Origin of the sequence: Stutzerimonas sp. Brlt_14, assembly GCF_051948915.1 — a bacterium.
In the GTDB taxonomy this organism is placed as follows: Bacteria; Pseudomonadota; Gammaproteobacteria; order Pseudomonadales; family Pseudomonadaceae; genus Stutzerimonas; species Stutzerimonas stutzeri.
Window position 1 is genome coordinate 110,598 of the sequence record NZ_JAYJLM010000005.1, and the last position, 113,340, is coordinate 223,937.

The window sequence follows — 113,340 nt, forward strand, 5'->3', positions numbered from 1 at the left end:
CTCTTGCTGATGATCGCGCTGCGCCGCTCGCTGCCGGTCACCCTGTTGCCGCACCCGTCGTCTTTTTCGGCAACTACCGCCACGTCGTTGCCGACCTTGCGTCCGTGATTCGTACTGCTGGCGGTCGTGGCCATGCGCACGGTCTCGTCGGAGCTGGGCTTCGGGTTGACCGCCTGTTGTCGCTCGCTGCTCTGGTCCGTGGGGCAGCCCTGCTGACTGAAAGTGACGTGCCCCGCGGTATCGACGCAGCGAAACACGCTTGCGGAAAACGCCGGATTCGCCAGCAAAAGCAGGCCAGTGCAGATCACCCACATTTTCATTGTCGTCCTCCTTGACTGAACAAGCGCCTTGCAGGCTACTCAATAAAAGCTGTCCGTACATCCGTGTCTCATTGCGCCGTGAAGGCGTCGACAGAAAAGTCGGCGTCCATGCTGCTGACGTGTCTGTGTGCAAGTTGCCCGAAAGGGCTGTACTTGAGCACGTCCGGCGCGCCGCGGCGATGGTATGATTGCCGCATCTGCCCCTATGGGTCTGTGGAACAACCTTTCCTTATGGACTTACCCAGTAGCCATTCAAGTTTCCCGCTTGCCAATCACGTGAAGATTGATTGATTCCCCCGGCGCGCTCCCGGCCGGGGGTGGAGTGCGCCATGACAGAAGTAGAAGCAAAAAAGCCACAAGAGACCTTGCAGGACCGCCTGGCGCAGGTGGTCGAACTGCTGCAACGCCATCGCCTCGGTGAGGATGGCGAATACCGGCAGGACAATCTGCAGGTCGAGCCCGCCGAGAATTATGATCAGGGGCAGATCCTTGCCGAGCTGCAACGCAAGCTCGACGAGCTGCACCCTGCGGACGTCGCCCACATCCTGGAAGCATTGCCGCTCGAAGAGCGCCTGACCGTCTGGCAGCTGGTCAAGGCCGAGCGCGATGGCGACATTCTGCTAGAGGTCTCCGATGCGGTGCGGGAGACGCTGATCGCCGACATGGACGATCACGAACTGCTCGCCGCGGCCAAGGAGATGGACGCCGACGAGCTGGCCGACCTGGCCCCTGAACTGCCCCGTGATGTCGTTCATGAGCTGATGGAGAGCCTGGACGCCCAGCAGCGCGAGCGTGTGCGCTCGGCTTTGTCATACGAGGAGGATCAGGTTGGCGCGCTGATGGACTTCGAGATGGTGACCATCCGCGAAGATGTCAGCCTGGAAGTCGTGCTGCGCTACCTACGGCGGCTCAAGGAGCTGCCCGGCCACACCGACAAGCTGTTCGTGGTCGATTACGACGGTGTGCTCAAGGGTGTGCTGCCGATCAAGCGGCTCCTGGTCAACGATCCGGACAAGCAGGTCGCCGAGGTAATGGCCAGCGACCCGGTCACCTTCCATCCTGACGAAGACGCCTACGAGGCGGCTCAGGCGTTCGAGCGCTACGACCTGGTTTCGACACCGGTCGTCGACAAGGGAGGCAAGCTGATCGGGCGCCTGACCATCGACGAGATGGTCGACCTGATCCGCGAGGAGAGCGAAAGCGAAGTCCTCAACATGGCCGGTCTGCGCGAGGAGGAAGATATCTTCGCTTCGGTCTGGAAGTCCGTGCGCAACCGTTGGGCCTGGCTGGCGGTCAACCTGGTCACCGCATTCGTCGCTTCGCGAGTGATCGGCCTGTTCGATGGCTCGATCGAGAAGCTGGTGGCGCTGGCTGCGCTGATGCCAATTGTCGCAGGCATCGGCGGCAACTCCGGCAACCAGACGATCACCATGATCGTACGCGCCATGGCGCTGGATCAGGTGGGCACTGGGAACACCGTACGCTTGTTGCGCAAGGAGGTCGGGGTCGGTCTGGTCAATGGTCTGGTGTGGGGTGGCGTGATAGGCGCGGTAGCCTGGTGGCTTTACGGTAGCTGGTCTCTGGGCGTCGTGATGACGGCTGCGATGACCTTGAATCTGCTGCTCGCGGCGCTGATGGGCGTGCTGATTCCGATGACGCTGGCGCGACTGGGGCGCGATCCGGCGATGGGGGCCAGCGTGATGATCACGGCCATGACCGACAGTGGCGGTTTCTTCATTTTCCTCGGATTGGCGACAATTTTTCTGCTGTAGCGGCGCTTTTCGCGTCGTGTTGGGGTTTGCCTTGTTTCGTTGTTTCGGGCTAAGGTTCGGCCGTTTCGCGTGTCGCGGAACGTGTCCGAACTAACGCAGCGAATAACAAGCAGCTTGAACTGCTGACAAGGGAACTCCCGATGACCCCCAGCCAACTCCTGCTCGAAGGCGTCGAACTCATGCTGTTCGGCATCGGTTTCGTCTTCGCATTCCTCGTTCTGTTGATCCTTTGCATTCGCCTGATGTCGTATCTGACCGGTCGCTTCGTAAGTGCACCGGCGCCTCAGGCTGCGCCTGCACCGCATGCAGGTGCTGAAACAGACGCGGACATTCTTGCAGCCATCCAGGCCGCGATTCATCAACACCGCGCGCGCCGCGGTTGACTCTGGAAAGGGAGTTCCTTCCATGACAGTTGCTAAAAAGCCGCTCGGTATCACCGATGTGGTGCTGCGTGATGCCCATCAGTCCATTCTGGCCACCCGCGTCCGGCTAGAGGACATGTTGCCGATAGCCGCCAAGCTCGATCAGGTCGGGTTCTGGTCGGTTGAGAGCTGGGGTGGAGCGACGTTCGATGCCTGTATCCGCTACCTCGGCGAGGATCCGTGGGAGCGCATCCGTGAGTTGAAGAAGGCCATGCCCAACACGCGCCAGCAAATGCTGTTGCGTGGGCAGAACCTGCTGGGCTATCGCCACTATGCCGACGATGTGGTGGAGAAGTTTGTCGAGCGCGCTGCGGTCAACGGCGTCGACGTGTTCCGCGTGTTCGATGCGATGAACGATCCGCGTAATCTGGAAACGGCACTGCGTGCGGTGAAACAGCACGGCAAGCACGCCCAGGGCACCATTTCCTACACCACCAGCCCGGTGCACACCCTGGAGATGTGGGTCGATCTGGCGAAGCAGATCGAAGATATGGGCGCCGACTCCGTGGCGATCAAGGACATGGCCGGCATCCTCACCCCCTATACGGCGTTCGAACTGGTCTCGCGCCTGAAGGCCAGCCTGGCCATCCCGATCCATATGCAGTGCCACGCCACTGCCGGCTTGTCCTCGGTGGCTATTCTCAAGGCGGTGGAAGCCGGTATCGATAATGTCGACACTGCCATCTCCTCGCTGTCGATGACCTACGGCCATTCACCGACCGAGTCGGTGGTGGCCATGTTCCAGGGTACCGAGCGCGACACCGGACTGGACCTGGAGCTGCTGGAAGAGATTGCCGCCTACTTTCGAGAGGTGCGCAAGAAATACGCGAAGTTCGAGGGCAACCTCAAAGGCGTCGATTCGCGCATCCTGGTCGCCCAGGTGCCGGGCGGCATGCTCACCAACATGGAAAGCCAGCTCAAGGAGCAGGGCGCCCAGGACAAGTTCGATCAGGTGCTGGCTGAGATTCCGCGCGTGCGCGAGGATCTGGGCTTCATCCCGCTGGTAACCCCGACCTCGCAGATCGTTGGCACCCAGGCGGTGATCAACGTGCTCACCGGTGAGCGCTACAAGTCCATCACCAAGGAAACTGCCGGTGTGCTCAAGGGTGAGTACGGCGCAGCGCCTGCTCCTTTCAACGCCGAATTGCAGGCGCGCGTGCTCGACGGCGCAGAGGTCATCACTTGCCGTCCCGCCGATCTTTTGCAGCCGGAGATGCAGCGGTTGACGGCCGACCTCGAAGGGTTGGCCCGCGAGAAGAACATCAAGCTGGCCGAGGATGTCATCGATGATGTCCTGACCTATGCATTGTTCCCGCAGATTGGTCTTAAGTTCCTCGAGAATCGCGGCAATCCCTCGGCGTTCGAGCCGGCACCCACCGGCAGCGAGCTGCCGGCGCGCGAGCCGGGCAAGCCCGAGGTGTACACCGTCGAGGTCAATGGCAAGTCGTTCGTCGTGCAGGTCAACGAGGGGGGCGACATCGAAGGCATCAAGCCGCTCGGTGCGGGTCCTGCGACCAGCGCCGTCCGTGCCGGTTCGACTGCAGCAGCCGTTCCGGCTGGTGGCGAGCCGCAGGCAGCACCGCTGGCCGGCAACATATTCAAGGTATTGGTGCAGCCTGGGCAGCTCGTTCAGGAGGGTGACCTGGTGGTGATTCTCGAGGCCATGAAAATGGAAACCGAGATCCGTGCGTTCAAGGCCGGTACCGTTGCCTCGGTCAACGTCAAGGTTGGCGACGCGGTTTCGGTCGGCGACAGCTTGTTGAGCATCGCTTAAGGGGAGTCGCATGGATAAGTTGCTCAAGCTGTGGCAGGGAACCGGTCTTTATCACCTCGAGCCCGGGCAGGCGTTGATGATCCTCGTCTGCCTGGGGCTGATCTATCTGGCGATCCGCAAGGGTTTTGAGCCGCTGTTGCTGATTCCGATCGGTTTCGGCGGCATCCTGGCGAACATCCCGGTGGCGAACATGGGTGAGGGAGCTGGCATCCTGCACCTGTTCTATGAGGTCGGCCTGCCGACCAGCGTGTTTCCGCTGCTGATCTTCATGGGTGTCGGAGCAATGACCGATTTCGGTCCGATGCTGGCCAATCCGAAGACGCTGTTGCTCGGGGCGGCAGCCCAGTTCGGTATCTTCGCCACCCTGCTCGGTGCGCTGGCGCTGACTGCGCTGGGAATCCCGGGAATGGAGTTCACGCTGCGTGAGGCGGCCTCCATCGCGATCATCGGCGGTGCGGACGGCCCGACGTCAATCTTCGTGACCTCCAAGCTTGCGCCTGAACTGTTGGGGCCGATTGCCGTGGCGGCTTATTCCTACATGGCGCTGGTTCCGCTGATACAACCTCCGATCATGCGTGCGCTGACCACCAAGGAAGAGCGTGCCATCGTCATGATGCAGCTGCGCCATGTCAGCCAGGCGGAGAAAATCGTTTTTCCGTTGGTCCTCTGCATTCTGGTTGGCTTGTTGCTGCCGGATGCGGCGCCCCTGGTGGGCATGTTCGCTTTCGGCAACCTGCTGCGCGAATGCGGCGTTGTGGATCGTCTGGCCGATACGTCGCGCAACGCGCTGATCAATATCGTCACCATTGCGCTGGGCCTGACGGTGGGTTCGAAGCTGTCGTCCGAAGCGTTTCTGCAAATGAAGACGCTGGGGATTCTGGTCTTGGGGATGGTGGCCTTCTGTGGCGGTACGGCGGCGGGCATTTTCATGGCCAAGGTGATGAATCGCTTCAGCCAGAACAAAATCAACCCGCTCATCGGTTCCGCCGGTGTTTCGGCCGTGCCGATGGCGGCGCGCGTTTCGAATAAGGTTGGTCTGGAGGCTAATCCGCAGAACTTCCTGTTGATGCATGCCATGGGGCCAAACGTGGCGGGCGTCATTGGCTCTGCGGTAGCCGCAGGCGTGCTCCTCAACTTCGTCGGCTAGCGCCGCATGTCCTGTGTTCCTCAGGCGGCCTCTTTCTGAGGTGCGTCTGAGGTGACCTTGTTCACCTCTTTCCCTTCCGATCAAGCAGTCGAATGGTCAGTGTCCGCCCGATGCGCGGTCGCTGATGGCGGCTCCTGCGTCAGTGCTTTTTCATCGGGCATTGCCATCATGCAAGCGGTGGCTTCGTGCCAAGCGGCTTGGTTGGCTGGGGAGGCAGGCAGATAGAAGGGGTGCGGCGGGGGGGAGGGGAGGGTGCTGGCCAGGTGAGGCCGTGGATGCATGGACAGGGGCCTGTCACGCCCCTGTCCAGTTGCTGTCAGTCTTCCTTGGCGAGCTCGGTATCCTGAGCGATCAGCGCGATCAAGGCATTCTGCTGTCGGTGAGCCAGCTGACGGAAACGCTGGAGCAGCTCTCGTTCATGCAGTGACAGCTCAGGACTGTCCAAACGCATGCTCAGATCGTCGTCCAGAGCGCCTTCCTGCAGCAGGCTTTGCTCCAAGCGGGCGATGATTTCCGAGTTCATGCTGCGGTGATGATTACGCGCTACCTCAGCGATGCGTTCGCGCATGCCATCGGGAAGCCGAACCACGAATTTGTCAGCCGTGCGGCTGGAATAAACTGCCTGTTTCATAGGGCGCATAATTAACCGGTTAGTCAGGTGGGCGTGCTGGCGTATTGCCGGGGTAGTCACCGGTCTGACAACCACCAGTACTCGCTGTTCCGTCGACCAAGGGAAAAAATAGAAGACGGCTTAATGGCGCCAATTGTACGACGAATCGGTGATTAGTAAAGTGGTTGTGCTATCAAAGTGCCTTTACTGTGATGCAGTCCATTTTCCACAGCGGGGATGAATCAACGCAGTACCGGATCGAACTTTATTTTGCGCCCAATCATCAGGGCTATCAGGAACAGCGTCCCAAAGACTCCGATGCCCGCCTTGCAAGCGGCAGCTAGCGCGCCCGGCTCCTGTATTTCTGCGAATGCGCCATACACACAGGCCGCGGTGAGCAGTAGGCAAGTCAATGCGAACTTGGACATGAATATCTCCTTTGCGGAACGATCCGCTCAAAATCCAATCCCTTAAAAGACCCAGCGTTGCGGCTGAGCCAATGTGCTGCCCTGGGTGGCGCTCAGGGTCGTGATCTGGGCCTTTTCAGCGAACTGCACGCGCTGAGTGGAAACTTGCGGGGTGGGCTCGTATTGATGCGCTTGCGGTTCGGCTGCTGGCATTTGCATCGCCGCCAGCGCGGCCAGTGCGAATCCAGTACTCAGGAGGGAAACCGGCTTGATCATGAGCGTCATCCTTCGCGTCACATTTGATTGCCTTTCATATTGCACGCGCTGTGCCAAGCCTGAATTGCTTTTAAGTCCTTTAAAATCAATGGCTTAGGTTGGAATGTGTCAGAGGCGAGCTTGCGCTTTGCACGGATGCACGCCGCGACCAATGCAATTTGCATGATGACAAATCCCGGCCGAGACAGGGTTCCAGAGGTGGCGGGTGAGCAGCGTTGGCCCCACGAACGACATGACAAAGCGCATCTGGCTCGCTAACATGCCGGCCGCGCAATCAGTCCCAGTAGCTCAATTGGATAGAGCATCCCCCTCCTAAGGGGAAGGTTGTGAGTTCGAACCTCGCCTGGGACGCCATCAAAGCCTGCATGACGAGGCAAAGCCGCAGCGGGCGGCTCGCCAGCTGGCAAGCGCTGCAGGGCTAGTTGGTGGGGTAGCTAGGGTGCGGTAGATGATTAGCCGAATGGCGAGTTGGTATTGTCGCGGCGTGCATCGCGCTGTAGCTGGTAGACCAATCGTTCGATCTGCCGTTGGGTCAATCCGCTAAGGCGGTGGAAGCGCAGCCCGCACATGGTCATATCCAGCTTTTCATCGACCACCAGGTGGCGGAGTTCGACTTCCGTCTGAATGGTTCCGATCGGGAGCTTGGCGGCCAGTTCATAAACCTGGCCTGTCTGCAGATTACCCTGATTGCCTTTGATGCTCAGTTTGCAGCCCGTTGCGGAGATATCGAGCAGGCGGCCTTCCAATGCATTTCGTACCGCTGCGCCGCCTAGCTGGGCGGTGACGGCAAGCTCCTTCAGCTGCGCGCGATAAGCGTTGCGGCGCTGATGATAGGTCAGTTCGGCAGGGGTAGGGATCCAGTAGCAACGTGCCCCATCTATTTCTCCAAGATGCACGTCTTGCTGGCTTGTCCAGAAGATGCGCGCGCCTTCGTAGAAGCCTTCGACATGAACGGCTTCGCCCTGCAGGAGCAGTCTCTCGCCATCGTTGGGGATAAGCTCGTCGAGGGCGATCCAGCCGGTTTCGCGGTTCATCTCGACCAGATAACTCTGGTATCGCTGGCTGCGCTCGTGGAAGCGCAGTGTCAGGGGAATATTGTTATCCAGCAGGGGACGCAGATTGGCGTAGATCTCTAGCGGTGCCGTCAGTACCTTGGGCGGTTGCGGGCCCTCGTCACCAAAAAATAAGTTAGACACGGTCCGGTGTTCTCCGGCGCATTGTTATCACCATCGCGTGGCGTCCTTGTAGCGGTCTATCGTCAGGCTTGGCTGAGAGGTCGTTGCTGCTTGCTCTTGGACGCTCCGCCTCGATTGTCATACAGGTCGGGAGTATCGTCCTTGCCCTGGAGTATGTGCAGCATGCTACCCAAGGCGCTCTGGTTGGCGCGTATCAGCCGGCCATTGCGCTCGTTGGCGCTACGGCAGCTTTCCAGTTCGGCTTCGAGCGTGCGGGCTTGTTCGAGAATGGTCTCGCCGCTCGGTGAGCCACTGACTGCGGCCTGCAGGCCATTGCGATCAGGTGTCAGTTGTTGTCCGGTCAGCCACTGACTGCGCTGGGCGCCATGCTGGCCGAGCAGTGCCAGCAAAGGCTGCTTTTTTGTCAGGATCGCTTCAAGCCCAGCAAGATCACGGTTGCCCAGAGCAGCAAACTCCTCATCGATAAGCTCAAGGAGTTGGTGTGCAATGCCGATATCTTCGGTTAGCTGCTCAAGCAGGGCTGTTTCGTGCATTTCGGTCTCTGGGCTTGCTCGCGTTAGTCGGGCTCAGGCTCAGCGTTGCGTCTCGAACGCCAGCAGCTTGGCTGCTACGCGCTGGTTGTCGACTTTATAAGAGCCGTCTGCAATCGCTGCTTTCAGTTTTTCTACGCGCTCTTGGTCTACAGCGGGTTGATCAGCCAATTTGTCGGCCGCTTGCTGCAGGCGTTGAGCTTCAGGGCTCAGTTGAACGGTGTCGCTGGCATTGCCGCTGACGGTGTTGGTTTTCGTTGCCTCGCTTGCCGGCCCTTGCTGCGGGTTGGCTGCGCGTTCGCTACCTTGCACACCGTTGCGCCCGCTGGGGGCATTCAGTGGGCTGTTGGGCCGATTGAAGTCGATGACCATGATGCAAACCTCGAAGGAATCAGGACGCTTGCCATGTGTTCGGCAACAGTGATGGAAACTTTAGCGTTTTTTTCCTGGGTACACATCGGAAAACTGTTGAATCCCGGTTACATCGCGACCTCCACCTGGCCGGGGCCGGTTACTCTGGCCTTGATCGTGCGGCCCGAACGCTGATTCTTGACAGGAATCTGCTTGCCCGGAGCGCCATCAGCCATTGCCTCGCCGGGCATGCGTACGCTGATCGAACCCGTCTTGGCGGTGATGACGACCTGATCCCCCTTGCGGACAACCTTGGCCATCTCCAGCTGATTGGGTGTGATCACCTGATCGGGTTGCACGGGGCGGGTAAGCTTGTTGCCCAGGGCCTCGTCCATTCGGGTCAGATAGCCTTGATTGAGCGCCGACACATCCCGCTCGGCGAGGCTGACATCCGCTTGGCTCAGCACGGTGTCGCGTAGAAGGGATCTGTTTGCGACGATCACCTCGCGATACAGGCGCACCTGCGCCGGTACGAAAACCGACCACGGGCTGCTGCCTTCGCAACTTACCCTTACCGTGACACGTCCAACGGGAGCGGTGGTTCCGCCAAGGCTGGCGGCGAGCGGCTGATCGCAAGGGTTGAGGCGCAGCCTAGGGTCCAATCGATTGACGCTGATCTCATGCCGGGCGGTGATTGCGCTGCGGATCAAATACTCGCCAACCGTGCGCTCAAGAAACTGCTCGGTCACGTCGATAAGCTGTTCAGGATGTGACATGGTTGACGCGTGGGCGAGTGAGCCCGTCGCGCAAAGTAGTAGTAGCAGCGCAATCCGGCACAGCGCCAGATCGGCGCGTCGGAAAATGGTCATAAGGACGTTCATATCCCAACCTAAGCAAGGGGCGTGCCGCGTCTGAATCGTTCGGCCCCGTAATCTGCAAGCAGAGAGGAACTGGCATGGCCGGTGTATTGGATTCGGTTAACCAGCGTACCCAATTGGTGGGACAGAACCGTCTGGAGCTGTTGCTGTTTCGCCTCGATGGCGAGCAGCTCTATGGCATCAACGTTTTCAAGGTGCGGGAAGTGCTGCAGTGCCCGCGCCTGACGATCATGCCCAAGTGTGGTCGAGTGGTTCGTGGTGTGGCCAGCATCCGCGGTAGCACTCTGCCGATCCTGGATCTTTCGCTAGCGACCGGTAAGTCGGCGCTGATGAATCTTGAAAATTCGTTCGCAGTAATCACCGAATACAACAACAGGACGCTGGGTTTTCTGGTGAGTTCTGTCGAGCGGATCGTCAATCTGAACTGGGAGGCCATTCTGCCTCCTCCGCGCGGTGCTGGGCGCGATCATTACCTGACCGCTGTGACGCACATCGACAACAAGCTGGTGGAAATCATCGACGTCGAGAAGGTGCTGGCGGAAGTTGCACCTACCTCGGAAGAGGTTTCGCCGGAAGTGGTGGACGACGATACTCGCGCCAAGGCGCTGTCGTGTCGCGTCCTGGTTGTGGATGACTCGTCGGTGGCGCGCAAGCAGATTACCCGCTGCTTGGAGAACATTGGTATCGAGGTCGTCAAGCTCAACGATGGCCGCGAGGCACTCAATTATCTGAAGCGGATGGCCGACGAGGGCAAGAATCCGGCGGAAGAGTTTCTGATGATGATTTCCGATATTGAAATGCCGGAAATGGATGGCTATACCCTGACTACCGAGGTGCGACACGATCCGCGCATGCATGCAATGCATATACTCCTGCATACTTCCCTTTCCGGTGTGTTCAACCAGAACATGGTGAAGCGAGCGGGGGCGGATGATTTCCTCGCCAAGTTCCAGCCTGATGATCTTGCTGCTCGGGTGGCCGAGCGGATCAGGCAGGCGGATGCAAATTGAGGCTAGCTCCTCTCATGATGGTGAGGCTTTATTGGTGTCAGTCGATCTGGATTTCGAGCAGTTCCGGGTATTTCTTGAAAAGACATGCGGCATCCTGCTGGGCAGCAACAAGCAGTATCTGGTATCCAGCCGCCTGAACAAGCTGATGGAACAGCAGGGCATCAAGACGCTTGGTGATCTGGTCAGAAAGATTCAGGCGCAGCCACGCAGCGGTTTGCGCGAAGCGGTTGTCGACGCGATGACGACCAACGAAACGCTGTGGTTCCGTGATACCTATCCGTTCGAGGTGCTGAAGAGCCGCGTGCTGCCAGAGATGCTCAAGGCCGGTTCCGGGCAGCGTCTGCGTATCTGGTCGGCAGCCTGCTCGTCCGGGCAGGAGCCTTATTCGCTGTCCATGGCGATCGACGAGTACGAGCGCAGCAATCCGAGTCAGCCAAAGACGGGCATCCAGATCGTCGCAACGGAGCTGTCCGGGGCAATGCTGGCAGCGTCCAAAGCGGCGGAGTACGACAGCCTGGCGATTGCCCGTGGGTTGTCCTCGGATCGCCTGCAGCGCTACTTCGATGTCAAGGCGCCGGGTCGGTGGGCGGTCAAGCCCGCCATCCGATCGCGAGTCGAGTTCAGGGTGCAGAACCTGCTGGATAGCTATGCGGCACTGGGCAAGTTCGACATCGTGTTCTGTCGCAACGTGCTGATCTATTTCTCCGCCGATGTGAAGAAGGACATCCTCAAGCGCATCCATGCGACCCTGCGTCCGGGTGGCTACCTGTTCCTCGGCGCCTCGGAGGCGCTCAACGGGCTGCCGGAGCTGTACCAGATGGTCCAGTGCAGCCCGGGCATCATCTACAAGGCGAAATAAGGCGGCAGAAAACCGTCATGCAAGATGGCGGTTGCGGCAAAACGGCGGAAAAGTCTTGCCGCTTTTGACGCCAGTGAATTGCACGTGCATCGATAAATTCTATTAAATCAATGGCTTGTGTTCTATGGCATGGGCTTTGCTGGAGTATGCGCAAGCAGACTTGTATCCGGCAGAGGGCCAGATTCATGAGCATCAGTTTCGACAAGGCGTTGGGCATTCACGAAAAGGCGCTGGGCTTTCGTTCGCAACGCGCCGAAGTGCTGGCGAACAACATCGCCAACGCCGATACGCCCAATTACAAGGCCCGCGATCTCGACTTCGGCAGCGTGCTCGCCGAGCAGTCGGCGCAAGGCCAGGGCGGTTTCGCCGCCACCCGGACCAGCGATCGGCACATTGCCGCCGAGGGGCTGGAAATCGCCGATGCGTCCCTGCGTTTTCGCACCCCGGCTCATCCCTCCCTGGACCAGAACACCGTCGATCTGCAGATCGAGCAATCCAACTACGCGAAGAACGCCGTCGACTTCCAGGCGAGCTTCACCCTGCTCAACAGCAAGTTCCAGGGGCTGATGAGCGCCCTGCGCGGCGAATAAGTAAGGAGTCCAACCCATGTCCCTCAGCAGCGTATTCAATATTGCCGGCAGCGGCATGAGCGCCCAGAGCACTCGCCTGAACACCATTTCCAGCAACATCGCCAACGCCGAAACGGTGTCCTCCAGCGTCGACCAGACCTACCGGGCCCGCCATCCGGTGTTCGCCACCGTGTTCCAGCAGGCCGGCGGCCAGCCCAACGAATCGTTGTTCGCCGGGCAGGATCAGGCCGGCGCCGGCGTGCAGGTGCTCGGCGTGGTCGAGGACCAGGGCGAACTGCAGGCGCGCTACGAGCCCAATCATCCGGCCGCCGACGAAAGCGGTTACGTCTACTACCCGAACGTCAACGTGGTGGAGGAAATGGCCGACATGATCTCCGCCAGCCGCGCGTTCCAGACCAACGCCGAGCTGATGAACACGGCCAAGACCATGCTGCAGAAAGTCCTGACGCTGGGTCAGTAAGGAGCATGAAAGATGGCAATTGATACCAGTAGCGTGAGTAGTACTGTTCTTTCGCAATACTCCGGTACGGACACTTCATCCTCGGATAGCAGCAGTCTTGGTAAAACGGATTTTATGATGTTGCTGGTCACGCAACTTAATAATCAGAATCCTCTGGATCCGCAAGATAACAGCGAGTTCGTCGCTCAGCTTGCCCAGTTCAGCAGTCTTGAGTCGATGGAGAATCTCAATGCGTCAATGACGTCATTGTTGAGCACTTATCAGTCTTCTCAGGCGCTGCAGGCAACTTCCCTCGTTGGGAGTTCGGTGATCGTAGAGACGGGTTCTGCGCTCGTTGACACCAGTGAAAGCCTCAGCGGTACTGTCGTGATGCCTTCGTCCGGCAGCAACGTCAATGTGAAGATCTATGACAGTACGGGGTCGCTGGTGAAAACGATTTCCCTGGGGGATCAAAGTAGCGGCAACGTCGATTTCATTTGGGATGGCACCAACTCCAGTGGTGAGACTGTCGATCCGGGGACCTTCACCTTCGTGGCGGAAGCGTCGCTCGACGGAACCACCACTGCGCTCAGTACGTACCTCCCGGCAAAAGTAAATAGCGTCACCTTGGGGCAGGATGGGGCAGAGATGACTCTTAACCTGGCTGGTATCGGAAGCGTGGGTCTTTCACAAGTTAGAACCGTCGGTAAGTAATCAATCGCATTGGGAGAATGCTATGACGTTTAATGTTGCGCTGAGCGGCCTGAATGCGGCCAGCACGGATCTGAACGTAACGGGAAACAATATCGCGAACGTCGGCACAACCGGCTTCAAAGCTTCGCGCGCAGAGTTCGCGGATCTTTACGCCACCTCCATGCTCGGCTCCGGAGGGAATGCGGTCGGCAGCGGAGTGACGACTGCGGATATTGCCCAGCAATTTACCCAGGGGAATATCACAAACACTGGAAATAGCCTTGATCTGGCGATCAGTGGCAATGGTTATTTCATGGTCAGTAACAATGGCTCTATGCTTTATACTCGCGCAGGCGCATTCAAGACGGATGACGAAGGCTACGTCATAAATAGCGAGGGATATAATCTGCAGGGTTATGGCGTCAATGCCAATGGCGATATCGTCAGTGGCGTTACCACCAATCTCAAGGTTGATAGCAGTAACCAGGCGCCGAATGCTACGAGTTCGGTCGTGGAGACACTGGCACTGAATTCCAACAGCAGCGTTCCTAACAACACCCCATTCGATGCCAGCGATTCGAGTACTTACAACTGGTCGACCTCGGTGCCCTTGTATGACACACAAGGCAACTCCCATACGATGACCCAGTACTTCGTGAAAGACGACAGTAACCAGTGGACCATGTACACCCTCATCGATGGGCGAAATCCGGCTGATCCGACCTCCACGGAGGCGTATGAGGTGAGCATCGGCTTCACGGCGTCTGGAGCGCTGGATCTGACCTCCCTGGCATCCACCGATTTCGATGTGAACGCCGATGGCACCCTGACCTTGAATACCTGGGTGCCGGCGACAGTGACCGATTCGACTACCTCGCCGGTCACCTGGGGAAGCAATGGCGCAGCCGCCAGCGCGAGTGGTATTTCCATCGATCTGCGCAACATCAGCCAGACGAATACCAGCTTCGCGGTATTGAGCAGTCCGGTCCAGGACGGCTACACCACGGGTCAGTTGTCGGGGCTCTCCATCGATGACACTGGCATGATGTTCGCCACCTACACCAATGGGCAGTCGAAGGTGATCGGGCAGGTGGTGCTGGCGAATTTCACGAACTCGCAAGGGCTTGCTTCGGTAGGTGGTACGGCTTGGGCACAAACGCTGGCCTCCGGGGAGCCGGCTATCGGAACGCCGGGGTCTGGAACGCTGGGCTCCTTGCAGTCTGGTGCGCTGGAAGACTCGAACGTCGATCTGACTGCGCAACTGGTCAACCTGATCGTCGCCCAGCGAAACTATCAGGCCAACGCCAAAACGGTGGAAACCGAAAGCGCCATCGCCCAGACCATCATCAACCTGCGCTGAGCATGAGCGGCAATGCCCGTTGCCGCTGACGGCAGTATTCCGCCGCTCCCATGAAAGAAGGCCCGTCAGGGCCTTCTTCTTTTCCAGAAAACCTTTGCATTTCAGTGTCTTGGAATCCAGCTGTGTCTGTGGCACGCACCTTGCATTTTCTTCGTTGACAGACTCGCAAGCGTCAATCTCGTGTCTCGGAGATTTCGATGGACAAGATGCTCTACGTAGCCATGACCGGTGCCAGCCAGAACGCGCGGGCCCAGCAGGCCCACGCCAACAATCTGGCGAACATTTCCACCACGGGCTTTCGCCGCGACTTCGAACAGGCGCGTTCGATGCAGGTGTTCGGCGACAGCTATCCGGCCCGCGTCTACGCCATGTCGGAGCGTCCGGGTACCGATTTCACCGCCGGCGCACTGCAGGAAACCGGTCGTGATCTGGACGTCGCCATCGAAGGCGAGGGCTGGGTCGCCGTGCAGGCGCCGGATGGCAACGAGGCCTACGTGCGTACCGGCAGCCTGAACATCGACGCGCTGGGCATGCTGCGCACCGCCGACGGCATGCCGGTGCTCGGCAACGGCGGGCCGATCGCCATTCCGCCGGAGGAAAAGCTGGACATCGGCCACGACGGCACCATCAGCATTCGTGCCCTGGGCGAGGACCCGAATGTCGTAGTTACCGTGGACCGGCTCAAGCTGGTCAACCCCGATCCGCAGCAACTGGAGAAGGGCACCGACGGCCTGATCCGCATGAAGGATGGGCAGCCCCTCGAGGCGGATGCCAACGTACGGGTCACCTCCGGGTTTCTCGAGGCGAGCAACGTCAATGCCGTTGCCGAGATGACGTCCATGCTGGCGCTGTCCCGCCAGTTCGAACTGCACGTGAAGATGATGCGCACCGCCGAAGACGACGCGGCTGCCATGGCTCGCGTACTGCAAATCAGCTAACACCCGCGCGTAGCGCCCGGCCGGCATACGAGGAGAACGCACATGCTTCCAGCACTTTGGGTCAGCAAGACCGGTTTGTCCGCCCAGGACATGAACCTGACGACCATTTCCAACAACCTGGCCAACGTTTCCACCACCGGCTTCAAGCGCGATCGCGCGGAATTCCAGGACCTGCTGTACCAGATCCGCCGTCAACCCGGCGGCCAGTCCAGCCAGGACAGCGAACTGCCGTCCGGCCTGCAGCTGGGTACCGGGGTGCGCGTGACCGGCACCCAGAAGATTTTCACCACGGGGAGTCTGCAGACCACCGAGCAGCCGCTGGACATGGCCATCAACGGCCGTGGTTTTTTCCAGGTGCTGCTGCCCGATGGCACGGTGTCCTACACCCGTGACGGCAGTTTCCATCTGGATTCCGACGGCCAGGTCGTCACTTCCAACGGCTATGCGCTGGAGCCGGCCATCGTCGTGCCGGCGGAGACCCAGACCTTCACCGTCGGCGAAGACGGCACCGTGTCGGTCACCACCCTGGGCAATGCCCAGCCGCAGATCATCGGCAATATCCAGACCGCCGATTTCATCAACCCGGCCGGCCTGCAGGCCATGGGCAGCAACCTGTTCCTCGAGACCGCCGCCAGCGGCGCGCCGCAGGTCAGCACCCCGGGCCTCAATGGCCTGGGCACCGTACTGCAGAATACCCTGGAGAATTCCAACGTCAGCGTCGTCGAGGAACTGGTGAACATGATCACCACCCAGCGCGCCTACGAGATGAATTCCAAGGTCATTTCCACTGCCGACCAGATGCTGTCGTTCGTCACGCAGCAGCTCTGATCGGGTGTTCGCCGTTGCATTCGGGCAGTGCCCGCAGTTGTTTCGATGGCCTGTCAGGGCTTGAGGTGTCTATGAGCCGCTTGTTGATTGTTGTCTCGCTGTCGTCCGCCTTCGCGCTGGCCGGGTGCGTCGCCCCCGCGCCCAAGCCGAACGATCCCTACTACGCACCGGTGCTGCCGCGCACGCCGCTGCCGGCCGCGCAGAACAGCGGAGCGATCTACCAGGCGGGTTTCGAGACCTATCTCTACGACGACCGCAAGGCCTACCGGGTCGGCGACATCATCACCATCACCCTCGCCGAGCGGACCCAGGCCAGCAAGAACGCCAGCTCCAGCATTTCCAAGGACAGCAGCGCCAATATCGGCCTCGGTTCGCTGTTCGGCGGCGCGGTGTCCATGGCCAACCCGCTGACCGGCAACTCGATGAGCCTCGGCGCCGAATACGACGCCTCGCGCGACACCTCCGGCTCGGGCCAGGCGGGGCAGAGCAACAGCCTGTCCGGCTCGATCACCGTGACCGTTTCCGAAGTGTTGCCCAACGGCATCCTCGCCGTACGCGGCGAGAAGTGGATGACGCTCAACACCGGCGACGAGTTGGTGCGCATCGCCGGCCTGGTGCGCCAGGACGATATCGCCACCGACAATACGGTGTCGTCCACCCGCATCGCCGATGCGCGCATCACCTATTCGGGAACCGGTGCCTTCGCCGACGCCAGCCAGCCCGGCTGGCTTGACCGCTTCTTCATGAGCCCGCTGTGGCCGTTCTGACCGGAGCCGATGGCATGCTGAAGAAAATGCTCCTGCTCACCGGGTTGCTGCTGGTCTGCGCAACCGCCCAGGCCGAGCGCCTCAAGGACGTGGCGACCATCCATGGCGTGCGCGCCAACCAGTTGATCGGTTACGGGCTGGTGGTGGGCCTCAATGGCAGCGGCGACCAGACCACCCAGACGCCGTTCACCGTGCAGACCTTCAACAACATGCTGGCGCAGTTCGGCATCAAGGTGCCGAGCGGCGGCAACATCCAGCTGAAGAACGTCGCCGCGGTGTCCATCCATGCCGAGCTGCCGCCGTTCGCCAAGCCGGGACAGACCATCGACATCACGGTTTCCTCGATCGGCAACGCCAAGAGCCTGCGCGGCGGCAGCCTGCTGATGGCGCCGCTCAAGGGGATCGACGGCAACGTCTACGCCGTCGCCCAGGGCAACCTGGTGGTCGGCGGTTTCGATGCCGGCGGCGCGGACGGTTCGCGGGTCACCGTCAACTCGCCGTCGGCCGGGCGCATCCCCGGCGGCGCGACCGTCGAGCGGCCGGTGCCGAGCGGCTTCAATCAGGGCAATACGCTGACGCTGAACCTCAATCGCCCGGACTTCACCACGGCGAAGAACATCGTTGACCAGATCAACGAACTGCTCGGCCCGGGCGTGGCGCAGGCGCTCGACGGCGGCTCGATCAGCGTGACCGCGCCGCTGGACCCGAGCCAGCGCGTGGATTACCTGTCGATCCTGGAGAACCTCGAGGTCGAGGTCGGCCAGGCGGTGGCCAAGGTCATCATCAACTCGCGTACCGGCACCATCGTCATCGGCCAGAACGTACGGGTGCAGCCGGCCGCCGTCACCCATGGCAGCCTGACCGTGACCATCAGCGAAGATCCGCAGGTCAGTCAGCCGGGACCCTTCTCGGGCGGGCAGACGGTGGTCGTGCCCAATTCGCGGGTGACGGCCGAGCAGGAAGCCAAGCCGATGTTCAAGTTCGGTCCCGGCACCACGCTGGATGAAATCGTCCGTGCGGTGAACCAGGTGGGTGCTGCGCCCAGCGACCTGATGGCCATTCTCGAAGCGCTCAAGCAGGCCGGCGCTCTGCAAGCCGACCTGATCGTGATATAGGAGGGGGCAACGCCATGGACAATCGCCTTGCCAGCGGCAGACGCGGCCTCGACAGCGGCAGCTACACCGACCTCAACCGTCTCAGCCAGCTGAAGGTGGGCAAGGACCGGGATGGTGAAGAGAACGTGCGCAAGGTCGCGCAGGAATTCGAATCGCTGTTTCTCAACGAGATGCTCAAGTCGATGCGCTCGGCCAACGAGGTCCTGGCCAAGGACAATCCGCTGAACAGCCAGGCCAGCAAGCAATACCAGGAAATGTACGATCAGCAACTGTCGGTCAGCCTGTCGAAGGAGGGCGGCGGCATCGGCCTGGCCGACGTGCTGGTGCGCCAGCTGAACAAGCAGACCGAGTCGGTCGCGCGCAGCAACCCGTTCGCGCAGGTCGCCCAGACCGAGGGCGCGGCCTGGCCGAGCAAACCGGCGGCGGCCGCCGAGTCGACCCGCGACGATTCGCGCCTGCTCAACCAGCGGCGCCTGGCATTGCCGGGCCGGGCGAGCGAGCGGCAGCTGGCGAACGTCTCGGCGACCGATCCGGCCCGCAGCGCCGATGCGTCCCAGCCGCTGGTGAATCTCGACTGGCAGCCCGCCACCGCCTTCGCCGCGCCTCAGGACAAGCCGTTGACCGTCAACGGCGTCGAGATCGATACAGCCAAGGCGAGCAAGACCCGCTTCGGCTCCCCGGAAGAGTTCATCGCCACCATGATGCCCATGGCGGAAAAAGCTGCACGGCGTCTCGGTGTGGAGCCCCGCTATCTCGTCGCTCAGGCCGCGCTCGAGACGGGATGGGGCAAGTCGATGATCAGGCAGAAGGACGGCAGCAATAGCCACAACCTCTTTGGCATCAAGGCGACCAACTGGAGCGGGGAATCGGCCATGGCTCGCACCACCGAGTACGTGAACGGCCGGGCGGTCAAGCAGGTCGAGGGGTTCCGTGCCTATGCCTCCTTCGAGCAGAGCTTCGATGACTTCGTCAGCCTTCTTCAGAACAGCGATCGTTACCAGTCGGCCGTCAATGCCGGTGGCGATTCCGAACGCTTCGTGCGCGAGTTGCAGAAGGCCGGCTATGCGACGGACCCTCAATATGCACGCAAGGTCAGCCAGATCGCGCGGCGCATGGAGGCTTATCAAACAGTGGCCAGTACAGGATCTTCGTCGGCTATCAGGACAAGGGGTTAAATCGTGGCGAGCTTGATTTCCATCGGGCTGTCGGGGCTTTCCGCCAGCCAAACGGCACTTGCGACTACCGGTAACAATATCGCCAACGTCGATACCGCCGGGTACTCGCGACAATCCGTCGTGCAGAAGAGCGCATCGGCCGAGTTCATCGGTGTCGGCTATGTCGGCAATGGTACGACGGTTGCCGACGTCCGGCGCATCTATAGCGAATACCTCAATACCCAGCTGCGTACCAGTACCGGGCTGGATGCCGAGGCTCAGACGTACCTGACGCAGATCAACCAGACCGATGCCCTGCTCGCTGACAGCACCACCGGCATCAGCAGCGTGCTCAGCTCGTTCTTCGAGGCCCTGCAGACCGCTGCCGAAAACCCCACGGATGCCTCCGCGCGCGCACTGCTGCTGACCAATGCGAGCGGCTTGGCAGAGCGGTTCAGCTCGGTGTACTCGCAACTGGCTGATCAGAACACCTACATCAATTCCCAGCTCAGTTCGATGGCGGAGCAGGTCAACCAGCTCGCATCCTCGATCGCGAACTACAACCAGGCCATCGTCCAGGCCTCGGCCAGTGGTGCCACGCCCAACGACCTGCTGGATGCACGGGACCAGGCGCTTGTCGATCTGTCCGAACTGATTGGCGTGACGGTGGTCATGGAAGGCAACAACGCCAACGTCTTCATCGGGTCCGGCCAGCCGCTGGTCATGGGCAATACGGCATCCACGCTTACCGCCGAGCCGAGCACTACCGATCCGACGCGTCTGAACCTGATGCTCACCAGTGGATACAGCTCCGTCGATGTCACCTCAGTGGTGTCCGGGGGCTCGATCAGTGGGCTCGTTCGTTATCGCGAGGAAGTGCTCGACCCGACGCTGAATGAACTGGGGCGCCTGGCTCTGGTGATCGCCGACCAGGTGAACAGCCAGCTTGGCCAGGGCATCGATCTCAATGGCGATTTCGGGACTTCGCTGTTCAGCGATATCAACAGTGCGCTTGCCGCATCGCAGAGAAGTTTGGCCCAAGCGGGCAACAGTGCGGGGAGCGGCAATCTTTCGGTATATATCGAGGATTCCAGCAAACTCAGCACCAGCGACTACGAAGTGACCTTCAGCAGCGCTACCGGTTACAGCGTTCGGCGCCTTTCCGACGGTGCGGACCTGGGTTCCTATGACCTGAGCGACGATCCCGCGCCGGTGATCGACGGCTTCAGTCTGGCGATGGAGGCGGGGACCGTTGCCGCTGGCGACAAGTTCACCATTATCCCTACTCGTACCGCAGCGGGCAGCATCGGTGTCGTGATGACCGATGCGAGCAAGCTGGCTTTCGCGGCGCCGCTGGTAGCGACCAGCAGTTCCGGCAATTACGGTACGGGAAGCATCTCCAGCGTTGCGCTGGCTTCGGGCAGTGCGCTCGACATCTATGATGCCGCGGCGAATGCCGATACCCAGGCCAGCATCCAGAACGCCATGCCGGTCAAGCTGGTGTTCGATGCCGCCAGTGGTTCGGCCCAGGGGTATACCCTTTATGACGTACAGGGTAATGCGCTCGGCACCGGCAGCATCGTTCCCGGCCAGAGCAATACCGTCACGGTCAGCATCGCGGCCAACCCGCCCAGTGTTCCAAGCGCGTTCGAGTTCGAGCTGGCGATAAGTGGTTCGCCCGCAGCGGGCGACAGCTTCACTGTGGCATTCAATGCCGACAGCGACTCGGACAACCGCAATGCGCTGGCACTGCTCGATCTGCAGACGGCGTCGACAATAGGCAAACACAGCATCACCAGTACCTATAGCCAGCTTATCGAGACCGTGGGTGCCAAGGCCAGTCAGGCTGCGCTGGATGCCTCCGCCACGTCCACGATTCTGAGCCAGGCGACGGCCAATCGGGAATCGGTTTCAGGGGTTAACCTCGATGAAGAGGCGGCCAACCTCATCAAGTTCCAGCAGTACTACACGGCAGCGGCCCAAGTGATTAAAGCTGCGCAACAAATGTTCGATACCATAATCAACACTCTCTGAGGCGACGGCTCATGCGTCTATCCACTTCGCTGATCTACAGTTCGAGCATTTCCAGCTATCAGAAGGGCTATGCGAACATCGTCAAAACGCAGCAGCAAATCTCGAGTGGCGAGCGTATCCAGACACCGGCAGACGACCCGGTCGGTGCGGCGCGTCTGCTGCAGCTCGAGCAGCAACAGGCATTGCTGACGCAGTACCAGGGCAACCTGACGACCGCGACGAATTCCCTCAGCCAGGAAGAGGGCATTCTCAATTCGATCAACAACTTATTGCAAAAGGCCAGGGAATTGGCCGTCGAGGCCGGTAGCGGCGCGCTGTCCGATGAAGACCGTAGCTCGATCGCCAGCGAACTCGAACAGATCGAAAATCAGCTCTACGCCCTGATGAACAGCAAGGACGCCAACGGACAGTATCTGTTCGCCGGCTCGTCCAGCGGCACCCAACCGTATGTGAAGAATCCCGACGGCACCTATAGCTACCAGGGAAATCAGAACTCGCTGAGTCTTCAGGTATCCGGTTCCATGCTGCTCAGCGTCAACGACAGTGGCTGGAGCGTATTCGAGAACGTGGTGAATGCGGGCAGGACGACCTCGGCACTGGCCACGAATCCGAATGCGGATGGCGAGCAGCGCGTTTTTCTTTCCGCCGGGCTGGTCGTCAACGACAAGACCTACGATCAGCAATTTCGCGCGGGATCGCCTTATACGCTGGAACTGGTCAGCGGCTCGGAATTCGTCATCCGCGACAAGGACGGCACCGATGTCACCGCCGAGGTGAGTGGAGGAGGGGCTTTCGACCCCGAGGCCATCGATGGTACGACCATCACCTTTCGTGGCATAACGCTGGAGCTGGATGCGCAGGCGCTTTCCTCCGATAGCTCCGGCGACTACGACGCTCTCCTGACGGGCTATAGCTTCGAGTTCGGCAGCACGGCGGACACCTTCGCCATCAGCCGTACCTCGTCGAATACCTCAACGGCGCAGTTGAGCGGTGGCACGATCACCGATACCGCCGCCTATAACGCGGCTTTCCCCGATTCGGGGGTGACCTTCAAGTTCACCAGCGCAACGGACTACGAAGTCTTCCTGCAACCGCTCACCGCGACCAGCACGGCAATCGGCTCCGGCTCGTTGACGGGTTCCACGCTCAGTTTCGCCGGAGTTTCCTATGACCTGAGTTCCGCTCCGGCCGCCGGCGACAGCTTCAGCGTCAAGGCGAACTCCGCGGAAACCAGCAGCATCCTGGATACCATCGCCACTCTCAGGGCCGCGTTGCAGGAACCGATAGCGAGCGATACCGAGGCCCAGCTGGCATTGCGCGACTCGATCGCGCTGGCCCTGACCAATCTCGACAAAGGAATCGCCGCGGTGGATGCCACCCGCTCCTCGATTGGTGCCCGACTCAACACGATCGATATTCTGACGACGGAAAACGAAAGCCTGAGCATCACCAATGCATCGACGCAGTCGAGCATACGTGACACCGACATGGCCGAGGCCACAGCCAAACTGCTGTTGCAGCAGACCATGCTCGAGGCGGCACAGCTTGCATTCGTCCGCATCAGTCAGTTGACGTTGTTCAATCAACTGTGAACCTGGGTTCCGTGGGAAGGGCGGTTCGTGGGTTCCGGCCAATCCGAATGGCCTGTCTGTCAGTCTGTCGACCAGGGTCTGCCTTGGCAGTTTCGTTAATCCATGCGTTGCCGCGACTCGGGAGAAGCGCAAGGGCCTCTTGAGCGTAGGAGCCCGCTTGCAGGCGATCGGCCGCAACGCCGATGATCGCCGGCAAGGACTCGGCGTCCCCCCGGCTCCTACGGGCGTGCTGTGCACATGCGGCTTTCTCGGCGCTGCACCCCTGTTTGCTGCGCGACAGCGCTGCGGCGAAGACGCGGCGGGCGCCTCCTGCCGGCGTTCATGCCGAGCGCAGGGCGGGGGCAGCCCGTGGTCTCGTTGCGGCGGGTTGCACCCGCCCTACGTCAGCGGCGAAGATGCGGCTCTTCAACAGGTTCGCAGGGCGGGTTGCAACCCGCCGAACGGCCTGTTCCGGAAAGCGTTTTCCGCTGCTTGACATGCAGCCAGGGCGTTGGCAAGAAAAAATCGAAAAAAACGCTAAAGGATTGCCAGGCCACGACGATAAACCCAGTGAAAGCTCTCTAGGCCATCCCGGGCGGTTGCCAAGGCCGGGAGTCGCACAAGCCCACACCACGAGGTTCTCGTCATGGCTCTTACCGTCAATACCAACGTTGCATCGCTCAACACCCAGAAAAACCTGAACAAGGCCTCCGAGGCCCTGTCCACCACCATGCAGCGCCTGTCCAGCGGCCTGAAGATCAACAGCGCCAAGGACGATGCCGCCGGCCTGCAGATCTCCAACCGCCTGACCAGCCAGATCAATGGTCTGAACGTGGCGACCAAGAACGCCAACGATGGCATTTCCATCGCCCAGACCGCCGAAGGCGCCATGCAGGAATCCACCAACATCCTGCAGCGCATGCGCGAACTGGCTCTCCAATCGGCCAACGGTTCCAACAGCGCCGAAGACCGTGCTTCCCTGCAGTCCGAATACGCTGCGCTTACCACCGAGCTGACCCGTATCGCCGAAACCACTACCTTTGGTGGGCGCAACCTGTTGGATGGCTCCTTCGGTACCACCAGCTTCCAGGTCGGCGCCAACGCCAACGAGACCATCAACGTGACCCTGGGCAACATCTCGGCCACCAAGATCGGTTCCCAGCAGGTTCAGAGCCAGGCTATCACCCCGTCCGCCTCCGGTGTTACCGGTGGCGCCATAACCGTGACTGGTAGTGGCGAGACCAAGTCGATCACCGTGGATGCTGGAGCCTCGGCCAAGGACATCGCCAAGCAACTGGACGGTGCCGTGACCGGCTTGAGCGCCTCGGCTCGCACCGTAGCCCAACTGGAGGTGCCTGCTGCCGCCTCGGGTACGCCGGCCAACTTCAGTATCACGGTGGGCGATTCCAAGGCCATCGATATGATCGGCGTGACCGATAACGCCAGCCTGGCCGAGCAACTCAGCTCCAACGCCTCTGCTCTGGGTATCAGCGTCAACTTCAACGAAGACACCGACGAGCTTTCCATCACCTCGGATACTGGCGAGAACATCGTCTTCGGCGCTGTGAGCACAACTGGCGTTACCACCGAATATGGTGGTGTCACGGTGAACGTGCAGGATGGTTCGGGCAAGTATGCGGCGTCGGGTACTGCTATTGATGAGGACTTCATCGCTACCGGTGCAGTTGAATTGAACTCCTCCAAGTCGTACTCGCTGGCGGGTGATGGCGTGGATGGGCTGTTCGCGGAGACTGGCACCACCACTGCCTCCTCGAAGCTGACCAGCGTTGCCGACAGCAGCATCACGACCGCAGAAGGGGCGCAAAGCGCCATTGCGGTGATCGACAAGGCGATCTCCAATATCGACACCCAGCGCGCCGACCTCGGTGCCGTGCAGAACCGCTTCGACAGCACCGTTTCCAACCTGCAGAGCATCGTGGAGAACTCCACTTCCGCCCGCAGCCGGATCCAGGATGCCGACTTCGCCGCGGAAACCGCCGAGCTGACCAAGCAGCAGACCCTGCAGCAGGCTTCCACCGCGATCCTGGCACAGGCCAACCAGCTGCCGTCGTCGGTGCTGAGCCTGCTTCAGTAAGCGGCCTGGGGTAGAACAAGGGGAAGCGCTCAGGCCTTCCCCTTTCCCGTTGATAGGTGATATTCCATGACCATTCAGCTCGTTACCCAGGCTCAGCCGGCGCAGGCGCCCCAGTCGACAGCAGGTGGTTCCGCTGCGGATCACCTGGTTCGTGCCGGCGGTAATGGCGCCGAGAGCCAGCCCGCTGCCATGCAGCACGGCGAGGACCAGCGCCAACTGCTCGACACGGCCGTGGCCAGCATGCGGAGCTTCGCCCAGTCCGTCAGCCGCGATCTCGACTTCAGCATCGACGAGGCCAGCGGCCGGGTGGTGGTGCAGGTCGTCGATGGCGGTTCCGGCGAAGTGGTTCGGCAGATTCCCTCCGAGGTGGCCTTGAGTCTGGCGGCGCGCCTGGAGGACATGCGCAGCCTGCTGTTTCGCGAAGAGGCGTGATTTTCACAGGCGTGAGCCTGCGGTGAACGGGTTCGCGAATAAATTCGCTGCTACACAGGTTGAGTGACTGGCTCGTTAATTGCTGGGCAGTGGCAGGGCGTCAATAATTCGTTGCGAGGAGGTCGACATGTCAGGCATCACTATTTCCGGTCTGGGTACAGGGCTGGATATCGGCGGCATGGTGACCGCCATCGCCGATGCGGAAAAGGCGCCCAAGCAGGCGCAGATCGACCGGCTGACGACCAAGACGGAAACCAGCCTCTCGGCCGTGGGTACGCTGACCAGCGCGGTCGAGACGTTCGAAGCCTCGCTGACCGCCCTGGAGAGTTCCTCCAGCAGCTTCGAAGGGCTCGGCGTGCAGTCCTCCGCCGATGGCGTGGCCAGCGCCACTGCTGGCGCGGGCGCGGTTCCCGGCAGTTACGAGGTGGAGGTGATCAGCCTGGCCAGTTCGTCGAAAGTGGCCAGTGCCAGCCTGGAGGGCGGTGCTTCCACGACCTTCGATTCCGGCGGCACGCTGACCATCGACGTCGGCGACAACGCCTCCTATGAGGTTCAGGTCGCGCCGGGGGCTTCGCTGACGGAAATCCGCGATGCGATCAACTCCCAGCTTTCCGCCACTGCGGGCATCAGCGCCAACATCATCACCGATGCCAGTGGCGCGCGCCTGGTACTGTCCTCGGAGGTCACCGGGGAGGGCACCGACCTGTATGTGAAGGGCACGGGGGATCTGGCGGCGCTGAACATCAACGTCGATGAGGACGGCAATCACGACCTTACCCAGCAGTCGGGCACCGGGGCTGGCTCCATCACCCTGGCCAGCAATGCTTCCTACAAGATCGACGGCCTGGAGCTGAGCAGCTCCACCAACACCGTCACGGCGCTGAGCGGCCTGAGCATCAAGCTGACGGCCGAGGGCACCACCACCCTGACCGTGGCGCCCAATACCGAGGGCTTGAAAACCTCCATCGAGGCTTTCGTCAGTGCCTACAACAACCTGATCACCGTCACCAATGCCTTGACCCGGGTAACCACCAGCGAAGACGAGACGAGTACCGATGCCGGCGCGCTGGTGGGCGACGCCCTGGTTCGCTCGCTGCTCGGTTCGATACGCAACGAACTGGTACAGCCCTCGACCGGCAGCGGTGAGCTGAGCGTTCTGGCGCAACTGGGCGTGACCACCAACAAGGACGGTACGCTGTCGATCGACGATGCCAAGCTGAGCAGCGCGCTGGAGACCCACTACGATGAGGTTCAGGCGTTCTTCGTCGGCGACGACGGGTTGATTCCGCGCCTGAAATCGGTCACCGAGCCTTACACGGCACCCGGAGGGCTGCTGGCCGGTCGCACCGAGTCGCTGCAAAAGACCATGACGCAATTGAGCGAGCAGCAGCAGGCGCTGGATCGGCGCATCGATTCGCTGACCACCTCGCTGTACACCAAGTACAACAACATGGATATCCTGGTGGCGCAGTTGCAGGCTACGAGCGAAAGCATCCTTGCGACGCTGAACGCACTGAACAATAAGGATTCCTGATTCCTGTGTGAGGTATGTCGCATACATGGCGGGATACTGTTGACTCTTGTCCTTGTGCGGCTAATGTCGGTTTCGCGGCGCTGGAAACGGTATAGCGCCGAACATACCCACTTCATAAGGACATGAACATGACCAAGACCTTTCTTGCCGTTGCAGCCTTTGCGCTGCTTACCAGTGCTTCCCTCTCCGGCTATGCCGCATCCCCGTCACAACCCGCTGCGGCACCTGCCTCGGTGGCTGCCGCGGTCGGCGTGGTGAACCTCAACACGGCGGATGCGCAGACGCTCACCCGCGAACTGAAAGGCATCGGCGCGTCCAAGGCCAGAGCCATCGTCGCCTACCGCGAGGAGCATGGCCCGTTCAGCTCGCTGGACGAGTTGCTGGAAGTCAAGGGCATCGGCGTTTCCACGCTGGAACAGAATCGCGGCAAGCTCAGCCTCCAGTAACGCTGCGTTCGCAAGGGCTGGTCGCAACGATCGGCCTTTCGCTACGGCCTCGTATCATCGTCCGCGCCTTGCCGGCGACAAGGCCGATGGGAAACCGAACACCCTGTGTATTTGCCAGTCCAAACGCCTGTGGAAAGCATTGACTTCCCATGGGTTATGCACATTCGGAATAGGGTCCTGCCTGTTTCTCCTATCTGCCCTGACAGATTCTTTCCCTTTGCGTAACTCGTTGATTTTAAATACTTTGGTGCGCTGGATAAAAAAGCGCCGATCTGTCGTGGATGCCCATGGACAGGGCGTTTGCGGCAGTCATCCATAATCTGTCTACAGGGTTATCCACAGCTTCGGTGGATAACCTTTTCAACGCCAGCAACGGCGCCAGTTGCAGGAGCACGAGATGAAAGCACCATGGAATTTCATGCGTTATTTTCCCCTCGCGCAGCGTCTGATCCGCATGGGGAAAATTCCCGCGCTGTTGCTCGCCGTGGCGCGTAAATCATCGTCGAAGCGGGGTTTGATGAAGGGCCTGGGTGAAGACCTGGGCTTGTTCCAGGCTCTCTGTGTCGCCTGGTGGCGTGGCGAGTACCGTGCGATAAGCCCCCAGGCACTGGTTGCCGTGGTCGCCGGCCTGCTTTATTTCCTTTCGCCCATCGATGCCATTCCGGACTGGCTGCCGGGGATCGGTTTCATCGATGACCTTGCGGTGCTCGGCTGGGTGATGCGCAAGTGGTCGGCAGAGCTGGAAGCGTTCAGGGTCTGGAAGGATGCGCAACCAAGGGAGCGACAGACTGAACTCCAACGGCTGCCGGAACTGACCGAGCCCAAGGCCGGCGGAGATTCGGCCTGATTGCGGACCAGGAAAGCAGCGGAGTCGTCGAATGTGCCCGCTTTTTTGCGGAGCCGGGTCCCGATTCACTTTCCGGAGTGCCTGGCTTGCCGCTTCAATGAGCCGCGCAGGCTGTTAAGATCAGCCCTCTGATCGTTGGGAAAGCCAGGGGAAAACGGATGAATGTACAGGTCATCATGCGTGACGGTTCGCCGGAATATGCCGTTCTGCCATGGGATGAGTACCAGGCGCTGCTGAACGCGGTTGGCGCCCAGCCTACGACGGTCATGGAGTCTTCTTCCTCGCAAGTGCCGAAACCGGCGCTGAAGCAACTATCCATCCTGCGCGAGGCGCAGGGCCTGAGCCAGGAGGCACTGGCGCGCTCGGTGGGCATCAGCCCCGCCTACCTTGGCCTGATCGAAGCCGGAGAGCGCGAGCCGGATGCCGCGATCCGCCGTGCGCTGGCACGCGCGCTGGATATTTCCGGCTGGGAGGACGACGCTTGAACCAGCAATCTGCGGCCGTGAGCATCAGCCGCCAGCATTGGCAGGCACTGCTCGACGAGCTGGCCGAGGCGCGCCGCCAGCGCCATCTGGTGACCTATCGGGCGCTGCTCGAGCGCCTGCAGTTGCCGACACCCGCCATGCAGACGCTCACTGCCGCCCTCGAACACCTGGCCGCGCTGGATGCCCGTTCGGAGCGTCCGTTGCGTAGCGCCCTGGTCATCAGCCAGGGTGCCAGCCGCTTGCCCCGCACCGGTTTCTTCGAGTGTGCCGCTCGTCTGGGGCGTTTCAGCGGCCCTGCCGACGGCTTTGCCGCCGCCTCCTGGCATGCCGGGGAAGTGGCGCGTGTATTCGAGTTCGATTATCCGGAGGTGCCCTGATGCTGTGGGAGTTGCGGGCCAGGGCTGGGTATTTCATTGCCCGCAAGCTGATGGCCTCGCGCCAGGCCGTTCGACAGCCGAAGCTCTGGCGCTGGATGGAGGGCCAGTTCGCACGGATGGCGGCACTGGGCGATGTGAAAGCCCAGAGCTTCTACGGGCACATCCTGTATTTCCGCGGCCAGGGCTTCGGCGCCAGGCAGGAGGGCGCCCGCCTGCTGCGCCTGGCGGCCGAGGCGGGGGATGCGAAGGCGGCCTACCAGATGGGTGTGATCAGCCTGAGCGAAGAGGCGTCGCACGGCCCGGACGGCAGAGAGGCGGTACGCTGGTGGGCCCGCGCCGCCGATGCCGGACATCCCCTGGCTGCGGTCCGTCTCGAGCAGCTTTATCGTGCGGGCGGCCATGGCCTCGCGGCCGACGCGAAACAGGCCGATTTCTACAAGGCTATGTCCCCATAGCGTGTTGCCTAGGGTCTGTCTTGGACGTTCGTTATCCATGCGTTGCCGCGACTCGGAAGAAGTGCAAGAGCCTTTCGGGCGTAGGACCCTGGGGGACGCCTAGTCCTTGCTGGCGATCCCGACCACCACTGCCGATGATCGCCAGCAAGCTGGCTCCTTACAACATAATGCCCGGTGAGTTAACAAACTAACCAGACAGGGCGCTAGGCGATAAGCCGTAGGTTGAGGCGGGGCGCGTAGCGACGAAACCCAACACGTTCGTGCCTGTTGGGCCTCGCTGCGCTCAGCGCCAACCTACCGGGCGCGATCGCCCGAACATCGGGCTGTTGCACGCAACATCCGCGGCAAACACGTCCAACACCCGGCAACACGTCACGAGGGCAGAGCCTTCTACAAGGCACGGGCCGTGAGGCTTGGTTTGTGGCCCGCTGCCGGCAGATCGGCCGAGTCGATGAGATAAAGGCTCGAGCCGCTTTCCTGCTTGGCCTGTCGCTTGGCGTCGGAGGCCAGTGCGGCGAGCCCGCCGGCATCCAACTGTTCGATGTTCTGCGCGCGCAGCCTGACTGCGCCGATCGACAGGGCCAATAGCGGATAGCGTTGCTCATGGCCTTCGCGGCTCGAGGCGATGAAGCAGCCCGCGGCCAGGTGCTCGCTGCGGTAGAAGAGCCGGCAGCGTCTGTGGAATTCCTGCAACAATTGCTCGATGCGCCGTTCCCAGTCGGTGCTGGTCAGAACCAGCAGGAAGTCGTCGCCGCCGATATGGCCGACGAAATCGCAGCTCGGATCGACGCTTTCGTTCAGGCAGTGCGCCAGGCACAGCAGGACCTCATCGCCCTTGGCGTAACCATAGAGGTCGTTGAAGGGTTTGAAGTTGTCGATGTCCACGTAGCAGATCAGCGCTTCGCGCTTCTGTTGCAGCAGGCGCGTCAGGCATTGCTGGATCGGCACGTTGCCCGGCAGCAGAGTCAGCGGATTGGCGTGGCGGGCTTGCTGGATCTTCATTTCGGTGATCAGCCTGAGCACGTCGATTACCCGCCCGAGCCCGTGATAGCGGCCCGCCAGGGTGATGACGAAATCCTCCTCGATGCGCTGCCGGGCACGGCTGGTGAGCAACCGGCTGACCTGCTGCAACGACTGGCCGAGTTCGACGGCGAGAAAGTCGCTGCTCATCAGGCGGCTGATGGGTTTGCGGGCCAGCAGCTCGGTGGCGAAGGGCTTGAGCAGGGCGCCGGAGATCAGGTTGCGATGCACGATGCCCACGGGTCTTTCGTCGGTATCCAGCACGGCGATCGAGTTCAGGCTGGCCTGCAGGCGAAAGGCTTCCAGCATCTCGGCGACCGGCCGCTCGGCCGACATCGCCGGCTGGCATACGAGCAGGGCGGAAAGATCGCCGGTTTCCTCGTTGAGTCCGTTCTGCTGCGCCTCCGCCGAGGGCAGCACTTCGTCGATATCCAGGGCGGGGAGCTCCTGCGGGCGGCCGAGCAGATAGCCCTGGACCAGGTCGACACCCATCTCCGACAGTACCGTCAGCTCTTCCGCCAGCTCGATGCCTTCGGCGATGACCTGCGCGCGTGAGGCCCGCGCGATCTTGAGGATCGACTCGACGAACTCGCGTTTCACCGCATCCTGATGGATGCCGTCGATGAAGTAGCGATCGATCTTCACGTAATCCGGACGCAGTTCCGACCACATCCGAAGGCTCGAATAGCCGGCGCCGAGATCGTCGAGGGCGATGCCGAAGCCCATCGCGCGGTAGTGATGCAGGGCCTTGTCCAGCAGTTCGAAATCATCGGTCGGCGTCTGTTCGGTCAGCTCGATGACCACCTGCTCGGCCGGGATGCCGTAGGCATTCAGCAGCTCCAGGGTGCGGCCGGGCTTGTGCGCCGCTTCGAGCAAGGTCTCGGGGGAGGCGTTGAGGAACAGCTTGCCGCGCAATGCGCCTTGGCTGTAGCGGCGGCAGGCGCTGCGCCGGCACGCCATTTCCAGCTCGTTCAGCCGTCCGGCCTGCCGCGCGGTGGCCAGCAGGTTGATCGGCGAATGCAGCGGGCTGTTGGACGGGCCGCGACTCAGCGCTTCGTAGCCGAGGATGCGGCGCTCGGAGAGCGAGACGATGGGTTGGAACAGGGTGGTGATGTCGCCTTGAGCAAGGATGTGCCCCAGCATGCTCAACTGCTCGGTGACGGTCATGGAATTCTCGGGCCGTGAATGAAAAAGGGCCACCGCTGTGGCCCTTCCATTTCACGGTTCGCAGATGTCAGCTTGATGACAGGGATGGCGTTTTGCCGGTATTTGCGCCGGTCATAATTGACACCTGCCCTCGCTGTCGGTGGCTATCCCAGGCAGGGTGCCACCGTGGCGCGCTTCGACGCCCCGGCGAGGGCAAATCCCCCCAGCGAACCGCTTTCATTGTAGGAGCCGGCTTGCCGGCGATCGGCGCTGCGCGTCGCCGCGGATCGCCGGCAAGGACTCGGCGTCCCCCAGGCTCCACAGGGTGGTGCGAAAGGCCAATCCGCATTTTACGCCGCACGGTATTCCTGCTGCGCTCAGGACGCCGTGCCCGTGGTGCGCGGAGCGCACCCTACGCCCGCGTCGCACAGTATTTTTGTTGCTCCGCCTAGTGCTTGGCCATGGCCGAGCTCAGCCCCAGGTAGTCGAGCAGGATACGGCCGCTCTCGGAGAGGTAGGCGTCGTCTTCCGGCTTGGGCTTGTCCATTTCCTGGTGCGGCGTGGTTTCCTCTTCCTTCTCCAGCTTGGCCAGCGGTTCCTCGCCCTTGGCCTGGCGCAGGGCGTTCTGCAGCGCCAGCTGGCGTTTCTCGATATCGGCCTGCTGGGCGCGGCGCTTCTCTTCGTTGAGGCTCACCGTGGTTTCGTGCATCAGCTCTTGCGCCAGGGCCAGGCGATCACGGGTGAAGACGAAGTCGGGGTTCTCGCCGGTACGGGCTTCGTGACGTGCCTTCAGCTCGGCCAGGAACGGTTTGAACGGGTTCATGTCCGGGTTGATCGCGGCGCGGATGCTGTCCCACGGCAGGGCCTCGGGCAGGGCGCTTTCGCCGATCTCCTTGGTGTCGACGTCGGCGGGGTAGGAAATGTCGGGAATCACGCCCTGATGCTGGGTGCTCTGGCCCGAGACGCGGTAGAACTTGGCCAGGGTCAGTTTCAGTTCACCGTGGTTGAGCGGCTGGATGGTCTGCACGGTGCCCTTGCCGAAGGTCTGGCCGCCGAGGATCAAGCCGCGGTGGTAGTCCTGCATGGCGCCGGCGAAGATCTCCGAGGCGGATGCCGAAAGGCGGTTCACCAGGACGGCCAGCGGACCCTTGTAGAAGGCGCCGACCTGCTCGTCGGCCAGCACGTCGACACGGCCATCGCTGTTGCGCACCAGCACCGTGGGGCCCTGGTCGATGAACAGGCCGGTCAGCTCGGTGGCCTCCTGCAGGGAGCCGCCGCCGTTGTTGCGCAGGTCGATCACCACGCCATCGACCTTTTCCGCTTCCAGTTCGGACAGCAGCTTCTTCACGTCGCGGGTGGTGCTCTTGTAGTTCTGGTCGCCGGCACGCAGCGCCTTGAAGTCGAGGTAGAAGGCCGGGATCTCGATGACGCCGAGCTTGAAGTTCTGCCCCTGGTGTTCGAGGTTCAGCACCGACTTCTTCGCCGCCTGTTCTTCGAGCTTCACCGCCTCGCGGGTGATGGCGACCACCTTGCTGTTCTGGTCGTTGGGTGCATTGCTCGCCGGGATGACTTCGAGGCGGACCACCGAGCCCTTTGGACCGCGGATGAGCTTGACCACCTCATCCAGGCGCCAGCCGATGACGTCGACCATTTCGTCGTTGGCCTGGCCAACGCCGATGATCTTGTCAGCCGGTGCCAGCTGCTTGCTCTTTTCTGCCGGGCCGGCCGGCACCAGGCGTACGATCTTGACGTGCTCGTTGTCGCTCTGCAGCACCGCGCCGATACCTTCCAGCGACAGGCTCATGTTGATGTCGAAGTTCTCGGCATTGTCCGGCGAGAGGTACTGGGTGTGCGGATCGTAGGACTGGGCGAACGCATTGATGTAGGTCTGGAACACGTCTTCGCCGCGAGTCTGGTTGAGGCGCGCCAGCTGGTTCTTGTAGCGTTTGGTCAGCAGCTCCTCGATGGCCTTGGGCTCCTTGCCTGCAATCTTCAGGCGCAGGACCTCGTCCTTGACGCGCTTGCGCCAGAGGTCGTCGAGCTCGGCCATGTCCTTGGCCCAGGCGGCTTTCTCGCGATCGACCAGCAGCTCTTCATCGACGGTGAAATCGAAGCTGTCGACGCCCTTGCCGAGCAGGCCCAGGGCAAAGTTGAGGCGGTTCTGCAGCCGCTCGAGGTGCCGCTTGTAGATGGCGAAGCCGGGTTCGAGGTTGCCGCCTTTGAGGAAATCATCGAACTGGTTGCGCCACTTGCCGAATTCTTCGATGTCGGATGCCAGGAAATAGCTGCGCGACGGATCGAGCATCTGGATGTAGCTGTCGAAGATCTTCGACGAGCGTGCATCGTTCAATGGCGGCTTGTTGTAGTGGTGACGCTTGAGCAGTTCGACCACGTTCAGGCTGGCGATCACCTGTTCGCGATCGGGCTGCAGGTAATCCCAGTTTTCCGGCGTGCTGACGGCTTTGGCCAGCGCGAGGGAGGCCTGGAGGCCGAGGAACACGGCGAGAAAGGTACAGGTCAGCGTACGTTTCATGGCTTGGGGGCGACGTAAGGCAAGGGAATAACGCATATTAGGCCATCTAAAGTAGGCGCCGGTTCCGTTTCCGTCCGGCGGTGGAAGCATGAGCCCGATGGTAACAGCTGGTCGAGAAAGCGAGCGATCGGTTGAACGGGCACGGATTGAACTCACTATGGAGGCAGCATGAAGGCATTGCAAGGTATCGAGGGGCAACTGGAGTGGGCGCACAGAGCGGCTCCGGCGTGCGCTGAGGGCGAGGTGCGCATACGGGTCGCCGCCGCCGGGCTCAACCGGGCGGACCTGCTTCAGCGTGCGGGGCACTACCCGCCGCCGGCCGGGGTCACCGACATTCTTGGGCTGGAGTGCGCTGGCGTGGTCAGCGAGGTGAATGGCCGCAGCCGCTGGAAGGTCGGCGACCGCGTCTGCACGCTGCTGGCCGGTGGCGGCATGGCCGAGGAGGTGGTCGTCGACGCCCGCCATGCCTTGCCGGTGCCCGATGGCCTGTCGCTGCACGAGGCCGCGGTGATCCCGGAAGTCTATGCCACGGCCTGGCTGAACCTCTATCGCCTCGGCGCCTTGCTCGCGGGCGACAAGGTGCTGCTGCACGCTGGCGCCAGTGGCGTGGGTTCGGCTGCGATCCAACTGTGCAAGGCCTTCGGCAATCCGTGCTGGGTCAGCGTGGGTTCGGCCGAGCGCCTGGCCTATTGCGAGTCGCTCGGCGCGCAGGGCGGCGTGTTGCGCGGCGAATCGCTGGAGGCGCTGCGCGATTTCGCACCCTTCGACATGATCCTCGACCCGGTCGGCGCCAAGTACGCGGCGCTCAACCTGCAGCTGCTGGGCATGGACGGGCGCTGGGTGATGATCGGCCTGATGGGCGGACGCAAGGCCGAGCTGGACCTGGCGGGGCTGCTGGCCAAGCGCATCCAGCTGATCGGCTCCACGCTGCGTAGCCGCGACGCCGACTACAAGGCCGACCTGCTGGCGGAAATGGAGGAGAAGGTCTGGCCGCTGTTCACCAGCGGCAAGCTGTCGCCACGGCTGGAGCGGACCTTCGCCATCGGCGATGTCGAGGCCGCTTTCGCCGCGCTGGCGAGCAACACGGTGTCCGGCAAGGTGGCGCTGGTGATCGACGACAGTCTCGCCTGAGCCTTTTAGGGTCTGTTCCCGTTTATCGCGAGCCGCGAAGAAACGGGAACAGACCCTAGAAGCTGTGCAGCCCGCGCAGCGCCCGTTCCAGCCAGCCGAAACGGATGTGCTCCTGCTCCAGCCGGATGCGCTGGCCCAGGCGGTCGTCGCGCAGGTCCTCGAAGAGCGCCAGTTCGGCATCGTCCAGGCGCCGCAGTGTGGCCGTGCAGCGCTTGTCCGGCGGCTCTTCGCCCCAGAGCGGGCGATGTTCCAGCAAGGTTTCGCGGTCCATCAGCAGTGAGCGGGCCAGGGGGAAATGCGCACGCAGGCGATCGAGAATCGCGAAGCCGTGGGTGTCGATGTCGCCCCAGTAGTGCAGCGGGCATCGGTGCAGCCAAGGGATGTCGCCCAGGCGGTCCAGCGCATAGCCCTGGCCGAACAGCAGGATGCTCCCGGCCAGCGCGGGAAACGCCAGGGCATTGGTCTCGTTCTCGGTGACGAATACCTGCCGGTGCTCCAGGTGCAGTGCGGCCAGTTGCTCCACCGGCATTTCCAGGTCGCTGAGGCCGCTGATCGCCAGGCGCGGATCGAGAATTCGCAGGCGTATGCGCAGCGGCTTGTCGCGCAGCCCGTAGCGGCGGCTGAAGGCGCGGGCGCCACGCGCTTGGGCATCGATGGCGGTGCTGGGCAATGCCAGGTCCAGCAGCTCGCCGAGCAGGCCGCGCCGCTGCTCGATGAACTTGCTGTCGACCCCGGGGATGTCCAGCTGGCGCAGGTACAGGCCGCTGTGGGGATGGGCGCGGAACCAGTGCAGCACCGCCAGCACCTTGTGCCAGTGTTCGCCCTGTTCCAGTACACGCAGGGGATAGCGGCATAGCCAGCCGTGCAGCGCGGGAAACGCCGCCAGGGTGGCCTCGGCCAACTGGCGAAAACGCTCGGCCTCGCGGCGCCTGCCGAGCAGCGTCAGGGCGGCGTCCAGGCTGTCGACCCAGGCGCCATCGGGCACCTGATTGCGGCCCAGCTGGCGGTGATTGATCTCTTTCCATTGCAGCCGATAGGCCCCTTCGCCCGCCTGCAACAGCCGAATCCACTGGCGCACTTCGTCGAAACGTTCGGCCAGCGCCTGGTTGTTGGGCTTCTTCAGGCGCAGCTGCAGGGGGAAAAGCGCCTCATCGGCCAGCGAGGCGCGCAGCAGCGTGCCCTGGTCCCAGAGGCGTTGAAGCTGGGTTTTGAGGTCGGTGGGGGTGGTCCAGACGGTCATGCTTCTTTTTGTCGCATGGGTCAGGGCTGACGGTTCGACAAGGCCCGCAATTGCGTCAGGAGTGCAGGGAGGTCGTCCCGAACGATACTCCAGACTGTGTCGTCGTCAATGCCGAGGTAACCATGGATCAATCGATTTCGCGTGGCGATGATTTGTCGCCAGGCAATCTGCGTGTTGGCATTGCGCACTTCGTTCGGAATACGAGTGGCGGCTTCTCCTATCAGTTCGAGGTTACGCAATGTCGCATCGTAGGTCAGCGCGCTGGAAACGAAGGCGTGCTGATCGAGCCCCTCCGTATAATTCGCCACCTTCTCGATGAAGGCGATCATGTCATCGATGTAGAAGCGCCATTCGCGGCCGGTTTGTTCAGACATTGACCGCTTCCTGTTCGATATAGGGCCGCAATTCCGGACGCAACGCTTTCTCCGTCACCAGATCGACGGGACGTTGCAGCCGATCTTCCAGGTAGAACTGAACGCCGAAATAACGCTCCGAGGTCGCTGGCCCATCGAAAGCCACGAGGATATCCACGTCGCTGTCGTCGCGAGCGAGGTTCCTGGCTGTCGAACCGAACAGGGCCAGGCGGGCGACGCCGAAGCGGCTGGCCAGTATCGGCTTGCTGCGGGTGAGTACCTCGAGGGCCGTATCGCGGTTCATTTCAATACCTCTTCATCGTAGGTCTGCTGACCATAGCGTGGATCACTGCGTTGCGCCCAACTGCTCCTTGCGCTCGCGGTATTCCTCGATGCTCAGGCAGCGCAGCTTCGATTCGCGGCCCTGCTCGTTGTGCACGAAGCCGACGCTGGCGACGTAGGGCTCGATGATGTGGATCTTCTGCAGCGGGGTGACGATTAGCAACTGCAGGTTGAGCTTCTTGAACAGTTCGAGCCCGTAGCGTGCCGATTCGTCGGAACCACGGCCGAAGGCTTCGTCGATCACCACGAAGCGGAACGAACGCGAGCGGGTCACGCCCCATTCCAGGCCGAAGCGGTAGGCCAGGCTGGCCGCCAGCACGGTGTAGGCCAGCTTCTCCTTCTGCCCGCCGGACTTGCCGCCCGAATCGCTGTAGTGTTCGTGTTCGCTGCCATCCTCGCGCCAGCGTTCGGAGGCGGAGAAGCCGAACCAGTTGCGCACGTCGCAGACCTTGCGGGTCCAGCGGCGGTCCTGGTCGCTCAGGCCTTCGCGGCCGCGGAAGCGCTCGATGATCCGCCGCACCTCGAGGAACTTGCCCTCGGCGTATTGCTCGTCGCCGCTGCCGGAGAGGCTGCCTTCGGTGCAGGCGCGCAGGCTGGCGCGGAACTCGGCGATCTCGCCGTCGCCGCTGGACTGCGCTTCCAGCTGGATCAGGCGACCGGGGTTGTAGTCGATTTCCCGCAGCGAGCGGTTGATCTCCTCGATGCGCTCGCGGATGTCGTGCTCCTCGCGGCGCAGCTGGCTCTGGAAGTTGGCGATCTCGTTGATGATGTTTTCGTTGAGCATCGCCTTGAAGCGCTGCTCGAATTGCGGCAGGCCATCCTGCTCGAGGCTGTCGAGCATGGCGCGGTAATCCTCGGCGGCCGCCAGGCTGGCGTCCACCTCGCGGGTTTCCAGCGGGAACTCGATGCGGTACTCGCTCATGGCCTGGATGATGTTCTGGCTCAGGCGGTCCAGGCGCTTGTTCTCGCTGTCGATCCTGCCCTGCAGCCAGCCGCGCATGGCCTGCTCGCGATTGGCGCAGGATTCCACCGTCAGCGTGTGTTCACCCAGGGCTTCGGCGCGCAAGCTGTCGAGTTCGACGAAGCGCGCCTGCTGCTCGGGGCTTGCGGCGGTGTGCAGCGCGCGCGCCTCGTCGGTCAGGGCCTGGGCGTCTTCGTGCTTCTGCTCGCTGCGGCTCAGCTCGCGGTTCTTCTCGTCGAGCGCGTCGCGACCTTCGCGCAGTTCGTCTTCCAGCGCCTGCAACTGCCGTTGCAGCGTGCGCAGGGTGTCGGACTCGGCTTCGAGCTGCCGGCGCTCCTGTTCCAGGCCATGGATCTGCGTGAGCAGGGGCCGCCAGTCCAGCGCCTCGAAGCTGTCGAATACCGATAGTTGGTTGAGCAGGCCGAGGCGTTCATCGAGGTCGCGCTGGCGCTGCTGCAGCTCGGCCAGTTGCATGGCCTGTCGCTGGATGCGCGTTTGCAGATCGTCGGCCTGCCCGGCCAGGGCGGCGATCTTCTGCTCGTTACTCCAGCCGAGGATGTACTGGGTGCGGTCGCCCAGCCGGCGGCGATCATCCTTCTCGTGGCGCTCCTGGCCGGACTTCACCTGGCCGGCGCGGGTGACCGCCTTGTCCTCGCGGCGGAACTGTTCCAGCGAGGCGCAGCAGGCATAGTCGAAGCGTCGCGCCAGCTCCTGCTCCAGCCAGTCGTAGAAGGGCGTGTCCGGCTTGATCTGCAGCTTGCGCAGCAGCGACTCGGGGTGCGTTTCGGCCGGCGTCTGCAGGCGCCGCTCACGGACCCGGAAGTAGACCAGCCGCTCGCCCAGGTGGGTCTGTTCGACCCATTGCGCGACCTGGGCGTAGCGCGCGTCGGGCACCAGCAGCGACAGGCCGAAGTTGTGCAGCAGGCGCTCGGCGACGCCTTCCCAGTCGCGCTCGTCTTCGCGCACCTGCAGCAGTTCGCCGACGAAGGGCAGCGCGGCCTCGTCCAGCTCCAGCGCCTGGCAGAGGCGCGAACGGATGTCGAGAATCCGCGCCGGCAGATTGGAGCGGCGACTGCGCAGCGACTCCAGCTCGGTTTCGAGCTGCCGATGCTGCTGGCGCAGGTCGCGCAATTCGACGGCGGCTTCGGTCTGGCCGTTCTGCGCGCTGTCGCGCTGTTGTTGGCACTGCTCGACCAGGCCGGGCAGCGCCTGACGGTTGGCCAGGAACGGCTCGGCGTCGTTCGCCTGCGGCAGCTGCAGCGCGCCGGCGAGGTGGTCATAGCGTTCGGCGGCATGCTGGCGGCGCTGCTGGTCCGCTTCCAGCCGGGCGATTTCCTGCCTGATCGACGCCAGGCGGTCACCGCCGTTCTGGGCGATGGCGCGGGTCAGTTCGTCGCGTTTCGACTGGCCCTGCCGCTGGTGCTCCTGCAGCGCGCGGCGCTGCTCGCGCTGGCGGGCGATGTCCTGGGCGAGGTTGTCCAGGCGCTTGTCCAGCAGCTCGGCCTTGAGCCCGGCGAACCAGGGCGCCAGCGCTTCGCGGCAGGCGACCAGCCCTTGCGCCTGCTCCGAGGCTTCGGCGTAACGCTGGCAGTTGTCCACCATCGGTCGCAGCAGGCCGATCTGCCGCTTGGCCTTGAGCACCGCCTCGTGGGCGCGATTGAGATCGTCGAAGTGGTGGATCAGCGCCTGGATGCGCTCGTCCAGCGGAAACTCCTCGAGCATGTGTTCGCGAACGAAATCGGTGAGGTTGCCCACCGATTTCATCGATACGGTCTGGCTGAACAGCTCCAGCGCCTGGTCGTCGGCGATGCCGAAGCGGCGGCGGAAGGCGGCGCTGTAGGCGGCGAAGCTGGGTTCGAGCTCGACGTGGGGCAGCTCGCGCAGGCGTTTGCGCAGGGCGTTGAGGTCGCTGCCGAAGCTGGCGAAGTGTTCGGTGATCGACAGCGGACGGTCCGCGACCACATAGAAGCGTTCCGGCTGGCCGCGGTTGTCGCTGATGTAGAACACCTGGGCGAGGGTGACGTGCTGGTCGAAGCCCTCGTTGTAGAAATGGCCGAGGATCACCGAATAGCTGTTGTGGTCGCGCAGCGCCACCGGCTTGGCGCTGAGGCCGGCTTCGCTGCGCTCGGACTTGTAGTAACCCAGCACGTAGGAGCGCAGCGTGCGTTCCCTGGCCTCGGCGCCGGCGGCCTTGTTGTAGGCGATCTTCTGCGCGGGCACCAGCAGGGTGGTGATGGCGTCCACCAGGGTCGATTTGCCGGAGCCGATGTCGCCGGTCAGCAGCGCATTGTCGCCGCGGGTGGGAAAGCGCCAGACCCGCTGGTCGAAGGTGCCCCAGTTGTACACCTCGATAGCGTGCAGGCGGAAACCGGCGCGCTCGTCACTGCTGGCGAAATCGAGCAGGGAAAGCGTGTCGGGAGCGTTCATGGCTGTTCCTCCGTGCCGTGCTGGCCGGCGTATTCGCCGAGGCGCTGGTCGAACTCGTTGAGCCATTGCGCATCGACGAACGCCTTGAGGATGCGCCGCACCTCGTACAGCGATTCGTCCTGGCCGCGCAGCCTGCGCAGGAAGCCGAGCTCGACAATCTTGGCGACGTGCGCGTCGATGCGATCGACCAGCCGGGCTTCGTTGCTGCCCTCGGGCAGGAACAGGCGCAGCATCTCGGCGAGCTGTTCGCGCGACAGGATCAGCCGTTCGCCGCCAGCGGCATCCGCTTCGGCCAGGCGCTTGCGCAGCAATGCCAGCAACAGGCTCACTGGGTAGCTGAGCTGGCGCCGCGGAACCAGCCGCGGCAGGGCACTGCCGTCCTCGTCGGCGCGCTGCGCGAGGTAGGCGTAGCCTTCGGCCTCGTCGAGGATCAGTTCCAGGCCGATCACGCCCAGGTAATCGCGCGCGGCAGCTTGCCGGTCGAGCAGTTGCTGCCACTGCGCGGCATCGTCCTCGCGGTAGAGCACGCCCTTGAACAGGGCGATCAGCAGCAGCGAGAAGGCATTGTCGGGTGTGGTGTCGCTCATGTCGTCATTGGCCGAATACGATCAGGGGAATGCTGGCGCGGCGCAGGGTGCCGCTGGCGTCCTGCCATTGCACCAGCTGCGGCTGGTGTTCATCGAAGGCGCAGTGGCGGTCGCTGGCGGCCAGGTCCAGGTAGGCGACCAGCTCGGCCAGGCCGTGTTGCATGGGATACGTCTCCAGCAACTCGCCGAGGCTGATCCGCGGACGCTGGCGCAGGGCCTGGCGGATCTGCTCAAGCAGGCGCGCCTTGTCGACGTGGAACTGGTTGAACAGCGCCTCGCCGCCGCTCTCGTCCTCGCCTTCGAGGAGGATCAGGGTTTCGATCTTCGGCCGCAAGGGCGGGCTATAGAGTGGCCGGTCGAGTGGCAGGGTCAGTTCTGGCGCGGGCGCATCGATGCCGAGCAGTTCGGCGTTCGGCGGCTGCTCGCGTACGGCCAGGGCCCGGGTTTCGATATCGCGCAGCAGGTGCATGATTCGCCGATTCTCCAGCCAGGCCTGGTCGTCCAGGTAGCGGCGCAACTGCTCGGACAGCCGTGCCACGGTGCGCTGGGCCATCTCGCCGGCTTCCAGCCAGTCGTAGTGCACGCGCAGCAGGCGCCGGTCCGGCTCCAGGCTTTGTACCGGCGCGAGCGCGAAGGCCTTGTGCAGCAGCTCGGACAGTTCTTCCTGGCGCGCCGGCGACATCAGGAACTCCCAGAAGGCGCGGAAGCTGCGGCCCTGGTCGGAATCGGAAATGGCGTCGCGCTCGCCGAAAATCTCCGCGAGCAACTCGCCCTTGCCGCCGCCCCAGGTGGCGATGCGTTCGCGCACCTGGCGATCGAGGTCGCGGAAGTTCTGTTCCACCTGGCGAAAATCGGCCAGCAGGCTGCGCGAGCTGGCGTCGACTTCCAGGAAGCGCTCGCGCACTCGCGTATCGTCCATCAGCGCGACTTCGCCGGCTCGAATCCTGGCGATCTCCTCGTCCAGCGCCGCCTTGCGCTTTTCCAGTTCGAGGATGCGCGCCTGGGGATCGGTCTCACTGCCCTGGACCATCTGTCGCAGCAGCTCGAAGATCGACAGCAAGCGCGATTCGGTACCGACGAACTGGCGCTTGCCCAGACTGGCCAGCCATTCGATGGCCTTTTCGCTGGCAGGCGTCAGCTCGAAATGGGCCTCATCGTTGCCCGGTGGGTAGAACTTGCGCAGCCAGCCGTTGGCGTTGTCGGCCCATTCGTCGAGATAGGCGCTGGCGCTGCGCGGAAAGAGGGGTTCGTCCGCCTCCTGGTTGAGGCTGTAGAGCCTGTCCTCGAGCAGCGAAGCCAGGCTGCGGGCGTCCAGGCTGCGGCGATTGGGCGCGACGAAGGCCTGTTGCAGGAAGCTCGCGATCAGCGGTGCATGGTCGGCGCGCAACAGTCGCCAGGCCGGATGGCGCTGGCGCAGGGCGAGCAGTTGCGCATAGTCCATCAGGGCAGCTCGGCGCTCGAATAGAAGGCGCCGAGCACCTTCACCAGATGCGCCAGGTCCTGGCTGCCGGCGAGTTCGCGGATCGAATGCATGGCAAAGGTCGGCAGGCCGATGTCCACGGTGCGCACGCCGAGCTGGCTGGCGGTGATCGGGCCGATGGTCGAGCCGCAGCCCATGTCGCTGCGGGTGACGAAGCTCTGCACCGGTACTTCGTTTTCCAGGCACAGGTGGCGGAAGAAGCCTGCGGTTTCGCTGCTGGTGGCGTAGCGCTGGTTGCTGTTGACCTTGATCACCGGGCCGGCATTGAGTTTCGGGCCGTGGTTGCCGTCGTGCTTGTCGGCATAGTTCGGGTGAACGGCGTGGGCATTGTCGGCGGAGATCAGCAGCGAGCGGTTGATCGCGCGCTGGAAATCGTCCTCTTCGGGCAGCAGGCGACGCAGCACCTGTTCGAGGAAGGGACCGTCGGCGCCACACATCGAGGCCGAGCCGACTTCTTCGTGGTCGGTGCAGACCAGTACGCAGGTTTCGTCCGGGCCGGCGTCGAACAGGGCCTGCAGGCCCGCGAAGCAGGACAGCAGGTTGTCCAGCCGGGCGCCGGCGATGAAGTCGCCGTTGAGGCCGATGACCGCCGCCGGCTGGGTGTCGTAGAAACTCAGTTCGAAGTCCAGCACCACATCGGCGACCAGGCCGTGCTCGCGGCCGAGCTGGTCGGCGAGCAGGGCGCGGAAATCCGGGCTTTCCTGGCTGGCGATCTGCGCGAGGATCGGTGGCAGTTCGTTCTGGGCGTTGATCGCCCAGCCCTGGTTGGCTTCCCGGTTGAGGTGGATCGCGAGGTTGGGAATGCTGGCGATCGGCTGCCTGAAATCGATCAGCTGGCTTTCGATGCGCCCGTCGCGGCTGTAGGTGACGCGCCCGGCCAGGGATAGATCACGGTCGAACCACGGCGCCAGCAAGGCGCCACCGTAGACCTCCACGCCCAGTTGCCAGAAGCCCTGGCGCTGCAGTTCCGGCTGCGGCTTGACGCGCAGGCAGGGGCTGTCGGTGTGAGCGCCGACCAGCCGCAGGCCGTGTTCGGCGAGGGGCTTGCCGCCGAGTTGAAAGGCGATGATGGCCGAGTCGTTGCGGGTCACGTAGTAGCGCCCACCGGCTTCGGTATGCCAGGGCTCGCGCTCGTCGAGTGCCTTGTAGCCAGCGGCCTGCAGGGTTTGGGCAAGGCTGGCGGTGGCATGGAAGGGGGTGGGGGAGGCCTTGAGGTAATCGATCAGGCCCTGGTTGAGTTCATCGCGCATGGGGGGCTCCGGACGGCAAGGCCACAAAGTCTATAGCATTCACCGGTGGTGAATAAGCGTGGAATCAGGGGCGGGGCCCGGCGCGCTGTCGGGCTTCGGCGCCACGCACCTCGACCAGGCCAGGCGACGGCGCACTCCCGAGCTCCCCTCAGAACGGTGCCGGGCTCTCGAAACGCAGGCGCGCGCCGGTCTGCGGATGGGTCAGGGTCAGCATGCTGGCATGCAGGCACAGGCGCTCGTGCGCCCGCAACGCCTGCTCGTGGGCGTAGAGGCGGTCGCCGAGCAACGGATGGCCGGTGGACAGCATGTGCACCCGCAACTGGTGAGAGCGCCCGGTGATGGGGGTCAGTTCGACGCGGCTGTAGTCGCCGCAGCGCTCGAGTACGCGCCAGAAGGTCAGCGCATGCTTGCCCAGTTCGTGATCGACCACATGTCGTGGCTTGGTCGGCGGGTCGTAACGCAGTGGCAGGTCGATGCTGCCACTGTCCTGCTCCGGCTGGCCCCAGCACAGCGCGGTATAGGCCTTTTCCGTTTCGCGGTCATGAAACTGACGGGACAGCTCGCGGTGCGTATCGGCGTCGCGGGCGAGCACGATGAGCCCGGAGGTCTCCCAGTCCAGGCGGTGCACGATGCGGGCTTCGGGGTAGCCGTTCTCCTGCAGGCGGGTCACCAGACAGTCACGATTGTCTTCAGCCCGTCCTGGCACGGAGAGCAGCAGGGTCGGCTTGTTGATCACCAGCAGGGCGGCGTCCTGGTGAATGATCTGGATGTTGCTAAGAGGCATTGTTCTTCCCACAAACGAAGACGGCGACCCGTGGGCCGCCGCTTCTGTACGCCGTGCCGCTCAGCGATCCGGCAGGGTGATGTTCAGTTCGAGAATCGAGCAGCTGCCCTGATCCTCGAGGGCGACCTGAACCTGATCGCTGTCGATGTTGACGTACTTGCGGATCACCTCGACCAGCTCCTTCTGCAATGCCGGCAGGTAGTCCGGCTCGGTGCGCTGGCCGCGTTCGTGGGCGACGATGATCTGCAGGCGTTCCTTGGCAATGGCGGCCGGTGTTTCCTTCTTCTTGCGTTCACGGAAGAAGTCGAAGAGGTTCATTCGCGGCCTCCGAAAAGTCGTTGCAGGAAGCCAGGCTTCTTGACGTCGAGGAAGCGGTGCGCCACTTCCTTGCCCAGCAGGCGGTCCACCGCGTCGCTGTAGGCCTGACCGGCGTCGCTCTGGTCATCGAGGATCACCGGGATGCCCTGGTTGGACGCCTTGAGCACAGCCTGCGACTCGGGGATCACGCCCAGCAGGCGGATGGAGAGAATTTCCTCGACGTCTTCGACGCCGAGCATTTCGCCCTTGGTGACGCGCTCAGGGTTGTAGCGGGTCAGCAGCAGGTGTTCCTTGATCGGCTCTTCGCCGTTTTCGGCGCGACGCGACTTGCTGGCCAGCAGGCCGAGCATGCGGTCGGAGTCGCGTACCGAGGAGACTTCCGGGTTGGTCACGACGATGGCTTCGTCGGCGAAGTACATGGCCAGATGCGCGCCTTTCTCGATGCCCGCCGGGGAGTCGCAGATGACGTATTCGAAGTTCTTGCCCAGCTCGTCGATCACCTTGCCGACGCCTTCCTGGGTGAGGGCGTCCTTGTCGCGCGTCTGGCTGGCAGCCAGCACGTAGAGGTTCTCCAGACGCTTGTCCTTGATCAGGGACTGGGTCAGGGTGGCATCGCCATTGATGACGTTGACGAAGTCGTAAACCACCCGGCGTTCGCAGCCCATGATCAAGTCGAGGTTCCGCAGACCGACGTCGAAGTCGACGATGACAGTCTTGTGGCCGCGCAGAGCGAGGCCGGTACCGATGGCGGCGCTGGTGGTGGTTTTACCAACGCCACCTTTGCCGGAAGTGACTACGATGATCTTGGCCAAGGTGATTCACCCTAAAAATTGAAAAATCGGGACCTTCCGCCCGGTTTTGGCGTCAGGATTGCCCGTTTGGTCCTTGAAAATTCGCGGCAGTATCCGTTAAAGGCGGGTGATGTTCAACACGTCGCCGGAGAGGCTGATGCGTACCGCTTCAGCCCAGAGAGGATCGCGTCGCAGGTCCTCGGCGACCTTGTATTGGCCGGCGATGGAGACCATTTCCGCTGCGAGCTGCTGGCAGAAGATCCGCGCCGAGGTGTCGCCCTTGATACCTGCCAGTGCGCGACCGCGAAGCGGACCGTAGACATGGATGTTGCCATCGGCGAGAAGTTCCGCACCGGGGCTTACCGGCGCCAGTACGATGAGGTCGCCGCCCTGTGCATAGACCTGCTGGCCGCCGCGGATGGGCGTAGTGACTACGCGGGTCGGACGGTAAACCGGCTCGGCCGGTTTGGCCGGTGCCTTCGATGCCAGGTCGACTTGGCGCTCGCGAGCCCCCGAAGGCGGCAGCACCGGTAGATCCAGCGCCGCCGCTGCTTCGATATGCGCCGGCTCGCTGGCGCGCAGGGCCAGGGTGCGCAACCGATGCTTGCGGCAGAGTGCGACCAATGCCTTGATGTCGATTTCCCGCGCCGCCTCGGGCAATTTGTCCAGCGCCAGGACCAGCGGCGTATTGTTGAAGAAGTCCGGGGCTTGCTCGACCTTGGCCGCGAGCTGTTCGTCGAGACGTTCGATGTCGTTGCTGGCCAGCTCCAGCACGGTGATGGCGAGCATGCTGCCCTTGAGCTGGAAGGCTGGGGACTGGTCGGGGAGGTCGGCTTGGCTCATGGTCTGCCTGCTGCGGTAAATGGCGAGGACTTATAACGAGGTGTGCCGCTGCCTGCAACCCGCCGCGTGTGTCCGGGGCGATCACTGGTGCGCCGAGGCTCGGTCAAGCTCGGCTTTTGCCGCTAGAATGCGTCGCTTCATCGGTTGTCGAGCTATTCATGGACCGTCCTCAGTTTCGTGCGTACTTCCTGCATCCGCGCTTCTGGCCGCTGTGGCTGGGGCTTGGACTGCTCTGGCTGCTGGTGCAGTTGCCGTATCCGCTCTTGCTGCAACTGGGCCGTGGGCTTGGCGCGTTGATGTTCCGATTCGCCGGTTCCCGGCGCTACATCGCGCGACGCAACCTGGAACTGTGCTTTCCCGAACTCAGCCAGGCGCAGCGTGAACGTCTGTTGCGCGAGAACTTCGCGTCCACCGGCATTGCTTTCTTCGAGATGGCGATGAGCTGGTGGTGGCCGCAGGCGCGCCTGCAGCGGCTGGCAACGATCGAGGGACTGGAGCATCTGCAGCAGGCCCAGGCGGCCGGGCAGGGGGTGATCCTGATGGCGCTGCATTTCACCACGCTGGAGATCGGTGCCGCATTGCTTGGCCAACGGCACACCATCGATGGCATGTACCGCGAGCACAAGAATCCGCTGTTCGACTATGTACAGCGCCGCGGACGCGAGCGGCACAACCGCGACGCCAGCGCCATCGAGCGGGAAGACGTGCGGGCCATGCTCAAGGTGCTGCGTGCCGGCCGCGCCATCTGGTACGCGCCGGATCAGGACTATGGCCGCAAGCAGAGTCTGTTCGTACCGCTGTTCGGTATCCAGGCCGCCACGGTGACCCCCACCACCAAGTTCGCTCGGCTGGGCAGGGCCAAGGTCGTACCGTTCACGCAGGAGCGCCTGGCGGATGGTTCGGGTTATCGGCTGGTGATCCATCCACCGCTGGAGGATTTCCCTGGCGAGAGCGAGGAGGCCGATTGTCTGCGCATCAATCAGTGGGTCGAGGAGGCCGTCAGCGCCCTGCCTGAGCAGTATCTCTGGGCGCACCGGCGCTTCAAGACCCGGCCGGACGGCGAGCCGGGGCTGTACAAGAAAAAGAAGAAGCGCAAGGCGGTGTAATGCGCTTTCCTGCCCGTGTAGCGTGGTGGGCGTGTGGTGCGCTAACGCCACCCCATAGGTGACGGCTGGCTACATCCCGGGCGGCGTCCCGGTGGTTCCGGCCATCCAGTCGACCCAGCCGAATCAGGCCAGCGTTCCATCGCGGAAATCTCGCAGCGCCTGCTCGATCTCCTCGCGGCTGTTCATCACGAAAGGGCCGTACTGCACGATGGGTTCGCCCAGGGGGCGTCCGGCCAATAGCAGCACTCGCGTGTCCGACCCGCTGTGCAACCGCAGCTCGCCATGCTCGGACAGGCGCGCCAGCTGACCCTTGGCCAACGTTTGTTCGCCAACGCGCAGCGCACCCTCGTAGACGTAAAGCAGCAGCCGATGGCCTTCCGGCACCTGCGGGCTGAGACCGCTACCGGCCGGCAGATGCAGATCGAAAAGCTGCGGCTCGGTATCCGGACGCTGCACGACGCCCGGCTGCTCGATGCCGTCGCCCTTCAGCGTGCCGGCGATGACTTTCGCCTGTACGCCACCTGGCAGCGTCAGCTGTGGAATTTCCGCCGGTGCGAAGTCACGGTAGCCCGGCTCGCCGAGCTTGGCGTGGGCGGGCAGGTTCAGCCACAGCTGGAAGCCGCGCATGAGGCCTTGCTCCTGCTCCGGCATTTCGCTGTGGATTACACCGCGCGCTGCGGTCATCCACTGCACGCCGCCACTTTCCAGCCGCCCGACATTGCCCATGTGATCCTCGTGACGCATGCGCCCCTCGAGCATATAGATGATGGTTTCGAAGCCGCGGTGCGGATGTGGCGGAAAGCCGGCGATGTACTCGTCGGGATCGTTGGAGCCGAACTCGTCGAGCATCAGGAACGGATCGAAGCGTTCCGGCGCGGCGCCGCCAAATACGCGCGTGAGACTGACGCCGGCGCCATCGGAAGTCGGGCGGCCGGTGGTGATGGAAAGGATTTCACGCTGGGACATATCGAATGCCTCTCGGTCTGGAATGTCTCCAGCGTAAACGTACGGCTTCGATTAACGGTTGCGCATTATCGCTATAAACAATCAATTAGTTGGATCATTCCTCCACCATCAGATCCCGCGCACGGCTATACACATAGCGCACCTTCTCGTACTCGAACGGCGAGTTGAGCTGGCCGTAACGGAAGCTGGTGACGTGGCGGGCGTTGATGGCGCGCAACGCGGTCAGGCTCAACTCGCCACCGGTGGTCTCGGCGTACTGGAGGAAATCGACCTGTCGCTCGACGGCGAAATCGGTGACGCGGCCGGTGGCATCGCGCAGGTTGGAGGGGCCGAGAGCCGGAATGATCAGGTAGGGCCCCTGGGGAACGCCCCAATACCCGAGTGTCTGGCCGAAGTCCTCGCTCTGGCGCACCAGACCCATGCGCGTGGCCGGGTCCCAGAGTCCGCCGACGCCCAGAATGCTGTTGAACAGAAAGCGGGCGGTGGCATTCGCCGCACGCTGTCCCTTGAGCTGCGCGACGCTGTTGAACAGCGTCGGAATCTCCCCGAGGTTGGCGAAGAAGTTGCTCACGCCGGTGCGCACCGGTTGCGGCGTGACATAGCGATAGCCTCGCACCACCGGCAGCATCACCCATTGATCGAGCCGGTAGTTGAAGTGGTAGATGCGCCGGTTGACCGATTCGAACGGGTCGTAGACGTCCAGCGCCTGAAAGGTAGCGCGCTCGAACTCACGTTGGTCCAGCCCCGGATTGAACTCCAGGTTGCGTAACGGATGGGTGAAACCATCCTCGTCGACCGCCGGTGTGTCGGCGAAGGCCAGACCACTGAGCAGCAGCAGCGGCAACAGCATTCCTTTAGCCACGGAAGAACTCCAGCATGTGTTGGGCGTTGACGCGGTAGGTGAGATTGCCGCAGTGGCCGCCGCGCGGGTACAGCGTCAGGCGATCGCCGAAGGTGCGGCGCAGGAAGCCGATATCACCGGCACCGAGGATCAGGTCGTCTGCATTGTGCATAACCGCGATCTTCGGGCTCTGGCGCAGATAATCCTCGAGGGCATAGAGGCTGACCTGCTGGATCAGCTGCGGCAGGCTGCCGCCGTCATACTGCGCTCGCCACATGGGGATCAGCTGCTCGGTGATGTAGCAGTCGAAATCGCAGAGCAGGGCGCGCTTGAAGAATGGCTCCAGACGCGTGCCCTCGTTGATCGGATAGTCCTGCGGCACGATCAGCCCGCGACGGTTGATCAGGTCCGAGGTGAAATTGATGTCGGCCGCGGAAAAACGGAACACCGAGCCGATCAGCATGGCCATCTGCTCGTCGCTGAGCTTCAGCGCCGACTGCTGGAAGTCGTAGAGCATCGCCTCGTCGAGGTCGATGTAGCCGCGCTGCCGGTAGTAGCGGGTGAGCTTTTCCAGCACCACCTCATAGAAGGTGGTGTGGTCGTCGATGCCTTCGACGCGGGTCTGCACCAATTTGTCCAGGTTGCCGACCGAGGTGTAGAGGTTCACCGGCGGGTTGAGCAGCAGTACGCGCTTGAAGTTGAAGCTGCGGCGGGTTTCGTCCAGTTGGCTGACGAACGCCGCGTTCAGTGCGCCGAGGCTGTAGCCGGTGAGGTGGAATTCGGTGACCGGCAGCTTGTGGTGCCTGGCGCGAATGGCCTGCATGACCCGGTAGAGGTCCTTGGCATCGTCGGTACTGATGCCCGGTGTGGCGTAGCGCGAGGCCGCGGACATGAAGTCGTAACTGGTCGGTGAAGACAGCTGCACCACGTGGTAGCCGGCGCCGTAGAACAGCCGCTTGAGGGCCTCGGTCTTGCCTGCCGAGTAATGCGCACCGGTACCGGAGATGATGAAGATCAGCGGCGCCGGCCCGCGCTGGCGCGCCAGGCGATAGCGCAGCTGTTTGACCGGCCAGAAGTTGTCCGGCAGGGTGAATTCGCGCTCCGGCCGCAGCCGCAGGCTGTAGTCAGCCTGGTCGATGGCGTCGTCACTGGGTACCTCGGCGCGCAATGCGCTCGGCGTGCCGGCGATGGTCGCTTCGAAAGGATTGGCCAGGGGGTAGCCATACTCCTCGATGCTGAGATCGGCCGCATGCAGCGGCGTAACGATCAGGGCGAGCAGGGTGGTCAGACGCAACAACAGCTGCATGGTGTGTCTCCGTTGCCAGGCCATCGCGGCCGGTAGCGAGGCGGCAACGGATGTCTCGTGCCGCCTGTCCCATCAGAACTGCATTGGCAGCGCAATGCAAGCCAGTATTTTTATGGCAGCGGCGCGGGGAATTCGTTCCCCGCGCGGGGATGGAGATGCCGGAGGCTCGACAGTTGCTGGCGAACCGTCGGGCTAGATGACTCGTCTGCTGCGGTCATCACGCCTGATGATGCAGCCAGGCATGCTTGGGAATCGCGGCGCGGCGCTTGTTGCGTTCGAATCGCTGCCAGACCTTCTCATGAAAGTAGAAGCCTACCGAATTGCACAGCGGCTCGATGGCAGCGACCAGTCCGCCGATGGCGATGCTGCCGGTCAGCGCGTAAGTCACCGAAAAGGCGATGCAGAAGTGCATCAGGGTGAACGTCACGGTCTTGAGCATGGCCCGTCTCCTTGTGCAGTCGAGAATCGTTCTCGTGATGGAGAGAGTCTGGGTGAGATCATCCAATGACTGAAATCACCGTTTTGCATGTGCGACATAGCGCCACACTATTTGTGTTTGGAGTTGTTGCGAAGCGCCTGTTCATGGGGTTCGACGGCTCTATGTCGGGCCTTTTCGCAAGCCGCATTCAGACCAAAGTCGGGTGGCGTTCGCCCGACCCACGCCTAAAGTAGCCGCCCCTGCTCCCACCGGGGGGTAGCGACCGTGGAGACAGATTCCAATGCACAATGAAAATGTTTACCGGCAGATTTATGCCAATCCGCGTTTCCAGGAGTTGGTGGCCAAGCGCGGGCGTTTCGCCTGGCTGCTGTCGGCCGTCATGCTCAGCGCCTACCTGGCGTTCATCCTGTTGATCGCCTTCGAGCCGAAGATCCTCGGCATTCCGCTGTCCGCCAATACCGTGACCACCTGGGGCATTCCGGTTGGCGTCGGGGTGATCTTCATGGCGTTCATCCTGACCGGTGTCTATGTGCAGCGTGCCAACGGTGAGTTCGATCGCATCAACCAGGAAATCCTCAACGAGGCACAGAAATAATGATCCTGCGTTTCCTGATGACTGCCCTGCTGTTGGCAGTCTCGCCCGCGCTGCTCGCCGATGCCATTACCGGCGAAGTTCAGAAGCAGGCCACCAATTACACCGCCATCATCATGTTCGTGGTGTTCATCGTGTTCACCATGGGCATCACCAAGTGGGCGGCCAAGCGCAACACCTCGACCGCTGACTACTACACTGCCGGCGGCAGCATCACCGGCTTCCAGAATGGTCTGGCGATTGCCGGCGACTTCATGTCGGCGGCGTCCTTCCTGGGCATTTCCGCGCTGGTCTACACCAGCGGCTATGACGGCCTGATCTACTCCATCGGCTTCCTCGTCGGTTGGCCGATCATCCTGTTCCTGATGGCTGAACGCCTGCGCAACCTGGGCAAGTTCACCTTCTCCGACGTGGCGTCCTATCGCCTCGGCCAGACGCAGATCCGTCTGCTCTCGGCATTCGGCTCGCTGATCGTGGTGGCCTTCTACCTGATCGCGCAGATGGTCGGTGCCGGCAAGCTGATCCAGCTGCTGTTCGGCCTGGACTACTACGTGGCTGTGGTGCTGGTCGGTGTGCTGATGGTCATGTACGTGCTGTTCGGCGGCATGCTGGCGACCACCTGGGTGCAGATCATCAAGGCGGTCCTGCTGCTGTCGGGCGCCAGCTTCATGGCCATCATGGTGATGAAGACCGTCGGCTTCGATTTCGGCAGCCTGTTCGCCGAAGCGGTGAAGATCCACGAGAAAGGCGCGCAGATCATGAGCCCGGGCGGTCTGGTTTCCGACCCGATCTCGGCGATTTCCCTGGGCCTGGCACTGATGTTCGGTACCGCCGGCCTGCCGCACATCCTGATGCGCTTCTTCACCGTGTCCGACGCCAAGGAAGCGCGCAAGAGCGTGTTCTACGCCACCGGATTCATCGGCTACTTCTACATCCTGACCTTCATCATCGGCTTCGGCGCGATCCTGCTGGTCAGCACCAACCCGGACTTCAAGGACGTGACCGGTGCGATCGTCGGCGGCACCAACATGGTCGCCATCCACCTGGCCAGCGCCGTGGGCGGCAATCTGTTCCTCGGTTTCATCTCCGCGGTCGCCTTCGCCACCATTCTCGCCGTAGTGGCCGGCCTGACCCTGGCCGGTGCCTCGGCGGTTTCCCATGACCTCTATGCCTGCGTGATCAAGCAGGGCAAGGCGCGGGAAGAGGACGAGATGCGTGTGACCAAGCTGACCACCCTGACCTTGGGCGTGGTGGCGATTCTGCTCGGCATCATCTTCGAGAAGCAGAACATCGCCTTCATGGTCGGCCTGGCGTTCTCCATCGCCGCCAGCTGCAACTTCCCCGTGCTGTTCCTTTCCATGTACTGGAAGGGGCTGAGCACGCGCGGTGCGCTGTTCGGCGGCGCGCTGGGCCTGATCACCGCGCTGGTGCTGACCATCATCAGCCCCACCGTGTGGGTCGACGTGTTCGGCTATGCCGAGGCGATCTTCCCCTACAAGTACCCGGCGCTGTTCTCTATGGTCGCCGCCTTCGTCGGTATCTGGTTCTTCTCGGTTACCGACAACTCCAAGCGGGCAGGGGAGGAGCGTGAGCGCTTCTTCGCCCAGTTCGTCCGTTCGCAGACCGGTCTGGGTGCAACCGGCGCCGTCGCTCACTAAGGCGATCAGCCGGCAAGCGAAAGGGCAGCCCACGGGCTGCTCTTTTTCATTGGTGGCGGGCAAATCACCGACCTGCACCGCGCCCATGTTGCCGTCATATTGCCTGCCGGGGACCGGGCGGTCAGCCCCATTGGCCAAGGGTTTGCCAGGGGCATTCATCAATCTGATGGATGCCGGTACGGCTCCGGGCATTCGCTAGACTCGCTGCCACTACCCGAACAACAAAGGCAGCACAACAATGCACAATCGCATGATGATCACCGGCGCCGGCGCCGGTTCCGGACTCGGGCGGGAAATCGCCCTGCGCTGGGCTCGTGATGGCTGGCAGCTGGCGCTTTCCGACGTCAATGAGGCTGGCTTGGCGGAAACCCTGAAAATGGTTCGTGAGGCGGGTGGCGATGGCTTCACCATGCGCTGTGACGTGCGTGACTACAGCCAGCTGATCGCCTTCGCCCAGGCCTGCGAAGAGAAGCTCGGCGGCATCGATGTCGTGGTCAACAACGCCGGCGTGGCATCGGGCGGTTTCTTCGACGAGCTGTCGCTGGAAGACTGGGATTGGCAGATCGCGATCAACCTGATGGGGGTGGTCAAGGGCTGCAAGGCGTTCCTCCCGCTGGTTCAGAAGAGCAAGGGCAAGATCATCAACATCGCCTCCATGGCGGCGCTGATGCAGGCGCCGGGCATGAGCAACTACAACGTGGCCAAGGCCGGCGTGGTGGCCCTCTCGGAAAGCCTGCTGGTCGAGCTGCGCCAGGCCGAGGTCGGCGTGCATGTGGTCTGCCCTTCGTTCTTCCAGACCAACCTGCTCGACTCCTTCCGCGGGCCGACGCCGAACGTCAAGGCGCAGATCGGCAAGCTGCTGGAATCCTCGCCGATCACCGCGGCGGACATCGCCGACTACATCCACCAGCAGGTCGCCAAGGGCGAGTTCATGATCCTGCCGCACGAGGAGGGGCGCATGGCCTGGAAGGTCAAGCAGCAGAATCCGCAGGCGATCTATGACGAGATGGCGCTGCTCGCTGAAAAGAAGCGGGCCAAGAGCAAGGCTGTCTGAAACCGCCCGGCCGCTGTCTTCAGCGGCCGCTGTGGTTGCCTCCAGAGAGGGTCGGGAGTAGGGTTGCCTGTCCGGTTTTGTGCCGTAACCCTGTGGAACGCTTGTGAATTTTCCGTCCCGCGGACTGTTGATGCTGGCCCTGGTGCTGGCAGCGATCAACCTGCGCCCTGGCATCACCTCCTTCGCCCCGCTGATCGAACGCATCGCCGAAGAGCTGGCCCTGTCCCGTGGCCTGATCAGCCTGACCACTGCCTTGCCAGTATTGCTGATGGGCCTGCTGGCGCCGCTGGCACCGCGGCTGGCGGTGCGCTTCGGGCTGGAGCGCAGCATTGCCCTGTGTCTTGGCCTGATCGCCGCGGCGCTGGTGCTGCGTCTGTTCGGCCACAATGCCGTGTTGCTGATCGTCACTGCCGGTCTGGTCGGTGCCGGCATTGCCGTTGCCGGTCCGCTGCTTTCCGGCTTCATCAAACGCTACTTCCTCGAACGCATGGGCAAGGTCGCCGCCTGGTACTCGCTGAGCATGGCGGTGGGCGGGACCCTCGGAGTGGTGCTGACGGCGCCTGCGGCCCAGGTGCTGGGCGAGCGGTGGACGGCTGGCCTGGCGATCTGGGCGCTGCCGGCAGTAATGGCGCTGCTGATCTGGCTGCGTCTGCCCAATCAGCCGGAAGCTGCCAGTGAAAGCGCTGCCGGCCTGCCCTGGAAGGAGCCGCGGGCCTGGCTGCTGAGCATCTACTTCGCGCTGCAGGCCGGGCTGTTCTACGCGCTGGCCACCTGGCTGGTGGCGCGTTATCACGAGGTGGGCTACAGCCTGATGCAGAGCAATGCGTTCTTCAGTGGCTTCATGCTGATCGGCCTGCCGAGCGCCTTCGCCATGCCCTGGCTGGCGCAGCGCCTGGGCAACCGTCATCGCATCATGGCGACCTGCGGTGTGCTGGCGACGCTGTGCCTGGCTCTGATCGCGCTGCGACCCGGCTGGCAGCCGTTGCTGGTCTGCATGCTGCTGGGTGTTGCGCTCAATGGCACCTTTTCCCTGGCGCTGATCTCGCCGATGTACGAAGCCGGTACGCCGCTGGCCGTCAGTCGGCTCACCGCGATGATGCTTTGCACCGGCTACTGCCTGGCCTGCCTGACCCCGGTGCTGGCCGGACTCGGCCGCGATCTGGCCGGGGACTACCGCATGCCGTTCCTGGTGCTGACCGGCATGGCGGCGTGCATGTCGCTGCTCGCGATGCGCCTGCGGCCACGCCATGTCGAGCGCTGAGTGGTCCTGCTGTGGCTTGCGTCACCGCTTGCCGTGCCGCGGATGACCGGCTCGCCATGCTGTGCTAGAAAGCTCGCCGTCCCTGTCCCAACCTAGCGCGCCGGAGTTCTGCTTGGAGTCTGAATCCATCGTTTATGGCTGTATCCGCGATTGGCCGTCCGCCGACCTCGAGCAGTGCCGCCAGCGCCGGGCGCACAATCTCGCCGCCGTGCAGGCGTTGCCGCAGGGTGAGGCCTGGCCGTTCATCGGCCGCGAGATGTTTTCCTTCTGCCGTGACGAGGACCTGGGCTTGTACCAGACCCAGGTGATCCACTTCGGCGCCAGTTACCGCGCCGTCGAGTACGAGTGGGCGCTGTGGGTGCAGCGCTTCGAGGCGCTGCTCAAGCAGCTCTACTGGACCAGCGCCGTGGTGCATCTGGAGACCGAACTCAATGGCACCCACACCTTTCGCTGGGAAACCGAAACGGGCAGTCACAGCCCGCAGCACATCGATATGCGCATGCGGTGCGCCTGGGAGCGGGAAAGCGGGTTGCTCGGCTGATGCGCTGAGGCGTCAGTCCAGCCATTCCTTCGGCACGTCGCGCTTGAGCGCGAGCTGGCACTGCTGACTGTCCGCATCGAAGACGATAACGGCTTCGCCTTTGTCCAGGGCGCGGCGTACCCGCGCGACCCGGGTTTCCAGTGGCGTTTCGTCGCCGTTGTCGGTGCCGTCACGAGTGACGAAATCCTCGATGAGGCGGGTCAGGGTGTCCGGTTCGAGCTGGTCGTGGGGTATGAGCATGGGGCTTCTTCGATAAGACGGAGGGGCGATGCTAGGTCGCGCCGCCCTGCAGGTAGCTGTCCAGGCAAGCATACAGCTGCCGGCTCTCCAGCGGCTTACCGATGAACTCGTCCATCCCGGCGTCGAGGCCACGCTGGCGGTGCTCGGCCAGCACATGGGCGGTCACCGCGATGATGGGCACGGCCTGCAGCTGCTGTTCCGCTTCCAGTTCACGGATCTGGCGGCTGGCCTCGAAACCGTCCAGCTCGGGCATTTCGCAGTCCATCAGGATCAGCTGAACGGCGTGCGGATCGCGGCGGTAGAGATCCACGGCCTGGCGGCCGTTGTCGGCGAGCTGCACGGCGTAGCCGCGTTTCTTCAGCAGGCCGCGCACCACCATCTGGTTCACCGGATTGTCTTCCGCGACGAGGATGCAGGGTTCGCCCTGCGGCTGCGCCGGTGAGGGTGAACCGCGCTCGCCGGCGGTTGCCGGTTCCTGGGCGTAGAGCATTTGCAATGCCTCGCGCAGCGGCGCGCTCTGCAGCGGCAGCGCCAGACTGACCAGACGCAGCCCCGGCGTGACGGGTGGCGGCTCGTGAATCGGTGAATAGAGCATCAGCACGCGCTGATTGCTCTCCAGATGCGGGCGCAGACGTTCCAGCCACTGGCTCGGACTGCCCGGCCAGGGCGCCAGCAGTACCAGCAACGGCGGGGCGGTGAAGTCGGCAAGGCAATCCGGCAGGCGCTCCGGGTCCTGACAACGCTCGGTACGCATGCCCCAGCGACGCAGCAGATGACTGAGTGCCTCCAGCCCCTGGGCGTCCTGCGAGGCGAGCAGCGCCGGTCGGCCCGCCAGCAGCTGGCTCAGCGGGTCTTCCACGTCGCTGGCGGCATGCAAAGGAATCTCGAAGCAGAAACGGCTGCCACGGCCCGGTGCGCTCTGCACCTCGATATGGCCGTTCATCATTTCCACCAGCTCTTTGCTGATGGCCAGGCCCAGCCCGCTGCCGCCATAGCGGCGCGTGGTGCTGGAGTCGCCCTGGGAGAAGGATTCGAACAGCTGAGCCAGAACCTCCTGGCGCATGCCGATGCCGCTGTCGCTGACGCAGAACACCAGGCGCCGCGAGCCGTCCTGAGTCTGCCGGCTGGACACTTCCAGCAGCACATGGCCATGTTCGGTGAATTTCAGCGCATTGCTCAGCAGGTTCATCAGAATCTGCTTGAGGCGGGTGGGATCGCCGCGGATGCGTCGCGGGACGCCGGGCTCCAGGCCGACGTGCAGGCTCAGCTGCTTTTCCAGCGCCTGGGCGGTGAACAGGCGAATGGTCTCGGAGATGAGGATTTCCAGGTCGAAGTCGATGTCTTCGAGGCTCAGCTTGCCGGAGCCGATGCGGGCATAGTCGAGAATGTCGTTGATGACTGCCATCAGCGAATTGCCGGAGCTGGAGATGGTATCCAGGTAGAACCGCTGGCTGCGATCCAGCGGCGTTTCGCGCAGCAGCTGCAGCATGCCGAGCACGCCGTTGAGCGGAGTACGGATCTCGTGGCTCATCTTGGCGAGGAAGCGGCTCTTGGCCTCGTTCTCGCTGGCGGCCCGCTCGGCAGCCTCGCGGGAGCGGTAGCCCTCTTCCTTGAGCAGGTTGATACGGTCGGCAAGTCCGATGGACAGGGTGATCAGCTCGAAGGCGACGCTGGCTTTCACCACGGCCGCCCCGTATAGCCCCAACAGCTCGATGCCGAGGGAGCCGGCGGTGACCAATATGAAGGATGCCAGCAGCACGCCCCAGGCCAGGGTGTAGTAGACGCCGTAGCGCACGCCTCGGCGCCAGACGAAGGCGCCCGCCAGCAGCAGCCCGGCCGACACGATGATCACCGTGATGCTCGCCAGGATGCTCCAGCTCTGCACGTCCAGCACGAGGCCGGAAATCATGCTGCCGAACGCGGCCAGCAGGGTGCAGCGCAGGAGCAGGTCGAGTCGCGGGAACAGTTCGCGGGTATGCAGGAAGTGCCGGCTGAACTGGATGGCGATCAGGCAATGGCTGAACATCAGCACGTAGATGCCCTGAGCGACCCAGCCGCCATCGTCGGCCAGCCACTTGACCAGGAAACCGTCGAAGGACAGGGCGAACAGGCCGACGTTGAGGGTATAGACCAGGTACCAGAAATAGGCCGGCTCACGCAGCGAGGCGAAGAGGAACAGGTTGTAGCAGAACATCGCGAACAGCACGCCGTAGAAGGCGCCGCTGAGCCCGTTCAGCTCCTCGTGCTGGGACGCGCTGGCATTGTAGGTGCTGAAGTACAGCGGCACGTAGAGCGTGCTGGTGGTCTTGATGCGCAGCAGCAGGGTGGTTTCGCCGGGCGGCAGGTTCACCGGAAACCAGAAATTGCTGACCTTCACCGGGCGCTCGGCAAACGGGTGGAGGTCTCCGGTCAACTGCTGGCTCAGACTGCCATCGGGGTATCGCAGGAACAGCTCGATATGGTCGAGCAGCGGGTAGTTGATCTCGATGAAGCCGCTCAGCGGTTCGGCGAGACGGTTGGACAGACCGGCGCGCAGCCACCAGGTCGAACTGTTCTTGCCTTCGTTGACGTGGCCACCCTCGACGGCACGAAAGCGCTCGGGCGGTAGTGCGAGGACCTCATCGACGTCCAGACGGCCGGTGCGGTCTTCCAGGTAGAAGGTGCCATTGCCGAGGGACTGGCGCGTATCGATCGAGTCGAGCACCACAGGCGTGAATGCCCAGGCTTGAAGCGACAGGCAAAACAGCAGCAGAGCCAGGCATAAACGCGGCAACATTTTTCGATCCGGCAGGTGCGCCCGTTGGGCAGGGCGACACAGATTAGTAGAGCGGTGTGACGGTACCGATTCCTTCGGGCTCTACATGGCGCCTTCAGAGTGCCGCACGTCCTTGTCCGGACAACTTTGCCGAGTTACGCGCCGAGCGGCAAGCCTCGCCTGCGGCAAAGCAGGCGGCTTGTCACGCAATCGGATTTCAGCTGTTGCGCTCCTGCGGATTGGAATGGCGGCCGATCAGGGTATCCACCGGTGGCACGCGGGTATCGTTTTCCATCTGCGCATCGTGCTCCAGCTGATGGCTGAAGCGCTCCAGAGAGTCCTTCGCGTGCTGGGCATCGCTGGCGAATACCGGCTGGCTGAGCATGTAGCCGCAGAGCAGCCGGCTCATGGCGGCGAGGCTGTCGATGTGGGTGCGCTCGTACCCATGGGTGGCGTCGCAGCCGAAGGCCAGCAACGCGGTACGGATATCGTGCCCGGCCTCCACGGCCGATTGCGCATCGCTGTGGTAGTAGCGGAACAGATCGCGGCGTACCGGTATCTCGTGCTCGGTTGCGAGCTTGAGCAGATGGCGCGACAGGTGGAAGTCATAGGGACCGCCGGAATCCTGCATCGCCACGGTGACCGCATGCTCGCTGGAGGCCTGGCCCTTGGCGGCGGGGGCGATGTCGATGCCGACGAACTCGCTGACATCCCAGGGCAGGGCGCCGGCGGCACCGGAGCCGGTTTCCTCGGTGATGGTGAACAGTGGGTGCACGTCGATCGGCGGCTCGCGGCCGCTTTCCACGATGGCCTTGAGCGCTGCCAGCAGGGCCGCGACACCGGCCTTGTCATCCAGGTGGCGAGCACTGATGTAGCCGCTCTCGGTGAACTCGGGCATGGGATCGAAGGCGACGAAATCACCAACGTTGACCCCCAGCGCACAGGTTTCGTTGCGGCTGTAGGTGTAGGCGTCCAGGCGCAGTTCGACGTGGTCCCAACTGACCGGAGCCTCGTCCACCGCGGTGTTGAAAGCGTGCCCGGAGGCCAGCAGCGGCAAGACGCTGCCGCGGATCACCCCGGTATCGGTGAAAACGCTGACGCGGCTGCCTTCGGCGAAGCGGCTCGACCAGCAACCCACCGGCGCCAGGCCCAGGCGGCCGGTATCGTGAATCTCGCGGACGATGGCGCCGATGGTGTCCAGGTGAGCGGCGACCGCGCGGTCCGGGCTGTAACGGCGCCCCTTGAGCGTGGCGCGGATGGTGCCGCGGCGGGTCAGCTCGAAGGGGATACCCAGTTCGGTCAGGCGCTCGGCGACATAGCGCACGATGGTGTCGGTGAAGCCGGTGGGGCTGGGGATGGCGAGCATCTCCAGCAGCACCCGTTGCATGTAGTTGAGATCGGGCTCGGGTAGTTGTGCGGTCATGGAACCTCCCGTTGACGGCGGCCTTGCAGCCACCCGATGAAATGAATGGAGACAGCGTGATGGGCGCCCGTGGGCTGCCCGTCGATGGATGGCCTGCGCCCGGCCGAGGCCGGGCGGGAGGCGATCAGCCAGCGACGCTGAGCGGAAAGAGCAGGTCGATGAAGCGCTCGGCGGTCGGCTGCGGCTCGTGATTGGCCAGGCCGACGCGCTCGTTGGCTTCGATGAAGACGTACTCCGGCTGGTCCGGCGCCGGCACCAGCAGGTCGAGGCCGACCACCGGGATGTCCAGCGCGCGGGCGGCACGCACAGCGGCATCGATCAGCACCGGGTGCAGCTGGGCGGTGACATCCTCCAGCGTGCCGCCGGTGTGCAGGTTGGCGGTGCGCCGCACGGACAGGCGCTTGCCCTCGGGCAGTACGCTGTCGAAATCGAAACCGGCGTCACGCAGGCAGCGCTGGGTTTCCTCGTCCAGCGGGATCTGGCTCTCCCCACCGGTAGCGGCTTGGCGCCGCCGGCTCTGCTTCTCGATCAGCGCGCCGATGCGGGTGCGGCCGTCACCGATGACTTCGGCGGGGCGGCGGACGGCTGCCGCAACCACCTCGTAGCCGATGACCACGATGCGCAGGTCCAGGCCCGGATGGTAGCTCTCCAGCAGCACCCGGCTGTCGTACTGGCGGGCGCGCTGGATCGCTTCCTCCATCTCGGCACCGTCACGCAGGTCCACCGCCACGCCCATGCCCTGCTCGCCATCCACCGGCTTGACCACCACGCTGCCATGTTCGGCGAGAAAGGCGGCGTTTTCCTCCGCCGTGCCAGCCAGCCGCTGCGCCGGCAGGCAGATCCCGGCGTGGGACAGGGTGCGGTGGGTCAGGCGCTTGTCCTGGCAGAGCGTCATGCTCACGGCCGAGGTGAGATCGGACAGCGACTCCCGGCAACGCACCCGCCGACCACCCTGGGTGAGCGTGAACAGTCCGGCCTCGGCATCGTTGACCTCGATCTCGATGCCGCGCCGGCGGGCTTCGTCGACGATAATCTTGGCGTAGGGGTTGAGCTTGGCTTCCGGCCCCGGGCCGAGGAACAGCGGCTGGTTGAAGCTGTTCTTGCGCTTGACGGTGAAGGTCTGCAGGTCGCGGAAGCCGAGCTTGGCATAGAGCGCCTTGGCCTGCTGGTTGTCGTGCAGCACGGACAGGTCCAGGTAGGCCAGGCCGCGCCCCATGTAGTGCTCGATCAGATGGCGTACCAGTGCCTCGCCGACGCCGGGTCGGGGGCAACTGGGCGAGACTGCCAGGCACCAGAGGCTCGAACCGTTTTCCGGATCATTGAAAGCGCGGTGGTGATCGATGCCCATCACGCTGCCGATGATCTGCCCGGAGGTGTCGTCCTCGGCCAGCCAGTACACCGGCCCGCCTTGCTCGCGTGGCGTGCAGCGCTCCGGGTCGACCGGCATCATGCCGCGCGACTGATAGAGGCCGTTGATCGCATGCCAGTCCGTCTCGCTCTGGGCGCGGCGCACGCAGAAGCCGCGAAATGGCTTCTGTGACGGGCGGTAGTCGCTGAACCAGATGCGCAGAGTGTCGGAGGGATCGAGGAAAAGCTGCTGTGGTGCGTAGGACAGGACCTGATGGGGCGCCGCCACGTACAACGCGATATCGCGTTCGCCGGCCTGCTCGTTGAGCAGCTCGGCGGCAAGCTGCGCGGGATCCGAATAGGTGTGGCCGACAAGGATGCGCCCCCAGCCGCAGTGCAGGACCACGGGCCCACAGGGTTCTTCCTGACCATCCTCCGCGAAGCGTGCCTGCAACCGCTGGTAGGTCGGGGCCTGGCCGCGCAGCAGGCGCTGACCGTAGGCTTGGGACTTCTGCATGGTACGTTCCTTGATGCTAAGTCACGAACCGGCCAGCGGCGGGGCGAAACGGTCGCCCCCGTGGCGCGTGCCAGCCGCAGCCGTTCGTGAGCGGGTTATTGGGGCCGTCTAGCCATGGCGCGACCTCATCGATGCCCCTAGAGGCCTTGTTCGCTCAACCATAGGTTGACCGCCGCCAGCTGCCAGAGTTTGGAACCGCGCAGCGGGGTAAGCTGGCCATCCGGATCGGCGAGCAGCTTCTCCAGCATCTGCGGGTTGTACAGCCCGCGCTCCTGGCTGGGGTCGAGCAACATCTCGCGCACCCAGTTCAGCGTGGCACCCTGCAGGTGCTTGAGGCCAGGCACCGGGAAGTAGCCCTTGGGCCGGTCGATCACCGCGGCGGGGATCACCTGGCGTGCGGCTTCCTTGAGTACGTACTTGCCGCCTTCGGGCAGCTTGAACTTCGCCGGAATCCGCGCCGACAGTTCGGCCACGCGGTAATCGAGGAACGGCGTGCGCGCCTCCAGGCCCCAGGCCATGGTCATGTTGTCCACGCGCTTGACCGGGTCATCCACCAGCATCACCGTGCTGTCGATGCGCAGCGCCTTGTCCACCGCGGCGTCGGCACCCGGCTGGGCGAAGTGGCGGCGCACGAAATCACCGGAGAAATCGCCCTGCACCCACTGCTGCTGCATGGTCTGGGCATATTCCTCGTAGCTGCGGTCGCGGAACGCGGCGAGGTAGGCCGCCACCGGGTCCTCGGCACCATCGACCAGCGGATACCAGTGGTAACCGGCGAACAGCTCGTCCGCACCCTGGCCGCTCTGCACCACTTTGCAGTGCTTGGCCACTTCCCGTGAGAGCAGGTAGAAGGCGATGCAGTCGTGGCTGACCATCGGCTCGCTCATGGCCTGGAAGGCTGCCGGCAGCTGCTCGAGGATTTCCTTTTCCTGGATGCGCAGCTGGTGATGGCGGGTGTTGTAGTGCTTGGCGATGATGTCCGAGTACTTGAACTCGTCGCCGCGCTCGCCGCCGGCGTCTTCGAAGCCGATGGAAAAGGTCAGCAGGTTGTCGTCGACACCCGCCTCGCGCAGCAGACCCACCAGCAGGCTGGAGTCGACGCCGCCGGACAGCAGCACGCCGACGTCCACTGCGGCACGCTGTCGGATCGCCACCGCTTCGCGCATGGTGTCCAGGGTCAGACGCTTCCAGTCTTCGAAGCTGTAGTCGCGCTCGTCTTCGCGGGCACCGAACTGCAGCTCCCACCAGCGCTCGGTGGTGGTCGTGCCATCGGCGTCGACACGCATCCAGCTGGCCGGGGGTAGCTTCTCGATGCCGGCAATCAGGGTGTCCGGTGCCGGCACCACGGCATGGAAGCTCATGTAATGGTTCAGCGCCACTGGGTTCAGCACACCGGCGATGTCGCCGCCCTTGAGCAGGGCCGGCAGCGAGGAGGCGAAGCGCAGGCGCTGGTCGGTGCGTGACAGGTACAGCGGCTTGACGCCGAGGCGATCACGGGCGATGAACAGCTGCTGGCGGTCGCGCTCCCAGATAGCGAAGGCGAACATGCCATTAAGGCGTGGCAGCAATGCCTCGCCCCAGGCGTGGTAGCCCTTGAGCAGCACTTCGGTATCGCCTTCGGAGAAGAAGCGATAGCCGAGGTTTTCCAGCTCTGCGCGCAGTTCGGGGTAGTTGTAGATGGCGCCATTGAAGACCATCGACAGGCCGAGAGCCGAATCGATCATCGGCTGGCCGGACGCCTCACACAGATCCATGATCTTCAGGCGTCGATGGCCGAGGGCCAGCGGCCCCTGGCTGTGGAAACCGCACGCGTCCGGGCCGCGTGCGGTCAGGTGTTGGGTGATGCGTTCAACCGCGGCCAGATCGGCGGGGCGGTTATCGAAACGAAGTTCTCCAGCTATGCCACACATAAGGTCCTTACCGGTTTTGCCGTTGGGGAGTGTGACTGACCCGTCATCGCCTAAGTTCAGCTTTTCGGACCAGCGCAGCGGCGCTGGATCGGCGTGAGGCCGGGTCAGTCATCTTTTTACACCAAAGCAAAAAAATGCTTTGATGTCAAAGTGAGTGGGTCAATGAAAGCGTGATTATGGCTGAAGAAACAGTTTCAAATGAAATCAATGCGCTGGAGGTTCAGGCCTTCGAACTGCCGCTGTTCCAGGCCATGCGCCGGCTGCAGCAGGATGCCGAAGTGCATGCCAAGCGTCTGGCGCGTTACGGCGGCCTGAGCCCGGTGCAGCTGATGATCCTGCAGGTGCTGGCCGGTGAAGGGCAGATGACCGCCAGTGCCCTGAGCCGGCGCGTGAGCCTGACCGCCGCGACGCTGTCCGGTCAGCTCGATCGACTGGAGGAACGCGGGTTGCTGCAACGTCAGCGCGACGACCAGGACCGCCGCCGCCAATGGCTGCTGCTCAGCGACAGCGGCCGGGAATTGCTGCAGGACGCACCGGCGTTGCTGCCGCCGGAATTCCGCACACGTTTCGCCGCGCTGCCGCCGTGGGAGCGCCACGCGCTGACGGCGGCCTTGCTGCGTGCCGCCGAGCTCTGTGGCGACATGGAGTGACGTGGCCTAGCGCGTGTTCTCCAGGCTCTTGACCGTCAGTTCCAGGGCCTTGCGCATGTCGAGCCGAGCCGAGCGGCCGACATCGCTGTCATCCAGCCGATAGCCGCGCTCGGACGGCAGGATCGGCGCGGTAAGGTCGTCCGCCTCGGCCGGTTCGAAGTCCGAGTCGCGGCCGATGGTCATGGCGCTGCGGCGCAGCAGTTCACGCACCTGATCGGGTTCGAGCTCGGGATTGACCGACAGCATGGCCGCCACCGCGCCGGCCACCAGCGGTGTGGCGTAGGAAGTGCCGCAGTGCACGTCGCCGCGCTGCTCTGGATCGAGCGTGGCGGCGCGCGTACAGGCTGCGGCAGTGATGTCCACACGCATGTCGACATTGGATGACTTGCGCTTGCGCACATAGTCCGGGTGTTCCACCGAGACATCCTTCTTGTCGTTGCGCTCGTGGCCGCCGACCACCAGCAGCTGCTCGGTGATGAAGGACGACGGCAGGCGATAATCGTCGCGCCCGGAGTGCGCCGACCCGTTGCCCGCGGAGTTGATCACCAGCACGTCGGGATGTTCGCGGCGCAGCCAGAGGAAGAATTCTTCCAGCAGCTCCTCGTAGCCGCTCATGGCGATGCCCGAGCGCAGCAGCGAATCCACCGGTTCACCTTCCACGTCCACCGTGCCGATGCGATGGATGCCCCAGCTCCAGTTGAGAATCCGCGCGCCGTCTTCGACCAGATTCACCGAGGCCGCTACATTGGCAGTGATGCCGGCGTCCGAGTTGCGCTCGACGATCACCTCGAAACCCGGGCCGGTGCCGTCCAGGGAGGCGAGAAAGCCCTGATCTCGGGCGTCGCTGGCGTGGGCGGCGAGGATGCCGGCCACGCTGCTGCCGTGGTTGTCCGGCTTGTCGGCGTCGCGGGCATAGAGGCAGGTGCGTTGCTGGCGCGGATCGCAGGGCTGGAGGTATTCGGCGAAGTGCGGGGCGTCGAAGTCCACCGCGCGTTCGATGATGCCGATGCGTACCGGCGCGCGGTCGGCGGCGCGCTGGTCATCCGGGATGCGCTCGCGGTAATAGTCGACAGCATCGAGAAAGCGGTTGGCCGCCCATTCGCGATTCTGCCGGCGCGGCCGTTCCTGTTTGTCCTGTTCGTCGCTTTCCGCGGCGGATTCCTCGATCACCACGGCATCTACGCCGACCTCGCTGCCAAGGCGAAGCACCATGGCATCGCGCTCGGTCAGGTCTTTCACCGGCAGGCGCAACTGGTAGGTATTGAGCGGCGGGATGGCACCGACCACCTCGGCGCCGTACTTTTCGGCCAGCTGGCGGGCCTTCTCCAGACCTTCGTGGTCTTCCTCGATGATCAGGCTGACCAGATCGACATAGGTGGTGAGGTCATCCATGTTGCGCGCCACCTCGTCGGGCTTGGCGGCGAGTACCTGGCTGCGACCTGCCGAGAGCCAGACCGGATTGCTGCGCTTGCCGTCGTGCTCGATCCACAGCGGGCCGCTGCGGACCTGGTCGGCGGGCAGGGTCAGACGCAGCTGATTGCCGTCGCGGCTGATCTGCTCGGCGGGCAGCGCCTCGCCGCTCAGCTTCAGCTGCACGTCGGCACGGGGCAGGCCTCGGGCATTCAGGCACCAGCTAAGCGCGTTCTCGGCGAACAGATCGCCGCACCGCGTGAGCTGGGCGATGCGCAGTTCCTCACTGGCAGCCACCGGGCCGGTGGCCATGGCCCCGAACATGGCGAGGCCGAGGGCGAACGAAGCAGGTAATCGACACGTCATGGGTCAACGCCGTTGCAGGTAGTTGACGCTGAACAGCCCGCGCGGATCGGTCCACTGGCCGCGGCAGTCGAAGCCGGCGGAGTCGGCCAGGGCGGCAAAGGAGTCCAGCGTGTACTTGTAGGAGTTTTCCGTATGCAGGCTCTCGCCGGCATCGAAGTGAAAACGTCGGCCCTCGATGGTCACATCCTGCGCCTCGGGGCTGATGAGGTGCATCTCGATGCGCGACTCGCCCTCGTTGAAGAACGCCCGATGGACAAAGCGCGACGGGTCGATGTCACTGTCCAGCTCGTTGCGGATGCGCTGCAGCAGGTTGAGGTTGAACGCGGCGGTGACATGGGCGCGGTCGTTGTAGGCCGCTTCCAGCACCGCCCGATCCTTGACCAGGTCGACGCCGATCACCAGACCGCCGCCGGCCGGCAGCACATCGTGCAGGCGCTGCAGGAATGCCGCGGCCTCGGCGGGTGTGAAGTTGCCGATGCTCGAGCCCGGGAAGAACACCAGCGGGTGCTCGCTGGAGAAATCATCCGGCAGGTTCAGCTCATGAGAGAAATCGGTGCAGGCAGCATGCACCTCCAGCCAGGGGTAATCCGCGGCCAGGCGCTGGGTGCTGCTGAGCAGGAAGTCCTCGGAGATGTCGATGCCCAGGTAGCTGGTGGGGTGCAGCGCTTCCAGCAGGAGGCGAACCTTGCGGCTGGCGCCGCTGCCCAGTTCGATCAGGTCGCTGTGAGGGCCGGCGATGTCGAGGATGTCGTTGGCCGCCTCGGCGAGGATCTGCTCCTCGGTGCGGGTGATGTAATACTCCGGCTGCCGGCAGATCTGCTCGAACAGCTCGGAGCCGCGACGATCGTAGAAGAATTTCGGCGACGCCCATTTGGGCGTGGCGGCGAACCCGGCCAGGGTCTCGTCGCGCAGCGAGGCCTCGTGCGGCTGCTGCAGCTGATCGTGAAAATGTATCGCCAATGCCATGTTCAAATCCCCCTGGCCAGGCGCAGCCCGGCGAACTGCCAGCGCATCGCCGGCTGGAAGAAGTTGCGGTAGGTCACCCGCACGTGGGATTCCGGCGTGGCGCAGCAGCCGCCGCGCAGCACCATCTGTCCAGACATGAACTTGCCGTTGTATTCGCCGAGGCTGCCTTCCAGCGGGCGAAAGCCGGGGTAGGGCAGGTAGGCGCTGGCGGTCCACTCCCAGACGTCGCCGAACAGCTGCTGCGGGCCGTGGTGACCGGCAGGCGCGGCGACCGGTTGCAGGTAATCGCTTTCCAGGAAGTTGCCACGCAGCGGCTGGTCGGCTGCCGCCACTTCCCACTCGGCTTCGCTGGGTAGCCGTGCGCCGGCCCAGCGCGCATAGGCGTCGGCCTCGTAATAGCTGACATGGCAGACCGGCGCTTCCAGATCCAGCGTGCGCAGCCCGCCGAGGGTCATCTCGTGCCAGGCGCCATCCTCGCGCAGCCAGTACAGCGGGGCATTCCAGCCAGCCTGCTGGATCAGATCCCAGCCGTCCGACAGCCAAAGCTCCGGTCGCGCGTAACCGCCATCGGCGATGAAGGACAGGTACTCGCCATTGCTCACCAGGCGTTCGGCCAGTTGGAAATCTTCGACGAACTGGCGGTGCCGCGGTGTCTCGCAGTCGAAGGCGAACTCACTGCCAGCATGGCCGATATGCTGCACGCCGCCAGCGAACTCGTGCCAGCGCGGGCGCTCCGGGCTGCTCGGCTGCGGCCTGGCGAGGTCGTCGCGATAGACCGGGTGCATGGGGTTCTGCGCAAGAATGTGCTTGATGTCCATGAGCAGCAGCTCCTGGTGCTGTTGCTCGTGCTGCAGGCCCAGGCCGACGCGACGGACGATCTCGGCAGCCTGCTCGCGCGGCGGATTTACCAAGAGCTCGCCCATGGCCTGATCGACATGCCGGCGATAGGCATAAATCTCCTCGACCCCCGGACGCGACAGCACGCCGCGCCGCGTTCGCGGGAAGGGCAGGCCATGGGTCTGGTAGTAGGAGTTGAACAGGTAGTCGTAGGCCTCGTTCAGGCGCCGGTAGCCAGGCAGGTAGGGCAGTAGCACGAAGGTCTCGAAGAACCAGGTGACGTGTGCCAGATGCCATTTCGGCGGGCTCACCTCCGGTGTGCTCTGGATGACATAGTCCTCCACCTGCAGTGGCGTGCAGATCGCCTCGCTGGCGGCGCGCACCAGGCGGTAGCGCTGCAACAGCTGATCGAGTTCGGCGAGTGCCGGGTGCGGATGTGGCTGCTCTGCCAGGTTGCCCATGGCGTTCCCCCCTGCGGTGTCTGCACGACCGAAACGGCCTCCCATAGCGACCCGACGGGCCGGGCAAAAGTTTCTGCTCGGTCCTGAACTCGCCTGACGCTGGCCACTCCCTGTAGGAAGCCAAGCAGGAGTTCGATCCATGCGACAGTTTCTGATGCTGTGCTCGGCGCTCGGGCTCGCCGCCTGCGCCCAGCACGACACCGCGTCCTACACCGAGGCCGCGGGCAAGCCGAAAAGCGTCGAGACCCATGCCCTGGAGGCGGGGGCAAGGCTGTTGCAGGGGCAGGCCCCGCTGAATGCGGTGAGCGCCTATCTCAACGGCTTTCACTTCTACAACGGCCACATGAACGGACAGATGGAGGCGCACCACTACGTCACCCGTCTCAACGAGGATGTGATGCAGGCGCTGATCTACGACGGCAACGGCCGCGACGCAAAGCTGATGGGGGTGGAGTACATCATCAGCGCGCGCCTGTTCGAGACCCTGCCGGAAGAGGAGAAGAAGCTCTGGCATAGCCACGACTACGAGGTGAAATCCGGCAGCCTGGTTGCGCCGGGTCTACCGCAGGCAGCGGAAAGGCGGCTGATGGAACAGGTGGTCAGCACCTACGGCAAGACCTGGCATACCTGGCATACCGATCGAGACAAGGAGCTGCCCTACGGCATTCCGGCGCTGATGATGGGCTTTACCGCCGACGGCCAGCTCGACCCGGCGCTGGAAAAGGTCCGTGACGAGCGCCTGGGTGTGGATACCCAGGCCAGGCGCCGTGACCGCGAATCGATCGTGCAACCCGAGGTCGACCCGGCTGCCAATGCCTGGGAGAAGGGCGAGGTCATCCAGTTGCAGCGGGTGCGTGGCGCGGGTGAACACCAGCATGGCGATACGGCCGGACCGGCGGAGATCAACGAGTCGGGCCGCCTGCAGCAACAGCAGCAGCGCAGCGACCCGCACTGAACGCCGCGCCTATTGCTTGTCCTGCAGCGGCGGTGTCGGGCGGATCAGGATTTCGTTGACATCCACATGGGCCGGTTGCGACAGCGCATAGACCACCGCACGGCCGATGTCCTCCGGTTGCAGGGCATAGGCCGGCGGCTCGTCGAACAGCGGCGTATCGACCATGCCCGGCTCGATCAGCGTGACCCGTACACCGCTGCCGCGCAGCTCCTCGCGCAGGCTCAGGCCCATGCCGGTCACCGCCCATTTGCTGGCGCTGTACATCGAACCGGGAATGACGAAGCGCCCTGCCGCCGAGCCGGTGAGCAGCAGATGGCCGCGGCTGGCCTTCAGCGCGGCGAGCGTGCAGCGCAGCGTCAGCCCGACGCCGTAGACGTTGGTCAGCAGCATTTCCTTCCATACCGCCGGGTCGGCCGCGCTGAAGCCGCCTTCGCTGCCCGGTATGCCGGCGTTGGCGTAGACCGCATCGAGCTGGCCGAAGCGCTCCAGCACCTGCTGCACCATTGCCTGCTGTTCGGCGTAGTCGGTGACGTCGCAGCGGATGGCGATGGCGCGCTGCGGACCGATTTCATCAACCAGCCGCTGCAGCTTGTCCGCCGAACGCGCGGCCAGAGCCAGGCGATAGCCGGCCTTGGCGGCCTGGCGCGCGGTGGCCGCACCGATCCCGGACGAGGCGCCGGTGATCAACAGAACGGGATCGCTCATGCCGCCTCCTCAGTAGTTCGGAGTGGTTTCCGGAATGGCGCTGGCGTCGGTGATGAAGGGCATCGTCCAGGGCTCCAGGGTGCAGCCTTTGTCGATCAGCTCCTGGCGGGTCTGCTCGATGACCTGGGCCATGCGCAGCGGGTCGGCGTAGTCGCGCACCTGCGCTACCCGGGCGAGTTCTTCGCCGCTGCCGTTCATCACGGTGAAACCGAAGCTGTCGTCTTCGGGGTTGGCGCTGGTCACGCAGCCACAGGGCAAAAAGGCTTCCGAGGCCAGTTGCATCGCGTTGTCCAGGCTCAGGGGCGTTGTGGTCATGATCGTCTCCGTTGCGTTGCCGTTGTCTGGAGTTGACCGCCATATGCCGGTGCCGTTTCCCCACAGCCGACCGGCTGTCGCTTGTGCAATGGCAGGCGCGGCACCATATTCATCGGCATGAGCATGCCTGCCCCCGATCCGCTGTGCCGCTTCCATCCCGCCGTGGCGGGCTGGTTTTCCCGCAGCTTTCCCGCCCCGACACCGGCTCAGGCAGCAGCCTGGCCGTTGGTACGCGCCGGTCGCTCGACCCTGGTCGCCGCGCCGACCGGTTCGGGCAAGACGCTGACCGCCTTTCTCGCCGCCATCGACGCGCTGGTGCAGCAGGGCCTGACCGAGGGCGGGCTGGTCGACGGCACCCAGGTGCTCTACGTGTCGCCGCTCAAGGCGCTGTCCAACGATATCCATATCAACCTCGAACAACCGCTGGCCGGCATCGGCGCCGAGCTGCAACGGCTCGGCCTGCCGCCGGTGGACATTCGCACCGCTGTGCGCACCGGCGACACGCCGCAGGCCGAGCGCAACGCGATGCGCAAGCGGGTGCCGCATATCCTGGTCACCACGCCGGAATCGCTCTACGTGCTGCTCGGCTCCGAGTCCGGGCGGCAGATGCTGCGCGATGTGCGCAGCGTGATCGTCGACGAGATCCACGCCATCGCCGGCAACAAGCGCGGCAGCCACCTGGCGTTGTCGCTGGAGCGGCTGGAGGCGCTCTGCGAACGACCGCTGGTGCGCGTCGGGTTGTCCGCCACACAGAAGCCCATAGACGCGGTTGCGCGCTTTCTGGTCGGAACCGAGCGCCCCTGCGAGATCGTCGATATCGGCCATGGCCGCGCCCGCGACCTGGCGCTTGAAGTCCCGCCGGTGCCGCTGGAAGCGGTAATGAGCAACGATGCCTGGGCGCTGGTCTACGACCGCCTGGCCGCGCTGGCCGGCGAGCATCGGACCACCCTGGTGTTCGTCAACACGCGCCGCATGGCCGAGCGCACCACCCGCCATCTGGCCGAACGGCTGGGCGGCGCGGTGGTGGCGGCGCACCATGGCAGCCTGGCGCGCGAGCAGCGGCTGACGGCCGAGCAGAAGCTCAAACGCGGCGAACTGCGGGTGCTGGTGGCCACCGCCTCGCTGGAACTGGGCATCGACATCGGCGACGTGGAGCTGGTCTGCCAGCTCGGCTCGCCGCGTTCGATCGCCGCTTTCCTGCAACGAGTAGGACGCGCCGGTCACCAGGTGGCGGGTGTATCCAAGGGGCGCCTGTTTCCCAGCTCGCGTGATGACCTGATCGAATGCGCCGCGCTGCTCGATGCCGTGCGCCGCGGCGAACTGGACACGCTGAGGATTCCCCCGGCGCCGCTGGACGTGCTGGCCCAGCAGATCGTCGCCGAGGTATCCAGCCGTGAATGGCAGGAGGACGCGCTGCTGGCGCTGCTGCGCCGGGCGATGCCCTATGCGGTGCTGGATGACGACACTTATCAGGCGCTGCTGAGGATGCTCGCCGAAGGCTATACCACTCGCCATGGCGCGCGCGGCGCCTATCTGCATCGCGACCTGGCGACCCGCAGCCTGCGCGGCCGCCGCGGCGGGCGGCTGACCGCGCTGACCTCCGGCGGCACCATCGCCGACAACTCCGACTACGCCGTGCTGCTGGAGCCGCAGGGGCTGAACATCGGCACGGTGAACGAGGATTTCGCCGTGGAGAGCCTGGCCGGGGACGTGTTCCAGCTCGGCAACACCTCCTACCGCATCCTCAAGATCGAGGCGGGGCGGGTGCGCGTGGAGGACGCCCAGGGCATGCCGCCAAGCATCCCGTTCTGGCTCGGCGAAGCGCCAGGGCGCAGCGACGAGCTGTCCTTCGCGGTCGCCCGCCTGCGCGGGGAAATCGACCAGCGCCTGGCCAGCGCCGAGTCGCAAGCGGCCGAACGCCTGCAGCCGGTGATCGATTGGCTCGCCGGTACCCCGGGCATCCCACGCGAAGCCGCGCAGCAGATCGTCGAATACCTGTCCCGAGCACGTGCGGCGCTGGGCGCGTTGCCGACCCAGCGGCGGCTGATCATGGAGCGCTTCTTCGATGAGTCCGGCGGCACCCAGCTGGTGATCCACTCGCCCTATGGCAGCCGCATCAACCGTGCCTGGGGCCTGGCGCTGCGCAAGCGCTTCTGCCGCACCTTCAACTTCGAGCTGCAGGCGGCAGCCACCGAGGACGCGATCATCCTCTCGCTGTCGACCAGTCACAGCTTCGCGCTGGATGAGGTCTGGCGCTACCTGCATTCGGCCAGTGCCGAACAGGTGCTGATCCAGGCGCTGCTCGACGCGCCGCTGTTCGGCGTGCGCTGGCGCTGGATCGCCACTACCGCGCTGGCCCTGCCGCGCATGGCCGGCGGGCGCAAGGTGGCGCCGCAGCTGCAGCGGATGAAAAGCGAAGACCTGCTGGCCACGGTGTTCCCCGATCAGGTGGCCTGCCTGGAGAACATCGTGGGTGAGCGGGAGATTCCCGACCACCCGCTGGTGCGCCAGACCCTCGACGACTGCCTGCACGAGGCCATGGACAGCGAGGGTTGGCTGGCGCTGCTGCGGCGCATGGAGAGCGGAGAGGTCGAGCTGCTGACACGTGACCTGCCGTCGCCGTCGCCACTGGCCATGGAAATCCTCGGCGCGCGCCCGTACGCCTTTCTCGACGACGCCCCGTTGGAAGAGCGACGCACCCAGGCGGTGCTCGCCCGTCGCTGGAGTGATCCGGAGTCGGCCGACGACCTTGGCGCGCTGGACCCCGAGGCGATCGCGGCGGTGGGGGCGGAGGCCTGGCCGGAGGCGCGCAACAGCGACGAGCTGCATGAGGCGCTGACGGCGCTGGGCTGCATCGCCGAGGCCGAGGCGGCGGGGCAGCCGCACTGGCTGCAATGGCTCGCCGAGTTGGCCCGCGCGGGGCGGGCGACACGCCTGCAGGTGGCTCACGACCGCGCGCTCTGGACCCCGCTGGAGCGCCTGGCCTGGCTGCGTTCGATCTATCCGCAGGCGGCCTGCGAGCCGTGTCTGCCATTGCCGGCCGGCTATGACCAGCTGCTCGACGAAGAGGAGGCGCTGGTGGAACTGATCCGCGCCCGTCTGGGCGGTTTCGCGCCGCTGCCGGTACCGCTGATCGCTAGACCGCTGGCCCTGCCGGCCTCGGCGGTGGCGCTGGCGCTGACCCGTCTGGAGGCCCAGGGCTATGTGTTGCGCGGGCGCTTCAGCCCGGGAGCGAGCGAGGACGAGTGGTGCGAGCGGCACCTGCTGGCGCGCATCCATCGCTACACGGTCAAGCGCCTGCGCCGCGAGATCGAGCCGGTGGAGCTTGCCGACTGCATGCGCTTTCTCGCCGACTGGCAGCATCTGTCGGCGGGCACCCGCATGCAGGGGCGCGAGGCGCTGGGCACACTGGTCGAGCAGCTGGAAGGCTTCCAGGCGGCCGCGACGGCCTGGGAAAGCGACTTGCTGCCGGCCCGTCTGAAGGATTACGGCAGCACTTGGCTGGATGAGCTGTGCCGCTCCGGTCGCATTGTCTGGACGCGGCTGTCCGGGCGTCTCAAGGCCAGCGGCGGGCCGGTACGTGGCACGCCTATCGTACTGTTGCCGCGGCGCCAGCTCGGTGCCTGGCATGCATTGGCCAGCGACGCGCCCGCGCCGGAACTGTCATCGCGGGCGCAGCGCGTGTTCGATTGCCTGCAGACCCATGGCGCGCTGTTCTTCGACGAACTGCAGCACGATGCCCATCTGCTGCGCAGCGAACTGGAGGACGCCCTGGGCGAACTGGTGGCGGTCGGGCTGGTGAACGCCGACAGCTTCGCCGGCCTGCGCGCGCTGCTGACGCCGGCCAGCAAGCGTTCGCGCACGGCGCGGCGAACCCGCGGAGGCGCCTTTATCGGCGGTATGGCCGACGCGGGGCGCTGGGCGCTGGTGCGCAAACCTGCCGAGGCCGAGGAAACGACCGGCCGCTCCGGCTTTTCGGCTGAGGCGCTGGAGCATATTGCCCGCGTGCTGCTGCGCCGTTACGGCGTGGTGTTCTGGCGACTGCTGGCGCGCGAGGCGGACTGGCTGCCGCCCTGGCGCGAGCTGTTGCGGGTATACCACCGGCTGGAAGCGCGTGGCGAGATCCGCGGCGGGCGTTTCGTCGCAGGCGTGGCGGGCGAGCAGTTCGCCCTGCCGGAAGCGCTGGCGCTGTTGCGCGAGGTGCGCAAGCGGCCGTTGGCGGGCGAGCTGCTGGCGGTCTCGGCGGTCGATCCGCTGAATCAGTTGGGGACGCTGTTGCCGGGCAGCAAGGTGCCGGCGCTGCCGGGCAACCGCATCCTCTACCGCGATGGCGTGCCGCTGGCGGCGCTGGTGGCGGGCAAGCCGCAGTGGTTGCTCGACCTCGACGAGCCGGCGCAGCGTGAGGCCCTGCGTCGGCTGACCTCGACGGGGCGCTGAGGCCCGGTCGTCAGCCGGCCTGGGCCAGGCACTTCAGACTGCCGAAGTCGCTCTGCAGCTGCGTCAGCCGTCCGCTCAAATGGGCGCGCTGGCCGTCGTCGGCCAGACGATGGAGGTCGGCCACCAGTTCCAGACCGGCCTGTTCTGCGCGTTGCAGCGCCGCGCGGTCATCTTCGTTCAGCAGCGCTTCGCGATCCTGCAAGAGCCGGGCGATACGCTTATCGAAATCGGCGCCGTGGCGCTGCTCGACGGCGGCCAGCAGCATGGTCTGCCATTGCTCGCGATTGCGCAGCCAGCGGCTGTTCTGCTCGCTCAGGGTGTGCGCCCAGCGCAGCACGCGCTGGCGCTGCTGCGCGTTCAGCGGGCCGAACCAGTACTGCAGGCGCTCCTGCATGCGCTCGGCGCGTTCGCGGATCTGCTGCTCCAAGGGCGGCTCGAGGTATTTCTCCCGGTGTTCACGGCGGTTCTCGTCCAACGCCTTGCGCAGTTCCTCGACTTGCGCGTCGTTCAATGCCCGCAGCAGATCGGTGGCGGTCGGGGTGACCTCCACCGCGATGCTGTGCATGGCGTCGCGTACGCCGCGGTAGTGTGGCTCCAGATCGCTCGGCTGGAGTTGGCCGTCGGCACTGCTTCGCTCCAGCCGGTCAAGCCTGGCCAGGAGTTCCGGCAACTGGGTGCTGCAGTGCCAGGCCAGGTGTTCGCGCAGCCGTTGGCGCAGTTCGCGCTGCTGGGTGCGGTCCAGGTCCAGGTAATCGTTGAGTGTCCAGGGAATCAGCGTGTCGAGATTGCGGTAGACCAGGGTTGCGCGGCTGCAGCCGACCAGCAGGAAGGTGCAGAGCAACATCAGCAGAAACAGGCGGCTGGTGGAGCGCATCGTCTTTCCTCAGCGGGCGGCACCTGTGTGTGTAGAGCCCAGCTGCCGCCAAGGGTTCTGGCTCGGTCCGTTTCGTCGATCGGGACGAGCAAAGCGTGCCGGCTTGTGGTCTGCATTGCATGGGGCCGGCTCCGCGGCGCGGACGGCCGTCTTGTCTCAGTAGCAATGGAGAAACGCCATGACCTCGCAGATCAAGCACCTCAGCGGCGAAGACGTACCCAAAGCCTGGCGCCCGACCTGGGCCGTATGCTGGGTGGTGGAACTGAACGGCACCATCGTCGGCGGCCCTTACGCCACCGAAGCGGAAGCGCGCGCGGTCGCAGACGGCGAAGAGGAACCGCGGATTTCGCAGACCCCTGCGCCCTGATCGCTCCTCGCCAGCCCGCGATGCTAGCGTGACTGCTCCAGGCAGTGTTGCGGGCATGGTGCCTGGTACGGCACAGAGGGTGGCGGTGGCGCAACCAGCTGATCGACCAGTTCCAGCGATTTGTCGAACGATGGGTAGCCGCTGCGCGCGACGTCCAGTTCGCCGTAGGCCTGTCGATAGCCCTCGGCCCTGATCGGGTCCGCCTGCTCGATCAGATAGGGCTCCTGGTAGATCTTGTAGAGCAGCGCCACCGCGTGCGGATGGCCCTTGCGCTTGGCCTTCTCCAGCAATTGCAGCACTTCGGAGGGCTCCGGGCCCTGACGGATCAGCAGCAGTGCCTGGTAGAACTCGGTCTCACCGCGCCGATCCAGCCGCGCGCTGCGATCGAGCAGGGCCTGGGCCAGTTCGTAGCTGTCTTCATCACCGACCGATATCAGAATCTTGGCCTGCATCAGATCGTTCTGGTACAGCAGACGCTCGGCGCGACAGCCGCCGTCGTCCCAGGCGCGATCGCAGGATTGGCTGGCGCAACCGCCGAGAGTCAACAGCAGGCCGAAGAGCAATGCCTTTTTCATGGCTGAATTGGTACTCCGTTCTCTTTTCGCCAGTATGGGGCGTGCCTGCTTCGATTCGCCAGTGCGGCTTACGTTCGCTTAGAAATTGGGGCAGGGCGCGTTCATCTGTTGCAGGCCATAGCGTCGCAGCAACGTCTGCCAGCGGGCACTGTGCGGCAGGTCGGCGACAAGCTGCTGGATGTACTGCGTGGTCGCGGCGGGCAGGCTGGCAGTCATGAGCACGTGGCGGTCGAACACGTACAGGGGGCTCGGTGAAACGTGCAGCTGCGCTTCTGGCACCTCGGTCAGGCTGTAGAACAGGCGTGACGAGCGCGGGATGAGGGCGACATCGATGCGCCCTGAGAGCAGCTTGTTCAGATTCTGAAGGTCCGTATGCACGTCTTCGCGGCGGATCAGCCCCTTGTCGATATCCGCCTGCAGTGTGCGATAGCGATGCCCGAGGATTCCGCCCAGGCGCAGGCCGTGCAGCGAGCGCGGGCCGTCATAGTCGACCGGAGCCGCCCGCCGCGAGACGAAATCCTGAATGTCGCAGAGCAGCGGTCGCGTCCAGCTGGCCCGAGCGGTTAACCGTTCGGGAAAGAACTCCGGTGTGGCCCATAAAAGAATGCCCGGTTCGTTGGCGGCGAGCCGGGCATCGAGTCGCTTTCGCGGCAGCTGCGTCAGGCGGAATTCGTAACGACCCTGGTTGGTCGGGTGCTCGTTGAGCAGCTGTACCAGGGTTTCGGACAGGCCGGGGCTCTGGCCGGAGGCGAACGGCGGAGAAGGTTGATAGGCCCAGACAGTGACAGGCTCGGCCGCCTGGGTATGCAGCGATAGAAGAATCAGCAACAAGAGCAGCAGTTTCTGCATCGCGGTCCTGTCTTGGAGGGTGGGCCGTCGTGGCGAATTGCCCCGGCCCAGCGCTCAAGACTGATTCAGCGCGGCGGGCAAGGCAAGCGCGCTCCGCCGACTGGTGCAGGCGGTAGCGTCAGAAACGCTCGTGTTCGCCGAGAAAGCGCCAGTGCCCCACCGGCAGCTTGGCCATCGACAGTCGGCCGATGCGTATGCGCTTGCTGGCGACGACGCGCAGGCCGATGGCCTCGCAGAGCATGCGAACCTCGCCTGGTGCGGGTTCCTTGACCACCACGCGCAGGCGGTTTTCGCTCTGCCAGCTGACCTTGGCCTTGGGCAGGATCCTGCCACGATGCCCGATTCCCTTGGCCAGCAGCGCCAGGCCACCTTCTTCCGCTTCGCCGCTGACCTCGACGACGTACTCCTGCTCGAGCTTGTTGCGCGTGTCGCCGAGCAGGCGGATCACTTCACGCTGCTGGCTGAGCACGCTCAGGCCGCTGGCATCGGCATCCAGGGGCAGCAGCAAGGTATGGCGCAGCAGGTGACGCTGCAGTGGTTCGGCGCGGGACGGATCATCGACCCAGTGCTCGCTGGCCTGCAGCGCACGGCGGGGGCCATCGTTATCACTGTCGATCGGGAGTTCGGCTGGCTTGTGCAGCAGCAGCGTCACTGGGGCGATTTCCTTCGCCGTGGCGCCGGGCTGCAGTTCGATACGTTGCTGCGGACCTACCTTGAGGAAGGGCGCTTCGACCAGCTCGCCGTCGACAGTGACCCAGCCGCCCTCGATGTACAGCTCGGCCTCGCGCCGGGAACAGCCGAATTGCTCGGCGACGCGTTTGGCAAGGCGCACGGGATCGGTCATGGGATACTCGGAGAAATCAGGAAGGAGGTGGAACGCGGCGAGCCTGTACAGAGCGGCTCGCCGAAAGCGGTTCGTGTCAGCGCATCACTTCTTGCTGATGGTGATCTGCCGGGACGGGCCCTGGGTCTGGCCACTCACGCCGTTGGGGATGGTCTGGATCTCACCGCCGGCCTTGAGGAACGCGGCCATCTGCTCTGCCAGGGACTGGCTGGTTTCGGTCGCGGGTTCGGGTTTGCGCTTGGCGCTGGTGGTTTTGGTGGCCATGGATCGCTTTTCCTTCAATCAGTCGAACCGGGCATTATACAGATTTGATCAAATTTTGTTCAGCTTTTTACGGTCGGTCATTTCTTGAAGCGTTTTCGCAACCACCGAGCCGACGCTCTGGTCTTCAATGAAGCGGCGTATCTGGGAATCACAACGCCCCATCACCGGAGGACCTTCATGCTGCGCCAAGCCATTCGCACCACGCTCTGCGGTTTCGTCATTGCCGCTTCGTTCCAGGTTGCCGCTGAAACGCAACGCTTTCCCAGCGAGGCGGGGCAGGTAACCGTCAAGGAGATCGCCGCGGGGCTGGAGAACCCGTGGGGGCTGGCCTTTCTTCCGGATGGCGAGCACATGCTGGTGACCGAGCGGCCCGGTCGGCTGCGGCTGGTGGGGCTCGATGGCAGCCGATCGGAACCGCTGGCTGGCGTGCCGGACGTATTCGCCCGCGCGCAGGGTGGCCTGCTCGATGTCCGGCTGTCGCCGGCGTTCGAGCAGGACCGCCTGGTCTATCTGAGCTACGCCGAGGTTGGCGAGGACGGCAAGGCCGGGACGGCCGTCGGTCGCGGCCGGCTCAGTGATGATCGATCCCGGCTGGAAAACTTCGAGGTGATCTTCCGCCAGCTGCCCAAGCTGTCCAGCGGCATTCATTTCGGCTCGCGGCTGGTCTTCGATGGCAACGGCCATCTGTTCGTGGCGCTGGGCGAGAACAACCAGCGCTCCACCTCGCAGGACCTCGACAAGCATCAGGGCAAGGTGGTGCGCATCGGCCTGGACGGCAGCGTGCCCGACGACAATCCCTTCGTGGGGCGCGACGGCGTGCGTCCGGAAATCTGGTCCTACGGCCATCGCAATCAGCAGGGGGCCGCGCTCAACCCCTGGAGCGGCGTGCTCTGGACGCACGAACATGGCCCGCGTGGTGGCGACGAGATCAACATCCCTCAGGCCGGCAAGAACTATGGCTGGCCGCTGGCGACCCATGGCATCAACTACAGCATGCTGCCGATCCCGGAGGCCCAGGGTAAAACCGTGAAGGGCACCGAGCCGCCTCATCACGTCTGGGACAAATCGCCGGGTATCAGCGGCATGGCGTTCTACGATGCCGAGCGTTTCCCGGCCTGGCAGCGCAGCCTGTTCATCGGCGCCCTGGTAGACCTGTCGCTGATCCGGCTGCAGCTGGATGGCGATCGGATCGTCGGCGAGGAGCGTCTGCTCAAGGACCTGAATGCGCGTATCCGTGACGTGCGTGTGGGGCCGGACGGCTTCCTTTACCTGCTCACCGATGCCGCTGACGGCAAGCTGCTGCAGGTAGGGCTGGACAGCAACTAATCGCCGGGGCAGCGGCGGGCAGGCGGCCTGCTCCGCCGCACTGCCGTTTCCATGGAGCATTCCCGCTCATCGCCTGTCCCATTCCAGTGATGGCCGTCCGTGCCGGTCATCTGGAATGTGTGCAGGTCGAATAACAAGAGCGAGGAGTTGGCGCCGTGGCAGTAGTCATCAGCGGATTGTTCTGCATCATCGTCGGGCTGGCGCTTGGCGTCGGCGGTGCAAAGGTCATCAGCCTCGGCGGAACCTGGTACTTCGCCATCCTGGCGGCCGGCTTTCTGCTGACCGGTGTCCTGCTGCTGATGCGCCGCCGCACGGCGCTGTGGGTGTACGCCCTGCTCATGCTCGGTGCGCTCGGCTGGGCGTTGTACGAAGTCGGCCTGGACTGGTGGCAACTGGCGCCACGCGGCAGCATCATCGCGCCGCTCGGCCTATGGCTGCTAACACCATGGATCGCGCGTCGCCTGGGCTGGCAGCATTTCGGCTTCCGTGCCTGGGGTGGTGCAGCGCTTCCGCTGATGCTGGCGGTGTTGCTCTGGGGTGTGGCGGTCATCTATGCGGTGGGGCGCGACAGCCAGGACATCAAAGGCATGCTGCCGCCGCCATTGGCCGATGCGCCTGCCGTCGACGACAGCGTGCCGGAGGGCGACTGGCATGCCTACGGGCGTACCCAGCATGGCCAGCGCTATTCGCCGTTGGCGCAGATCACTCCGCAGAACGTCGAGCGCCTGGAGCCGGTCTGGCACTACCAGACCGGCGATCTGCGCGGTCCGGACGACCCGGACGAGACCACCTACGAGGTCACTCCGCTGAAGGTCGACGACAGCCTCTACCTGTGCACGCCGCACAACCTGGTGATCGCCCTGGATGCCGAGACCGGCGAAGAGCGCTGGCGCTTCGATCCCAAGGTGCCGCATTCGGTCAACCGCCAGCACCTGACCTGTCGTGGGCTTTCCTATCATGCCGCTCCCGCCTCCAGCCAGGCGCAGAGCTGTCGCCAGCGGCTGTTCATGCCCACTGCCGACGCCCGGTTGATCGCGCTGGATGCCAGAACCGGCGAGATATGCCCCGGCTTCGGCGACAACGGCGAAGTGGACCTGTGGGCCAACATGCCCCACGTAAAAGAGGGTTTCTACTACTCGACCTCTCCGCCGGTGGTCGCGCGCGACCGGGTGATCATCGGCGGCGCGGTGAACGACAACGTGCGCGCCAACGAGCCGTCCGGGGTCATTCGCGCCTATGACGTCTATACCGGCAAGCTGCTGTGGAACTGGGACCCGGGCAACCCCGACGAGACCGCGCCCATCGCTGCCGGGCAGACATACAGCGCCAGCAGCCCGAACAGCTGGAGCATTTCCAGCGCGGACGAGACGCTGGGGCTGGTCTACATTCCGCTCGGCAACCAGGTGCCGGATCAGTGGGGCGGGCGGCGCAGCGAGAACAGCGAGCGTTTTTCCTCCTCCATCGTGGCGCTCGACCTGGATAGCGGCCAGCTGCGCTGGGTTTTCCAGACCGTGCGGCACGACCTCTGGGACATGGATGTGCCGGCACAGCCTAGCCTGATCGACATCCAGACGGAGGAGGGGCCGGTGCCGGCGCTGGTGGCGCCGACCAAGCAGGGCGACATCTATGTGCTGGACCGCCGCACCGGCGAGCCGATCCTGCCGGTGCGGGAGGTGCCCGCGCCACAAGGTGCGGCCGAAGGCGACTGGGTCGCCAGCACGCAGCCTGCGTCGGCACTGTCCTACGAACCGCCGAAGCTGCAGGGCAAGGACCTCTGGGGGGCCACGCTGATCGACCAGATGATGTGCCATATCCAGTTCCATTCGCTGCGCTACGAGGGACGCTACACGCCACCCTCCACCCAGGGCACGCTGGTTCATCCGGGTAACTTCGGCGTCTTCAACTGGGGTGGGGTGGCGGTCGATCCGGTACGCCAGATGGTGTTCAGCACACCGGCGTACCTGGCCTTCACTTCGCGGCTGATCCCGCGTGAGGACGACGAGACGACCTATGTCTCGGACAAGGAGCCGTTTCTCAACGAGAACTTCGGCTCGCCATTCGCGGTGGAACTGGAGGCCTTCGTATCGCCGATCGGCTTGCCGTGCACCGCGCCGCCGTGGGGCTATGTGGCGGGCGCCGACCTGCGCACCGGCAAGACCCACTGGCTGCGCAAGAACGGCACCGTGCGGGATCGCTCGCCGATTCCGCTGCCGTTCAAGATGGGAGTACCGAGCCTGGGCGGGCCGATGGTCACCGCCGGTGGCGTGGCGTTTCTCAGCGGCACGCTGGACTACTATCTGCGTGCGTACGACGTCAGTACCGGTCGCGAGCTGTGGAAGGCGCGCCTGCCGGCTGGCGGCCAGGCGACGCCGATGACCTACCAGAGCCGTTCCGGGCGGCAGATGGTGGTGGTGGTCGCCGGCGGGCATGGCTCGCTGGGCACCAAGGCAGGGGATTCAGTCATCGCTTATGCCTTGCCGCGCCGCTAGAATCGCCGCCTTCATCACTGGGACACCCGCCATGGCCGCCATCGGACGTTACAACAGCCTGCAGATCGTCAAGCACACCGGTTTCGGCCTCTACCTCGACGGCGGGCCGGATGGCGAGATTCTGCTGCCCAACCGCTACATCCCCAAGGATGTGCCGACCGAGGTGGACGACTGGCTGAACGTGTTCGTCTACCTCGACAGCGAGGACAAGCTGATCGCGACCACGGAGAAGCCCAGGGTGCAGGTCGGCGAGTTCGCCAGTCTCAAGGTGGCGGAAATCAACCGCGTCGGGCTTTTCCTCGACTGGGGGCTGCCCAAGGATCTGCTACTGCCGCACTCGGAGGAGAAGCGGCCGCTGCAAGTCGGCGACTACTGTGTGGTCTACGTGTACATTGACCAGCGCACCCGTCGCATCACCGCCACCGCACGGCTGGATCGCCATCTGGACAAGACGCCGGCGCGCTACCGGGTGGGCGACGCGGTGGACCTGCTGATCGTCGAACCGACCGATCTCGGCTACAAGGCGATCATCAACGGCCAGCACTGGGGATTGATCCACAAGAATGAGGTGTTCAAGTTCCTGCGCGGCGGCATGCGTGAGCGGGGTTACATCCGCGAGCTGCGCGCCGACGGCAAGATCAGCCTGAGCCTGCAGCCGATCGGCAGCGAGGCGACCGATGCGCTGCAGGCGCTGATCCTCCAGCAACTGGAGGAAAATCAGGGCGTACTGGCTGTGAGCGACAAGAGCCCGGCCGAAGAGATCGCGCGGCGGTTCGGTGTCAGCAAGGGCAACTTCAAGAAGGCCATCGGCGGGCTCTACAAGCAGGGCCGCATCGTCATCCACCCGGACCGCATCGAGCGCCCCTGATGCGCGTCATGGGCTAAAGATCCAGGTCGATCTGGCTGCCAGCTTCCTTCCTCAGCGGCACGCCCTTGCCTGCGGCATAGCTCAGCTGGCCGTCGACCAGCCGTGCCGGGGCAGTGAAAGGGTGGGCGGCGGGCGGCTTCTCGTCCTGGATGTGCAGCACCTCGATACCTCGGGTTTTCAGCACATCCGATACCAGTGAGCGGTGGCAGCGCCACCAGAGCACCTCGGCGCACATCATCGCGGTGCGTTGCCGGCCCGCCATTTCCAGCAAACGGTTGAGCCCGCGGTTGAATTCGTCGCTCTGCAAATGATCGGCGTAGCCGCGAAAGGAGCTGTTGCGCCAGGCCAGGTTGGGCGAATCCGCAAGCGGCCGTCGGCGACCGCCAAGCTCCTCGAACCAGGCATAGCCGATACCCGCCTCACCCAATGCACCCCGCAGCGCCTCGCTGCCGAACTGTGGCAGCCGCCGCGAACCGGGGAAGCGGCGCACGTCGGCGATGGCTTCGATGCCGTGCAGCTGCAGCAGCTCGACAAAGGCCTCCAGCGGGCGGTTCGAATGGCCGATGGTCCAGACGGTCAGCGTGTCAGTCATGCAATCAGTCCAGTTTGGTCAGCGCCGACTCTTTATGCATCGCCACGTGATCGGTCTTGTCGCTCTTGATCTCGTACTGCGGTGCTTCGGGGCTGGCACGCCGGGTCCGGCCCATGAACTCGGTGTCGGCCGTGTGCACCCTAGTGATGCGACCGCGGACTCGTCCCGCTTCCGAGTTCCAGCTCACGTGATCGCCGACCTTGAACTTATGGCTCATCGCTAACCTCCGCCTGCGTCTGTTGATCCTCATGTTGGACCTCGAAAGCGCGCCGACGGTTGCCCGAGCGTCACCCTTATATAGGGATTAATCCCTGCCGTTTCGCGCAATTATGCGGTGCCGTTCGTCGGGACAAAATCATAGGATTTAATGCCGTTTGAAAGTTGGCGAATTCAAAAAACCGTCGCAAGCGGAACGACAAATTCCTCTAACAAGGGGGCTAAGCGTCATATCAAATCGATATCTGTACCCGTTTATATAATGGCAACATAATATCGGTGACAGATATATGGCGGCTTATTGGCGATCTTTTTCCGCCACAAAGATTTCCATTATTTTTTCGAACCTATTATAAAGCCGCCACGCAAGACGATTTACCGGTTTGTTCAGGGGGTGGACGGCGGGAAATTTCTTGTAGAACGGTTCGTTTGTTGTGACACCGCGGTTCCTTCCAGTATCGCCCCACGACTTATCGACCTCCCGTCACTTTTCGAAGGCTGGGCCTTTGAAGTAGTAAGTTCCGGAGAGACTCAATGTCCACCAACCTGTTTACCGGTGCCCGTAAGGCACTCGTCGCTTCCATCGCCATGGCTGCCCTCATGGGTGGCGTAACCGTAGCAACTGTTCCTTACGCTGCTGCAGCTACCGCTGTCGCTGCAGCCTCCGTTTCCACCAAGGTCAACGCCTTTACCAATACCGACTGGCTTAATGGCGTCTGGCGCACTGGCGCAGGCTTCTCCATTCCAGCAACGGATGCCAACCAGGCGGCTTTCAAGGCGGGCGCCTCGGTTCGCCTGGCGGACGGCCAAGTGCGCACCATCAGCCGCGCGCAGGTCGTCGGCAGCAACATGAGTGTGTTCCTTGATGGCGCCAAGCTCGATGGCAACAAGGTGGGTGCACCGCAGTCGGTCGCAACCGTGGCTGCCGCAACTTCGGCTCCCGCTACCGCGGCGCCTGCAGTAACCGCGCCGTCGACTGCGACTGCTTACTCCACCAGCATTAATTCCTTTACCAACACCGATTGGCTCAATGGTGTCTGGCGCAAGTCGCCGGGCTTCTCCATTCCCGCCAACGATGGCAATAAGGCCAACTTCAAAGTCGGTGCTTCGGTAAAACTGGCCGATGGTCAGGTTCGCAAGATTACCCAGGCACAAGTCGTCGGTAGCAACATGAGCGTCTTCCTCGAAGGCGCCGCGGTTAACGGAAGTGTAGTGGGCGCGCCCAACAAGCTGACCCTCGCCGGTACTACCGCAACTGCTCCGGCACCGACCGCACCTTCGTCTTCGGTCGTTGCCACCAGCAACCTGAACAGCTTCACCAACAATGAGTGGCTGAACGGGGTGTTCCGTGCGTCCGCCGGGTTCTCCATCCAGGCAACCAGCGCCAACGTCGCCGCTTTCAAGACCGGTGCATCGGTAAAACTGGCTGACGGCCAGGTGCGCAAGGTTCTGCGTACCCAACTGGTCGGCAGCAACATGAGCGTGTTCCTGGAAGGCGCGGCCATCAACGGCGCTGCTATCGGTTACCCGAAGACGGTCTCCGTGGTCAGCACCTCCGCCACGCCTTCGGCTCCCTCGGTCACCACGCCGCCTGCTGCTGTAGCGCCGGCCCCGAGCCCAGCGCCGTCAGCGCCGAGCACCACCAATGGCAAACCGCTGCTGGTTGGCGTCAACCTGTCCGGTGCAGGCTTCGGCCCGTCGGTGGTTCCCGGTACACACGGCACCAACTACACCTACCCGGCCGAGTCGTACTACAAGAAGTACGCCGACCTCGGCATGCCGCTGGTACGCCTGCCGTTCCTCTGGGAGCGTATCCAGCCCAAGCTGAACACGCCGCTGAATGCCACAGAACTTGCGCGCCTGAAGCAGTCGCTGGATTTCGCGCAGAAGCACAACGTCAAGGTGATCCTCGACCTGCACAACTACTACCGCTATTTCAACAAGCTGATCGGCTCGAACGAAGTACCCATCAGCTCGTTCGCGGCGGTGTGGAAGCAGATTGCGCAGGAAGTGGTCAACCACCCGGCGGTGGAAGGTTACGGTCTGATGAACGAGCCACATTCGACCAATGGGCTCTGGCCGCAGGCCGCCCTCGCTGCTGCTCAGGCGATCCGCACCGTGGATTCCAAGCGCTGGATCTACGTGGCCGGTGACCGCTGGTCCAGTGCCTTCCACTGGCCGCACTACAACACTCAGCTGATCAGCAACCCGTGGATGCGCGATCCGAAGAACAACCTGGTGTACGAAGCACACATGTACATCGACAAGGATTTCTCCGGTAACTACTTCGACAAGAACGAAAAGTTCGACCCGATGATCGGTGTCAATCGCGTCAAGCCCTTCGTCGACTGGCTGAAGCAGAACAAGCTGCGTGGCTACATCGGTGAGCACGGTATTCCGGACTTCTCGCCGTCCGCCCTGGTGGCCACTGACAACCTGCTGTCTTACCTGCGTCAGAACTGCATCCCCAGCACTTACTGGGCAGCAGGTCCCTGGTGGGGCGAGTACGCACTGTCGCTGGACGTGACCAGTGGCAAGCACCGCCCGCAGCTGCCGATTCTGCAGAAGCACGCCAAGACCGCGCACAGCTGCACCAGCATCGGTCCGCTGTAAGGACTTCACCCCTCAAGCAAGAACGGGCCTTCGGGCCCGTTTTTGCGTTTCAGCGCCCAGCCTGTCTGCTACAGCTCGTCGGCTCGCTCGAGACAGCCCGGCGCCGGCTACCTTCGACCATTCGGTCACAAACGCGCCGTCGCGCGCCGTTTCGCTTGTTTTCGTACGCCGATCCGTAGCCCAGTCGCGATGCCGCCTGCAGGCGCATCGTGGGCAGAGCGCCAGCAAACCAGCGCTGTCCGGCTCGCTCGTCCACTACCGGCGCCGCCGCGATAGCCCGCCAGCGAACGCCGGAACCGTCTGGCCCGAGCCACGGAACTCGAAAAATGGGGTCCGGTCACCATTTATGTGCGCACTTACATTGCACGGCCGCGGCGATCCGCATCGCTGTGCTTCAACGGACCGTGGTCATCCGGCCAATCCATAACCCTATAAAGGTGGACAAAATGACGACACCCGATGAAGAAATCACAGGTTACGGCGGCCAAGCCGGCACCGGCACGCCGCAGAAGGCCGCCTCCAGCGGACAGTCGAGCAGTTCGTCGTCCGGCAATGGCGTGGCCCCGATGAGTGGCTCCGGGGTCAGCCAGGGTGCGACCAGCGAGGACATCAAGGCCAAGGCAGCCGAAGCCGGCGAACAGCTGAAAAATCAGGGCAAGGCACAGCTGGACAGCTATCGCGGCACCGCTGCCGACGAACTGGAAAAGGTCGCGCAAAGCGCCAAGGCTGCCGCCGCAGAGCTGGAAAATCAGGACAGCACCGGCTTGTCCCACTACGTGTCCGACATTGCTCAGAGCATGGTCGACCTGGCCGACAACCTGCGCGGCAAGAGCGTCGACGAGCTGGTCGGCGAGGTGAACCGCCTGGCGCGCAACAATCCGGGCCTGTTCATTGCCGGCAGCGTCGCCCTCGGCTTCGGCCTGACCCGCTTTGCGCGGGCTTCGAGTAATCGCACCCACACGACGGCACGCGAGCCCACCACCGATTACGGCCATTCCGATGCTGCTCGACCGCATCCCACTTCGCCACTGGGCGTTCCGGCTGACGTGACAGCTGAAACCCTGCCGAGCCAGGCCGAACTCGATTCGCGCATTTCAAGCGGCGCATCGGGCGGTACGGTCGGCAGCGTCAGCAATGCGGGCATGACCTCGACGCCGGGCAGCACCAACGGCATCGGCGCCAACGGCAGAGGCACAAACGGAGGGCTGAATCGATGAACGAGCAACGTAACCTGAACACGCCTTACGAACCGGCGGCGAACCCCGAGCACGACACTTCCGTGGGCGGCCTGTTGCGGCAGCTGACGCGTGAAGTGCCGTCACTGTTCACCAAGGAGCTGGCTCTGGCCAAGGCCGAGCTGAGCGAATCCATCCGTGCCACCAAAGCCGGCGCCGCGAGCGTGGCCACCGGTGGTGCCGTGTTGCTGGCTGGCTTCATCGTGCTGCTGATGTCGGCAGTGTACTTCCTCGGAACGATGATGGAGCTGTGGCTCGCTGCGCTGATCGTCGGCGTGGTCGTGGTGGTGGTAGGCCTGATCATGGTCTCGGCGGGCAAGAAGAAATTCGAAGCGTCTTCGTTGAAGCCTGACCGCACCATCCATTCTCTGCAGAAGGACAAAGAAATCGTCAGGGGGCACGCATGAGTACGCACAATCAGATAGATCTGGAAGCGCAGAAAGACCCGAGCACGCTCGAACGCGAGATCGATCAGCAGCGTGCCGAGATCGGCAACATCGTCCATGCTCTGGAGAGCAAATTGTCGCCGGGGCAGATGATCGACACCGCACTGGGCTACGCCAAAGGTGGTGGCGGTGAGTTCCTGCACAATCTCAGCGATACGGTGAAGGCTAACCCCGTGCCCACCTTGCTTACCGGCATCGGATTGGTCTGGCTGATGGCCGGGCAGAATCGTCGCCCGGATTACAGTGCCCACGCTTCCAGCGGCCCGTCGATGACCGACAAGCTCGCGGCCAAGGCCTCTGGCCTGAAGCAGCAGGGCACCGGCGTTAAGGACAAGGCGGCTCAGATGAGTCATGACGCCTCCAGTAGTCTGGGCAGCGCCCGCCATCGGGTCAGCGACTCCAGCCGTCAGGCGGCGGAAAGCCTGAAGCACACCGCCGATCGCGCTCGTGGTGGTTTCAGCCAGTTGCTCAACGAGCAGCCGCTGGCCCTTGGCGCCATGGGTATTGCCCTGGGTGCTCTGCTGGCTGCTACCGTTCCACCGACCCGTCGTGAAGACGAACTGATGGGTCAGAAGAGCGACGAGCTGACCGGCAAGCTCAAGCACAAGGCCCGTGAAGGCTACGAAATGGCCAGTGCCGAAGGTGAGCATCTGGCCAGCCAGGTAAAGCACGACCTAGAGCGCGATCACGGCCAACCGGCCTCACGGCCGCACTGACGGAGCGCCGGCGGGTTGCCGTTCGCGAAGCGCGCGGTGGGCTTGAGTCCGATCGCATAACCTCCGATAATCCGCCGCCTGGCGCCGGTGTAGCTCAGTAGGTAGAGCAGCGCATTCGTAATGCGAAGGTCGCAGGTTCGACTCCTGTCTCCGGCACCAATGAAATCAAGGCTCGCAGCTATGCGGGCCTTTTTCGTTTCTGGGTCGGGGTTACGCCGGGGTTACGTTTCGGTAGCCTTCCCGAGTGAGCTGGGCCGATGAGCGATGCTGGCAGATCATTGGCTTCGTATGGTTTGCTGAAACACACGCAATTGAGTTCCTCCGTCATTCCGTGGACGAAGTGGCCTTGGGGCTGCTCCTTTGCCGGCTGCGCTCTGCGCCACGCCGCCCAGGCTGGGATGGGAACGTGGCATTTGTCTGGTTTGGGTGGATACCGTTTTGGATACCGCCGCTTGGATACCACCTCAGTGCTGGTACGCAAAACGTGGTGCGCAAGGTGGTACGCACGGAAATGGACATTTCAGCGATGCGTACCGGCTCTCCGGGCTGACCATATCGGCGGCCGTCCAATTCCTGTTTTGATGGCAAAGACGCTGAGCTTTTTCTTATGCAGCCTACAGCCTCGGTATGAGGCATGCGTCTGCGGGCTTCGCCGGCCGTACCCAGACCTGCACGAGCTCTGGACCTGGATGATCCCGCTCGAAAACTTTACCTGTACACGTAGCCAGACTAGATGTGTCTTCTCCGTAGACATATTGTGTGAGCGGCTGACTCATTAAGCAGAGCCGTCCACTCTGCGACTGCAACAGCGGGTGCCAAAGGCAACTGCAGTACAGAACTCACCAACGCGGCAGCAAGGAGCAACTACAGATGAAAAAGCCGGCTACGGTGGCCACCCTAGAGGATTTAGGGCGCGTAAGGCTATCCAAGCACTTCTTCATGCGAGACTTCCTGTACTCGGAAATCTCGCAGATTGAAGGCATTCCCAACATCCCGGATTACCCTGACCGTGCCATTGAGGCTGGGCGTCAGCTTTGCGAATTATTGCTGGAGCCGCTCCAAGATCGTTTTGGCCGGATCTGCATTCGCTCCGCCTATCGGGCTCCGGCAGTCAATGCGAAGGGCGCAGAAAACAAAAACCAATATAGTTGCGCCGCAAACGAGAGCAACTACGGTGGGCATATTTGGGATTACTTGGATACCGACGGCTATCTGGGTGCGACCGCTTGTGTTGTGGTGCCGGCGTTGTTGCCCTGGTATGAGGAGCGGCAGGACTGGACGCCGCTGGCTTGGTGGATTCACGACAATTTGCCATACGCCAGCCAATTCTGGTTTCCCAAACTGGCGGCGTTCAATTTACGGTGGAGCGCGAACCCGAACACGCTGCCCTCTATAACCACCTATGTGGCAAACCCGCATACTGGAGATAAGCGGGCGCTGGTGAAGGAGGGCGTCGCCACGCTTAGTTTGGAGGAGCGCAAAGCGATCATCCGGCCTTGGTTAGCCAGCTTGGGGTAAATTCACACCGACGTGATAGATCGCGCGACGTTGCTTCAAGTTGAGCAAGTGGATCTGAATAGATCCGTTTAGCGGGCCGCTAGGGGTTTAGCTTTACCCGATGATGGCACAAAGATATTGTGGCCATCGCAGCATCTCTTAGCGGTGCTGCTGCACGTCAAGGATGGCCTTCAAGCGCGCTTTCATTAATGCATACTCGCTTCCTCAGGCTGTTCGGCTCGGGCATGTATCGCCCTTGTCGGGGCGTCCGAATTGCTATCGTTTTTGGGACCGGCGCATGGACAAGAAGTCATTATCCGAGCGGGATATCTGCAGCAAATTCATCTCGCCTGCGATCGCCATGGCGGGCTGGGATATTCAGAAGCAGGTCCGTGAAGAAGTCAGCTTCACCAAAGGGCGCATCATTGTGCGCGGCAAGCTGCACAGCCGCGGCGAGTCACGCCGTGCTGACTACATTCTCTATCATCAGCCGAACCTTCCGATTGCCGTTATTGAGGCCAAGGACAATAAGCACTCTCTGGGCTCGGGTATGCAGCAGGCGCTGGGATATGCCGAAGCGCTGGACGTGCCGTTCGTTTTTTCCAGCAACGGCGATGGCTTCCTGTTTCACGACCGCAGCGGCACGGGTGATCAGGTCGAAACGGAGCTGAGCCTCGACCAGTTCCCAAGCCCCATCGAACTCTGGCAGCGCTATTGCCGCTGGAAGGGCCTCGAAGGTGATGCTCGGCAAAAGGCCGAGGCGCCGTACTACGACGACGGCTCGGGGCGCATGCCGCGTTACTACCAGACCAACGCCATCAATCGCACCGTTGAGGCCGTCGCGCGAGGGCAGGATCGCATTCTGCTGGTCATGGCCACCGGCACCGGCAAGACCTACACCGCCTTTCAGATCATCTGGCGGCTGTGGAAGTCGAAGCAGAAGAAACGCATCCTTTTTCTGGCCGACCGCAACATCCTCGTCGACCAGACCAAGAACAACGACTTCAAGCCCTTCGGCGCGGCGATGACCAAGATCGCCAAGCGGCAGATCGATACGTCCTACGAGATCTACCTGTCGCTGTATCAGGCCGTGACCGGTGCCGAAGAAGAGCAGAACGTCTACAAGCAGTTCTCCCGAGACTTCTTCGATCTGATCGTGATTGACGAATGCCACCGAGGCAGCGCAGCGGAGGATTCAGCCTGGCGAGAGATTCTTGACTACTTCTCTGGTGCTACCCATATCGGCCTCACCGCCACGCCGAAGGAAACCAAAGAGGTTTCCAGCATCACCTACTTCGGTGAGCCGGTGTACAGCTACACCTTGAAGCAAGGTATCGAAGACGGCTTTCTCGCACCGTACAAGGTGGTTCGGATCGATTTCGACAAAGACCTGCAAGGCTGGCGGCCACCCAAGGGCATGCTCGATAAAAATGGCGAGCTGATCGAAGACCGTATCTACAACCTCAAGGACATGGACCGCACCCTGGTCATCGAGGCGCGCACTCAGCTGGTAGCGCAGAAGGTCACCGAGTTTCTCAAAGCCACCGATCCGTACCAGAAGACCATCATTTTCTGCGACGACATCAACCACGCCGAGCGTATGCGGCAGGCGCTGGTCAACCTCAATCCTGAGCGCGTGGCCGAGAATCGCAAGTACGTCATGCGTATCACTGGGGATGATCAGGAAGGCAAGGCCGAGCTGGACAACTTTATCGACCCTGAGTCGCGCTACCCGGCCATTGCCACCACCAGCAAGCTGATGACCACCGGTGTTGATGCCCAGACCTGCAAGCTGGTAGTGCTCGACCAGCACATCAAATCCATGACCGAGTTCAAGCAGATCATCGGACGGGGCACCCGCATCAACGAGGATTTCGGCAAATACTGGTTCACCATCATGGATTTCAAGAAGGCCACCGAGCTGTTTGCCGATCCGGCCTTCGATGGCGATCCCGTTGTGATTTACGCTCCGTCAAGCGATGAGCCTCCGGTCCCGCCGGACGATCTGTCGGAAGGCGACGGTATTACCGCAGGCAGCGAGGCCGAGGCCGGTGAGCTGGAGTTCACTGGCGAAGAGGGCGGCAAAAAGCGCATCAAGTACGTCATCGACAGCATTCCGATCTATGTCATCGCCGAGCGCGTGCAGTACTACGGTCCGGACGGCCGGCTCATTACCGAGTCGCTGAACGACTACACCCGCACCTGCGTAAAAAAGCAGTTCGCTTCGCTGGACGACTTTCTCCGCCGCTGGAGTGATGCCGAGCAGAAGAGGGCGATCATTGACGAATTGGCTGCTCAGGGCGTGATGTGGGAAGCCCTGGCCGAAGAAGTGGAAAAGAAGCAGGGCAAGCTATTGGATCCGTTCGACCTGATCTGCCATGTCGCCTTCGACCAGCCCGCTTTATCGCGTCGCGAGCGTGCCGACCAGGTCAAGAAGCGCAACTACTTCGCCAAATACTCCGGCGCTGCGCGTCAGGTGCTCGAGGCGTTGCTCGACAAGTACGCCGATACGGGCATTGAGCACATTGAAGACATCAAGATCTTGCAGCTTGAACCCTTCAGCCAGTTAGGTGCACCTGTGGAACTTGTGAGGGCGTTTGGCGGTAAGCCTGGCTATCAGCAAGCCATTCACGATCTAGAGGCTGAGTTGTATGGCTCTTGATGCCTTCGGCTAGCCGCGCTGTCCGCTAAGCGACAGCCACTCAAAACGTAACCGACTTGCAGCCTTCTTTGGAAATACAAATGGCATCAGCGCCCAAGGGGGCCACGCTACGTGGAATTACCCCTCCAGGCACGGACGAATACATCCGTGCGCTACGCACCATCGAGCCAGAAATAACAGCGCTACAGCGTGACATGCTCATCGCGCACGCTCGCTTTCCTGGGCACGCATGCACCATGACGCAGTTGGCTGCCCTGGTAGGGAAAGCCAGCTTCCAAGTAGCGAATATCCAATATGGAAGATTGGGCGGCAAACTTATTACAGCGCTTGGTATCCCTAGCCCGAAGTGGAAGGTTTATGCCATTGCTGGCTTTGATGATGATCCAGAAACAGGGGAAAGCAGAGCCTGCATGTATCCAGAGGTTAAGGCAGCACTGCAGCAAATGGGATGGATATCAGGCGAAGCGTCCAATGAAGCGCCGCGTTTAAGCGAGCTGCAGTCGGTAGCAAAGCATGCAGTACCCACCCCGGATGTCGGCATGCTTAGCATTAACGAAGTCATTACGACTTTGCAGCAGCGAGGGTTTACGAAACCGGCCCAATCAGGCCTGAAAGTAGTCCGCCTAGATCATCCAGACTTGGCGTCCCCTGTGTACGTCAAGCAAAGCAGCAGTATCCACGCTCGCCTGCAAGCGCCTCTCGTGCTTCATCCCCAGTACGAGGCTGACGTGCAAGACCTGCTATCGCTGCCCGGTATCGCAAGGGGGCATACGCGCTACTACCACAACAGCAATCTGCGCGGCTTTCCTAAGCGGCGCAACGGAGGGGCAAGCGACATTGCCTATGGTGTGGATGTAGGATTCCACAACAGCGCAGCCTTGCTGATGCTGGTCGATCAACTACTAGGCGAGTCGCGGACGCTGGTTTCGAACTCGGAGCACTCCGCCGACTTAGCCCAGGTTCTACCAGAAGACATCGCGCTGACAGACACCGAACGCGACGCCTTGATCAAGGCGCGCGTCGGTCAAAGCGGCTATCGCGATGAACTGCTTGGGTATTGGGGCGGCTGTGCCGTCACCGACTGCTGCGTGCCGACGCTGTTGCGCGCCTCACACATCAAACCCTGGCGCGCCGCCAGTGGGGCAGAGCGGCTCGACAAGTTCAACGGGCTCCTGCTGACACCAAACCTTGACCTGGCCTTCGACCAAGGCTTGATCAGCTTCGATGACCATGGGCAGATTCTCCTTGGCGAGGATCTGGACCCCGACAGCGCTCGAGCGCTCAATATCACCCCCGACCTTCGCCTGCGCCAGATCGACCCGCGTCATCGCGGCTACCTGGCCTGGCATCGTGACAATCTGTTTAGGAAGTAAGCATGTCCATCAGCTCCACCATCAAATCCATCCAGGACATCATGCGCAAAGACGTGGGTGTCGACGGCGACGCCCAGCGCATCGGCCAGCTGGTCTGGCTGCTGTTCCTCAAGATCTTCGATGACCGCGAGCTGGAATGGGAGCTGATGGACGACAACTACCGCTCGCCCATCCCCGAAAGCTGCCGCTGGCGCACCTGGGCTGCCGACCCGGAAGGCATGACCGGTGATGCGCTGAAGGACTTCATCGACAACAACCTGTTCCCGCAGCTACAGAACCTGCACGAATACAGCAACACGCCATCCGCCTTTGTGGTGCGCAGCGTGTTCGAAGACGCCTACAACTACATGAAGTCCGGCCAACTGCTGCGCCAGGTGATCAATAAGATCCAGCAGGGCGTGGACTTCAACAAGGCGCAGGAGCGCCACGAGTTCGGTAACCTCTACGAACAACTGCTGCGCGACCTGCAGAACGCCGGTAACGCCGGTGAGTTCTACACGCCGCGCCCGGTCACCGAATTCATGGTGCGCATGGTCGATCCCAAGCTGGACGAGAAGGTGATGGACCCGGCCTGCGGCACCGGCGGCTTTCTCACCTGTACCATCGAGCACAAGCGCAGCCGCTATGTAAAAACCGCCGAGGATGAGCGGGTACTGCAGGCGAGCATCTACGGTGTGGAGAAGAAGCCGCTGCCGCACCTGTTGGCCACCACCAACATGATCCTCCATGGCATCGAAGTGCCGAACCAGATCCGCCACGACAATACCCTGGCCCGTCCGCTGATCAGCTGGGGCCCGAAAGAGCGGGTCGACTGCATCGTCGCCAACCCACCGTTTGGCGGCATGGAAGAAGACGGTATCGAAACCAACTTCCCGGCCGCCTTCCGTACCCGCGAAACGGCTGACCTGTTTCTGGTGCTGATCATGCACCTGCTGAAAGAGGGCGGCCGCGCTGCAGTGGTGCTTCCTGACGGCTTCCTGTTCGGTGAAGGCATCAAAAGCCGCATCAAGGAAAAGCTGCTCACCGAGTGCAACCTGCACACCATCGTTCGCTTGCCCAACGGTGTGTTCAACCCCTACACCGGCATCAAGACCAACCTGCTGTTCTTCACCAAGGGCACGCCGACCAAAGAGGTGTGGTTCTACGAGCACCAGTACCCGGCAGGCGTTAAGAACTACTCCAAGACGCGCCCCATGCGCATCGAAGAGTTCGCCGTGGAAGAGGCCTGGTGGGGCACTGAGGCCGATGGCTTTGCCGCACGCGTGGAAAACGAGTTCGCCTGGAAGGTCAGCCTGGATGAACTGAAAGCTCGCAACTGGAACCTCGACTGCAAGAACCCCCATGTCGGCGAGCAGATCAGCCACGACCCGGACCAGTTGCTACGAGACTACGCCCAGCTGCAAGGCGAAATCAGCCAGCTGCGCGACCAGCTCAAGGCCGTGCTGGCCGAGGCGCTGGAGCGGCCATGAGCGACGTCGCGATCTATGAAAGTGCCAGCGGCCAGATCGCCGTCACCGTCGAGCACGACAGCGTATGGCTACGCCAGGAGCAGCTGGCCGAGCTGTTCGGCCGTGACCGCACCGTGATCGGCCGGCATATCCGCAACGTCTTCGCCGAGGGCGAGCTGGAGCGTGAAAGCAATGTGCAAAATCTGCACATTGCTGGCTCTGACAAGCCGGTGACCTTTTACAACCTCGACGTGATCATCTCTCTCGGCTACCGGGTGAAGTCCCGTGAAGGCACGCGCTTTCGCCAATGGGCCAATGAGGTACTCAAGCAACACCTGACCCGCGGCTACAGTCTCAACCGCGAACGCTTCGAGGCCAACGCTCGCGAGCTGGAGGCGGCATTGGAACTGGTGCGCAAGGCCGCTCGCACGCCCGAACTGGGCGAAGCCGGCGGGCGTGGGCTAGTGGAAATCGTCAGCCGCTACACCCAGACCTTCCTCTGGCTGCAGCGCTACGACGAAGGCCTGCTCACCGAGCCAACGGGCAGCCCCGGCGGTGAGTTGCCCGATGCTAACCAGGCGCGCCGGCAGCTGGCCGAGCTCAAAGTCCAGCTGATGGCCCGTGGCGAAGCCAGCGACCTGTTCGCTCGTGAACGCGGCGACGGCCTGGCGGCGCTGCTCGGCAACCTCGAACAAAGCGTCTTCGGCGAACCGGCCTACCCGAGCCTTGAGAGCAAAGCGGCCCACCTGCTGTACTTCGTGGTCAAGAACCATCCCTTTGCCGATGGCAATAAACGCAGTGGCGCCTACCTCTTCGTCGACTTCCTGCACCGCAACGACCGCCTGCTTGATGCCGAGGGCAACGCCGTGATCAACGACACCGGCCTGGCGGCGTTGACCCTGCTGGTCGCCGAATCCGCCCCCGCACAGAAAGACACCCTGATCCGCCTGATCATGAACATGCTTGCCCCGGAAACCCGCCCATGACCGCTTTGCTGACCGATAACCTGCCGCTGCTGGCCGGCGCGCCCAATGGCATCAAAAAGCTGCGTGAGCTAATTCTGGAACTGGCGGTGCGCGGCAAGTTGGTGCCGCAAGATCCCAGTGATGAGCCGGCCAGTGAGTTGCTTAAGCGGGTTGCCGAGGAAAAGGCGCGGTTGGTGGCTGAGGGGAAGATCAGAAAGCCCAAGCCTCTAGCAAAGATCAGCGAAGAAAAACCGTTTGAGCTGCCTGCCGGTTGGGAGTGGTCGCGCCTTGGAGAGTTGGGTCTGATCGGCTCCAGCTCGCGTGTACATCAGAAAGATTGGCAAGCTAGCGGAGTTCCTTTCTACCGCGCTCGGGAAATAGTACGGCTAGCCAAAGATGGCTTCGTTGACAATGAGCTATTCATTTCAGAAAAGCTTTATCAGGAGCTATCCACTGGAGGGTCAGTTCCAGAATCCGGCGACATAATGCTTACAGGGGTGGGAACGATTGGCGTCCCATATCGTGTGCGGGTATATGATCGCTTTTATTTTAAGGATGCTAGTGTCCTGATTTTTAAAAACTACATTGGTGATAATTCAGACTACCTTCTCAAATACTTTGAGTCGCCGCTTTGGGTAAACACCATACATTCAGAGAGCATGGGTACAACCGTACATACGCTCACTATCGCAAGAGCTAATGAAACACCTTGCCCGCTGCCCCCACTCGCCGAACAACACCGCATCGTCGCCAAAGTCGATGAGCTAATGGCTTTGTGCGACCGCCTGGAAGCCCAGCAGGCCGACGCCGAAAGCGCCCACGCGCAACTGGTGCAAGCGATGCTCGGCAGCCTGACTCAGGCCGCCGATGCTGAGGACTTCGCCGCCAGCTGGCACCGCCTGGCCGAAAACTTCCACACCCTGTTCACCACCGAATCCAGTATTGACGCCCTCAAACAAACCCTGCTGCAACTGGCCGTGATGGGCAAACTGGTGCCGCAGGATCCCAACGATGAGCCGGCCAGTGAGTTGCTTAAGCGGATTGCCAAGGAAAAGGCCCGTTTGGTTGCTGAGGGTAAGCTCAAGAAGCAGAAGCCGCTCGCTGAAATCGATGAGTCCGAAATGTCATTTGAGCCTCCTTCGGGCTGGAAGTGGCAACGCTTTGCCGAATTTGCATTGGATGTTTCTACTGGCCCATTTGGATCGTTGATCCATCAATCAGACTATGTAGATGGAGGGGTTCCCTTGGTGAACCCATCTCACATGGTCGATGGGCGCATAGTCGCTGACAGTTCTGTTTCTCTTTTGCCCGAGAGGGCTGTAAGCCTTGATTCATACCGATTATCGGCGGGAGATATTGTTATGGCTCGACGTGGTGAAGTTGGGCGCGCAGCACTGGTCACCGAAGCGGAGGAGGGCTGGCTCTGTGGCACCGGAAGCTTTGTTCTCCGATTCACTTCGGAAATTTCAAGAGCCTATGTCTGGATTCTGTTCCGGTGCCATTCGGTTCGCACTTATCTGGCCGGTGCAGCCGTGGGTACAACCATGGTGAATCTAAATCACGGCATTCTTCTGAAAATGCCAATTGCGGTTCCGCCCATTATCGAACAGCACCGTATCGTCGCCAAAGTCGATCAGCTGATGGCGCTCTGCGATCAACTCAAAACCCGCCTGACCCAGGCTCGCCAACTCAATGAACGGCTGGCTACCGCATTGGTCGAGCAGGCCGTGGCCTAAACGCAGGAGTGCAGGGATGCCTATACGCACGCAAGTCTGGACCGTCGGAGCGCAACCCGTAGCCCTCAAGGCGGCGCGGTTAGTCAGCGAGCAGTTGCTCGAGAATATGATCGTCGCAGCACCGGCATTGGTTTCGGAGGCCTGGCTGCTGATCGGTCAGCAGGAAAGCACCGGCTATGGTGGTCGCATCGACCTGCTGGCACTGGCGCCGGATGCCTCGCTGGTGCTGATCGAACTCAAACGCGACCGCACCCCACGTGAGGTGGTGGCGCAGGCGCTGGACTATGCCGCCTGGGTCGAGCGGCTGGAGGCGGACGAGATTGCTGCCATCTACCAGCGCTTCAAGCCGCAGGGCGATCTGGCTGCTGATTTCCAGGCGCGTTTCGGCGTGCCGCTGGATGCCGAGTCGCTCAATCAGAGCCATCAGATCGTTATCGTCGCCGTCGAGCTGGATGCCAGCAGCGAGCGCATCGTCAGCTACCTCAGCGAGCGCGATATAGCGATCAATGTGCTGTGCTTTCAGGTGTTCCAACTCGGTGAGCTGCAACTGATCAGCCGCGCTTGGCTACTCGACCCAGCCGAGACGCCGCAACCCACAGCTGTGGCCAAGCCCGGTACACCCAGCGAGCCCTGGAACGGCGAGTTCTACTGCTCCTTCGGCCACGGCCCCAGCCGCTCCTGGCCCGAGGCACGGCAGTTTGGCTTCATCTGCGGCGGTGGTGGCAGCTGGTACAGCAACAGCCTGAAGGTACTCAGCCCTGGCGACCGCATCTGGGTAAACGTCCCCGGCGCCGGCTATGTCGGCGTTGCGCGGGTTACCAGCCATGCCACCCCAGCCATCGAGTTTCGTATTCCCTATCAAGGCACCGAGGTGCCGGCGCTGGAACTGCTCAACGGCGCTAATTATCACCGTGACCTGGCCGATGACCCGGAGCGTTGTGAGTACTTCGTCTCAGTGGAGTGGCTGTTCAGCCTACCGCTGAACGAAGCCATCAAGGAAGTCGGCCTGTTCGGCAACCAGAACACTATCTGCCGCCCAACCACCCCGAAGTGGCGATGGACGGTGGACCGATTGAAAGAACGCTTCGGCGTGAAAGCCTGATTCGCGAATTGCTTTGATCCCTCTGCTTTAAACGGACGCTTTGGTCATGATGGATTTGCTGCAACACCTGATCCCCGATTTCGCCCATATGTTCAGCGCCAACCCTAACGGCATCAGCGCCTGGTTCTGGTTGGTCACCGCACTGATCTTCGGGTTTTCGCTGTTCTTCTTGATGCTGCATTTCCGGCATTTCAAAGCGCGCATGCGTGCACTGCGCTCGCTGCTGGACGGGCAGAGCAAGGACACCCTGGCTGCCAGCCGAAGAGAAACGCTGCACAAGGCACAGGAACTGAAGGCATCCAATGTCGGCATGCTCTGGCGCGAGTTCGATGAAAGTCTCGTGCAGTCGTCCGACCAGCAAAAGCTGTTCAACACTCTGGATGCCGAGCATTTCTTCAATGCGCGCACGCTGGCCAGTGGTCTGACGGCTAGCCGCCTGCTGGCTGCGGCGCCCAGCTTCCTGGTGGCGGTCGGTGTGTTGGGTACCTTCGTTGGTTTGACCGTCGGGCTTGAGGGGCTGGTGGGTACGTCCGACGAGATCGAAGCGCTGAAGGGCGGCATCAACAAGCTGATCTCCGGCGCTGCTGTGGCGTTCATGACATCTGTGTGGGGCGTTGCCTTCAGCCTGCTGCTGAACATCATTGAGAAGATGTTCGAGCGTAGTGCGCTGAATGATATTCAGCGGCTGCAGCACGATATCGACTTTCTCTACCCACGCATTCCCGCCGAGCAATCGCTGGTGCATATCGCGGAATACGGGAAGGAGAGCAAGGAAGCGCTGCAGGAATTGCACGAGCGCATTGGCGATCGGCTGCAGGAAACCCTCAATGGCATGAATGAGGCCATGCAGACAGCGCTGACCGATGCACTGAACAATATCATGGCTCCCGCTATTCAGACGTTGGTCAGCACTACCAGCCAGCAATCTACCCAGGTGCTGGAAACCCTGGTTGGAAGCTTCATGGACGGTATGACGTCGGTTGGCCGGGAGCAGGGCAGCCAGATGCAACAGGCCGCTGCCGACGTGAACGCGGCTGTAAGCGGCATGAGTGAGCGCCTGAACCAGCTGTTCACCAGTTTGAGCGAGCAACAGGGACGGCAGATGGAGGTTGCGCAGCAGCAGAGCAGCCAGTTCGAAGCTCAATTGCAACGCATTGCTGGCTCTGCAGATCAGCGGCAGGAACAGCTGGAGCAGCGTTTCAGCGAGCTGATGGCCGGACTGTCGAGCCAGTTGCAGGGGCAGTTGGGCTCTGCGCAGCGCCGCGATGAAGAGCGGCAGGCGATGTTCGAGCGTTTGCTGAGTGAGTCCAGTGCCAATCAGGCGGCGCTTCTGGAGAAGTTCTCCAGTTCCACTCAGGACCAGATGCGAGTGATGGCCGAGGCGGGCAATGAGCGGCATAACAACCTGGAGAAGGTGTTCTCCCGGTTGATGATGAACCTGAACACGCAGCTCGATACGCAGATGGGGGCCGCCGAGCAGCGTGAGCAGGCCAGGGCACAGCGCCACGAGGAGCAGCAAGCGGCGGTACTGGCGCAACAGCAGCAGCTGATCGGCAATCTGGGCCAGACCAGCCAACAGCAGATTGGCGCCATTGCCGAAGCCGCTGCGACGCAACAGCGCAATCTCGAGGAAACGGTCAGCAAGCTGCTCGGCAGTTTCAATGAGCAGGTCAGCGGGTACGGCGTGCAGGCGGAGCAGCGTGAACAGAGCCGCCAGCAGCGCTGTAACGAACAATTGGAAAACATGGCTGCGCAGCAGCAGGAGTTGCTGGCAGGTATCGCGTCCGCCGTTCAGGTTACCCAGCAGCAGAGCAGGCAAATGGCTGAGCAGCATCAGCAGCTGATGACGCGCCTGCAACAGGCTACTGAAGCGGCCGCGACCAGCAGCAAGCACATGGATAGCAGCGCCAATCAGTTGGGCCTGCTTTCTGCCAACCTTCGCCAGGCCGCTGATGCGCTGGGCCAGCGCCTGGAGGCAGTAACCCAGAGCGTGGAAGCTGCGAGCACACAAAATGCCGCGTTGGCTGCACAACTGCAGGGCCAGGCAAGTTCGCTGTCGCAGCTGCAGGCGGCACTACTCGAAGGCGCGCAGCGCTTCGAGCAGGCCGCAAGTGAAGCACGCAATGGCTTTGGTGACATGAAACAGACGCAGCAGGAATTCCTGTCCGGCGTAAGGCATGAATTTACAACGCTGGGTGAGACGCTGCGTGCCCAAGTGGAGGCAGTTGAAAAGCAGGCTGAAGAGTGGCTGCGTAGCTACGCCTCCGAAGTGCGTATGCAGACTGAGGACCGCATGAACAAGTGGAACGAGGTCTCGCTTGCCTATGCCGATCAGATGCATCGCAACGTCCAGGCGGTGAGCGGGATTCTGGATGAGCTGGAGGCACGCTGATGCGCTTTCGCAAGTCGCATGACGTGGCCGTCGATGAGGAAAACCCGTACTGGATGTCCTTCTCGGACATTATGTCGGCGCTGCTGGTGATCTTCATTCTGGCCTCGGTGATCCTGATCCTGCAGCTGATGGACATTCAGCAGAAGTTGGAGGAGCGGCAGGTCCAGTTCGAACAGGAAATCGAAGAGCTGAAAAAGGCGGAGCAAGTGCGCCGCACCATCCTCGATGAGGCAGTTGAGGCACTACGCAGGCGCGGCATCAAGGTGGAGGTCAGCGAGAATCACACGGTGCTGAGTATTCCCAACGACCTTCTTGGCTTCGATACCGGTGCCTATGAAATCCATTCGGCCTATCAGGCGCGAGCGCTTGAGATCGGCAAGGTCATCAATGAGGTGATCTCGCGTGATGACCGGGTGGAATTCCTGGACACGATTTTTATCGAGGGCCACACGGATAATCGCCCGTTGCCGGGATTCATGGGCAAAGGCAACTGGGGGCTTTCCACCTTTCGTGCTATTTCGCTCTGGCAGTTCTGGGGGGACGCCTTGGCGCGCGAGGAGCAGTTGTCGCGCCTGAACAACAAGGACGGAAAACCGCTGTTCTCGGTCAGCGGGTATGGCGAAACGCGTCCGGCCGTGGCCGATCAGGTCACGGAGGAAGACTTCAAACGTAATCGCCGAATCGACATTCGTTTCACCATCCGTCGTCCGGATAGCGCCCAGTACGAGCAAGTCAAGGAGCGGCTGGGGGAGGCCAAGCCATGAGGCTGCCTCCAGTAGAGTTTCCTGCGGCCAGCTGGGGCGCTCAGATGCTCGAGCGCTGGACTGTACTGGCAAAAAAGGCTGCCACTATGGAGACGGAGGCCGGAAACAATGATGCGTTTGAGCGCATGTGCGCTGAACTGCGTCGGATGGCCTTCACGCTGCGCTGTGATGTGCTGCCAGAGTTGTTAAAGCGCCGGATAACGGCTCGCGCGCTGACTTCGTTGTGGCTCAACGACGAAGTAGTCGAATTACTCAACGCACGCTTGCTAACCACCTTGCTGAGGGCGCAGCAACCACGTCTCACCCGTATGACGCTGCAGCAATTGGTACAGCTGTATTTCCGACGATTCGATCGGCTGGATGAGAAGGAAGGGCTGCGCGAGCTTTTGGAGCGGAGCCTGTTACAGCAGCTTGACCTAATCCCGCCCTCGAAAATCCAGACATCAAGGGCCGATCCGCTGGTTACGCTCAAGCGCGAGGGGCATTGGTTGCTGAGCCTCGATGGTCCACGTCATCTCGCTGAACGAGTGCGTCAAGGCGGACGTGAGCTTGGCGAGACGTTCATCGAACTCGGTCTGCACGGCTTTGATGATGGCCGATATGGCGATATCTGCCGGGCGCACTTTTATCTCGAAACGTTGCGACACTTGCCCCTTGGCGACTCTGATCCAGTGTTGGATGAGCTGCTAAAGCCATCCGTTGCCAAGGCGCCATTCGAAGGCGCGCGGCGTATCGGCCATGTTGCGCTTGAGATCCTCATTGATCGTGCCGGCCAGGAAGCCGGCGAAGTCTGGCAGAACTTTATCCTCAACCTGGCAGGGGACCCTCGTATCTCCAGCTCCGCGGTGAACTTCCGGGAGTGGTGGCAGCCGTTGGGCGAAGAGCGCATTCAAAAGGTTCGGGGCTGGTTATCCAAAGAGGACCTGCGGCTGTTCCTGCAGGCCGTTGAGCAATACGGGCTTGAAACAGCCAATATGGAAATGCAGCGGATGTTCCCCGCCCGCAAGCGATTCCTTGAAGGGCTCTTCAAGCTGAAGTTAATTCGTAACACTCGCCTCCTACTGGGCGGCAAGGCACAACAGTCGGTCAAGCGAATCCTGGGCAAGGACGTTAAGACCAGCTTCGCGCGAATGGATGGGCCGATGAATGACAAGGCCGTGATCTATCTGGACTGCGGTGACTTCCATCTGGTTGAGGGCTCACATAGTTTCAAGATCTGGGTCTACCTGGCAGCGCCTGGCGAAACCCTCAGAACTTATGAGCGCAATACCTTCAGTCATCAAGACCTGACCACCACGGTCCCCGGGACTTATAAGAAACTCTACCCTGGGTTGCCTTACGATGCTTTTGTGCACACCCCACACGCCTGGCAGAACAAGGTCTTCACCTTCCTGGCCGAGAATGGCATTGCTCTTGATGTCGAGCAGCTTCTGAGCGCTGAGGACTATCGCCTTCAGCTTCGTAAATTCGGGATCCCTGCCGTAAGTGCCAAGCGCACGGTGGTTCCTGCTCCGGCGAAAGAATGGGCCAAAGCGGTAGCGCGAGCGCCGACGGCTGCTCAACAAGGAACTGAACACGCTGCGGCGCTGCCGTCACGCAACGCCGATGTGCCAACCCCACCACGGCGTTCAGCTGATGTATCAGTGGCTGCAAATGGTGCGGTGAGTTCAAGCGCCGTTGCCTCCGGGCGCGACAACCCGGTTCTGCAACGAACGAAGCTGCCGCCTTTTAGCTCTCTCCAGCTGGCGGCCCTGCGTTATCTCGAGACTCATCCACGTTGCGGTTTCTATGCGTTGCTGGAAGCAGTAAGCAACCAGGGCGGCAATGTGTTGAACGTGAAAACAATGTTGGAGAGCAGCCTCTCTCAGTACGTCCAGCAGGACGAAGAGGGGAAGTGGTTGCTGTCGACCCATGGTGAGCAGTTAGTAGCCGAGCTGGTCCGGTCGGAGCCACCAGACGCAAGTCAGAGCGTGTCGAGTGCCGCAAATGCCAATGCAAGCGCAAATGCGGGCTCGAGGGTCGCTAGGCTCGAGCCGTTTGCGCTGGCCGTATTGCGTTATTTCGCGGCCAACCCAGGCGATAAGGTTCGTTATGCGGCAAATGTACTTGAAGTCGACGCGAGGCTGGTAAATCAGGCTCTATACGGGCCATTGAAAGGGATCTGTACGCAGGATGACAAGTACGGATGGCAGCTGACGGGCGTGGCTCAACGGGAGCTGGAAGCGTTCGAGGCTGAGGGGAGAGAGCAGTAATGAGACTTTTCGATGTTCTGAAGTCGTTGATTGGCGAACGTGATGTGGCGGTCGGTAGTCAGGAGGGGTTTGCGTCGAGTGCAGACTCCAACGGAGTCAATTTTTATCTTCCCGTCCAGACGTTCAAAGCGTTGCAGGAAGGCAAGGGCAACGCGCTGCAGAAAATTCAGCTGATTGTCCTGAACATGCTCTCTGAGCAGGGCATAGCAGAGCATACGGCCAACGGCTTTCATATCGGCGCTGAAGATATTGCCGGTATGGACAGTGAGCAGGCCGATATTCTGCGGCTGCCACGGCGGTTCATGGGGCGCTTTCAGACTTCCATCAGCGGGCGCACAGGTAACAGCGGCTTTCGCGTTGGGCTTGCCGTTGAAGTGGCTGAAGGCCTCACACCTTTCTCGCGCAAAGGCCCGTATTTGTGTCTGACGAGTACCGAGCGTTACTGGCTTACGCCAGCTGAGCTGATGGGGCTGATGGCTTGGGAAAAGCATGAGTCTCTCGAGCCTGCACAGCGAGGGGAGGCGGCTAACCTTCGTTTGATGGCCGAGCTACAGACAGCTGCCCGAAGCGGTATGCGCATCGATCTGAGTCATTTCGATCGGCTTGATGTTGTCGTTCCGGAAAATGTTGGCGTCATTGCGACCCGACTGCCAGACGGTAGCCTGATGCTGTGCCCGAGTCTGGGGGATGGATCGACGCCCGATCAGCTGGAGAAGCGCTGGTCGCAGCTCGACATGAGCGCTGACGGGGGTGTGTTGCGAATCGACAATCGTGTGGTGCTGCTCGATCAGGCCAAGATGGACGGCATTCGCAATGTGCTGGTCAACAAACGAATCCCGCCAGATAAGGTCGCCGAGTTCATCGCCTCGCCTACGGCCTTTCTGGATGCTGCACTGGTAAATCTCGAGGTCGGTTTCTCAGTCCGCGTAGCTGGCATTGGCAAGCTGCAGCATATGGACTTTGGCACGTTGGATACGGCTAAGAATGATTGGTTTGCCTTGGATAAGCGCCCCGCGCCAGCGGAGATCATCCCGAAGTTGGTTCAGACGCCGGAGGAGTTGGAGCGTTTTGAGGAGGTGCTGCGGTCCGCGATAGAGCAGGGTGCGACGAGTCTCAGTTTTGCTGGTGAGGTCATCGACATTTCAGACGCGCCGCTTGTGGCGCGTCAATTGGAACGGGTGAAAGAGACGCTCGAGAAGCCCGAGTTGTCGGAGCCGCCGGCCGCAGCTGAAGACCTCTTTGACGAGCCCAAGGAGAAGGTTGCTGTCATTCTTAAGGATGCCGGCGAAATCAACTCGACACTACTGGCAAAAGCCAGCAACGCTCGCTTACTGGAAGCACCGGACTGGTCCGCTTATGCGCGGCAGCCATTCCCGCATCAGGTCGAAGGTATTGAGTGGATGCTCAGGCTGATGAACGCCGCGTTATCTGACGATCATGATGACCTCTATCGGCTACAGGGCAGCCTGCTCGCCGACGATATGGGGCTGGGCAAAACATACATGTCGCTGGTCGCAATCGGTGAATACATGGCAGCCCAGCGCCGAAGCGAAAAGCCGCAAAAACCAGTCCTGGTAGTCGCACCACTTAGCCTGTTGGAAAACTGGGAAGACGAAGTTGGAAAGACCTTTCTAAGCATTCCGTTCCGCGATCTCGTGGTGCTGCAAGCTGGACGAGACTTGAACCGCTACCGCGTCAAGGGCGCCGAGAGAGAGTCTGTTCAACTGGCTGCCCTGGCCGATGATGACGGCATGATGGATGCCCAGAGCATTCGTTATGCGTTGACCATTGGCCCGGAGGCGGGTGCTCAACGTCTGGATATGGACCGTCGTTTGGTTCTAACAACGTACCAGACGCTGCGTGACTACCAGTTTTCTCTGTGCAGGATCGACTGGGGCATGGTCATTTTCGACGAGGCGCAGAACATCAAGAACCCTAACGCACTGCAAACCCGTGCGGCAAAGGGGTTAAAGGCTGACTTCAAATTGTTGGCCACAGGCACGCCCGTGGAGAACAGCCTCGGCGACTTCTGGTGTTTGATGGATACGGCTCAGCCAGGGTTGTTTGGCAGCTGGGAAAACTACCGAGACACTTGGATCAAGCCGATTCTCTCGGCCGGGGAGGAGGAGCGCGACGAGGTCCGTGTTCGTCTGGGTGAGCAACTGCGCAAGGCGGTCGGGCCGTTCATGCTGCGTCGTGTGAAGGAAGACCAGCTCAAAGGCCTGCCCAGCAAAACTATCCGTAGTGGGGTAGAGCAGGTCGATCGAGGCATTCAGCGTTACGCGCCTGAGTTGGGTGTCTCAATGCGCGGGATTCAACTGCAGGTGTATGACGATGTGCTAGATGGATACCGTGCTCGACGCGCCAGCGCAGATGACATGCGTGGTTCGGCTCTAGCGGCGCTTACGCAGTTGCGCTCCGTATCGTTGCACCCTCGTTTGGATGATGAACCATCTCTCTACAGTCGGGACGGCCACCATGCGCGCCAGTTGATGTCCGAGTCAGGCAAGCTAGCCGTAATGCTCAAACTGCTGGACGAAATTCGGGATAAGGGCGAAAAGGTCATCCTGTTCATGATGACTAAGCGCCTGCAAAGGGTTCTAAAACTGTGGCTTGATCAGATCTACGGCCTAGACATTGCCGTTATCAACGGAGATACAAAAGCGGTAGCTACCAAAGCGGAGGAAATGACCCGTAAGAAGCTCATTTCAGCATTTGAAGCGAAGTCAGGCTTCAACGTACTGGTCATGTCGCCGGTCGCAGCGGGTGTAGGGTTGACGGTTGTCGGAGCTAACCACGTTGTTCACCTGGAACGGCACTGGAACCCAGCAAAAGAGGCGCAGGCCTCTGACCGTGTCTATCGCATCGGGCAGCAGAAGGAGGTATTTATCCATCTGCCCGCCGTAACACATCCGCAATTCGATTCTTTCGATGTGCATCTGGATCGGCTGCTGCGCGGAAAGTTGATGCTCAAAGATGCTGTGGTGACACCAGAAGCTGTAAGTGAGAGCGAGATGATCCACTCGATGGGGCTTTAGTTCACGTTATGGGCGGGCCTGGCAGGAAGCTGGGGCTTGCTGCAATGTCCGCATTCGCCCAAGGGGCAGTCAAGCGACCGTTGCACTGTCTGCTAAACAACGACATCGGACCTCGGGCCGCGCTATTCCATCCCTTCTGTAACGATACTGTGACCCACCTTCCTCAGCCAGGACCGCTAATCTTGCGTTGGTATGCTAGATATCGCTAGAGCAGCCTACGAGACATCATGAGATATGGGAGCTGAAGCGATGGGTGATCTATCAGTTCAGGCAGAAATGCGGGGAGATGATAAAGCGTTGGAAAGGCATAGCATCAGAAATGCCGAGAAACTGGCAATGATGCTCGAAGACTATTTAAAACAGCGGTTCGGTTATAAATCCCCAGCTGTTACGTTCGGTATGCCGCGCTACTTAGTTTCAGCTCGGCGGAAGAAGTACGATCTTTACCTTCGCGTTACGCCTCCAAATTGTGAGCTCTGGCCCAGCGATACTCTTGTAATCGCAAAGATTGGCTTCCATCAGCAGCGGAAGGGGCATGGCACGCATCTCATGTCTTTCTTTGTGAGCAATGCGGATAGAGTTGGCTTTACGCATATAGGAATCGAGTCAATGAACCCGAACAGCTCCGCTTTTGCTGCTGCGCTTGGGTTCGCGCCGCATCGCTCTGAGCGTCATGTACGGGCGCCGGTTGAGGTCATTCAGCGATTTTTGCCCACGTGCTGAGCCAGGAGTATCGGTGATGGCGAGAGATAGGCAATTTTCTTGGATTAGATGAGAAGAGAGCTGCCTATCGGTACGCAAACTTGGTACGCAAGGTGGTACGCAAGCAAATGGCCCTTTGACCGCGTTGCGTACCAGGCTCGAAATTCCTTACTCAGCCTCTAGCGGACAACTTCTGGAGTTTGGAAGTGGTCCCGACGGTACAGGGTAACATGCGTCCATTGGCTCGCGAACGCAACCGCTATAGGGGCTCGCTAGTTGCCCGCGTGATGCTGTGGTGGGATGGGACTCCATCTGTCCCTGGCTCCTCCTCAACTGGTGGACACCAGTGCAAACCGCCATCAGGGAGATGAACAAAGGCTCCGTTGAAAGATCTGTTCGGCATCTTCCCCTTAATGTGAAAACTCCATAGGCGCATGAGCGCGTCATGTCGGCGACGAATCGCATGGCGGATGTTCACTGGCACTGCTCCGTGCAACGGCCTGGATTGACGAAGTTAGAGCATGTCGGGCGCCGCGGATACCCTTGTTCCAACCTGTTTGCCGCCCCTCGCGTGCTCGTAGTGGTTTTCTCGACCGCAGGTCTCGGCATTTCGATAGCCTAGCAACGGACCGGAGCTCGGCAGCAATGGCAATGGCAGTGGCAATGAGCAAGGCGGAGCGAGCAGCGCTTAATGCGCTCAAGAACGGGGCGACGTTCGCTGAGGCAATGGATATGCTGCCCAAGCCGACGCCGGAGCAGCTGGCACAACTGGACGAGAACGGCGATTACATCCTTCCACCAAACAGCTCAGAGCTGAACACGGAGCAGCGCCCGGCGCCACGGCAGTCTAGCTAGTGCTTACATTTGCCACTCACTATGTAACCTCGACGTAGAATCGGAGCGAGCGAGTTGGCGAGTTCCCGTGCCAGTAGCGACGCCCGAATCTACTTTCTCGAGCGTCGCTATGACTATGGCTGAGGAGAGCGTCCGCTGTGAGCTAGGTGACACATTGCTATTGAAGGTTGCGTAGCAGCTGTTCCTGGTCCCGGAGTAACTGTCTCAGCTCGCGCAGCTGCGGTCGAATTCCCCTTTCCAGGCATTGCGTGAGGCGCAGGTTTTACCCTCAGCGCTCGCTGGGACGGTGCTTTGCTCCCACGGCTTCCATTGTTGTATCAACGCCGCCTGGCGCGCACGTCGCTCGGGTGTCCAGCCGTTCGCCATATGTAACCTCCAATAGTTCGTTTGGCCCGTTTCGGATTTCACGTGCGCGCGTGGGCACGGTCCCATTGTTCACCTGCACTTGATTGCCAATGTTCGCTTGCCGTACGAAAGCGATCTGCTTCGGCGCTTTCAGCTCTGCTAGGGTCTGCAGTGTCGTACGCGTTTGGTTCTGCGCCTTCAGTGCCAGACGCATGTAGCGCTCCATCACGTCTAGTGACTTAACGGAAACGCACGACTAGCGAGCTTTGCAAATAGCCCATCCAAGGCGTGGGCCTGAGCAATGAGCATGCTTTCCGGCCGCGACATATTGTCTGTATGAACAGCAGCGGTTTGCTCCTTGAGTTCAGTGACCAGTTCTGTGATCTGAGCGTGATCTAACTTATGGCAGGCTGTTAACACGGTGGCGCTAAGGAATTCGGGGCTTGTTGCTTTTTGCGCAACGGTTGGTCACCAGGTTCCTTGTGGCGAGGTTCGACTTGCTGATTTGTTTCCATCAGGTTTGCTCCGGTTTTATTGATCGAGCGCTGCGACATCCGCGACAACTGCGACAGCTGTCGTAGTTACTGGTGGGGGGTGTTGCGACAGACCTGCGACAGATTGCGACAAAGGATCACAATCAGTGGGTTTGTCGCTGGCTGTCGCAAGCGTGTCGCAGCCGCCTGTCTCATGGTTGTCGTGGGCTGTCGCAAATGTCGCGGTTGTCGCAGCTGGATTGACGCGGTACCGGTTAACCCCTTCGGCGAATAAGTAGTGGTGTTCTACAAGTAGGGTAAGTAGTGCGTCTCGATGCTTGGCGCTCTGTCGGGCAACCGTCGGCCCTCGACGCTGCAAGGTTCTAGCGTCGAAAGTTTCCCAGTGGTTCTGGATTAGCCAGCTGATTAACCGATGCGCCTGGAGCAGCTGCGGATCCAACGTTGCCGGATAGGCCAGGCGCAGTGCCTCGCCGAGATACCAGCTCACCAGCGTCACGGCGCGCTCAATAATGGGGTGGGTTAGGCTTGAAGCCCTCTCGGTAATGGCGAGCACACCAGCAATGCGGAGAATGTTTTCTCCGCCCTTGGCGGCTGTTGGCTTGATGTCTTCCATGCGGCCATTTCGGCCCAATTCCGCCTCGATAGCATCGTGTGCTGCGATCCAAACAGTTTTGGCGTCCGCGTCCATCTTCAGCTCAGTCGGTTCGAGCTCGCCGCGATCGTTCATGGGCGGCTCACGGAGCAGGAGATCGGTCATGCGCGCCCAATACCGCAGCAAGCGCGGATCATGGCTTGAGTTCGAATGTTGATAAAAACGCGTACCTGCCAACGACTGGGGCCATGCAACCAAGAAACGGGCAAGAAATCCCTGTCCGCGCAGTATCGGGTCCCCCAATACCTTATTCGCAACGACGGGTTGGATCATAAGGTGGGCGCTCAGGCGGCAACCGCTGCGTGATGCGCTCTCGCCCTCGGCGGCACGGGTACGGGTGATTGGTGCGCCATCCCACAGCTTCGAAAGACCTGCGACGCTTTTGAGCATGTTTTCCGGCTTGTTGGCGTGACCTCCAAAAAACTGCCCACCTTCATCGCTGAAGAGCCCTTGCGACGGGTACCCACGGAGCAGCGACTTTTGCAGTCCCTCCAAGGTAGGTTCTTCAACCAGGATGAATGGCAAAGGAGGCGGATCGGGTTCTTGCAATGCGTCCAACCCAGCGGCGGCGGCCGCGGGGTTGGCTTTTGCTTTTTCCAGAATGGCAGCGCGTGCGCACTGATACGCGTCTCGCTGGTCCCGATACTCCTTCTGCTCGGCGCTATAACGCTCCAGCAGTGCGCTCTGTCGTTCGTGATGCGCGCGCAAAGCCAGGCGGTCAGCAGCGGACTTGCGATCACCAGACTCGGCCACGGTAAGCACAAACAGCGACAGGGGGATCGGCTGCCCATCCCGGATGGCGTTACCGTGAGG

The 113,340-nt window shown here is 62.5% G+C and carries 102 protein-coding genes and 2 tRNA genes (2 of these 104 running past the window's edge); 58 read left to right on the forward strand and 46 right to left on the reverse strand.

Annotated features, from left to right (window positions below; genetic code table 11):
• Window positions 1-320 carry the 5' portion of a DUF4124 domain-containing protein gene (locus VF716_RS13675; protein WP_013982212.1) on the reverse strand. 163 nt of this gene lie to the left of the window's left edge, so the window shows 320 of its 483 coding nt (coding positions 1-320); its start codon is at window positions 318-320; the stop codon falls past the left edge of the window.
• 329 nt (window positions 321-649) lie between these two features.
• Here VF716_RS13675 and mgtE point away from each other — a divergent pair, with 329 nt between their 5' ends.
• The 4 genes from mgtE (at window position 650) to VF716_RS13695 (ending at window position 5,435) form a co-directional block, all read left to right on the forward strand.
• Window positions 650-2,092: a magnesium transporter gene (gene mgtE, locus VF716_RS13680; protein ID WP_013982213.1), complete on the forward strand. Its 1,443-nt coding sequence runs from the start codon at window positions 650-652 to the stop codon at window positions 2,090-2,092.
• Window positions 2,093-2,232: 140 nt separating this feature from the next.
• Window positions 2,233-2,475, forward strand: coding sequence for an OadG family protein (locus tag VF716_RS13685; RefSeq protein ID WP_013982214.1), 243 nt, complete (start codon window positions 2,233-2,235; stop codon window positions 2,473-2,475).
• 22 nt (window positions 2,476-2,497) lie between these two features.
• On the forward strand, window positions 2,498-4,288 hold the full coding sequence (oadA, locus tag VF716_RS13690) for a sodium-extruding oxaloacetate decarboxylase subunit alpha (RefSeq protein ID WP_095460934.1): 1,791 nt from the start codon (window positions 2,498-2,500) through the stop codon (window positions 4,286-4,288).
• A 10-nt stretch (window positions 4,289-4,298) separates the two neighbouring features.
• Window positions 4,299-5,435 (forward strand): sodium ion-translocating decarboxylase subunit beta, encoded by a 1,137-nt coding sequence (locus VF716_RS13695; RefSeq protein ID WP_014596192.1) that lies wholly within the window; start codon window positions 4,299-4,301, stop codon window positions 5,433-5,435.
• Window positions 5,436-5,751: 316 nt separating this feature from the next.
• Here the strand turns inward: VF716_RS13695 and VF716_RS13700 are convergent, their stop codons facing one another.
• The 4 genes from VF716_RS13700 to VF716_RS13715 form a co-directional block, all read right to left on the reverse strand.
• On the reverse strand, window positions 5,752-6,075 hold the full coding sequence (locus tag VF716_RS13700) for an Arc family DNA-binding protein (RefSeq protein ID WP_013982217.1): 324 nt from the start codon (window positions 6,073-6,075) through the stop codon (window positions 5,752-5,754).
• 212 nt (window positions 6,076-6,287) lie between these two features.
• Window positions 6,288-6,473 (reverse strand): PA3371 family protein, encoded by a 186-nt coding sequence (locus VF716_RS13705; RefSeq protein WP_013982219.1) that lies wholly within the window; start codon window positions 6,471-6,473, stop codon window positions 6,288-6,290.
• A gap of 42 nt (window positions 6,474-6,515) precedes the next feature.
• On the reverse strand, window positions 6,516-6,728 hold the full coding sequence (locus tag VF716_RS13710) for a hypothetical protein (RefSeq protein ID WP_014596195.1): 213 nt from the start codon (window positions 6,726-6,728) through the stop codon (window positions 6,516-6,518).
• 17 nt (window positions 6,729-6,745) lie between these two features.
• Window positions 6,746-6,892 (reverse strand): hypothetical protein, encoded by a 147-nt coding sequence (locus VF716_RS13715; protein WP_161566248.1) that lies wholly within the window; start codon window positions 6,890-6,892, stop codon window positions 6,746-6,748.
• A 113-nt stretch (window positions 6,893-7,005) separates the two neighbouring features.
• On the opposite strand from VF716_RS13715, the gene VF716_RS13720 reads away from it, so the two are divergent.
• Window positions 7,006-7,082, forward strand: a tRNA-Arg gene (locus tag VF716_RS13720).
• Between the two features lie 98 nt (window positions 7,083-7,180).
• Here VF716_RS13720 and VF716_RS13725 read toward each other — a convergent pair.
• From VF716_RS13725 to flgA, 4 genes are all read right to left on the reverse strand, one after another.
• A complete protein-coding gene (locus tag VF716_RS13725) occupies window positions 7,181-7,924 on the reverse strand; it encodes a flagellar brake protein (protein ID WP_111481710.1) in 744 nt (247 codons plus the stop codon).
• A gap of 62 nt (window positions 7,925-7,986) precedes the next feature.
• Window positions 7,987-8,457: a flagella synthesis protein FlgN gene (locus VF716_RS13730; protein ID WP_041771675.1), complete on the reverse strand. Its 471-nt coding sequence runs from the start codon at window positions 8,455-8,457 to the stop codon at window positions 7,987-7,989.
• Between the two features lie 39 nt (window positions 8,458-8,496).
• The gene (gene flgM / locus VF716_RS13735) at window positions 8,497-8,826 is read right to left on the reverse strand and encodes a flagellar biosynthesis anti-sigma factor FlgM (RefSeq protein WP_014596198.1); all 330 of its coding nucleotides are present in this window, start codon (window positions 8,824-8,826) and stop codon (window positions 8,497-8,499) included.
• A gap of 107 nt (window positions 8,827-8,933) precedes the next feature.
• On the reverse strand, window positions 8,934-9,674 hold the full coding sequence (flgA, locus tag VF716_RS13740; RefSeq protein ID WP_111481711.1) for a flagellar basal body P-ring formation chaperone FlgA: 741 nt from the start codon (window positions 9,672-9,674) through the stop codon (window positions 8,934-8,936).
• 86 nt (window positions 9,675-9,760) lie between these two features.
• Here flgA and VF716_RS13745 point away from each other — a divergent pair, with 86 nt between their 5' ends.
• From VF716_RS13745 to VF716_RS13845, 21 genes are all read left to right on the forward strand, one after another.
• The gene (locus tag VF716_RS13745; protein WP_014596200.1) at window positions 9,761-10,693 is read left to right on the forward strand and encodes a chemotaxis protein CheV; all 933 of its coding nucleotides are present in this window, start codon (window positions 9,761-9,763) and stop codon (window positions 10,691-10,693) included.
• Complete coding sequence (cheR, locus tag VF716_RS13750; RefSeq protein ID WP_419185009.1) at window positions 10,683-11,552, forward strand: protein-glutamate O-methyltransferase CheR; 870 nt, start codon at window positions 10,683-10,685, stop codon at window positions 11,550-11,552. Before VF716_RS13745 ends, cheR begins: the two co-directional genes overlap by 11 nt.
• Window positions 11,553-11,737: 185 nt before the next feature.
• Window positions 11,738-12,142 (forward strand): flagellar basal body rod protein FlgB, encoded by a 405-nt coding sequence (gene flgB / locus VF716_RS13755; RefSeq protein WP_011912560.1) that lies wholly within the window; start codon window positions 11,738-11,740, stop codon window positions 12,140-12,142.
• A 16-nt stretch (window positions 12,143-12,158) separates the two neighbouring features.
• Window positions 12,159-12,602: a flagellar basal body rod protein FlgC gene (gene flgC / locus VF716_RS13760; RefSeq protein WP_020307315.1), complete on the forward strand. Its 444-nt coding sequence runs from the start codon at window positions 12,159-12,161 to the stop codon at window positions 12,600-12,602.
• Between the two features lie 12 nt (window positions 12,603-12,614).
• The gene (locus VF716_RS13765; RefSeq protein WP_011912562.1) at window positions 12,615-13,295 is read left to right on the forward strand and encodes a flagellar hook assembly protein FlgD; all 681 of its coding nucleotides are present in this window, start codon (window positions 12,615-12,617) and stop codon (window positions 13,293-13,295) included.
• A 22-nt stretch (window positions 13,296-13,317) separates the two neighbouring features.
• The gene (gene flgE, locus VF716_RS13770; protein ID WP_011912563.1) at window positions 13,318-14,634 is read left to right on the forward strand and encodes a flagellar hook protein FlgE; all 1,317 of its coding nucleotides are present in this window, start codon (window positions 13,318-13,320) and stop codon (window positions 14,632-14,634) included.
• Window positions 14,635-14,831: 197 nt separating this feature from the next.
• The gene (gene flgF / locus VF716_RS13775) at window positions 14,832-15,572 is read left to right on the forward strand and encodes a flagellar basal-body rod protein FlgF (protein ID WP_020307317.1); all 741 of its coding nucleotides are present in this window, start codon (window positions 14,832-14,834) and stop codon (window positions 15,570-15,572) included.
• Window positions 15,573-15,614: 42 nt separating this feature from the next.
• On the forward strand, window positions 15,615-16,400 hold the full coding sequence (gene flgG / locus VF716_RS13780; protein WP_011912565.1) for a flagellar basal-body rod protein FlgG: 786 nt from the start codon (window positions 15,615-15,617) through the stop codon (window positions 16,398-16,400).
• Window positions 16,401-16,471: 71 nt separating this feature from the next.
• The gene (gene flgH / locus VF716_RS13785; RefSeq protein ID WP_011912566.1) at window positions 16,472-17,167 is read left to right on the forward strand and encodes a flagellar basal body L-ring protein FlgH; all 696 of its coding nucleotides are present in this window, start codon (window positions 16,472-16,474) and stop codon (window positions 17,165-17,167) included.
• Window positions 17,168-17,181: 14 nt separating this feature from the next.
• Window positions 17,182-18,282, forward strand: a complete 1,101-nt coding sequence (locus VF716_RS13790) for a flagellar basal body P-ring protein FlgI (RefSeq protein WP_011912567.1) — start codon at window positions 17,182-17,184, stop codon at window positions 18,280-18,282.
• Window positions 18,283-18,296: 14 nt separating this feature from the next.
• Window positions 18,297-19,457: a flagellar assembly peptidoglycan hydrolase FlgJ gene (flgJ, locus tag VF716_RS13795; protein ID WP_011912568.1), complete on the forward strand. Its 1,161-nt coding sequence runs from the start codon at window positions 18,297-18,299 to the stop codon at window positions 19,455-19,457.
• Between the two features lie 3 nt (window positions 19,458-19,460).
• Entirely contained in the window at window positions 19,461-21,470 is a 2,010-nt protein-coding gene (flgK, locus tag VF716_RS13800) for a flagellar hook-associated protein FlgK (RefSeq protein WP_011912569.1), read from the forward strand.
• 11 nt (window positions 21,471-21,481) lie between these two features.
• The gene (locus VF716_RS13805; protein ID WP_011912570.1) at window positions 21,482-23,062 is read left to right on the forward strand and encodes a flagellar hook-associated protein 3; all 1,581 of its coding nucleotides are present in this window, start codon (window positions 21,482-21,484) and stop codon (window positions 23,060-23,062) included.
• 625 nt (window positions 23,063-23,687) lie between these two features.
• A complete protein-coding gene (locus VF716_RS13810) occupies window positions 23,688-25,136 on the forward strand; it encodes a flagellin (RefSeq protein WP_125912214.1) in 1,449 nt (482 codons plus the stop codon).
• Window positions 25,137-25,202: 66 nt separating this feature from the next.
• Complete coding sequence (locus tag VF716_RS13815; RefSeq protein ID WP_011912577.1) at window positions 25,203-25,568, forward strand: flagellar protein FlaG; 366 nt, start codon at window positions 25,203-25,205, stop codon at window positions 25,566-25,568.
• Between the two features lie 127 nt (window positions 25,569-25,695).
• Window positions 25,696-27,102 carry a flagellar filament capping protein FliD gene (gene fliD / locus VF716_RS13820; protein ID WP_011912578.1) on the forward strand — a complete coding sequence of 469 codons (1,407 nt, stop codon included), beginning with the start codon at window positions 25,696-25,698 and terminating at the stop codon, window positions 27,100-27,102.
• Between the two features lie 128 nt (window positions 27,103-27,230).
• Entirely contained in the window at window positions 27,231-27,548 is a 318-nt protein-coding gene (locus VF716_RS13825; RefSeq protein ID WP_011912579.1) for a ComEA family DNA-binding protein, read from the forward strand.
• Between the two features lie 397 nt (window positions 27,549-27,945).
• Entirely contained in the window at window positions 27,946-28,395 is a 450-nt protein-coding gene (locus VF716_RS13830) for a YkvA family protein (protein ID WP_011912580.1), read from the forward strand.
• A 158-nt stretch (window positions 28,396-28,553) separates the two neighbouring features.
• Complete coding sequence (locus tag VF716_RS13835) at window positions 28,554-28,880, forward strand: helix-turn-helix transcriptional regulator (RefSeq protein WP_011912581.1); 327 nt, start codon at window positions 28,554-28,556, stop codon at window positions 28,878-28,880.
• Window positions 28,877-29,257: a hypothetical protein gene (locus VF716_RS13840; protein ID WP_041755415.1), complete on the forward strand. Its 381-nt coding sequence runs from the start codon at window positions 28,877-28,879 to the stop codon at window positions 29,255-29,257. The genes VF716_RS13835 and VF716_RS13840 overlap by 4 nt, the downstream gene beginning before the upstream one ends.
• Window positions 29,257-29,712: a hypothetical protein gene (locus tag VF716_RS13845; protein ID WP_020307333.1), complete on the forward strand. Its 456-nt coding sequence runs from the start codon at window positions 29,257-29,259 to the stop codon at window positions 29,710-29,712. Before VF716_RS13840 ends, VF716_RS13845 begins: the two co-directional genes overlap by 1 nt.
• Window positions 29,713-30,102: 390 nt before the next feature.
• Here the strand turns inward: VF716_RS13845 and VF716_RS13850 are convergent, their stop codons facing one another.
• Window positions 30,103-31,899 (reverse strand): bifunctional diguanylate cyclase/phosphodiesterase, encoded by a 1,797-nt coding sequence (locus tag VF716_RS13850; RefSeq protein ID WP_041755416.1) that lies wholly within the window; start codon window positions 31,897-31,899, stop codon window positions 30,103-30,105.
• 427 nt (window positions 31,900-32,326) lie between these two features.
• Window positions 32,327-34,411: a carboxy terminal-processing peptidase gene (locus VF716_RS13855; RefSeq protein WP_440552751.1), complete on the reverse strand. Its 2,085-nt coding sequence runs from the start codon at window positions 34,409-34,411 to the stop codon at window positions 32,327-32,329.
• A gap of 168 nt (window positions 34,412-34,579) precedes the next feature.
• Here VF716_RS13855 and VF716_RS13860 point away from each other — a divergent pair, with 168 nt between their 5' ends.
• Window positions 34,580-35,542 carry an NAD(P)H-quinone oxidoreductase gene (locus VF716_RS13860; RefSeq protein WP_011912586.1) on the forward strand — a complete coding sequence of 321 codons (963 nt, stop codon included), beginning with the start codon at window positions 34,580-34,582 and terminating at the stop codon, window positions 35,540-35,542.
• A gap of 55 nt (window positions 35,543-35,597) precedes the next feature.
• On the opposite strand, the gene VF716_RS13865 is transcribed toward VF716_RS13860, so the two are convergent.
• The 11 genes from VF716_RS13865 to minC form a co-directional block, all read right to left on the reverse strand.
• A complete protein-coding gene (locus tag VF716_RS13865) occupies window positions 35,598-36,782 on the reverse strand; it encodes a DUF3322 domain-containing protein (RefSeq protein ID WP_440552752.1) in 1,185 nt (394 codons plus the stop codon).
• A 20-nt stretch (window positions 36,783-36,802) separates the two neighbouring features.
• Entirely contained in the window at window positions 36,803-37,156 is a 354-nt protein-coding gene (locus tag VF716_RS13870) for a HepT-like ribonuclease domain-containing protein (RefSeq protein ID WP_020307337.1), read from the reverse strand.
• Complete coding sequence (locus VF716_RS13875; protein WP_011912589.1) at window positions 37,149-37,439, reverse strand: nucleotidyltransferase family protein; 291 nt, start codon at window positions 37,437-37,439, stop codon at window positions 37,149-37,151. The genes VF716_RS13870 and VF716_RS13875 overlap by 8 nt, the downstream gene beginning before the upstream one ends.
• Window positions 37,440-37,481: 42 nt before the next feature.
• Complete coding sequence (locus VF716_RS13880) at window positions 37,482-40,865, reverse strand: ATP-binding protein (protein WP_011912590.1); 3,384 nt, start codon at window positions 40,863-40,865, stop codon at window positions 37,482-37,484.
• Window positions 40,862-41,452: a DUF4194 domain-containing protein gene (locus tag VF716_RS13885; protein ID WP_011912591.1), complete on the reverse strand. Its 591-nt coding sequence runs from the start codon at window positions 41,450-41,452 to the stop codon at window positions 40,862-40,864. The genes VF716_RS13880 and VF716_RS13885 overlap by 4 nt, the downstream gene beginning before the upstream one ends.
• 4 nt (window positions 41,453-41,456) lie before the next feature.
• The gene (locus VF716_RS13890) at window positions 41,457-42,893 is read right to left on the reverse strand and encodes a DUF3375 domain-containing protein (protein WP_011912592.1); all 1,437 of its coding nucleotides are present in this window, start codon (window positions 42,891-42,893) and stop codon (window positions 41,457-41,459) included.
• Window positions 42,893-44,182: a M18 family aminopeptidase gene (locus VF716_RS13895; protein ID WP_125912220.1), complete on the reverse strand. Its 1,290-nt coding sequence runs from the start codon at window positions 44,180-44,182 to the stop codon at window positions 42,893-42,895. Before VF716_RS13895 ends, VF716_RS13890 begins: the two co-directional genes overlap by 1 nt.
• 148 nt (window positions 44,183-44,330) lie before the next feature.
• The gene (locus VF716_RS13900) at window positions 44,331-44,966 is read right to left on the reverse strand and encodes an RluA family pseudouridine synthase (protein ID WP_440552753.1); all 636 of its coding nucleotides are present in this window, start codon (window positions 44,964-44,966) and stop codon (window positions 44,331-44,333) included.
• 60 nt (window positions 44,967-45,026) lie between these two features.
• The gene (minE, locus tag VF716_RS13905) at window positions 45,027-45,284 is read right to left on the reverse strand and encodes a cell division topological specificity factor MinE (RefSeq protein ID WP_003301267.1); all 258 of its coding nucleotides are present in this window, start codon (window positions 45,282-45,284) and stop codon (window positions 45,027-45,029) included.
• Window positions 45,281-46,096, reverse strand: a complete 816-nt coding sequence (gene minD, locus VF716_RS13910) for a septum site-determining protein MinD (RefSeq protein WP_013982251.1) — start codon at window positions 46,094-46,096, stop codon at window positions 45,281-45,283. Before minD ends, minE begins: the two co-directional genes overlap by 4 nt.
• Before the next feature lie 96 nt (window positions 46,097-46,192).
• The gene (minC, locus tag VF716_RS13915) at window positions 46,193-46,918 is read right to left on the reverse strand and encodes a septum site-determining protein MinC (RefSeq protein WP_053527659.1); all 726 of its coding nucleotides are present in this window, start codon (window positions 46,916-46,918) and stop codon (window positions 46,193-46,195) included.
• Window positions 46,919-47,076: 158 nt separating this feature from the next.
• Between minC and VF716_RS13920 the strand changes: the two genes are divergently transcribed.
• Complete coding sequence (locus tag VF716_RS13920; RefSeq protein ID WP_440552754.1) at window positions 47,077-48,024, forward strand: lipid A biosynthesis lauroyl acyltransferase; 948 nt, start codon at window positions 47,077-47,079, stop codon at window positions 48,022-48,024.
• 123 nt (window positions 48,025-48,147) lie between these two features.
• On the opposite strand, the gene VF716_RS13925 is transcribed toward VF716_RS13920, so the two are convergent.
• From VF716_RS13925 to VF716_RS13940, 4 genes are all read right to left on the reverse strand, one after another.
• Window positions 48,148-48,990: a pirin family protein gene (locus VF716_RS13925; RefSeq protein WP_053527657.1), complete on the reverse strand. Its 843-nt coding sequence runs from the start codon at window positions 48,988-48,990 to the stop codon at window positions 48,148-48,150.
• Window positions 48,991-49,084: 94 nt separating this feature from the next.
• Window positions 49,085-49,840 carry an MlaA family lipoprotein gene (locus VF716_RS13930; RefSeq protein ID WP_013982255.1) on the reverse strand — a complete coding sequence of 252 codons (756 nt, stop codon included), beginning with the start codon at window positions 49,838-49,840 and terminating at the stop codon, window positions 49,085-49,087.
• 4 nt (window positions 49,841-49,844) lie between these two features.
• Entirely contained in the window at window positions 49,845-51,137 is a 1,293-nt protein-coding gene (locus VF716_RS13935; RefSeq protein ID WP_125459687.1) for a serine/threonine protein kinase, read from the reverse strand.
• A 217-nt stretch (window positions 51,138-51,354) separates the two neighbouring features.
• A complete protein-coding gene (locus VF716_RS13940) occupies window positions 51,355-51,576 on the reverse strand; it encodes a DUF2061 domain-containing protein (protein WP_045631971.1) in 222 nt (73 codons plus the stop codon).
• 280 nt (window positions 51,577-51,856) lie between these two features.
• Between VF716_RS13940 and VF716_RS13945 the strand changes: the two genes are divergently transcribed.
• From VF716_RS13945 to VF716_RS13965, 5 genes are all read left to right on the forward strand, one after another.
• On the forward strand, window positions 51,857-52,171 hold the full coding sequence (locus VF716_RS13945; protein ID WP_023445032.1) for a DUF485 domain-containing protein: 315 nt from the start codon (window positions 51,857-51,859) through the stop codon (window positions 52,169-52,171).
• Entirely contained in the window at window positions 52,171-53,826 is a 1,656-nt protein-coding gene (locus VF716_RS13950; RefSeq protein WP_013982259.1) for a cation acetate symporter, read from the forward strand. The genes VF716_RS13945 and VF716_RS13950 overlap by 1 nt, the downstream gene beginning before the upstream one ends.
• A gap of 238 nt (window positions 53,827-54,064) precedes the next feature.
• A complete protein-coding gene (locus VF716_RS13955) occupies window positions 54,065-54,880 on the forward strand; it encodes an SDR family oxidoreductase (RefSeq protein ID WP_440552755.1) in 816 nt (271 codons plus the stop codon).
• 130 nt (window positions 54,881-55,010) lie between these two features.
• Window positions 55,011-56,141 carry an MFS transporter gene (locus VF716_RS13960; protein WP_440552785.1) on the forward strand — a complete coding sequence of 377 codons (1,131 nt, stop codon included), beginning with the start codon at window positions 55,011-55,013 and terminating at the stop codon, window positions 56,139-56,141.
• A 112-nt stretch (window positions 56,142-56,253) separates the two neighbouring features.
• The gene (locus tag VF716_RS13965; protein ID WP_440552756.1) at window positions 56,254-56,682 is read left to right on the forward strand and encodes a hypothetical protein; all 429 of its coding nucleotides are present in this window, start codon (window positions 56,254-56,256) and stop codon (window positions 56,680-56,682) included.
• A 12-nt stretch (window positions 56,683-56,694) separates the two neighbouring features.
• On the opposite strand, the gene VF716_RS13970 is transcribed toward VF716_RS13965, so the two are convergent.
• The 5 genes from VF716_RS13970 to VF716_RS13990 form a co-directional block, all read right to left on the reverse strand.
• Window positions 56,695-56,922 carry a YheU family protein gene (locus tag VF716_RS13970; RefSeq protein WP_440552757.1) on the reverse strand — a complete coding sequence of 76 codons (228 nt, stop codon included), beginning with the start codon at window positions 56,920-56,922 and terminating at the stop codon, window positions 56,695-56,697.
• 31 nt (window positions 56,923-56,953) lie between these two features.
• On the reverse strand, window positions 56,954-59,698 hold the full coding sequence (locus VF716_RS13975; RefSeq protein WP_440552758.1) for a 7TM diverse intracellular signaling domain-containing protein: 2,745 nt from the start codon (window positions 59,696-59,698) through the stop codon (window positions 56,954-56,956).
• A gap of 196 nt (window positions 59,699-59,894) precedes the next feature.
• Entirely contained in the window at window positions 59,895-61,100 is a 1,206-nt protein-coding gene (locus tag VF716_RS13980) for an osmoprotectant NAGGN system M42 family peptidase (protein WP_011912610.1), read from the reverse strand.
• Between the two features lie 124 nt (window positions 61,101-61,224).
• Window positions 61,225-62,964 carry an N-acetylglutaminylglutamine synthetase gene (gene ngg / locus VF716_RS13985; protein ID WP_108241626.1) on the reverse strand — a complete coding sequence of 580 codons (1,740 nt, stop codon included), beginning with the start codon at window positions 62,962-62,964 and terminating at the stop codon, window positions 61,225-61,227.
• A 137-nt stretch (window positions 62,965-63,101) separates the two neighbouring features.
• A complete protein-coding gene (locus tag VF716_RS13990; RefSeq protein WP_048328757.1) occupies window positions 63,102-64,874 on the reverse strand; it encodes an N-acetylglutaminylglutamine amidotransferase in 1,773 nt (590 codons plus the stop codon).
• A gap of 176 nt (window positions 64,875-65,050) precedes the next feature.
• Here VF716_RS13990 and VF716_RS13995 point away from each other — a divergent pair, with 176 nt between their 5' ends.
• Window positions 65,051-65,524 carry a MarR family winged helix-turn-helix transcriptional regulator gene (locus VF716_RS13995; RefSeq protein WP_079327502.1) on the forward strand — a complete coding sequence of 158 codons (474 nt, stop codon included), beginning with the start codon at window positions 65,051-65,053 and terminating at the stop codon, window positions 65,522-65,524.
• 6 nt (window positions 65,525-65,530) lie between these two features.
• On the opposite strand, the gene VF716_RS14000 is transcribed toward VF716_RS13995, so the two are convergent.
• Genes VF716_RS14000 through egtB form a run of 3 tightly spaced genes read right to left on the reverse strand, consistent with a single transcriptional unit; the run spans window position 65,531 to window position 69,564 of the window.
• Complete coding sequence (locus tag VF716_RS14000; RefSeq protein WP_108241627.1) at window positions 65,531-67,300, reverse strand: S8/S53 family peptidase; 1,770 nt, start codon at window positions 67,298-67,300, stop codon at window positions 65,531-65,533.
• Between the two features lie 3 nt (window positions 67,301-67,303).
• Entirely contained in the window at window positions 67,304-68,266 is a 963-nt protein-coding gene (egtD, locus tag VF716_RS14005; RefSeq protein WP_011912615.1) for an L-histidine N(alpha)-methyltransferase, read from the reverse strand.
• Between the two features lie 2 nt (window positions 68,267-68,268).
• Window positions 68,269-69,564 carry an ergothioneine biosynthesis protein EgtB gene (gene egtB / locus VF716_RS14010; RefSeq protein ID WP_095460920.1) on the reverse strand — a complete coding sequence of 432 codons (1,296 nt, stop codon included), beginning with the start codon at window positions 69,562-69,564 and terminating at the stop codon, window positions 68,269-68,271.
• Window positions 69,565-69,703: 139 nt separating this feature from the next.
• On the opposite strand from egtB, the gene VF716_RS14015 reads away from it, so the two are divergent.
• The gene (locus VF716_RS14015; protein WP_125459690.1) at window positions 69,704-70,519 is read left to right on the forward strand and encodes an OBAP family protein; all 816 of its coding nucleotides are present in this window, start codon (window positions 69,704-69,706) and stop codon (window positions 70,517-70,519) included.
• A 9-nt stretch (window positions 70,520-70,528) separates the two neighbouring features.
• Here the strand turns inward: VF716_RS14015 and VF716_RS14020 are convergent, their stop codons facing one another.
• Both VF716_RS14020 and VF716_RS14025 read right to left on the reverse strand, forming a co-directional pair.
• A complete protein-coding gene (locus tag VF716_RS14020; RefSeq protein WP_011912618.1) occupies window positions 70,529-71,224 on the reverse strand; it encodes an SDR family oxidoreductase in 696 nt (231 codons plus the stop codon).
• A 9-nt stretch (window positions 71,225-71,233) separates the two neighbouring features.
• Window positions 71,234-71,539, reverse strand: coding sequence for a hypothetical protein (locus VF716_RS14025; RefSeq protein WP_013982271.1), 306 nt, complete (start codon window positions 71,537-71,539; stop codon window positions 71,234-71,236).
• Window positions 71,540-71,656: 117 nt separating this feature from the next.
• Between VF716_RS14025 and VF716_RS14030 the strand changes: the two genes are divergently transcribed.
• Complete coding sequence (locus VF716_RS14030) at window positions 71,657-75,976, forward strand: DEAD/DEAH box helicase (RefSeq protein WP_440552759.1); 4,320 nt, start codon at window positions 71,657-71,659, stop codon at window positions 75,974-75,976.
• Window positions 75,977-75,986: 10 nt separating this feature from the next.
• Here VF716_RS14030 and VF716_RS14035 read toward each other — a convergent pair whose 3' ends face one another.
• The gene (locus VF716_RS14035) at window positions 75,987-76,850 is read right to left on the reverse strand and encodes a DUF6279 family lipoprotein (protein WP_020307363.1); all 864 of its coding nucleotides are present in this window, start codon (window positions 76,848-76,850) and stop codon (window positions 75,987-75,989) included.
• Window positions 76,851-77,028: 178 nt separating this feature from the next.
• Between VF716_RS14035 and VF716_RS14040 the strand changes: the two genes are divergently transcribed.
• On the forward strand, window positions 77,029-77,217 hold the full coding sequence (locus VF716_RS14040) for a hypothetical protein (RefSeq protein ID WP_013982273.1): 189 nt from the start codon (window positions 77,029-77,031) through the stop codon (window positions 77,215-77,217).
• Between the two features lie 23 nt (window positions 77,218-77,240).
• On the opposite strand, the gene VF716_RS14045 is transcribed toward VF716_RS14040, so the two are convergent.
• From VF716_RS14045 to VF716_RS14065, 5 genes are all read right to left on the reverse strand, one after another.
• Window positions 77,241-77,792, reverse strand: a complete 552-nt coding sequence (locus tag VF716_RS14045; RefSeq protein WP_020307364.1) for a hypothetical protein — start codon at window positions 77,790-77,792, stop codon at window positions 77,241-77,243.
• Between the two features lie 78 nt (window positions 77,793-77,870).
• Window positions 77,871-78,641, reverse strand: a complete 771-nt coding sequence (locus VF716_RS14050) for a hypothetical protein (protein ID WP_011912623.1) — start codon at window positions 78,639-78,641, stop codon at window positions 77,871-77,873.
• Between the two features lie 118 nt (window positions 78,642-78,759).
• On the reverse strand, window positions 78,760-79,485 hold the full coding sequence (locus VF716_RS14055; RefSeq protein ID WP_013982275.1) for an RNA pseudouridine synthase: 726 nt from the start codon (window positions 79,483-79,485) through the stop codon (window positions 78,760-78,762).
• Window positions 79,486-79,569: 84 nt separating this feature from the next.
• Window positions 79,570-79,749, reverse strand: a complete 180-nt coding sequence (locus tag VF716_RS14060) for a hypothetical protein (RefSeq protein ID WP_013982276.1) — start codon at window positions 79,747-79,749, stop codon at window positions 79,570-79,572.
• A 48-nt stretch (window positions 79,750-79,797) separates the two neighbouring features.
• Window positions 79,798-79,938: a hypothetical protein gene (locus tag VF716_RS14065; protein ID WP_155397267.1), complete on the reverse strand. Its 141-nt coding sequence runs from the start codon at window positions 79,936-79,938 to the stop codon at window positions 79,798-79,800.
• On the opposite strand from VF716_RS14065, the gene VF716_RS14070 reads away from it, so the two are divergent.
• The 3 genes from VF716_RS14070 to VF716_RS14080 all read left to right on the forward strand — a co-directional run bounded on the left by VF716_RS14070 (window position 79,927) and on the right by VF716_RS14080 (window position 84,432).
• Complete coding sequence (locus tag VF716_RS14070) at window positions 79,927-81,075, forward strand: PQQ-dependent sugar dehydrogenase (RefSeq protein ID WP_020307365.1); 1,149 nt, start codon at window positions 79,927-79,929, stop codon at window positions 81,073-81,075. The two genes, VF716_RS14065 and VF716_RS14070, sit on opposite strands and share 12 nt — an antisense overlap.
• Before the next feature lie 155 nt (window positions 81,076-81,230).
• Window positions 81,231-83,564 carry a glucose/quinate/shikimate family membrane-bound PQQ-dependent dehydrogenase gene (locus VF716_RS14075; RefSeq protein WP_125849841.1) on the forward strand — a complete coding sequence of 778 codons (2,334 nt, stop codon included), beginning with the start codon at window positions 81,231-81,233 and terminating at the stop codon, window positions 83,562-83,564.
• Between the two features lie 31 nt (window positions 83,565-83,595).
• Window positions 83,596-84,432 (forward strand): CvfB family protein, encoded by an 837-nt coding sequence (locus VF716_RS14080; protein ID WP_013982281.1) that lies wholly within the window; start codon window positions 83,596-83,598, stop codon window positions 84,430-84,432.
• A gap of 13 nt (window positions 84,433-84,445) precedes the next feature.
• Here the strand turns inward: VF716_RS14080 and VF716_RS14085 are convergent, their stop codons facing one another.
• Window positions 84,446-85,024 carry a DUF488 domain-containing protein gene (locus tag VF716_RS14085; RefSeq protein WP_011912629.1) on the reverse strand — a complete coding sequence of 193 codons (579 nt, stop codon included), beginning with the start codon at window positions 85,022-85,024 and terminating at the stop codon, window positions 84,446-84,448.
• A 4-nt stretch (window positions 85,025-85,028) separates the two neighbouring features.
• Window positions 85,029-85,241, reverse strand: a complete 213-nt coding sequence (locus VF716_RS14090; protein ID WP_013982283.1) for a DUF2945 domain-containing protein — start codon at window positions 85,239-85,241, stop codon at window positions 85,029-85,031.
• A 533-nt stretch (window positions 85,242-85,774) separates the two neighbouring features.
• Here VF716_RS14090 and VF716_RS14095 point away from each other — a divergent pair.
• From VF716_RS14095 to VF716_RS14180, 18 genes are all read left to right on the forward strand, one after another.
• The gene (locus VF716_RS14095; protein WP_011912631.1) at window positions 85,775-87,853 is read left to right on the forward strand and encodes a glycoside hydrolase family 5 protein; all 2,079 of its coding nucleotides are present in this window, start codon (window positions 85,775-85,777) and stop codon (window positions 87,851-87,853) included.
• A 446-nt stretch (window positions 87,854-88,299) separates the two neighbouring features.
• Entirely contained in the window at window positions 88,300-89,070 is a 771-nt protein-coding gene (locus VF716_RS14100) for a hypothetical protein (RefSeq protein WP_020307369.1), read from the forward strand.
• The gene (locus tag VF716_RS14105; RefSeq protein WP_011912633.1) at window positions 89,067-89,495 is read left to right on the forward strand and encodes a phage holin family protein; all 429 of its coding nucleotides are present in this window, start codon (window positions 89,067-89,069) and stop codon (window positions 89,493-89,495) included. Before VF716_RS14100 ends, VF716_RS14105 begins: the two co-directional genes overlap by 4 nt.
• A complete protein-coding gene (locus VF716_RS14110; RefSeq protein ID WP_020307370.1) occupies window positions 89,492-90,250 on the forward strand; it encodes a DUF3618 domain-containing protein in 759 nt (252 codons plus the stop codon). Before VF716_RS14105 ends, VF716_RS14110 begins: the two co-directional genes overlap by 4 nt.
• Window positions 90,251-90,333: 83 nt before the next feature.
• Window positions 90,334-90,409: transfer RNA gene (locus tag VF716_RS14115), tRNA-Thr, on the forward strand.
• A 711-nt stretch (window positions 90,410-91,120) separates the two neighbouring features.
• Window positions 91,121-91,768 (forward strand): hypothetical protein, encoded by a 648-nt coding sequence (locus VF716_RS14120; protein WP_011912637.1) that lies wholly within the window; start codon window positions 91,121-91,123, stop codon window positions 91,766-91,768.
• Window positions 91,769-92,045: 277 nt separating this feature from the next.
• Window positions 92,046-94,409: an EcoAI/FtnUII family type I restriction enzme subunit R gene (gene hsdR / locus VF716_RS14125; RefSeq protein ID WP_041755422.1), complete on the forward strand. Its 2,364-nt coding sequence runs from the start codon at window positions 92,046-92,048 to the stop codon at window positions 94,407-94,409.
• Window positions 94,410-94,645: 236 nt separating this feature from the next.
• Entirely contained in the window at window positions 94,646-95,782 is a 1,137-nt protein-coding gene (locus VF716_RS14130) for an HNH endonuclease (protein WP_238377723.1), read from the forward strand.
• 2 nt (window positions 95,783-95,784) lie between these two features.
• Window positions 95,785-97,251, forward strand: coding sequence for a type I restriction-modification system subunit M (locus VF716_RS14135; RefSeq protein ID WP_285533207.1), 1,467 nt, complete (start codon window positions 95,785-95,787; stop codon window positions 97,249-97,251).
• Window positions 97,248-98,216 carry a Fic family protein gene (gene rhuM / locus VF716_RS14140; RefSeq protein WP_125870950.1) on the forward strand — a complete coding sequence of 323 codons (969 nt, stop codon included), beginning with the start codon at window positions 97,248-97,250 and terminating at the stop codon, window positions 98,214-98,216. Before VF716_RS14135 ends, rhuM begins: the two co-directional genes overlap by 4 nt.
• Window positions 98,213-99,931 carry a restriction endonuclease subunit S gene (locus VF716_RS14145; protein WP_108241635.1) on the forward strand — a complete coding sequence of 573 codons (1,719 nt, stop codon included), beginning with the start codon at window positions 98,213-98,215 and terminating at the stop codon, window positions 99,929-99,931. The genes rhuM and VF716_RS14145 overlap by 4 nt, the downstream gene beginning before the upstream one ends.
• Before the next feature lie 16 nt (window positions 99,932-99,947).
• The gene (locus VF716_RS14150) at window positions 99,948-101,033 is read left to right on the forward strand and encodes a nuclease (protein WP_049325623.1); all 1,086 of its coding nucleotides are present in this window, start codon (window positions 99,948-99,950) and stop codon (window positions 101,031-101,033) included.
• Between the two features lie 46 nt (window positions 101,034-101,079).
• The gene (gene zorA / locus VF716_RS14155) at window positions 101,080-103,425 is read left to right on the forward strand and encodes an anti-phage ZorAB system protein ZorA (protein ID WP_049325622.1); all 2,346 of its coding nucleotides are present in this window, start codon (window positions 101,080-101,082) and stop codon (window positions 103,423-103,425) included.
• Window positions 103,425-104,189, forward strand: a complete 765-nt coding sequence (locus tag VF716_RS14160) for an OmpA/MotB family protein (RefSeq protein WP_011912645.1) — start codon at window positions 103,425-103,427, stop codon at window positions 104,187-104,189. Before zorA ends, VF716_RS14160 begins: the two co-directional genes overlap by 1 nt.
• Window positions 104,186-106,441 (forward strand): EH signature domain-containing protein, encoded by a 2,256-nt coding sequence (locus tag VF716_RS14165; protein WP_125912228.1) that lies wholly within the window; start codon window positions 104,186-104,188, stop codon window positions 106,439-106,441. The genes VF716_RS14160 and VF716_RS14165 overlap by 4 nt, the downstream gene beginning before the upstream one ends.
• The gene (locus tag VF716_RS14170; protein WP_011912649.1) at window positions 106,441-109,479 is read left to right on the forward strand and encodes a DEAD/DEAH box helicase; all 3,039 of its coding nucleotides are present in this window, start codon (window positions 106,441-106,443) and stop codon (window positions 109,477-109,479) included. Before VF716_RS14165 ends, VF716_RS14170 begins: the two co-directional genes overlap by 1 nt.
• Window positions 109,480-109,728: 249 nt before the next feature.
• The gene (locus tag VF716_RS14175) at window positions 109,729-110,202 is read left to right on the forward strand and encodes a hypothetical protein (protein ID WP_011912650.1); all 474 of its coding nucleotides are present in this window, start codon (window positions 109,729-109,731) and stop codon (window positions 110,200-110,202) included.
• A gap of 642 nt (window positions 110,203-110,844) precedes the next feature.
• On the forward strand, window positions 110,845-111,036 hold the full coding sequence (locus VF716_RS14180; RefSeq protein WP_232102377.1) for a hypothetical protein: 192 nt from the start codon (window positions 110,845-110,847) through the stop codon (window positions 111,034-111,036).
• A gap of 268 nt (window positions 111,037-111,304) precedes the next feature.
• Here VF716_RS14180 and VF716_RS14185 read toward each other — a convergent pair whose 3' ends face one another.
• Together VF716_RS14185 and VF716_RS14190 are read right to left on the reverse strand one after the other, a co-directional pair.
• On the reverse strand, window positions 111,305-111,595 hold the full coding sequence (locus VF716_RS14185; RefSeq protein WP_011912652.1) for a hypothetical protein: 291 nt from the start codon (window positions 111,593-111,595) through the stop codon (window positions 111,305-111,307).
• Window positions 111,596-111,912: 317 nt separating this feature from the next.
• Window positions 111,913-113,340: the 3' portion of a YfjI family protein gene (locus VF716_RS14190; RefSeq protein WP_014596253.1), read on the reverse strand. Its footprint extends 201 nt past the window's final position; the window shows 1,428 of its 1,629 coding nt (coding positions 202-1,629); the start codon falls outside the window, past its right edge; its stop codon occupies window positions 111,913-111,915.

Bases quoted from the DNA above. Each gene is read 5' to 3' on its own strand.
- mgtE (WP_013982213.1), top strand. From the start codon at position 650: ATGACAGAAGTAGAAGCAAAAAAGCCACAAGAGACCTTGCAGGACCGC.
- VF716_RS13685 (WP_013982214.1), top strand. From the start codon at position 2,233: ATGACCCCCAGCCAACTCCTGCTCGAAGGCGTCGAACTCATGCTGTTC.
- oadA (WP_095460934.1), top strand. From the start codon at position 2,498: ATGACAGTTGCTAAAAAGCCGCTCGGTATCACCGATGTGGTGCTGCGT.
- VF716_RS13695 (WP_014596192.1), top strand. From the start codon at position 4,299: ATGGATAAGTTGCTCAAGCTGTGGCAGGGAACCGGTCTTTATCACCTC.
- VF716_RS13700 (WP_013982217.1), bottom strand. From the start codon at position 6,075: ATGCGCCCTATGAAACAGGCAGTTTATTCCAGCCGCACGGCTGACAAA.
- VF716_RS13705 (WP_013982219.1), bottom strand. From the start codon at position 6,473: ATGTCCAAGTTCGCATTGACTTGCCTACTGCTCACCGCGGCCTGTGTG.
- VF716_RS13710 (WP_014596195.1), bottom strand. From the start codon at position 6,728: ATGATCAAGCCGGTTTCCCTCCTGAGTACTGGATTCGCACTGGCCGCG.
- VF716_RS13715 (WP_161566248.1), bottom strand. From the start codon at position 6,892: ATGCAAATTGCATTGGTCGCGGCGTGCATCCGTGCAAAGCGCAAGCTC.
- VF716_RS13730 (WP_041771675.1), bottom strand. From the start codon at position 8,457: ATGCACGAAACAGCCCTGCTTGAGCAGCTAACCGAAGATATCGGCATT.
- flgM (WP_014596198.1), bottom strand. From the start codon at position 8,826: ATGGTCATCGACTTCAATCGGCCCAACAGCCCACTGAATGCCCCCAGC.
- flgA (WP_111481711.1), bottom strand. From the start codon at position 9,674: ATGACCATTTTCCGACGCGCCGATCTGGCGCTGTGCCGGATTGCGCTG.
- VF716_RS13745 (WP_014596200.1), top strand. From the start codon at position 9,761: ATGGCCGGTGTATTGGATTCGGTTAACCAGCGTACCCAATTGGTGGGA.
- cheR (WP_419185009.1), top strand. From the start codon at position 10,683: ATGCAAATTGAGGCTAGCTCCTCTCATGATGGTGAGGCTTTATTGGTG.
- flgB (WP_011912560.1), top strand. From the start codon at position 11,738: ATGAGCATCAGTTTCGACAAGGCGTTGGGCATTCACGAAAAGGCGCTG.
- flgC (WP_020307315.1), top strand. From the start codon at position 12,159: ATGTCCCTCAGCAGCGTATTCAATATTGCCGGCAGCGGCATGAGCGCC.
- VF716_RS13765 (WP_011912562.1), top strand. From the start codon at position 12,615: ATGGCAATTGATACCAGTAGCGTGAGTAGTACTGTTCTTTCGCAATAC.
- flgE (WP_011912563.1), top strand. From the start codon at position 13,318: ATGACGTTTAATGTTGCGCTGAGCGGCCTGAATGCGGCCAGCACGGAT.
- flgF (WP_020307317.1), top strand. From the start codon at position 14,832: ATGGACAAGATGCTCTACGTAGCCATGACCGGTGCCAGCCAGAACGCG.
- flgG (WP_011912565.1), top strand. From the start codon at position 15,615: ATGCTTCCAGCACTTTGGGTCAGCAAGACCGGTTTGTCCGCCCAGGAC.
- flgH (WP_011912566.1), top strand. From the start codon at position 16,472: ATGAGCCGCTTGTTGATTGTTGTCTCGCTGTCGTCCGCCTTCGCGCTG.
- VF716_RS13790 (WP_011912567.1), top strand. From the start codon at position 17,182: ATGCTGAAGAAAATGCTCCTGCTCACCGGGTTGCTGCTGGTCTGCGCA.
- flgJ (WP_011912568.1), top strand. From the start codon at position 18,297: ATGGACAATCGCCTTGCCAGCGGCAGACGCGGCCTCGACAGCGGCAGC.
- VF716_RS13805 (WP_011912570.1), top strand. From the start codon at position 21,482: ATGCGTCTATCCACTTCGCTGATCTACAGTTCGAGCATTTCCAGCTAT.
- VF716_RS13810 (WP_125912214.1), top strand. From the start codon at position 23,688: ATGGCTCTTACCGTCAATACCAACGTTGCATCGCTCAACACCCAGAAA.
- VF716_RS13815 (WP_011912577.1), top strand. From the start codon at position 25,203: ATGACCATTCAGCTCGTTACCCAGGCTCAGCCGGCGCAGGCGCCCCAG.
- fliD (WP_011912578.1), top strand. From the start codon at position 25,696: ATGTCAGGCATCACTATTTCCGGTCTGGGTACAGGGCTGGATATCGGC.
- VF716_RS13825 (WP_011912579.1), top strand. From the start codon at position 27,231: ATGACCAAGACCTTTCTTGCCGTTGCAGCCTTTGCGCTGCTTACCAGT.
- VF716_RS13830 (WP_011912580.1), top strand. From the start codon at position 27,946: ATGAAAGCACCATGGAATTTCATGCGTTATTTTCCCCTCGCGCAGCGT.
- VF716_RS13835 (WP_011912581.1), top strand. From the start codon at position 28,554: ATGAATGTACAGGTCATCATGCGTGACGGTTCGCCGGAATATGCCGTT.
- VF716_RS13845 (WP_020307333.1), top strand. From the start codon at position 29,257: ATGCTGTGGGAGTTGCGGGCCAGGGCTGGGTATTTCATTGCCCGCAAG.
- VF716_RS13850 (WP_041755416.1), bottom strand. From the start codon at position 31,899: ATGACCGTCACCGAGCAGTTGAGCATGCTGGGGCACATCCTTGCTCAA.
- VF716_RS13855 (WP_440552751.1), bottom strand. From the start codon at position 34,411: ATGAAACGTACGCTGACCTGTACCTTTCTCGCCGTGTTCCTCGGCCTC.
- VF716_RS13860 (WP_011912586.1), top strand. From the start codon at position 34,580: ATGAAGGCATTGCAAGGTATCGAGGGGCAACTGGAGTGGGCGCACAGA.
- VF716_RS13865 (WP_440552752.1), bottom strand. From the start codon at position 36,782: ATGACCGTCTGGACCACCCCCACCGACCTCAAAACCCAGCTTCAACGC.
- VF716_RS13870 (WP_020307337.1), bottom strand. From the start codon at position 37,156: ATGTCTGAACAAACCGGCCGCGAATGGCGCTTCTACATCGATGACATG.
- VF716_RS13875 (WP_011912589.1), bottom strand. From the start codon at position 37,439: ATGAACCGCGATACGGCCCTCGAGGTACTCACCCGCAGCAAGCCGATA.
- VF716_RS13880 (WP_011912590.1), bottom strand. From the start codon at position 40,865: ATGAACGCTCCCGACACGCTTTCCCTGCTCGATTTCGCCAGCAGTGAC.
- VF716_RS13885 (WP_011912591.1), bottom strand. From the start codon at position 41,452: ATGAGCGACACCACACCCGACAATGCCTTCTCGCTGCTGCTGATCGCC.
- VF716_RS13890 (WP_011912592.1), bottom strand. From the start codon at position 42,893: ATGGACTATGCGCAACTGCTCGCCCTGCGCCAGCGCCATCCGGCCTGG.
- VF716_RS13895 (WP_125912220.1), bottom strand. From the start codon at position 44,182: ATGCGCGATGAACTCAACCAGGGCCTGATCGATTACCTCAAGGCCTCC.
- VF716_RS13900 (WP_440552753.1), bottom strand. From the start codon at position 44,966: ATGCCTCTTAGCAACATCCAGATCATTCACCAGGACGCCGCCCTGCTG.
- minE (WP_003301267.1), bottom strand. From the start codon at position 45,284: ATGAACCTCTTCGACTTCTTCCGTGAACGCAAGAAGAAGGAAACACCG.
- minC (WP_053527659.1), bottom strand. From the start codon at position 46,918: ATGAGCCAAGCCGACCTCCCCGACCAGTCCCCAGCCTTCCAGCTCAAG.
- VF716_RS13920 (WP_440552754.1), top strand. From the start codon at position 47,077: ATGGACCGTCCTCAGTTTCGTGCGTACTTCCTGCATCCGCGCTTCTGG.
- VF716_RS13925 (WP_053527657.1), bottom strand. From the start codon at position 48,990: ATGTCCCAGCGTGAAATCCTTTCCATCACCACCGGCCGCCCGACTTCC.
- VF716_RS13930 (WP_013982255.1), bottom strand. From the start codon at position 49,840: ATGCTGTTGCCGCTGCTGCTGCTCAGTGGTCTGGCCTTCGCCGACACA.
- VF716_RS13935 (WP_125459687.1), bottom strand. From the start codon at position 51,137: ATGCAGCTGTTGTTGCGTCTGACCACCCTGCTCGCCCTGATCGTTACG.
- VF716_RS13940 (WP_045631971.1), bottom strand. From the start codon at position 51,576: ATGCTCAAGACCGTGACGTTCACCCTGATGCACTTCTGCATCGCCTTT.
- VF716_RS13945 (WP_023445032.1), top strand. From the start codon at position 51,857: ATGCACAATGAAAATGTTTACCGGCAGATTTATGCCAATCCGCGTTTC.
- VF716_RS13950 (WP_013982259.1), top strand. From the start codon at position 52,171: ATGATCCTGCGTTTCCTGATGACTGCCCTGCTGTTGGCAGTCTCGCCC.
- VF716_RS13955 (WP_440552755.1), top strand. From the start codon at position 54,065: ATGCACAATCGCATGATGATCACCGGCGCCGGCGCCGGTTCCGGACTC.
- VF716_RS13960 (WP_440552785.1), top strand. From the start codon at position 55,011: ATGCTGGCCCTGGTGCTGGCAGCGATCAACCTGCGCCCTGGCATCACC.
- VF716_RS13970 (WP_440552757.1), bottom strand. From the start codon at position 56,922: ATGCTCATACCCCACGACCAGCTCGAACCGGACACCCTGACCCGCCTC.
- VF716_RS13975 (WP_440552758.1), bottom strand. From the start codon at position 59,698: ATGTTGCCGCGTTTATGCCTGGCTCTGCTGCTGTTTTGCCTGTCGCTT.
- VF716_RS13980 (WP_011912610.1), bottom strand. From the start codon at position 61,100: ATGACCGCACAACTACCCGAGCCCGATCTCAACTACATGCAACGGGTG.
- ngg (WP_108241626.1), bottom strand. From the start codon at position 62,964: ATGCAGAAGTCCCAAGCCTACGGTCAGCGCCTGCTGCGCGGCCAGGCC.
- VF716_RS13990 (WP_048328757.1), bottom strand. From the start codon at position 64,874: ATGTGTGGCATAGCTGGAGAACTTCGTTTCGATAACCGCCCCGCCGAT.
- VF716_RS13995 (WP_079327502.1), top strand. From the start codon at position 65,051: ATGGCTGAAGAAACAGTTTCAAATGAAATCAATGCGCTGGAGGTTCAG.
- VF716_RS14000 (WP_108241627.1), bottom strand. From the start codon at position 67,300: ATGACGTGTCGATTACCTGCTTCGTTCGCCCTCGGCCTCGCCATGTTC.
- egtD (WP_011912615.1), bottom strand. From the start codon at position 68,266: ATGGCATTGGCGATACATTTTCACGATCAGCTGCAGCAGCCGCACGAG.
- egtB (WP_095460920.1), bottom strand. From the start codon at position 69,564: ATGGGCAACCTGGCAGAGCAGCCACATCCGCACCCGGCACTCGCCGAA.
- VF716_RS14015 (WP_125459690.1), top strand. From the start codon at position 69,704: ATGCGACAGTTTCTGATGCTGTGCTCGGCGCTCGGGCTCGCCGCCTGC.
- VF716_RS14020 (WP_011912618.1), bottom strand. From the start codon at position 71,224: ATGAGCGATCCCGTTCTGTTGATCACCGGCGCCTCGTCCGGGATCGGT.
- VF716_RS14025 (WP_013982271.1), bottom strand. From the start codon at position 71,539: ATGACCACAACGCCCCTGAGCCTGGACAACGCGATGCAACTGGCCTCG.
- VF716_RS14030 (WP_440552759.1), top strand. From the start codon at position 71,657: ATGAGCATGCCTGCCCCCGATCCGCTGTGCCGCTTCCATCCCGCCGTG.
- VF716_RS14035 (WP_020307363.1), bottom strand. From the start codon at position 76,850: ATGCGCTCCACCAGCCGCCTGTTTCTGCTGATGTTGCTCTGCACCTTC.
- VF716_RS14040 (WP_013982273.1), top strand. From the start codon at position 77,029: ATGACCTCGCAGATCAAGCACCTCAGCGGCGAAGACGTACCCAAAGCC.
- VF716_RS14045 (WP_020307364.1), bottom strand. From the start codon at position 77,792: ATGAAAAAGGCATTGCTCTTCGGCCTGCTGTTGACTCTCGGCGGTTGC.
- VF716_RS14050 (WP_011912623.1), bottom strand. From the start codon at position 78,641: ATGCAGAAACTGCTGCTCTTGTTGCTGATTCTTCTATCGCTGCATACC.
- VF716_RS14055 (WP_013982275.1), bottom strand. From the start codon at position 79,485: ATGACCGATCCCGTGCGCCTTGCCAAACGCGTCGCCGAGCAATTCGGC.
- VF716_RS14060 (WP_013982276.1), bottom strand. From the start codon at position 79,749: ATGGCCACCAAAACCACCAGCGCCAAGCGCAAACCCGAACCCGCGACC.
- VF716_RS14070 (WP_020307365.1), top strand. From the start codon at position 79,927: ATGCTGCGCCAAGCCATTCGCACCACGCTCTGCGGTTTCGTCATTGCC.
- VF716_RS14080 (WP_013982281.1), top strand. From the start codon at position 83,596: ATGGCCGCCATCGGACGTTACAACAGCCTGCAGATCGTCAAGCACACC.
- VF716_RS14085 (WP_011912629.1), bottom strand. From the start codon at position 85,024: ATGACTGACACGCTGACCGTCTGGACCATCGGCCATTCGAACCGCCCG.
- VF716_RS14090 (WP_013982283.1), bottom strand. From the start codon at position 85,241: ATGAGCCATAAGTTCAAGGTCGGCGATCACGTGAGCTGGAACTCGGAA.
- VF716_RS14095 (WP_011912631.1), top strand. From the start codon at position 85,775: ATGTCCACCAACCTGTTTACCGGTGCCCGTAAGGCACTCGTCGCTTCC.
- VF716_RS14100 (WP_020307369.1), top strand. From the start codon at position 88,300: ATGACGACACCCGATGAAGAAATCACAGGTTACGGCGGCCAAGCCGGC.
- VF716_RS14105 (WP_011912633.1), top strand. From the start codon at position 89,067: ATGAACGAGCAACGTAACCTGAACACGCCTTACGAACCGGCGGCGAAC.
- VF716_RS14110 (WP_020307370.1), top strand. From the start codon at position 89,492: ATGAGTACGCACAATCAGATAGATCTGGAAGCGCAGAAAGACCCGAGC.
- VF716_RS14120 (WP_011912637.1), top strand. From the start codon at position 91,121: ATGAAAAAGCCGGCTACGGTGGCCACCCTAGAGGATTTAGGGCGCGTA.
- hsdR (WP_041755422.1), top strand. From the start codon at position 92,046: ATGGACAAGAAGTCATTATCCGAGCGGGATATCTGCAGCAAATTCATC.
- VF716_RS14130 (WP_238377723.1), top strand. From the start codon at position 94,646: ATGACGCAGTTGGCTGCCCTGGTAGGGAAAGCCAGCTTCCAAGTAGCG.
- VF716_RS14135 (WP_285533207.1), top strand. From the start codon at position 95,785: ATGTCCATCAGCTCCACCATCAAATCCATCCAGGACATCATGCGCAAA.
- rhuM (WP_125870950.1), top strand. From the start codon at position 97,248: ATGAGCGACGTCGCGATCTATGAAAGTGCCAGCGGCCAGATCGCCGTC.
- VF716_RS14145 (WP_108241635.1), top strand. From the start codon at position 98,213: ATGACCGCTTTGCTGACCGATAACCTGCCGCTGCTGGCCGGCGCGCCC.
- VF716_RS14150 (WP_049325623.1), top strand. From the start codon at position 99,948: ATGCCTATACGCACGCAAGTCTGGACCGTCGGAGCGCAACCCGTAGCC.
- zorA (WP_049325622.1), top strand. From the start codon at position 101,080: ATGATGGATTTGCTGCAACACCTGATCCCCGATTTCGCCCATATGTTC.
- VF716_RS14160 (WP_011912645.1), top strand. From the start codon at position 103,425: ATGCGCTTTCGCAAGTCGCATGACGTGGCCGTCGATGAGGAAAACCCG.
- VF716_RS14165 (WP_125912228.1), top strand. From the start codon at position 104,186: ATGAGGCTGCCTCCAGTAGAGTTTCCTGCGGCCAGCTGGGGCGCTCAG.
- VF716_RS14170 (WP_011912649.1), top strand. From the start codon at position 106,441: ATGAGACTTTTCGATGTTCTGAAGTCGTTGATTGGCGAACGTGATGTG.
- VF716_RS14175 (WP_011912650.1), top strand. From the start codon at position 109,729: ATGGGTGATCTATCAGTTCAGGCAGAAATGCGGGGAGATGATAAAGCG.
- VF716_RS14180 (WP_232102377.1), top strand. From the start codon at position 110,845: ATGAGCAAGGCGGAGCGAGCAGCGCTTAATGCGCTCAAGAACGGGGCG.
- VF716_RS14185 (WP_011912652.1), bottom strand. From the start codon at position 111,595: ATGCGTCTGGCACTGAAGGCGCAGAACCAAACGCGTACGACACTGCAG.